General features: G+C 69.4%; 81 protein-coding genes and 2 tRNA genes. 41 read left to right on the forward strand and 42 right to left on the reverse strand.

Annotation, left to right across the window (positions count from 1 at the left end):
• Positions 1–151 precede the first annotated feature (151 nt).
• Together CS062_RS09480 and CS062_RS09485 are read right to left on the reverse strand one after the other, a co-directional pair.
• On the reverse strand, positions 152–2,083 hold the full coding sequence (locus tag CS062_RS09480; RefSeq protein ID WP_099861409.1) for an autotransporter assembly complex protein TamA: 1,932 nt from the start codon (positions 2,081–2,083) through the stop codon (positions 152–154).
• Positions 2,080–3,273, reverse strand: coding sequence for a vWA domain-containing protein (locus CS062_RS09485; protein WP_099861410.1), 1,194 nt, complete (start codon positions 3,271–3,273; stop codon positions 2,080–2,082). Before CS062_RS09485 ends, CS062_RS09480 begins: the two co-directional genes overlap by 4 nt.
• Positions 3,274–3,405: 132 nt before the next feature.
• Here CS062_RS09485 and CS062_RS09490 point away from each other — a divergent pair, with 132 nt between their 5' ends.
• Entirely contained in the window at positions 3,406–4,698 is a 1,293-nt protein-coding gene (locus CS062_RS09490) for a sensor domain-containing phosphodiesterase (RefSeq protein WP_233218002.1), read from the forward strand.
• A gap of 7 nt (positions 4,699–4,705) precedes the next feature.
• Here the strand turns inward: CS062_RS09490 and CS062_RS09495 are convergent, their stop codons facing one another.
• Positions 4,706–5,572: a glycoside hydrolase family 62 protein gene (locus CS062_RS09495; protein ID WP_199174208.1), complete on the reverse strand. Its 867-nt coding sequence runs from the start codon at positions 5,570–5,572 to the stop codon at positions 4,706–4,708.
• Positions 5,573–5,574: 2 nt separating this feature from the next.
• Between CS062_RS09495 and CS062_RS26605 the strand changes: the two genes are divergently transcribed.
• Positions 5,575–6,039, forward strand: coding sequence for a hypothetical protein (locus CS062_RS26605; RefSeq protein ID WP_199174209.1), 465 nt, complete (start codon positions 5,575–5,577; stop codon positions 6,037–6,039).
• Here the strand turns inward: CS062_RS26605 and CS062_RS09500 are convergent.
• Positions 6,036–7,214, reverse strand: coding sequence for a glycoside hydrolase (locus CS062_RS09500; protein WP_099861412.1), 1,179 nt, complete (start codon positions 7,212–7,214; stop codon positions 6,036–6,038). The two genes, CS062_RS26605 and CS062_RS09500, sit on opposite strands and share 4 nt — an antisense overlap.
• A 44-nt stretch (positions 7,215–7,258) precedes the next feature.
• Here CS062_RS09500 and CS062_RS09505 point away from each other — a divergent pair, with 44 nt between their 5' ends.
• A complete protein-coding gene (locus CS062_RS09505; RefSeq protein WP_158238727.1) occupies positions 7,259–7,579 on the forward strand; it encodes a hypothetical protein in 321 nt (106 codons plus the stop codon).
• A gap of 365 nt (positions 7,580–7,944) precedes the next feature.
• Here CS062_RS09505 and CS062_RS09510 read toward each other — a convergent pair whose 3' ends face one another.
• Genes CS062_RS09510 through CS062_RS09525 form a run of 4 tightly spaced genes read right to left on the reverse strand, consistent with a single transcriptional unit; the run spans position 7,945 to position 11,856 of the window.
• Positions 7,945–10,122, reverse strand: coding sequence for a prolyl oligopeptidase family serine peptidase (locus tag CS062_RS09510; RefSeq protein WP_099861413.1), 2,178 nt, complete (start codon positions 10,120–10,122; stop codon positions 7,945–7,947).
• A complete protein-coding gene (locus tag CS062_RS09515; RefSeq protein ID WP_099861414.1) occupies positions 10,122–10,730 on the reverse strand; it encodes a GNAT family N-acetyltransferase in 609 nt (202 codons plus the stop codon). Before CS062_RS09515 ends, CS062_RS09510 begins: the two co-directional genes overlap by 1 nt.
• Before the next feature lie 48 nt (positions 10,731–10,778).
• Entirely contained in the window at positions 10,779–11,003 is a 225-nt protein-coding gene (locus CS062_RS09520; RefSeq protein ID WP_099861415.1) for a hypothetical protein, read from the reverse strand.
• A 10-nt stretch (positions 11,004–11,013) separates the two neighbouring features.
• Positions 11,014–11,856: an AAA family ATPase gene (locus CS062_RS09525; protein WP_099861416.1), complete on the reverse strand. Its 843-nt coding sequence runs from the start codon at positions 11,854–11,856 to the stop codon at positions 11,014–11,016.
• An 87-nt stretch (positions 11,857–11,943) separates the two neighbouring features.
• Between CS062_RS09525 and CS062_RS09530 the strand changes: the two genes are divergently transcribed.
• The 5 genes from CS062_RS09530 to CS062_RS09550 all read left to right on the forward strand — a co-directional run bounded on the left by CS062_RS09530 (position 11,944) and on the right by CS062_RS09550 (position 17,262).
• Positions 11,944–12,657 carry a c-type cytochrome gene (locus CS062_RS09530; RefSeq protein ID WP_233218003.1) on the forward strand — a complete coding sequence of 238 codons (714 nt, stop codon included), beginning with the start codon at positions 11,944–11,946 and terminating at the stop codon, positions 12,655–12,657.
• 145 nt (positions 12,658–12,802) lie between these two features.
• On the forward strand, positions 12,803–14,032 hold the full coding sequence (locus CS062_RS09535) for a cyclic di-GMP phosphodiesterase (RefSeq protein ID WP_099861418.1): 1,230 nt from the start codon (positions 12,803–12,805) through the stop codon (positions 14,030–14,032).
• A gap of 143 nt (positions 14,033–14,175) precedes the next feature.
• Positions 14,176–15,765 carry an ABC transporter substrate-binding protein gene (locus tag CS062_RS09540; RefSeq protein WP_099861419.1) on the forward strand — a complete coding sequence of 530 codons (1,590 nt, stop codon included), beginning with the start codon at positions 14,176–14,178 and terminating at the stop codon, positions 15,763–15,765.
• Between the two features lie 50 nt (positions 15,766–15,815).
• Positions 15,816–16,709, forward strand: coding sequence for an urease accessory protein UreD (locus CS062_RS09545; protein WP_099861420.1), 894 nt, complete (start codon positions 15,816–15,818; stop codon positions 16,707–16,709).
• A 148-nt stretch (positions 16,710–16,857) separates the two neighbouring features.
• Entirely contained in the window at positions 16,858–17,262 is a 405-nt protein-coding gene (locus tag CS062_RS09550) for a GFA family protein (RefSeq protein ID WP_099861421.1), read from the forward strand.
• A 104-nt stretch (positions 17,263–17,366) separates the two neighbouring features.
• Here CS062_RS09550 and mdoH read toward each other — a convergent pair whose 3' ends face one another.
• The 5 genes from mdoH to CS062_RS09575 form a co-directional block, all read right to left on the reverse strand.
• A complete protein-coding gene (gene mdoH / locus CS062_RS09555) occupies positions 17,367–19,535 on the reverse strand; it encodes a glucans biosynthesis glucosyltransferase MdoH (protein ID WP_099861422.1) in 2,169 nt (722 codons plus the stop codon).
• A gap of 11 nt (positions 19,536–19,546) precedes the next feature.
• Positions 19,547–21,136, reverse strand: coding sequence for a glucan biosynthesis protein G (locus tag CS062_RS09560; protein ID WP_199174210.1), 1,590 nt, complete (start codon positions 21,134–21,136; stop codon positions 19,547–19,549).
• 164 nt (positions 21,137–21,300) lie between these two features.
• Positions 21,301–22,662: a sigma 54-interacting transcriptional regulator gene (locus CS062_RS09565; protein WP_099861423.1), complete on the reverse strand. Its 1,362-nt coding sequence runs from the start codon at positions 22,660–22,662 to the stop codon at positions 21,301–21,303.
• Between the two features lie 247 nt (positions 22,663–22,909).
• The gene (locus CS062_RS09570; protein ID WP_099861424.1) at positions 22,910–23,506 is read right to left on the reverse strand and encodes a hypothetical protein; all 597 of its coding nucleotides are present in this window, start codon (positions 23,504–23,506) and stop codon (positions 22,910–22,912) included.
• Positions 23,464–24,924 (reverse strand): HAMP domain-containing sensor histidine kinase, encoded by a 1,461-nt coding sequence (locus CS062_RS09575; RefSeq protein ID WP_099861425.1) that lies wholly within the window; start codon positions 24,922–24,924, stop codon positions 23,464–23,466. Before CS062_RS09575 ends, CS062_RS09570 begins: the two co-directional genes overlap by 43 nt.
• Positions 24,925–25,001: 77 nt before the next feature.
• Here CS062_RS09575 and CS062_RS09580 point away from each other — a divergent pair, with 77 nt between their 5' ends.
• The 10 genes from CS062_RS09580 (at position 25,002) to CS062_RS09625 (ending at position 36,568) form a co-directional block, all read left to right on the forward strand.
• The gene (locus tag CS062_RS09580; RefSeq protein WP_099861426.1) at positions 25,002–25,898 is read left to right on the forward strand and encodes a LysR substrate-binding domain-containing protein; all 897 of its coding nucleotides are present in this window, start codon (positions 25,002–25,004) and stop codon (positions 25,896–25,898) included.
• Positions 25,899–26,104: 206 nt separating this feature from the next.
• Complete coding sequence (locus CS062_RS09585) at positions 26,105–26,467, forward strand: helix-turn-helix domain-containing protein (RefSeq protein ID WP_199174211.1); 363 nt, start codon at positions 26,105–26,107, stop codon at positions 26,465–26,467.
• Positions 26,468–26,479: 12 nt separating this feature from the next.
• Entirely contained in the window at positions 26,480–27,772 is a 1,293-nt protein-coding gene (locus CS062_RS09590) for a type II toxin-antitoxin system HipA family toxin (protein ID WP_099861427.1), read from the forward strand.
• A 113-nt stretch (positions 27,773–27,885) separates the two neighbouring features.
• Positions 27,886–29,082 carry a CaiB/BaiF CoA transferase family protein gene (locus tag CS062_RS09595; protein WP_099861428.1) on the forward strand — a complete coding sequence of 399 codons (1,197 nt, stop codon included), beginning with the start codon at positions 27,886–27,888 and terminating at the stop codon, positions 29,080–29,082.
• A gap of 27 nt (positions 29,083–29,109) precedes the next feature.
• Entirely contained in the window at positions 29,110–30,114 is a 1,005-nt protein-coding gene (locus tag CS062_RS09600) for a hydroxymethylglutaryl-CoA lyase (protein ID WP_099861429.1), read from the forward strand.
• A gap of 109 nt (positions 30,115–30,223) precedes the next feature.
• Positions 30,224–31,222 (forward strand): Bug family tripartite tricarboxylate transporter substrate binding protein, encoded by a 999-nt coding sequence (locus tag CS062_RS09605; RefSeq protein ID WP_099861430.1) that lies wholly within the window; start codon positions 30,224–30,226, stop codon positions 31,220–31,222.
• A 233-nt stretch (positions 31,223–31,455) separates the two neighbouring features.
• The gene (locus tag CS062_RS09610; protein WP_199174212.1) at positions 31,456–32,205 is read left to right on the forward strand and encodes a hypothetical protein; all 750 of its coding nucleotides are present in this window, start codon (positions 31,456–31,458) and stop codon (positions 32,203–32,205) included.
• Positions 32,206–32,251: 46 nt separating this feature from the next.
• The gene (locus tag CS062_RS09615; RefSeq protein WP_099861431.1) at positions 32,252–32,740 is read left to right on the forward strand and encodes a CS1 type fimbrial major subunit; all 489 of its coding nucleotides are present in this window, start codon (positions 32,252–32,254) and stop codon (positions 32,738–32,740) included.
• A gap of 56 nt (positions 32,741–32,796) precedes the next feature.
• On the forward strand, positions 32,797–35,286 hold the full coding sequence (locus CS062_RS09620; protein WP_099861432.1) for a TcfC E-set like domain-containing protein: 2,490 nt from the start codon (positions 32,797–32,799) through the stop codon (positions 35,284–35,286).
• Positions 35,287–35,434: 148 nt separating this feature from the next.
• Complete coding sequence (locus tag CS062_RS09625) at positions 35,435–36,568, forward strand: hypothetical protein (protein ID WP_099861433.1); 1,134 nt, start codon at positions 35,435–35,437, stop codon at positions 36,566–36,568.
• Positions 36,569–36,633: 65 nt separating this feature from the next.
• On the opposite strand, the gene urtE is transcribed toward CS062_RS09625, so the two are convergent.
• Genes urtE through urtA form a run of 5 tightly spaced genes read right to left on the reverse strand, consistent with a single transcriptional unit; the run spans position 36,634 to position 42,291 of the window.
• Positions 36,634–37,338: an urea ABC transporter ATP-binding subunit UrtE gene (gene urtE, locus CS062_RS09630; protein WP_099861480.1), complete on the reverse strand. Its 705-nt coding sequence runs from the start codon at positions 37,336–37,338 to the stop codon at positions 36,634–36,636.
• A gap of 52 nt (positions 37,339–37,390) precedes the next feature.
• Positions 37,391–38,227: an urea ABC transporter ATP-binding protein UrtD gene (gene urtD / locus CS062_RS09635; protein WP_099861434.1), complete on the reverse strand. Its 837-nt coding sequence runs from the start codon at positions 38,225–38,227 to the stop codon at positions 37,391–37,393.
• On the reverse strand, positions 38,224–39,387 hold the full coding sequence (gene urtC / locus CS062_RS09640) for an urea ABC transporter permease subunit UrtC (RefSeq protein ID WP_099861481.1): 1,164 nt from the start codon (positions 39,385–39,387) through the stop codon (positions 38,224–38,226). Before urtC ends, urtD begins: the two co-directional genes overlap by 4 nt.
• Before the next feature lie 19 nt (positions 39,388–39,406).
• The gene (urtB, locus tag CS062_RS09645; protein WP_099861435.1) at positions 39,407–41,005 is read right to left on the reverse strand and encodes an urea ABC transporter permease subunit UrtB; all 1,599 of its coding nucleotides are present in this window, start codon (positions 41,003–41,005) and stop codon (positions 39,407–39,409) included.
• Positions 41,005–42,291: an urea ABC transporter substrate-binding protein gene (urtA, locus tag CS062_RS09650; RefSeq protein ID WP_099861436.1), complete on the reverse strand. Its 1,287-nt coding sequence runs from the start codon at positions 42,289–42,291 to the stop codon at positions 41,005–41,007. Before urtA ends, urtB begins: the two co-directional genes overlap by 1 nt.
• Positions 42,292–42,589: 298 nt before the next feature.
• Here urtA and CS062_RS09655 point away from each other — a divergent pair, with 298 nt between their 5' ends.
• Positions 42,590–43,606 (forward strand): hypothetical protein, encoded by a 1,017-nt coding sequence (locus tag CS062_RS09655; RefSeq protein WP_099861437.1) that lies wholly within the window; start codon positions 42,590–42,592, stop codon positions 43,604–43,606.
• A gap of 89 nt (positions 43,607–43,695) precedes the next feature.
• Here CS062_RS09655 and CS062_RS09660 read toward each other — a convergent pair whose 3' ends face one another.
• From CS062_RS09660 to CS062_RS09675, 4 genes are read right to left on the reverse strand one after another with little or no spacing between them, the layout of a single operon-like run.
• Positions 43,696–44,589 (reverse strand): NAD(P)/FAD-dependent oxidoreductase, encoded by an 894-nt coding sequence (locus tag CS062_RS09660; RefSeq protein WP_099861438.1) that lies wholly within the window; start codon positions 44,587–44,589, stop codon positions 43,696–43,698.
• The gene (locus CS062_RS09665; protein ID WP_099861439.1) at positions 44,579–45,049 is read right to left on the reverse strand and encodes an Rrf2 family transcriptional regulator; all 471 of its coding nucleotides are present in this window, start codon (positions 45,047–45,049) and stop codon (positions 44,579–44,581) included. The genes CS062_RS09660 and CS062_RS09665 overlap by 11 nt, the downstream gene beginning before the upstream one ends.
• Positions 45,050–45,106: 57 nt before the next feature.
• The gene (locus CS062_RS09670; protein WP_099861440.1) at positions 45,107–46,165 is read right to left on the reverse strand and encodes a response regulator; all 1,059 of its coding nucleotides are present in this window, start codon (positions 46,163–46,165) and stop codon (positions 45,107–45,109) included.
• Complete coding sequence (locus tag CS062_RS09675; protein WP_099861441.1) at positions 46,162–49,680, reverse strand: hybrid sensor histidine kinase/response regulator; 3,519 nt, start codon at positions 49,678–49,680, stop codon at positions 46,162–46,164. Before CS062_RS09675 ends, CS062_RS09670 begins: the two co-directional genes overlap by 4 nt.
• Positions 49,681–49,841: 161 nt before the next feature.
• Between CS062_RS09675 and ureA the strand changes: the two genes are divergently transcribed.
• The 8 genes from ureA (at position 49,842) to CS062_RS09715 (ending at position 55,961) form a co-directional block, all read left to right on the forward strand.
• A complete protein-coding gene (ureA, locus tag CS062_RS09680; RefSeq protein WP_099861442.1) occupies positions 49,842–50,144 on the forward strand; it encodes an urease subunit gamma in 303 nt (100 codons plus the stop codon).
• 129 nt (positions 50,145–50,273) lie between these two features.
• Positions 50,274–50,936 (forward strand): HupE/UreJ family protein, encoded by a 663-nt coding sequence (locus CS062_RS09685; RefSeq protein ID WP_199174213.1) that lies wholly within the window; start codon positions 50,274–50,276, stop codon positions 50,934–50,936.
• Complete coding sequence (locus tag CS062_RS09690) at positions 50,933–51,238, forward strand: urease subunit beta (RefSeq protein ID WP_091725620.1); 306 nt, start codon at positions 50,933–50,935, stop codon at positions 51,236–51,238. The genes CS062_RS09685 and CS062_RS09690 overlap by 4 nt, the downstream gene beginning before the upstream one ends.
• Complete coding sequence (ureC, locus tag CS062_RS09695) at positions 51,238–52,956, forward strand: urease subunit alpha (RefSeq protein WP_099861443.1); 1,719 nt, start codon at positions 51,238–51,240, stop codon at positions 52,954–52,956. Before CS062_RS09690 ends, ureC begins: the two co-directional genes overlap by 1 nt.
• Positions 52,957–53,676, forward strand: a complete 720-nt coding sequence (ureE, locus tag CS062_RS09700; protein WP_099861444.1) for an urease accessory protein UreE — start codon at positions 52,957–52,959, stop codon at positions 53,674–53,676.
• On the forward strand, positions 53,618–54,361 hold the full coding sequence (locus CS062_RS09705; RefSeq protein WP_099861445.1) for an urease accessory protein UreF: 744 nt from the start codon (positions 53,618–53,620) through the stop codon (positions 54,359–54,361). Before ureE ends, CS062_RS09705 begins: the two co-directional genes overlap by 59 nt.
• Positions 54,358–55,026: an urease accessory protein UreG gene (ureG, locus tag CS062_RS09710; protein WP_099861446.1), complete on the forward strand. Its 669-nt coding sequence runs from the start codon at positions 54,358–54,360 to the stop codon at positions 55,024–55,026. The genes CS062_RS09705 and ureG overlap by 4 nt, the downstream gene beginning before the upstream one ends.
• Positions 55,027–55,178: 152 nt before the next feature.
• Complete coding sequence (locus tag CS062_RS09715) at positions 55,179–55,961, forward strand: SDR family oxidoreductase (protein ID WP_099861447.1); 783 nt, start codon at positions 55,179–55,181, stop codon at positions 55,959–55,961.
• A gap of 123 nt (positions 55,962–56,084) precedes the next feature.
• Here CS062_RS09715 and CS062_RS09720 read toward each other — a convergent pair whose 3' ends face one another.
• From CS062_RS09720 to CS062_RS09735, 4 genes are all read right to left on the reverse strand, one after another.
• Complete coding sequence (locus tag CS062_RS09720) at positions 56,085–57,644, reverse strand: tripartite tricarboxylate transporter permease (RefSeq protein ID WP_099861448.1); 1,560 nt, start codon at positions 57,642–57,644, stop codon at positions 56,085–56,087.
• Positions 57,645–57,654: 10 nt separating this feature from the next.
• Positions 57,655–58,080, reverse strand: coding sequence for a tripartite tricarboxylate transporter TctB family protein (locus CS062_RS09725; RefSeq protein WP_099861449.1), 426 nt, complete (start codon positions 58,078–58,080; stop codon positions 57,655–57,657).
• A 195-nt stretch (positions 58,081–58,275) separates the two neighbouring features.
• A complete protein-coding gene (locus CS062_RS09730) occupies positions 58,276–59,718 on the reverse strand; it encodes a methyl-accepting chemotaxis protein (protein ID WP_099861483.1) in 1,443 nt (480 codons plus the stop codon).
• Positions 59,719–59,857: 139 nt separating this feature from the next.
• Complete coding sequence (locus CS062_RS09735; protein ID WP_099861450.1) at positions 59,858–60,844, reverse strand: LysR family transcriptional regulator; 987 nt, start codon at positions 60,842–60,844, stop codon at positions 59,858–59,860.
• Between the two features lie 89 nt (positions 60,845–60,933).
• On the opposite strand from CS062_RS09735, the gene CS062_RS09740 reads away from it, so the two are divergent.
• On the forward strand, positions 60,934–61,758 hold the full coding sequence (locus CS062_RS09740) for an NAD(P)H-dependent oxidoreductase (RefSeq protein WP_099861451.1): 825 nt from the start codon (positions 60,934–60,936) through the stop codon (positions 61,756–61,758).
• Positions 61,759–61,806: 48 nt separating this feature from the next.
• Here CS062_RS09740 and CS062_RS09745 read toward each other — a convergent pair whose 3' ends face one another.
• The 5 genes from CS062_RS09745 to CS062_RS09765 all read right to left on the reverse strand — a co-directional run bounded on the left by CS062_RS09745 (position 61,807) and on the right by CS062_RS09765 (position 64,807).
• Entirely contained in the window at positions 61,807–62,691 is an 885-nt protein-coding gene (locus CS062_RS09745; RefSeq protein ID WP_233218005.1) for a cyanophycinase, read from the reverse strand.
• Between the two features lie 5 nt (positions 62,692–62,696).
• Positions 62,697–63,296, reverse strand: a complete 600-nt coding sequence (locus tag CS062_RS09750; RefSeq protein ID WP_099861453.1) for a hypothetical protein — start codon at positions 63,294–63,296, stop codon at positions 62,697–62,699.
• A 15-nt stretch (positions 63,297–63,311) separates the two neighbouring features.
• Positions 63,312–63,746 (reverse strand): Panacea domain-containing protein, encoded by a 435-nt coding sequence (locus tag CS062_RS09755; protein ID WP_099861454.1) that lies wholly within the window; start codon positions 63,744–63,746, stop codon positions 63,312–63,314.
• 48 nt (positions 63,747–63,794) lie between these two features.
• Positions 63,795–63,882: transfer RNA gene (locus tag CS062_RS09760), tRNA-Ser, on the reverse strand.
• Positions 63,883–63,976: 94 nt separating this feature from the next.
• Positions 63,977–64,807, reverse strand: a complete 831-nt coding sequence (locus tag CS062_RS09765) for a symmetrical bis(5'-nucleosyl)-tetraphosphatase (protein WP_099861455.1) — start codon at positions 64,805–64,807, stop codon at positions 63,977–63,979.
• Positions 64,808–64,906: 99 nt separating this feature from the next.
• Here CS062_RS09765 and CS062_RS09770 point away from each other — a divergent pair, with 99 nt between their 5' ends.
• From CS062_RS09770 to CS062_RS09785, 4 genes are all read left to right on the forward strand, one after another.
• Positions 64,907–66,208, forward strand: a complete 1,302-nt coding sequence (locus CS062_RS09770; protein WP_099861456.1) for a hemolysin family protein — start codon at positions 64,907–64,909, stop codon at positions 66,206–66,208.
• On the forward strand, positions 66,205–66,948 hold the full coding sequence (locus CS062_RS09775; RefSeq protein ID WP_099861457.1) for a SapC family protein: 744 nt from the start codon (positions 66,205–66,207) through the stop codon (positions 66,946–66,948). Before CS062_RS09770 ends, CS062_RS09775 begins: the two co-directional genes overlap by 4 nt.
• Before the next feature lie 113 nt (positions 66,949–67,061).
• The gene (locus CS062_RS09780) at positions 67,062–68,441 is read left to right on the forward strand and encodes a lyase family protein (RefSeq protein WP_099861458.1); all 1,380 of its coding nucleotides are present in this window, start codon (positions 67,062–67,064) and stop codon (positions 68,439–68,441) included.
• A gap of 432 nt (positions 68,442–68,873) precedes the next feature.
• Positions 68,874–69,629 carry an N-acyl amino acid synthase FeeM domain-containing protein gene (locus CS062_RS09785; protein WP_099861459.1) on the forward strand — a complete coding sequence of 252 codons (756 nt, stop codon included), beginning with the start codon at positions 68,874–68,876 and terminating at the stop codon, positions 69,627–69,629.
• A gap of 21 nt (positions 69,630–69,650) precedes the next feature.
• Here CS062_RS09785 and egtD read toward each other — a convergent pair whose 3' ends face one another.
• Both egtD and egtB read right to left on the reverse strand, forming a co-directional pair.
• Complete coding sequence (egtD, locus tag CS062_RS09790; protein ID WP_099861460.1) at positions 69,651–70,565, reverse strand: L-histidine N(alpha)-methyltransferase; 915 nt, start codon at positions 70,563–70,565, stop codon at positions 69,651–69,653.
• The gene (gene egtB / locus CS062_RS09795) at positions 70,562–71,836 is read right to left on the reverse strand and encodes an ergothioneine biosynthesis protein EgtB (protein WP_099861461.1); all 1,275 of its coding nucleotides are present in this window, start codon (positions 71,834–71,836) and stop codon (positions 70,562–70,564) included. The genes egtD and egtB overlap by 4 nt, the downstream gene beginning before the upstream one ends.
• A gap of 233 nt (positions 71,837–72,069) precedes the next feature.
• Between egtB and CS062_RS09800 the strand changes: the two genes are divergently transcribed.
• The gene (locus CS062_RS09800; RefSeq protein ID WP_158238729.1) at positions 72,070–72,948 is read left to right on the forward strand and encodes a helix-turn-helix transcriptional regulator; all 879 of its coding nucleotides are present in this window, start codon (positions 72,070–72,072) and stop codon (positions 72,946–72,948) included.
• On the opposite strand, the gene CS062_RS09805 is transcribed toward CS062_RS09800, so the two are convergent.
• Together CS062_RS09805 and CS062_RS09810 are read right to left on the reverse strand one after the other, a co-directional pair.
• Entirely contained in the window at positions 72,917–73,306 is a 390-nt protein-coding gene (locus tag CS062_RS09805; protein ID WP_199174214.1) for a VanZ family protein, read from the reverse strand. The two genes, CS062_RS09800 and CS062_RS09805, sit on opposite strands and share 32 nt — an antisense overlap.
• Before the next feature lie 175 nt (positions 73,307–73,481).
• Positions 73,482–74,264 (reverse strand): siderophore-interacting protein, encoded by a 783-nt coding sequence (locus CS062_RS09810; RefSeq protein ID WP_099861463.1) that lies wholly within the window; start codon positions 74,262–74,264, stop codon positions 73,482–73,484.
• Between the two features lie 58 nt (positions 74,265–74,322).
• Between CS062_RS09810 and CS062_RS09815 the strand changes: the two genes are divergently transcribed.
• The 4 genes from CS062_RS09815 (at position 74,323) to CS062_RS09830 (ending at position 77,298) form a co-directional block, all read left to right on the forward strand.
• Positions 74,323–74,778 carry a MarR family winged helix-turn-helix transcriptional regulator gene (locus tag CS062_RS09815; RefSeq protein WP_099861464.1) on the forward strand — a complete coding sequence of 152 codons (456 nt, stop codon included), beginning with the start codon at positions 74,323–74,325 and terminating at the stop codon, positions 74,776–74,778.
• A gap of 93 nt (positions 74,779–74,871) precedes the next feature.
• A tRNA-Thr gene (locus CS062_RS09820) sits at positions 74,872–74,947 on the forward strand.
• Positions 74,948–75,179: 232 nt separating this feature from the next.
• Positions 75,180–75,911 carry a PEP-CTERM sorting domain-containing protein gene (locus tag CS062_RS09825; RefSeq protein WP_143742302.1) on the forward strand — a complete coding sequence of 244 codons (732 nt, stop codon included), beginning with the start codon at positions 75,180–75,182 and terminating at the stop codon, positions 75,909–75,911.
• Between the two features lie 28 nt (positions 75,912–75,939).
• Positions 75,940–77,298, forward strand: a complete 1,359-nt coding sequence (locus CS062_RS09830; RefSeq protein ID WP_233218004.1) for an amino acid deaminase — start codon at positions 75,940–75,942, stop codon at positions 77,296–77,298.
• A 58-nt stretch (positions 77,299–77,356) separates the two neighbouring features.
• On the opposite strand, the gene CS062_RS09835 is transcribed toward CS062_RS09830, so the two are convergent.
• From CS062_RS09835 to prfB, 3 genes are all read right to left on the reverse strand, one after another.
• Positions 77,357–78,376: a class 1 fructose-bisphosphatase gene (locus CS062_RS09835; RefSeq protein WP_099861466.1), complete on the reverse strand. Its 1,020-nt coding sequence runs from the start codon at positions 78,374–78,376 to the stop codon at positions 77,357–77,359.
• 73 nt (positions 78,377–78,449) lie between these two features.
• Positions 78,450–81,188, reverse strand: a complete 2,739-nt coding sequence (gene pepN, locus CS062_RS09840) for an aminopeptidase N (RefSeq protein ID WP_099861467.1) — start codon at positions 81,186–81,188, stop codon at positions 78,450–78,452.
• A 162-nt stretch (positions 81,189–81,350) separates the two neighbouring features.
• A protein-coding gene (gene prfB, locus CS062_RS09845; RefSeq protein ID WP_099861468.1) for a peptide chain release factor 2 occupies positions 81,351–82,455 on the reverse strand; the annotation gives its coding sequence in 2 pieces (ribosomal slippage) (positions 81,351–82,373 and positions 82,375–82,455; 1,104 coding nt in all).
• A gap of 89 nt (positions 82,456–82,544) precedes the next feature.
• Here prfB and CS062_RS09850 point away from each other — a divergent pair.
• The gene (locus tag CS062_RS09850; protein ID WP_099861469.1) at positions 82,545–82,910 is read left to right on the forward strand and encodes a DUF4212 domain-containing protein; all 366 of its coding nucleotides are present in this window, start codon (positions 82,545–82,547) and stop codon (positions 82,908–82,910) included.
• 6 nt (positions 82,911–82,916) lie between these two features.
• Here CS062_RS09850 and CS062_RS09855 read toward each other — a convergent pair whose 3' ends face one another.
• Entirely contained in the window at positions 82,917–83,807 is an 891-nt protein-coding gene (locus CS062_RS09855) for a ParB N-terminal domain-containing protein (protein ID WP_099861470.1), read from the reverse strand.
• A gap of 206 nt (positions 83,808–84,013) precedes the next feature.
• On the opposite strand from CS062_RS09855, the gene CS062_RS09860 reads away from it, so the two are divergent.
• Positions 84,014–84,511 carry an acyl-CoA thioesterase gene (locus CS062_RS09860; RefSeq protein ID WP_099861471.1) on the forward strand — a complete coding sequence of 166 codons (498 nt, stop codon included), beginning with the start codon at positions 84,014–84,016 and terminating at the stop codon, positions 84,509–84,511.
• A 53-nt stretch (positions 84,512–84,564) separates the two neighbouring features.
• On the opposite strand, the gene CS062_RS09865 is transcribed toward CS062_RS09860, so the two are convergent.
• On the reverse strand, positions 84,565–85,503 hold the full coding sequence (locus tag CS062_RS09865; protein ID WP_099861472.1) for an alpha/beta fold hydrolase: 939 nt from the start codon (positions 85,501–85,503) through the stop codon (positions 84,565–84,567).
• A gap of 79 nt (positions 85,504–85,582) precedes the next feature.
• On the opposite strand from CS062_RS09865, the gene CS062_RS09870 reads away from it, so the two are divergent.
• Positions 85,583–86,086: a GNAT family N-acetyltransferase gene (locus CS062_RS09870; protein WP_099861473.1), complete on the forward strand. Its 504-nt coding sequence runs from the start codon at positions 85,583–85,585 to the stop codon at positions 86,084–86,086.
• Between the two features lie 58 nt (positions 86,087–86,144).
• Here the strand turns inward: CS062_RS09870 and arsC are convergent, their stop codons facing one another.
• Positions 86,145–86,495, reverse strand: a complete 351-nt coding sequence (gene arsC / locus CS062_RS09875; RefSeq protein WP_099861474.1) for an arsenate reductase (glutaredoxin) — start codon at positions 86,493–86,495, stop codon at positions 86,145–86,147.
• Positions 86,496–86,686: 191 nt separating this feature from the next.
• Between arsC and CS062_RS09880 the strand changes: the two genes are divergently transcribed.
• Complete coding sequence (locus CS062_RS09880; RefSeq protein WP_099861475.1) at positions 86,687–88,381, forward strand: acetate--CoA ligase; 1,695 nt, start codon at positions 86,687–86,689, stop codon at positions 88,379–88,381.
• A 22-nt stretch (positions 88,382–88,403) separates the two neighbouring features.
• Here CS062_RS09880 and CS062_RS26160 read toward each other — a convergent pair.
• A partial coding sequence (locus tag CS062_RS26160) for a hypothetical protein (RefSeq protein WP_158238730.1) occupies positions 88,404–89,148 on the reverse strand: 745 nt, incomplete at its 5' end.

Raw genomic sequence — 89,148 nt, forward strand, 5'->3', positions numbered from 1 at the left:
GCCGGTCAGGCCCTCCGGCGAGGCCGCACCGGCCCTCGCGAGGTCCGCGGCCGATGCGTCGCCGCCAGCGCCTTCGGGCACCGGCGCGGATGCGGGCGTCGCGCCGGAAGGCGCGGGCGGCGGGAGGTCGTCGCGGGGATCGCTCATCGGATTACAGGCTGATCGCCACGCTGAAGTGCAGGCGCCATTTGTCCACCAGGTTGCCCTTGGCGAAGTCGAAGCGCAGCACGCCGACCGGGCTGCGATAGCGCAGGCCGGTGCCGTAGGCCCAGGCAGGGTGGTAGTCGCCCCAGTTCTGCGCGGCCTGGCCGGCGTCGAGGAACAGCGCGCCCATCAGTTGCGGAATGCGGGGCGTGAGGGGATGCGAGACCTCGACGCTGCCGTTGAGCAGCACGCGGCCGCCGGTCTGCGCGCCGGTGGAGTTGACCGGGCCCAGGTCGTTGTAGCCGTAGCCGCGCACGCTGTCGTCGCCGCCGGTGCGGAAGCGCAGCGCCTCGGGCAGGCCCAGCTTGCCCTTGGCCAGGATCTGGCCGCCTTCCAGGCGGGTCGAGAACAGCCAGCGCCCCGACAGCGGCGTGTACCAGAACACCTTGCCGGTGGCGCGCGCGAACGGCCCATTCTTTTCCGACGAGCTGTCGGCCCAGCCGCCGCCGACCGTCATCGTCGCGCTCCAGCCCTTGGTCGGCAGCACCCGCGAGTCCAGCCGGCGCCAGGTCATCTGCTGGTTCAACGAGACCGCGCCGGCCACCGTCGTCGGGATGTCGGGCTTGTGTTCCCAGGCGCGCAGCACCTCGATGTAGGTCAGCCGGTCCTCGGGCTCGGTCTCCTTGGCATAGCCGAGCCGCGTGCTCAGGTTGAGGTTGACCTGGTCGTTGTCGTCGATGCGCTCGACCTTCACCAGCGCCAGGCTGCGCTGCATGTTGGGCTGCGGGTGGGAGCTGATCTCGGTGTCCAGCGCCTGGCGCACGCGCGAGAGCTCGAGCTTGCTGCGCTCGCGGATGTTCAGGCCGAAGGGCTTGCGGTGCGTGTACTCGATGCTGGTGCTGGGACCGTCGACGGTCCGGTAACCGACGCCCAGGGTCACCTGCTGGCGCGCCGCCTCGCGGATCTTGACGGTGACCGGCACCTCCACCGTCTCCGCGCCGGGCGGCGGGCTGACGCTCTCGGGCTGGATCTCGACGCTGGCGCTGTCGAACAGCTGCGTGCCCAGCAGCCGCTCCTGGAAGTCGAGCAGCAGCTTCTCGTTGTAGGGCTGATGCAGCTTGTAGCCGGCGAGGCGGCGCACGCTGTCCTCGGGCTGGTGCTTCAGGCCCTCGACCGTCAGCTCGCCCAGGGTGAACAGCGGTCCGCTTTCCAGCGTCACGGCGATGTCGACCTGGTTGTCGTCGGCCTGCACCACGGCCTCGGTGTGGGTCATTCGCGCCAGCGGATAGCCCTGCGCGCGGGCGCGGGTCAGCAGCGCGTTCTTGGCCGCCGCCCAGTCGCCCTGGCTGAAGCCGGTCTGCGGCTGCAGCAGCCAGCTCTGGGTCAGCGTGCGCTCGAGCGCGGTGGCGAGCTTGTCGCCGCGCTCCGAGGCGACCTTGAGCGGCCCCTCGATGCGCAGGTCCATCTGGCGCACCAGCGCCCGCGGGCCGGTGTCCACCACCAGGCGCAGGTTGCGGACGCCGTCGCTCAGGTCGCCCACCTCCTCGGTCTTGACCTTGGCGTTGAAGTAGCCGGCGGTCTCCAGCAGCTTGGTCGCCTGCTCGGGCGCGACGGCGGCGAGCCGGCGCAGCTCGGCGGCGGTCAGGCGCATGTCTTCGGGCGTGTCGCGGAAGCGGGCCAGGTCCAGGTGCTGCATCAGCAGCGAGCGCAGTTCCGGCGGCGCGTCGACGGTCAGCTCGTAGGCGGAGATCCGCCGCCGCGTGACGTTGGGATTGGCGTCGTCCGGTTCCTCGGCGGCGGCGACCTTGAGTTCGGCCTTGCGGTCGGTGGGCAGCAAGGAACAGCCGCCCAGCATCGCGCCCGCCGCGCCGATCGCCACGATCGGCAGCAGGCGACGCAGGACCCGGAGGAGCGAGGGCGTCGGTGTCGTCGCCGTCATCGGTTGAGCACGCGCATCGCCTGTTCGAGGCCGCCCATGGTGAGCGGCATCATGCGTTGCTGCATCAGCTGCTGGATCAGCGAGATGCTCTGGCGGTACTGCCAGACTCCGGCCGGCTCCGGGTTGATCCAGACGTGCCTGGTGAAGTGGTTCGTCAGCCGTTGCAGCCATTCGGCGCCGGCTTCCTCGTTGTTGTATTCGACGCTGCCGCCGGGCTGCAGGATCTCGTAAGGGCTCATCGTGGCGTCGCCGACGAAGATCAGCTTGTAGTCGCGGTTGTACTTGTGGATCAGGTCCCAGGTCGAGGTCTTCTCGCTGAAGCGCCGCCGGTTGTTCTTCCAGACGAAGTCGTAGACGCAGTTGTGGAAGTAGAAGAACTCCAGGTGCTTGAACTCGCTCTTGACCGCGGAGAACAGTTCCTCGACGCGATGCACGTGCTCGTCCATCGTGCCGCCGACGTCCATCAGCAGCAGCAGCTTCACCTTGTTGTGGCGCTCCGGGATCATCCGGATGTCCAGCATGCCGGCGTTGGCGGCGGTCTTGTGGATGGTGTCGTCCAGGTCGAGTTCGAGGTCGGAGCCCTCACGGGCGAAGCGCCGCAGCCGCCGCAGCGCGACCTTGATGTTGCGGGTGCCCAGCTCGATGCCGTCGTCGTAGTCCTTGTAGGCGCGCTGCTCCCAGACCTTGACCGCGCTGCGCTGGCCGCCGGGACCGCCGATGCGGACACCGCGCGGATTGACGCCGCCGTTGCCGAAGGGGCTGGTGCCGCCGGTACCGATCCAGCGGCTGCCGCCTTCATGGCGCTCCTGCTGTTCCTCCAGGCGCTGGCGCAGCGTGTCCATCAGTTCGTCCCAGTCCAGGGCCTTGAGCTGGGCGAGCTGCTCGGGCGTGAGCTCGCGCTCGAGCTGCCGGGTCAGCCATTCCTGGGGCAGCGCCTTGAACAGGTCGCCCATCAGCTCGACGCCCTTGAAGTAGGCGGCGAAGGCGCGGTCGAACTTGTCGAACAGGGCCTCGTCCTTGACGAGCGCGGTGCGGGCGAGCGCGTAGAACTTGTCGACCGTCGGGCCGCTGCCGCCTTCGGCGGAGTCGTCGAGCACGCCGGCCTTCATGGCCTCGAGCAGGGTCAGGTACTCCTTGACGGAGACGGGCAGCTTGGCGGCGCGCAGCGTGTAGAAGAACTGGATCAGCATGGGCCTCCCCCTGAACTCCGGGGCATCCGGGCATTATCCATGCCGGTTGACCGGTCCGCGGGCGTAGCATCGGCGGCACGCAGGGGTCCGCGGCCGCGGGACCGCGGAGCTTCCAACGTTGGGATCGGGTGCATGGATCACGGGCAAGGCCACGGCGACGACAACGCCGAAGTCGAGGCGATGCTGCAGGCGCTGTACGGCGCGGTGCGCGAGGAGCGCGGCCGCTGGGTCGGCAGCTACGAGAACTACCGGCTGACCAGCGCGTTCCAGCCGGTCTACGGCTATCCCCATCGCCGGCCGGTCGGCTATGAGGGCCTGATCCGGGTCGAGGACGACCGCGGCCGGCCCATCACGCCGGTCACCGCCTTCGAGGGCGTCGGCAATTTCGACCAGCAGGTCTGGCTCGATCGCCTGTGCCGGCTGCTGCACGTCCACAACTTCGTCGCGCAGGAGCAGCCGGACTGCTGGCTGTTCCTGAACATCCATCCGGCTGTCTTCAACCATGCCGCGCTGCAGGTGCGGATGCTGGCGCGGGCGGTGGAGGTCGTCCACCAGCTCGGCCTGCCCACGCACCGGCTCGTGTTCGAGGTCACCGAGGACGTCATGGCCCGCGACGACTCCTTCGAGGACGCGGTCGAGGCGGCGCGCGCGACCGGCTGCCTGCTGGCGCTGGACGACTTCGGCGTGGGTCACTCCAACTTCGACCGCATCTGGCGCATCCGGCCGGAGATCGTCAAGCTGGACCGCTCGTTGCTGAAGCGCTCGCGCGGGTCGCGGCGCATGGCGCGGGCGCTGTCGCAGATGGTGGCGCTGCTGCATGACTGCGGCTCGCTGGTGCTGCTGGAAGGCATCGAGACGACCGAGGACGCGCAGCTTGCGATGGACGCGGACGTGGACCTGGTGCAGGGCTTCGCCTTCGGGCATCCGGCGCCGTTCCTGCGCGACGAGGAGGGCGTGTCCGCGCTCGAGGACGTCTGGGGCCTGTTCAACGAGCGCCAGGCGCGGCGGCAGCGCGACCACCTGGACCGGCTGATGCCCTTCCGCACGGCGCTGGCGCTGGCGCTGGGGCCGCTGCAGCAGGGCCGGCCGCTGGCCGAGGCCTGCCAGGCCTTCCTGAAGCTGGAAGGCGCGCAGATGTGCTACCTGCTCGACGAGGAGGGCCGCGAACTGGGCCCGCGCGCGGCGCCTGCCTCCGGTCCGGCCGAGACCGATCCGCGCTTCCTGCCGATGGAGCGCGCCGGCGATGCGCGCTGGGCGCGCCGCCCGTACTTCCGCCGCGCGGTCGAGACGGTCGGCGAGATCCAGGTCACCCGCCCCTACCTGAGCCTGCACGGCGCCCGGATGTGCGTGACGGTCTCGGTGGCCTACCGGCAGGACGGCCGGCTGCGGGTGCTGTGCGGCGACCTGGACTGGGACGAGGGGTGAGCCGGCGTCATCGCGCCTGCAGCACGCCGAGTCGATAGGGGAGGTGGTCGTAGACCGCCGTCGACCCCGGGTCGACGCCCTGGTAGAGGTACTGCATGTTGCAGGCGTTGATGGTCAGGGTTTCGTCGTAGCCGGCGCGGATCATTTCGCCGTGGCTGATGTCGTTGGTCCATCGGGGACCGTCGAACGAGACATTCGCGGCGCCCGCGAAGGGGGCTGACTGCTTGTCGGCCAACGCCTTCCATGGGCCGTCCAGGCTGGTCGCCGTCCAGGCACGGAAGTAACGCGGCCCATAGGCCTCGACCAGCAGCAGGTACTGCTCGCGCCCTTCGACCTTGTATACGTTGCTCGCTTCGAACAGGTTGGCCTCCTGGTCCGACATGACGACCTCATAGCCCGAGAAGTTCGGGAAGTTGCCGATGGGCGTCTTGGAGCGGTACAGCTTGCCGTTGTCCGCGGAGAAGAACAGGTGGCAGTTCTCGCTGTCGCAGATGACCCAGTAGTCGAGCGCCTTGGGCGGCCCTCCGGTCAGCAGCGGCTGGGGCGCGGTCCAGCCGTCCGGATTGGCGATGTCGGTGTTGGTGGAGTACTTGGCGCCCCACTGCGAAATCAGGTACCACTTCTTGTGGGGGCGGAAGTAGAAGACCTGCGGCGCCACGGCATCACCTGCCGGTTTGCCGGCCAGCGGCACCTGCACCGCGCTCCCGGCCTTGGAGAAGTCGCTGAAGTTCAGGTAGACCGCGCTCCAGGCGTTCCTCGACGTATCGAAGACCGTTGCGAAGACGTGATAGAGATTGTTGTAGCGAACGATCGTCGGATCCTTGATGGACACGAAGTCGGTCGAACGCGGCGCAATCAGCGGCGGCGTGGACACCCATGAAAACGTGGCGGGGAGATCGCAGGCCGCGGGCGCCGGTGCAGGCGCCGGTGCAGGTGCCGGAGCTGGAGCTGGAGCTGGTGCCGGTGCCGGTGCCGGTGCTGGTGCTGGTGCTGGTGCCGGTGCCGGTGCCGGTGCCGGTGCCGGTGCTGGCGATGGCGATGGAGATGGCGCCGGTGCTGGTGCAGGTGCAGGTGCAGGTGCCGGTGCAGGTGCAGGTGCCGGTGCCGGCGCTGCACCGGGCGTCGGCGCGGGCGAGATGGCGGTCGACGCCGGAGTGGAGCCGCCGTCGCTCCCGCCGCCACAGGCCGTCAGCAGGAACGGCGCCAGCGCGCAGCCTGCGATGGCCGCCGACAGACGCCGGACGACCAGGGAAGAGAGAGGGTTCGATCGACGACGGGCCATGGCGGATCGGGATGAGGTTCAGGCGAGGGCGGAGCGATTCAGGCGGGACGGGCGGCTAGTTGGCTTTCCCGACGAAGGTCGTGAGGCCGCGCGCCAGCGGAGCGGTGAACCGGCCTTGAGCGACGGGAATCGATGCCGGGACCTGCTGCGACGCCGATCCGAGCGACAGGTTGCCGTCGGTGCCGATGGCCCCCAGGGGCGTGTCGGCCGTCACGTAGGCCGCCACGGCGCTGCCATCCGCGCCCGGGACGGAGAAGGTGCGCGTCGTGGCGCCGCCCGAGTTGGCGACGACGACCGCGAAGTCCCCGGTGGCGGGCTGCTTGAAGGCGGTGACCAGCACCCCCGACACGCTGCCGTCGACGCCGATCCGCACCCAGCCCGGTCGCACGAAGCGCGCATAGTGGCCGAGGGCGAAGAGCCGCTTGGTCAGCTGGAAGTCGCCCTTCTTGCCGATCAGGCCTTCGTTGTCGTCGTTGATGCCGTTGAGCCACCAGTAGTGCCAGGCGCTGGCATTCCCCGAGGTGATGGCCTCGTTGATCCATCCGCCCACCTTCAGCGCGTTGGCGATGGAGGGATCGAAGGCCTCGAACGAGGATTGCTCGGTCTCCCACAGGGGCTTGTCCAGCGGCTGGTAGGGCCTGACGCCGCCGTACTGGTGGGTCGCGTAGATGCCGACGTAGCCGCGGGCGACGGGATCGGCCTTGATCGCCGAGGCATAGCTCCAGAGCTTGTCCCACGACGCCGATTCCGGCGCGAGGATCTTCGGCGGCGAGGGCAGGTTCAGCGCGGCCACCGCCGCCCCGAGCCGGCCGACGAAGGCCGCCATGTCGGGAAAGCTGTACAGGCACATGTCGTACTTGCCGTCCGTCTCGAAGTCCGGTTCGTTCTGGGCGGAGATCGCGTACAGCGGGCTGCCGACATTGCCGTTGAAGTTGGTCACGAAGGAGGCCAGGGTGGTGGCCCAGGTGGCATAGGCATCGCTGCGCAAGGACCCCGAGTTGCGGTCCCCGGTCGTTTTCAGGCTCGCCGGCGGCGACCACGGGGCAGCCCAGACCCGGGCGCCGCGCGCGATGGCCAGCTTGGCGTTGTTCCACGTCGAGAAGGTGCCGCCATCCTGGTTGATGCCCATGCGCAGCAGCGAGAGGCCGATGCCTGAGGTGGGACTGAAGAAGAGGTCGGCCTGCGCGTTGGTCAACGGGCCATGCCAGGCGTCGGAGGCGCCGAAGCCGTCCATGGTCTGGTGCAGGTCGGTCCACTTCAGCGCGAAGTCGGCCGCGGATGAGGGCGGTGGCGCCGGAGCGGGAGCCGGTGCGGGAGCTGGAGCTGGCGATGGTGCCGGCGCAGGTGAGGGTGCTGGCGCAGGCGAGGGCGCCGGCGCAGGTGAGGCTGCTGGCGCAGGCGAGGGTGCCGGCGCAGGCGAGGGCGCCGGCGCAGGCGAGGGGGCCGGCGCAGGCGAGGGGGCTGGTGCAGGCGAGGGTGCCGGCGCAGGCGAGGGTGCTGGCGCAGGCGAGGGCGCCGGTGCCGGCGAGGTGGGCGTGCCGGCCGTCGAAGGGGACGGCGCGGAGCCGCTATCCCCTCCGCCGCCGCCGCAGGCCGTGAGTGCGGAGGCGACCAGAAGGCTGATCAAGGAGAGCGAAGGCGTGGAGGCGTGACGGACGGGCATGCGTGCTTGGGTGGAACGGTGCGACGCGCGGCATGCTACGGAGGCTTCCCTTTCGAAACATCACCAACCCGGCCCGGCTCGGTGCAACTGTTTCCGGACGCGGGACCGGGGTCCGCGCACGTTCGGCGGCCGAGGGCGGCCGCCCGCGGCGTGTCATCCCGCGATGGACGCCTGTCGGGCGAGGTCTCGCCCATCACGGGGACCGCCCGGCGAGGCGGCGTGCGTGGCCCGCTGCGATACCCCTTTTACGTTCTCTTGCGGTATCGCGAGGTACGCCGACAACAGGGTCGGGCCTTGCCTGTCAGCCGCGCCGCCGCTTCCCGCCAGCGCCCGCACCGTCATGTCTCTTGAGCCAGTCGAAGAACTCGCCGTACCAGAGCTTCGAGTTGCGCGGCTTCATGACCCAGTGGTTCTCATCCGGGAACCAGACCAGGCGTGCGGCGATGCCCTGCGCCTTCAGCGTGTTGTAGTAGGCCAGGCCCTGCGCGTCGGGCACGCGGTAGTCCAGCTGGCCATGGATGACCAGCGTCGGCGTGTTGAAGTGCTGCGCATAGCCGATGGGGCTCTGCGACGCGACCTTGGCCGGATCCTTCCAGTAGGCCGTGCCCAGTTCCTTGGCGTGCCAGAGATAGGCATCGTTCGCGAACATCGCCGTCCAGTCGTAGCAGCCCGCATGGCAGACATAGGCCTGGTAGCGGCCGGCCGGCACATGGCCGTTCATCCACGCGACCATGTAGCCGCCGTAGCTGCCGCCGGTCGCGAAGACCCGCTTCGGATCGGCCCAGGGTTGCTGGAGCAGCAGGTCGGTCGCGCGCTCGACATCTTCCAGTTCGAGCTCGCCCCAGCGGCCGGTGATCGAGTCGGCGAAGCGGTTGCCGAAGCTCGACGAGCCGTGGTAATTCACGCAGGCGACCACATAGCCCGCCGATGCCATCGCCTGATGGTTCCAGCGCCAGTGCCAGCTGTCGCCCATCGCGGTGTGCGGGCCGCCGTGGATCAGGTGCATCAGCGGCGCCTTGGCCTTCTTCTTCGGATCGAAGCCGGGCGGGTAGTAGAGCCACATCTGCACCGGCTCGCCGAGCGCGCCCTCGTACCAGCGTTCCTCGACCGCGCCGAAGGCCAGCGTCGACAGCGCCGCGTCGTTGAAGGACTCGATCCGGTGCAGCACCTGGTCCTGGGCATCGCCTTCCCGGTCGACGACGGACAGCCGCGGCGGGAAGCTCGCGCTGTCATGCAGCACGACCAGCGTGCCGGCCTCCAGCGCGAAGGCGCCGACATGGCCGCCCTCGCACAGCGGGAAGGCATGCAGCGTCTTGACGTCGAAGCGATAGAGATGGCGGCGGCCGCGCTCCTCGGCGCAGAAGAGCACGCCCAGGTCGTCCTCGTCCCAGCGCAGCGGCGCGGCGACCTCCTGGTCCCAGTCCTCGGACAGCACCGCCCAGTGGCCGTGGGTGTCCAGCACCGCCAACTGCTGCGGCATCGTGTGCTTCAGGCCCTGATGGCAGGCAATGAAGGCGATGTGCTGGCCGGCATGGCTGTAGACCGGGGCGACGAAGTCCCAGGCCGGCTCGCGCAGCAGCACCTGCGCGCGGCCGGAGCGCACCTCGATCTCGGCCAGCGCGTTGCGGTGCTCCAGCGTCTTGGGCGTGTTGGGGTCGAAGCTGAAGACGATGCGGCGGCCATCGGGCGAGATGTCGAAGCTGTCGGCATCGGGCTCGGCGCGGCTCAGTTCGTAGTCGGTACCTTCGAAGAGGTCGCGCACCTTTCCGCTGTCGAGGTCGACGACATGCAGGTGCGGCACCCGGCCCATCGGCAGCGCATGGTCCCAGAAGCGGTAGAAGCCCTCTTCGGTGACGTAGGCCGAGTCCTTGCGGTCCTTCTCGGCCTTGCGGCGTTCGGCCTGCGCGGCCTGGCCCCGGAGCGCGGGATCGACCCAGGACACGAAGGCCAGACGCTTCCCGTCCGGGAACCACTTGAAGGCCTCGACGCCGAACGGCATCCGGGTCACGCGGCGGGCCTCGCCGCCATCGGGCGGGATCAGGTACAGCTGCGGGGCCTCGTCCTTGTCGCCTTCCTGGTCACGGCGCGCGATGAAGGCGACGAGGTCGCCCTGCGGGCTCCAGCGCGGCTGGCCGTCCTTCTCGCCGGCCGAGGTCAGCGGACGCGGGTCGCCGCCCAGCGTGGAGAGCAGCCACAGCGAGGTCGCGCCCCGGTTCTTCTCCATGTCGAAGCGCGTCACCGGCACGACGGCCTGCGCGCCGTCCGGCGACAGGCTCGGCGCGCCGACACGGGCCAGCGCCCAGAGGGCGTCCGCGTCGAAGGTCTTCAGCGCCGCTTTCGGGCCGGCGGCCTTCGAGGACTGCTTCGCCCGCGCCGTCACCGCCGGCGCGGTCGCGGTCTTCGTCGCCGGGCGCTTGCGGGGCGCGGCCTTGCCGGGCGCGGTGTTCCTGGAGGCGGTCTTCTTGGTCGCGGTCGGCATCAGGCGCTCCGGGGCTTGTCGAGTTGCCACTGCAGGTGGTTGCGGACGGTCGGCCATTCGGCCGCGGTGATGCTGTAGACGCAGGTGTCGCGCAGCGTGCCGTCAGGCATGCGCAGGTGCGAGCGCAGGATGCCGTCGAGCTGCGCGCCCAGCCGCTCGATCGCGCGGCGGCTCTGCGTGTTCAGGCGATGGGTGCGGAACTCCACCGCGATGCAATCCAGCGTCTCGAACGCATGCTGCAGCAGCAGCAGCTTGCATTGCGTGTTCAGGGCGCTGCGCTGGCAGGAGGCGCGGGTCCAGGTGGAGCCGATCTCGACGCGGCGGTTGGCCGCGTCGATGTGCATGTAGGTCGTCATGCCGGCGGCGCGGCCCTGGGCATCGAAGACTGCAAAGGGATTCATCGAGCCGGCGTCGCGCAGGCCGAGCCGTCGTTCGATCTCCGCGGCCATGCGCTCGGGCGCCGGCACGCTGGTGTACCAGAGCTTCCACAGCGCGCCGTCGTCGGCCGCTTCGGCGAGCGCCTCGCGATGGGCGGGCGACAGCGGCTCGAGCCGCGCATGCGGGCCGGTCAGCGTGACCGGCGCGGTGAAGGGATTGGAGGCGGTCATTCGATCGGGCCGACCGGCGGCCGGCGGTGGGAGGAAAGGAGCGGGCGCTCAGCCCTTGCCGCCGAGCAGCAGCCGGCGCAGCAGCCAGCGGCAGCCGCCCATGCCGGCCAGGATGGTGAGCAGGCCCAGGATCTGCGTCGTGCCCCAGCCGGGCGCGCCGATGAATTCCCAGCCCAGCGCGCGGCCGAGCAGCAGGCCGATCACGCCGCCGCCGACGAAGCCGAGCGCGTCGGCCAGCGCGGCGCGCCAGGCGGCGTTGAAGTCTTGGCTCATCGCGGCGGCCTCAGCGGTTGCGGCTCTGCATGTAGACGAGCTTCTCGAACAGGGTCAGGTCCTGCTCGTTCTTCAGCAGCGCGCCCACCAGCGGCGGGATCGCGACCTTGTCGTCCTGCGTCTGCAGCGCCTCGGCCGGGATGTCCTCGGCCAGCAGCAGCTTGAGCCAGTCGATCAGCTCCGAGGTCGAGGGCTTCTTCTTCAGCCCCGGCAGCTTGCGCACGTCGTAGAAGGTCTTGAGCGCCGCGGCCAGCAGTTCCTTCTTGAGGCCGGGGAAGTGGACGTCGACGATGGCCTGCATCGTGTCGGCCTCGGGGAACTTGATGTAGTGGAAGAAGCAGCGGCGCAGGAAGGCGTCGGGCAGCTCCTTCTCGTTGTTGGAGGTGATGAACACCAGCGGCCGGTGCTTGGCGCGGACCCACTCGCGGGTCTCGTAGACGTAGAACTCCATCCGGTCGAGCTCGCGCAGCAGGTCGTTGGGGAACTCGATGTCGGCCTTGTCGATCTCGTCGATCAGCAGCGCCACCGGCGTGTCCGAGGCGAAGGCCTGCCACAGCGTGCCCTGGACGATGTAGTTCGAGATGTCCCGCACCTTGTCGTCGCCGAGCTGGCTGTCGCGCAGGCGCGAGACGGCGTCGTACTCGTACAGGCCCTGCTGCGCCTTGGTCGTGCTCTTCACATGCCATTGCAGCAGCGGCAGTCCCAGCGACTTGGCGACCTCCTCGGCCAGCAGCGTCTTGCCGGTGCCCGGTTCGCCCTTGACCAGCAGCGGCCGCTTCAGCGTGATGGCCGCGTTGACCGCCAGCATCAGATCCGGCGTGGCGACGTAGTCCTGGGAACCTTTGAATTTCATGAGGGGTTTCTCTAGCGCAGCGGTGAAAACCAGTATATAGGGCCCCCCCTATAATCGCGCCGCCCCAAATCCTCGAAGATCGGGACCATGAGAAGACAACTGCAGATCTCCCTCGCGTTGATGCTGGCCGGAAGTGCGTTTGTTGTATCCGCTCAGTCCAACGCCCCTTCGTCGCCCGCGCCGGGACAAGCGCCGGCCGCGAACCCACCCGCCACGGCAACACCTGGCCCCCAGGCGCCGGTGCAGGCCAAGGTGGCCATGTGCATCGGCTGCCATGGCATCCCGGGCTACCAGGCGACCTTCCCCGAGGTCCACAAGGTCCCGATGATCGCGGGCCAGAACGCCAAGTACATCGCCGCCTCGCTGGCCGCTTATGCCAAGGGCGATCGCAAGCATCCGACGATGCGCGGCATCGCGCTGCCGCTGGGCGACAAGGACATCGCCGAGATCTCCGAGTACTACGCCGGCCTGGCCCCGGTCGAGCCGGTGCCGGCGACGGTCGAGGCACCGGCCGACGTGAAGAAGCTGCTCGACAAGGGCGCCTGCGCCAGCTGTCATGGCGCCAACTTCAGCAAGCCGATCGACGGCACCTATCCGAAGATCGCCGGCCAGCATGCCGACTACCTGTACGTCGCGCTGAAGTCCTACCAGATCCAGGGCAAGCCGTATCACGGCCGCAGCAACGCGGTGATGGCCGGCCAGGTGAAGCAGTTCACCCACGCGGAACTCAAGACGCTGGCCCAATACCTGGCGAGCCTCCCGTCCGAACTCCGTACAGTCCCGCAGTCCCGGTTCCGCTGAACCGTGGCACGCTGAGGCCGCGGCCCCGGGCCGCGGCGGAGCGTCCATCGCAACCGCCCCATGGGGCGGTTTTTTCATGCTTGTCTGACTGTGCGTGCGCCGGGGAGGGCGCCATACTGTGTTGTCCTGGACGAAAACGCCAGTCATGCTGAAGAAGATTCCCACATCGGAGGTCAGGCTGGGCATGTACCTGCAAGGGATGGAAGGCTCCTGGCTGTCCCATCCGTTCTGGAAGACCAAGTTCGTCCTGACCGAGGCGGAGGATCTCCAGGCCCTGAAGGCGAGCGGCGTGCCGTTCTGCTGGATCGATGCCTCCAAGGGCCTGGACGTGGCGCCGCCCGTCCCGGCGGCAGCGCCGGCCGTGACAGGAGCGCCTCAGGCGCCCGCCGTGGTGGCGGCCGCGCCGCGGCTGGAACTGGGGACCGCGCCGGCATCGATGGGCGAGGAACTCGAGCGCGCATCGCAGGTCATGCAGCGCTCCAAGCGCGCGGTGATGAACCTGTTCGGCGAGGCCCGGCTGGGCAAGGCGATCGACGCCGAGCAATGCCTGCCCCTGGTGGCCGAAGTGGCCAGTTCTGTCGAGCGCAATCCGTCGGCGCTGATCAGCCTGGCGCGGCTCAAGACCAAGGACGACTACACCTATATGCATTCGGTGGCGGTGTGCGCGCTGATGGTGTCGCTGTCCCGCCAGATGGGCCTGGACGAGGCGAAGACACGCGAGGCCGGACTGGCCGGGCTGCTGCACGACGTCGGCAAGATGGCGATGCCCCTGAACGTGCTGAACAAGCCGGGCGCGCTGACCGATGCCGAGTTCGCGATCATGCGGGACCATCCGACGCGTGGCTACGAGATGCTCAAGGAGGGCACCTCGGTGCCCGAAGCGGCGCTGGACGTCGCCCTGCGGCATCACGAGAAGATGGATGGCAGCGGCTACCCCGGCAAGCTCGCCGGCGAGCAGATCAGCCTGCTCTCCCGCATGGGCGCGGTGTGCGACGTCTACGACGCGATCACCTCGAACCGGCCCTACAAGAACGCGTGGGATCCGGCGTCCTCGCTGGCGCGGATGGCGCAGTGGACCGGCCACTTCGACCCGCGCGTGTTCCAGGCCTTCGTCAAGTGCGTGGGCATCTATCCGGTCGGCACGCTGGTGAAGCTGCAGTCGGGCAAGCTGGCGGTGGTGCTGGAGCAGAACGCGACCGCGCTGACGGCACCCCGGGTGCGGGTGTTCTATTCGACCAAGTCGCAGATGCCGATCCCGACGCAGGTCCTGGACCTGTCCTCGCCCGGGGCGACGGATCGCATCATCGGCCGCGAGGATCCGGCCACCTGGGGCTTCCAGAAGCTGGACGAGCTCTGGCAGGCGCCGGCGGCGTGAGCGGCGAGAGCGGCGAGAGCGGGGTGAGCGGGGTGAGCGGGGTGAGCGGCGAACCCCGTCGCCCCGTCGGGAAAGCCCCCGACCGCCGCTGAGCGGCAGCTGCCTACACTCGCCCGACATCGGACGGACGTCGGGAGAGCGGGATGACGCGAAGGCTCATGCTGATGGCGCTGTGCGCCAGCGTGCTCGCAGGGCTGGCCGGCGCGTCGGCGGCGCAGACGCTGCGCTGGGCCAGTCAGGGCGATGCCCAGACCATGGACCCGCACTCGCAGAACGAGAGCCTGACCAACGGGATGAACTCGCAGGTCTACGAGCGCCTCACCGCTCGCGACAGGCAGCTCAGGCTCGTGCCGGGCCTGGCCACCGAGTGGACGCAGCTCAGCCCGCTGGTCTGGCGCTTCAAGCTGCGGCCCAATGTCCGGTTCCACGACGGCTCGCCCTTCACCGCGGACGATGTCGTCTTCTCGCTGCAGCGCGCCAAGGCGCCGACCTCGCAGCTCGCGGTCTACGCCAACGCGGTGGGCACCGCCCGCAAGATCGACGAGCTCACCGTCGAGATCACCCAGCCGCGCTTCAACCCGATCTTCCTGCAGCACCTGGACCTGCTCTTCATCATGAGCAAGTCCTGGAGCGAGCAGCACAAGGTCACGCGGCCGCTCAGCTTCAAGGACAACGAGGAGAGCCACGCCAGCTTCAACGCCAACGGCACCGGGCCCTTCATGCTGGTGCGGCGGCAACCCGGCATCCGCACCGTCTACAAGCGCAACCCGAACTGGTGGGGCCGTTTCGAAGGCAATGTGCAGGAGGTCCAGTTCACGCCGATCTCCAACGACGCGACGCGGCTGGCCGCGCTGGTGTCGGGCGAGATCGACCTGCTGCTGGACCCCGCGCCGCGCGACGTGCCGCGGCTGCGGGCCACGCCCGGGGTGCAGGTGCTGGAGGGGCTCGAGAACCGGCTGGTCTTCATCGGCATGGACCAGGCGCGGGAGACGCTGGTGTACGGCCGCTCGCCCAACGGCCGGAACCCGTTCCAGGACCTGCGGGTGCGCCGCGCGATGTACCAGGCCATCGACATCGAGGCGATCCACAAGCGCCTGATGAACGGGCTGTCGCAACCCACCGGCGGCCTCACGCCGTCGCCGCTCGGCGCCTACGGCGATCCGGCGCTCGAGACGCGCCTGCCGTTCGACCTCGCCGCCGCGCGCAAGGCGATGGCCGACGCTGGCTATGGCGACGGTTTCGAGGTCACGCTGGACTGCCCCAACAACCGCTATGTCAACGACGAGGGCATCTGCCTGGCGCTCGCGTCGATGTGGGCGCAGATCAAGGTGAAGGTGAAGGTCAACGCGATGCCGCGGGTGCTCTATTTCCCCCGGCTGGAGCGCTACGAGACCAGCCTCTACCTGATGGGCTGGGGCGGCGCGATCACCGATGCCGAGACCATCCTCACCCCGGTCTACCGCAGCGATGACAAGTCCTCCGGTGCCGGCTTCTACAACTACGGCCGCTCGCGGAACCCGAAGTTCGACCAGCTCGCGGCCGCCTCCTCGGTCGAGGCGGATCCGGTCAGGCGCGAACAGCTCATCAAGGCCGCGCTGCAGGAGTACAGGGAGCAGCTGCATGTCCTGCCGCTGCACCGGCAGGCCGCGCCCTGGGCGGTGCGCCAGGGGGTGCAGGCGGTGCACCGCGCCGACAACTGGCTGGACTACGCCTGGATCACGGTGCCGAAGTAGGCGGTCCTTCCGCCCGGGCGGCGGTGCGGATGCGCCTAACATCCGCGCCCATGACCGCGCCTTCCGAGATCCTCCCCGTGCCGGCCGGCAAGCCCGGCCCGGCCGTCGACAAGCAATGGCTGGCCCGCCTGCGCGCCGACTACCGCCTCGACCGGGGGCGCAGCGTCGTCAGCCATGAGCACGACGGGCCGCTGCGCCTGCTGAAGAGCCTCTATCCGGAGGGCGAGGCCATCTGCCACAGCGTGCTTGTTCATCCGCCCAGCGGGCTGGTCGGCGGCGACACGCTGGACATCGCGGTGACGGTCGGCGACGGCGCCCATGCGCTGGTGACCACGCCGGGTGCGACGCGCTTCTACCGCAGTCCGACCGGCGCGTCGGCCAGGCAGTGCGTTCAGGCGACGCTGGGCGACGGCGCGCGGCTGGAATGGCTGCCGCTCGAGGCGATCGCCTACCCGGGCTGTGAAGCGGTCAACGAGGCGCGCTTCACCCTCGCGCCGACGGCGGAGCTGCTGGCCTGGGACATCACGGCGCTCGGGCTGCCCGGCGCGGGACAGCCGTTCTCGAGTGGTCGCTTCCTGCAGCACCTGGAAATTCCCGGTGTCTGGCTGGAGCGCGGCCGGCTCGATGCGGGCGATGCGCTGTTGATGGAAGGCGACCTCGGCCTGGCCGGGCAGCGTTGCCTGGGAACGCTGGTCTTCGCCGCCGGCGCGGCGCTCGGACGCGATCGCCGTGAACGGGCGCTGGACGCGGTGCGCGCGCTGATCGACGCCGACCCGCTGCGCGCAAGCGCCGGCGCGACTGCCGCGCAGGACGACGTGCTGGTGGTGCGGGTGCTGGGACCGGTGGTCGAGCCGGTCGCGCTGCTGCTGCGGCGTTGCTGGGCCGTCTGGCGCCAGGCCCTGTGGGGCCTGGATGGCACCCCGCCCCGCCTCTGGGCGATGTAGGCGGGCCCTCGCCGCCGGGGGCCGCATCCCTCGGAGAGGGGACGGCGGTTCATGTCGGTGTGGCAACGATGTCTCAGACAGGTAGCCAGCGCCCCGGCGCTGCGCTTAGCATGGCCGCTCCACGTCCGGTCTCCAGGGAGGTGATCGAATGGCTTCACGTACCGCTTCGTGCAGTTGCGGCCAATTGAAGATCGTGGTGCAGGGAGAGCCGTTGGGAACCGGCCTCTGCCACTGCCTGGCGTGCCAGCGCCGCACGGGCAGTGTCTTCGCGACGCTGGCGGCCTTTGCCGAGCCCTACGAGGTCATCGGCATCGCGACCGAATTCATACGCGCCGGCGATCAGGGGGCGCGATTCCGATTCCACTTCTGCCCGGTCTGCGGCAGCACCGTCTTCCACACGGAGGAGGGGGTCGAAGGATCGGTCGGCGTGGCGGTGGGCGGATTCGGAGATCCGGACTTCCCGCCACCGCAGGACTCGGTCTACACCTGCCGGATGCACGGCTGGGTCCGGCTGCCCCAGGACGTCCGGGCCTACGACCGCGACCCGATGTAGCGCCGCGGCGCTGACCGCATCGATCCCGGGCACCGCGCCTTCGCCATGACTCGTCGGCGAGGCGCCCGGGCCGATGGGGCGGGATTCAGCGGCTCCCGGCGGCCTCAGGCGGCCAGGCGCAGGTCGGGGCGAACGATCTCGGCATCGGCCACCGGGCGCAGCGGCTGCGCCAGTCGCAGCAGGTGGCCCGGCTCGCTCAGGAAGCGCATGCGCTCGGCGTTGCTCATCGCGTCGACGGCGCCAGGCTGCGCGCTCAACTGGTCCAGGCGCTGGCGACGCACCTGGGCGCGCATGCCCTGGCCCACGTCGCGGCGGCCCATCGCCTCGGCCGCCAGCGCCGTCAGGCGACGGCTGGCGAGCAGGTCGGCGAAGCCGGGGAGGTGACGTTCCTGGCGGCCATAGGCCCAGGCGTTGCGCAGGACGGTCGGGGTCTGGCTCTCTTCGGGGATCAGCAGCAGGCCGGCGCCGCGCATGCGTTCGCCCAGGCGGGCGCGGCTGGACAGCACGGTGATCGGCGCGGCCAGCAGCAGCGGCAGTGCGATCGGCGCGATCCAGATCAGCGTCGACGGGCTGAGCGCGCCGATGGCCGCGGCGATCACGGCGGTGATCACGCTGATGCGGCCGTAGGCGGCGAAGGCCTCGCGCCAGGAGACGTCCTCGGCGGCACGGGGAGGCGACTTCCAGTCCAGCGAGATGCCGGTCAACGCGACCACGCAGAAGATCGAATGGGCGACCATGCGCAGCGGCGCCTGCAGCAGCGACATGCCGGCCTCGGTGGCGCAGGAGGCCAGCAGCTTGAACGCGCCGCCGTACTGCGACTGCTCGCCGCGCAGGATCAGCGCGGCCACCGACAGCAGGCGCGGCAGCACCAGCATGCCGATCGTGCCCAGCCACAGCGCTGCCACGCCCGGCGCCAGCGAGCCGTCTTCCATGAAGGGCTGGAAGGCCTCGTTGCCGCCGACGTTCCACAGCAGCACGCCCAGGCCGACGTACAGCAGCCACAGCGGCGCGGCCAGGTAGGACAGCGCACCGGTCACCAGCATCGCGCGGTGCACGCCGTGCAGGCCGGGCTCGGCGATCAGGCCGGCGTTCTGGATGTTGCCCTGGCACCAGCGGCGGTCGCGCTGGAGTTCGGCCAGCAGGTGCGGCGGCTGCTGCTCATAGGAGCCCGGCAGGTCGGCGACCAGCCACACCTGGTAGCCGGCGCGGCGCATCAGGGCGGCCTCGACGAAGTCGTGCGACATGATCTCCTTGCCCCGCAGCGGGGCCAGGGCGCAGTGCTTCATGAAGGGCTCGACGCGGATGATCGCGTTGTGGCCCCAGTAGTGCGCCTCGCCGAGCTGCCAGTACTGCATGCCGGCGGCGAACAGGCGGCCGGTCACGCGGCTCGCGAACTGCTGTGCGCGGGCATGCGGCGTGTCGTGGCCGCAGACCTGGTTGGCGGCCTGCAGGATGCCGGCGCGCGGATGCTTCTCCATCAGGCGCACCAGGCCCAGCAGGCAGTCGCCGCTCATGACGCTGTCGGCATCCAGCACCACCATGTAGCGGTAGTTGCGGCCCCAGCGGCGGCAGAAGTCGGCGACGTTGCCCGCCTTCTTCTTCACCCGGCGCTGGCGCCAGCGGTAGTGGATGCGGCCCCGGCCGGCGAACTGCGCGCGCAGTTCGGCCCAGGCGGCCAGCTCCTGCGTGCGGCGCTCGGGGTCGGAGCTGTCGGACAGGATGTAGACGTCGAACAGGCGCAGCGCGCCGGCCGCGGCCAGCGATTCGCAGCTGGCGCGCAGGCCGGCGAAGACGGTGGTGACGTCCTCGTTGCAGATCGGCATGACCAGGGCGGTCCGGGCATCGGCGCCGAGCGGCTCGTTGCCGGCGTCCTTGATCGAGATCGCGTGACGGTCGCCGCGCAGCATCACCCAGAAGCCCATCACCGCGGTGACGCAGCCGGCGCTGACCCAGGCGAACAGCAGCGCGAACAGCGCCAGGTGCACGCACTGCAGCGCGAAGGCCCAGGGATCGCTGGCCCAGCCGTTGTGGGTCTGCCAGAGCACGCTGGTGGCCAGCGCGGTGGCGCCGGCGATCGACAGCTTCAGCGCATTGCGCCGGTTCCGGGCCGCGGTCTCCCAGGCCTGGGGCGGCTCGGAGGCCGGCAGCGACTCGACCGGCGGCGTGCGCTGACCCCAGGGGCGCGGCACCATCGCACCGCGCTTGATGGCCGGCGCGCTCGGGCCGACCGGACCGGGGGCCGAGGCGGCGGGATGAAGGGCGGAATGCGTCATGTCGGGCTCCTTCACTGGGGAGGAAGAATCAGGCTCCAGGTCTCGGTGAGGACCTGCTGCTTCGTCTGGAGGAAACCGCGCAGCTCGGTCGACTGACCGGGGCGCAACTGCTTGATGCGGACGGCCATGCGCCAGCCGCCGGTCACCGGGTTCGGATAGGCGTTGACCTCGGTCACCTCGCCGTTGGCGTTGGTGCTGGCGATGGCCTTGACCTCGGCGCCGGCTGGCAGTGCGGCGAGCGAAGGGCCTTCGAAGTCCACGATGAACTGCTGCTCGTTCTTGTCGAGCTTGGCGTAGCTGTAGCCGGTGCGGGTCTGCACCGCCCAGGCGCCGGGCGGGCGCTGCTGCTGCTCGCCCTGCAGGTGCAGGCGATAGCTGTAGTCCAGCGGCTGGCCGGGGGCCGGCTGCCTGGCGGGCACCCAGTACGCGACGATGTTGTCGTGCGTCTCGTCGGGCGTGTGCAGCGACATCAGCTCCACGCGGCCCGGGCCCCAGTCGCTGGTCGGCTCGACCCAGGCGGAAGGCCGCATCTCATAGCGCGCCTCGGTGTCCTCGTAGCTGGCGAAGCGGCGGTCGCGCTGCATCAGGCCGAAGCCCTTCACGCCCGGGAGCGTGAACGAGGTGGTCAGCGTGCCATTCGGATTGATCAGCGGGCGCCAGATCCATTCGCCGCTGCTGCTGGCCACCATCAGGCCGTCGCTGTCATGCACCTCGGGCCGGAAGTCGCCCTTCTGCGGCTGGTTCTCGCCGAAGAGGTACATCGAGGTCAGCGGCGCCAGCGCCAGCGTCGCCACCGGGGCGCGCATGAACAGGCGCACCCGGGTCTCGACGACGGTCTCGGCGCCGGGCTTGATGACGAAGGTGTAGGCACCGCTGGCGCGTTGCGAGTCCATCAGCGCGTGCACGGTCAGCGTCTTCGCGTCGGCGCCGGGCCGCTCGATCCAGAACTCGCTGAAGCGCGGGAATTCCTCGCCCTTGCCGCCGACGGTATCGATGGCCAGGCCGCGCGCCGACAGCCCGTAATGCTGGTTGGCGCCCAGCACGCGGAAGTAGCTCGCGCCCAGGAAGACGGCGAGCTCGTCCTTGTACTTGTCGTTGTTGAGGTGGTAATGCGCGCGGAAGCCGGCGTAGCCGACGTCGCCCCACTTGCGCGGCGAGAGCTGGCTGTTCTTGCCGTAGTCGAAGTCCTCGCGCTTGAACGGGACCGGCCGGGCCTGCCCGCCGACGATCTCGTTGATGCGCACCGCCTGGGTCTGGTAGTGGCCCAGGTGGAAGAACATCAGCTCGAAGGGCAGTTGCTCCTGGCGCCACAGCGCGCGCTCCGGCTTGAAGCGGATGTCGCGCATCTGGTCGTAGTTGAGGTTCTTCAACTCGGCCGGCAGGTTGTCCGGCGGCGCGACGTAGGGCTTGGCCGCCAATGCCTTGGCGCGCTCGGCGATCTCGTCGAAGCCGAAGGCCTGCGCGGCGGATGCCGCGGCCAGCAGGGCGGCACCGACGGCCAGCCCGATGAACGATCCGATCCACCGACGTTGGTCAGCCTGGCGGCGAGCGCTGGTCGCCGGGATGCGGGCCTGAGGGGTGAGGGCGTGAATAGTTCGCATGTGGCAGGCCCTTCTGCAAGGCCCGTGCCATCGGCGATTCCCTATTCATATCAACAACTTACGCGTTTTGTGCGCTGCCGCACCCTGGATTTTCTGTCGCCGCGCGGCGACGCGCATGGCGAGTTTTTCTGCAAGTTGTTGATTTTGAACGAATTTTCTTGTCGCTATTCGGCGACAGGCCCTTCCGACCGGAACATCGACGGCTCCAGTCCGTTGCGCTGCAGCAAGCGGTAGAACTCGGTCCGGTTGCGGTCGGCAAGCCGCGCGGCATCGGCGACGTTGCCATCGGTGAGCTTGAGCAGGCCGACCAGGTACTCCCGCTCGAAACGCTGTCGCGCTTCCGCGTAAGGAAGTACTTCGACGCTGGGCGAACGCAGCGCGCGCTGCACCAGTGAGAGCGGGATCAGCGGCGAGGTCGCCAGCGCGCTCACCTGCTCGACGACGTTGTGGAGCTGGCGCACATTGCCCGGCCAGGAGGCCATCGTGAGCGCCTTCAGCGCATCGGGCGCGAAGCCGTTGAGGCGCTTGTCGTACTTCAGCGCGAGCTTCTGCAGGAAGTGCTGCGCCAGCAACGGGATGTCCTCGCGGCGCTCGGCCAGGCTGGGCAGCGTCAGGCTGACGACATTGAGGCGGTAATAGAGGTCCTCGCGGAACTGGCCCTCGGCCAGCGCCGCCTCCAGGTCGCGGTGGGTGGCGGAGAGGATGCGCACGTCGATCGGCACCGATGCGCTGGCGCCGACCGGGCGCACCTGGTGTTCCTGCAGCACCCGCAGCAGCTTGACCTGCAGCGGCAGCGGCATGTCGCCGATTTCGTCGAGCAGCAGCGTGCCGCCGTCGGCGGCCTGGAAGAGCCCCCGGTGGTTGGCCAGTGCGCCGGTGAACGCGCCCTTGACGTGACCGAACAGCTCGGATTCCAGCAGCGGCTCCGGGATCGCGCCGCAGTTGACGGCGACGAAGGGCCGCTTGGCGCGCGGGCTGGCGGCATGGATGGCGCGGGCCAGCAGTTCCTTGCCGGAGCCGCTCTCGCCGCGGATCAGCACCGGGGCCTGCGAGGCCGCGACCAGGCGCGCCTCGGCCAGCACCTCGGCCATCACGTTGGAGCGGCTGACGATCGCCTCCCGCCAGGCCTGGTCGGGGCTGTCGTCCTGGTGGACCGCGGTGAGGGTCAGGGCTTGCGCGATGGTGTCCAGCAGCGCGCGGCCGTCGAAGGGCTTGGTCAGGTAGGTGTAGACGCCCTGCGCGGTGGCGGCGACGGCGTCCGGGATGGTGCCGTGTGCCGTCAGCAGGATCACCGGCAGCGCCGGATGGCGCTCGCGGATGGTGTTGAACAGCGCCAGGCCGTCCATGCCGGGCAATTGCACGTCGCTGAGCACCAGCGCGGGCCGTTGCACTTCCATCTGCGCCAGCGCGGCTTCGGCGCTGGCGACAGCGGTGACGTCGTAGCCGGCCGCCTCCAGCCGCATCGACAGCAGCTTCAGCAGGTCGGCGTCGTCGTCGACGATCAGCAGTCGGGCGCCGCCGCTCATTGGAGCCCCTCGTCCGCAGCAAGCCGCGGCCAGTCCCCCGAGGGGACGCGAGCTTGCTTGGGGCGGCCCTGCGCTGCGCTCGAGCGCGCCCCTCGTCCGCGGCAAGCCGCGGCCGGTCCCCCGAGGGGACCTGAGCTTGCTCGGGAACGGCCCAGCGCTGCGCTCGAGTGCGCCCCTCGTCCGCGGCAAGCCGCGGCCGGTCCCCCGAGGGGACGCGAGCTGGCTCGGGAACGGCCCTGCGCTGCGCTCATGGCTTGTCGAGCGCCGAGCGCGGCCCGCCGAGGCTGCGTTCGATCGCCTTGAGCGCCTCGAGCTTGCGGTTCGCCTCGTCGAGCCGGCGTTGCAGGTCGTCCCGGACCTGCTTCGATTTCTCCAGTTCGCCTTCCATGCGCCGCTGCTCGGCGACGCGGTCGGCGAGGAACTGGGCGATGGGACGCCACTCGTTGGCCTCGGGTCGGGCGTCGCGCAGCACCTGGTCGAGCAGCGTCTGGGCGCGGAAGGTCTCGCCGTTGTTGTGGCTGAACATCAGCGCAAGCGCCAGCTGCACCGCGTTGCCGGGCGGCAGCGAGGCGTCGTCGCGCGGCGCGACTTCCTGGCCGAGCTCGAGCGGGCTGAGCTGGCGCAGGCGGTCGTTGGCGTTGAGCACGATGCGGGCCGCGTTGTCGGTGGGCGCCACGACGGGCACCTGCACCGGCACCTCGACGCGGACCTCCTTGACGATGGTGCGGGGCGGCTGCTGCGCGCAGCCCGCCGCCAGCAGGGCGACGGCGACGGCGGCAAGCGGGACCCGAGGCCGCGCGCTCAGGCGTTGAGGGACTTCAAGGACCGTGGCGTGTGGGCGCATGGCAGCGTGATTCTGAAATGTGCGCCCTGGTCGGCGGGCAGCAGGTCGATGTGACCGCCATGGGCGGCGATGTACTCCGTGACGATGGACAGGCCGATGCCGGTGCCCTTGAGGGCATCGTCGGGCTGGCGTTCGCCGCGATAGAAGGGCTCGAAGATGCGGGCCTGGTCCGCCGGCGCGACGCCCGGGCCGTCGTCGCGCAAGTCGATGGTGAGCTGGCCGCCCTGGCGCGCGAGGTCGATGTCGACGTGGCCGCCGGGCGGGGCGAAGCGTATCGCATTGGAGAGCAGGTTGCCGACCGCGGCCGCGATCTTGGCCGGGTCGACCTCCGCTTCGAGCGGGCCGCCAGACAGACGGACCTGCAATCCGCGTGCCTGCCATTGCAGCCGCTGGTGGTCGATCGTGCCCTGGATCAGGGACATCAGCTCGGTGCGCTGCGGCTTGAGGTCGCGGGCCTCGAAGGCCGCGGCATTGAAGCGCAGCAGGTCCTCGATCTGGCGCTGCAGCACGGCGGTGTTGTCGCGCAGGATGCGGGCGACCTCCTTCTGCTTGTCGTTGAGCGGCCCGGCGACCTCGTCCTCGAGCAGCGCGGTGCCCTCGCGCAGCGCGGCCAGCGGCGTCTTGAGCTCATGGGAGACATGCCGCAGGAAACGCGCCTTGTCGGCATCGAGCTCCGCCAGCCGCAGGCGCAGCCAGTCCAGCCGCTGTCCCAGCGAGCGCAGGTCGGCGGGGCCGGGGATCTCGATGCGGTCGTCGAGCCGGTTCTCGCCCAGGCCGGCGATGGCGCGCTCCAGGCGGCGCAGCGGGCGGGTCAGGAAGATGCCGAACACCAGCGACAGCAGCGCGGCCACGGCGATTGCGCCGAGCACCTGCTGACCGAGCAGCACACGGCCGTTCTCGAGCTTGTCCTGCAGCACCCGATTGCTCGTCTCGGCATGGCGGCGGACGTCCTCGGCCAGCCCGCCCGTCAGGCCGCCGAGCTCGCGAAAGCGCGTCATCAGCTCGGTTTCGCGCTTGCGCGCATTGGCGGGCAGCGCGCGCGGACTGTCCATCAGCGCGCGGATCTCGTCGAGCTTGCGCTTCCAGGCCACCAGCGGCGCGGACGTCAGCCCCTGCGCGCGCAGCAGTTCGAGCACCCGTTCGGCGTCGTCCGCATCCTCCTCGAAGCGCCGGCGCAGGGCCTGGTCCTCCAGCACCGCGTACTGGCGGGCGGCGCGTTCCATGCTGACGCCGCGATCGCCGAGCTGCTGCACCTCGCCGCTCATGCGCGCGGCGCGCACCACCGCCTCGCGGCTTTGCATCGTCAGCCGTTCCAGCGTCAGCAGGCCGCCCAGCGAGGCGGCGGCGAGCAGGCCCGCGATCGACAGGAAGCCGATCAGCAGCATCTGGCGGAAGGACATGCGGTGGAGGCTGAACATCGGCCGGCATGTTAGCGGCGGCCTCGCGCTCCCCGCGGCGCGCGGGCCGGCGGATACGGATGGATACTCCGGCGGCCATGAACCTGCACCGCGTCGATCTCGTCTCGCTGTCGCTCTTCGCCCTGGTGGCGCGCACCGGCAGCATCAGCCAGGGCGCGGCGCTGGCGGCGCTGGCGGTCGGCGCGGCGAGCAGGCGTCTCAGCGACCTGGAGCACTCGCTGGGCACGACGCTGCTGGAGCGGCATTCGCGCGGCGTCACCCTGACCGAGGCGGGGCTGGCGCTGCAGCGGCATGCGCAGCGCATCCTCAGCGACGTGGACCAGATGACGGCCGACCTGTCGGACTACGCGTCGGGCCTGACCGGCGTGGTGCGGCTGTGGGCCAACACCTCGGCGGTGACGCAGTTCCTGCCGGCGCAGGTCTCGGCCTTCGTGCGCGACAACCCGCGCATCCGGATCGAGCTGGAAGAGGCGGACAGCCACGAGATCGTGGTCGCCGTCCTCGATGGCCGGGCGGACCTGGGCATCTTCGCCGACCGCACGCCGGCGCTCGGACTGCACGTCCTTAACTACCGCCAGGACCGGCTGGTGCTGGTGGCGCCGGCCGGACATCCGCTGACCCGGCGCAAGGCGGTGCGGTGGGAGCAGGCGGTCGAGTACGACTTCGTGACGCTGGCCAAGGCCACCTCGCTGCACAAGCGATTGGAGATGGAGACCGAGGCGCTGGGTCGGCGCCTGAAGAACCGGATTCAGGTGCGCAGCTTCGACGCGATGTGCCGGATGGTGGCGGCGGGCATGGGCATCGCGGTGCTGCCCGACGCGGCGGTCGAGCCGCTGCTCAAGCCGCTGGACCTGCGCCGCGTCGCGCTCGACGAGCCCTGGTCCGCACGCACGCTGCTCATCGGCGTGCGCGACCTCGACGCGCTGCCGCGGCATGTGCGGGTGTTCATCGATCACCTGTGTTCGGCGCCTTGAGAAGCCAGGGCCCCGGTGAGGTGGGCTGCGTCGGCTTCTCTCATGAAGCGGAAGAAATCTGCCTGTTGGAAGCGTGAAAAGCGAACTAACGGCGTTATTCTGCCGCTTGTGATAGTTGACTTGTCGGTTTATGACCGGCAGTATTGTGCCGATAGTGAATTAAAAGATAGTCAATCGGCGTAAATGTGCCGTTTATGGTGAGATAAATGCCTGTGCTGCTGAGCGACGATGACATCGAGCGAGAGATCGGCGAGAAGGTCCGAGCCCTCCGACTTCAACGCAACCTGGACCAAGCCACGGTGGCGGAGCAATCCGGCATCAGCGTCCGCGCCTTGCGCAACCTCGAGAAGGGGGCCGGCTCGACCCTACGCACCCTGCTGGTGGTGATGCGCGCGTTGGGACGCGAGCACTGGTTCGAGTCCATGGCGCCGGTGGCGACGATCAATCCGCTGAGCCTGCCTCGCAAGAGCGCGCAGAGACAACGGGCGACCGCCACGAGCGTGAAGCAGGCCCAGGAAGCGAGTCGCAAATTGACATTCCTGGCCAAGCGTCGCGCGGCCATCAAGTAGCGTTCCGTTCCCATGCCCTACGTTCCCGTCGATCGTGTCGAAGTCCACCTGTGGGGCCTGCTCGTGGGCGTCGCGGCGCTCGATCCTGCTTACGGGTTCTACGCGTTCGCATACGACCCGGCGTTTCGCGACATCGGCATCGACTTGGCCCCGCTCCACATGCCGCTCCATGGGCAGGAGGTTTTCCTCTTTCCGGACCTTCCGATCAATACGTACAAGCGCTTGCCGGCCCTGTTGGCCGATGCCTTGCCCGATGACTTCGGCAATGCGCTGATCAACAGCTACATGGCCGGGCAGGGGGTTTCGCCGTCGGAGGTCACGGCGCTGGACCGGTTGGCCTACATGGGCAGCCGAGCCATGGGGGCGCTGACCTTCAAGCCAGCACGAGGCCCTCGAGCCCGACTGTCGAGTGCCATCGACATGCGCAAGCTGGTGACAGCCGCCCGGGAGGCCGTGCATGGCGCGATCGATGACGACGAGCACACCAATGCCGCGTTGCGTTCGATCATCGATGTCGGCACGTCGGCGGGAGGGGCCCGGGCCAAGGCGGTGGTGGCCGTCCACCCCGAATCGAAGGAACTTCGCTCCGGACAGGTGGACGCGCCCCCCGGCTTCGAGCACTGGCTGCTGAAGTTCGATGGCGTCGGGGTGGACAAGGAGCTGGGGGCTTCCCAGAACTATGGGCGCATCGAGTTCGCTTATCACCTGATGGCCTGTGCCGCCGGTATCCAGATGAGCGAATGCGACCTCCTCGAGGAGAACGGCCGCGCTCACTTCATGACCCGGCGTTTCGATCGTCACGGAAGTTCCGGCCGTCACCACATCCAGACCTTGTGCGCGATGCAGCACCTTGACTACAAGCTCAAGGGCGTCCACGCCTACGAGCAGTTCTTCTTGACGATGGCGCAGCTCGGCCTGCCCTATGAGGACCGGGTGGAAGGCTTCCGGCGCATGGTCTTCAATGTCGCCGGCATGAACTGCGACGACCATGTGAAGAACCTGAGCTTTCTGCTCCCGGAGGACGACCCGGCCTGGCGACTGGCCCCCGCGTACGACCTCACCTTCGCACACAACCCGCAAGGGGAGTGGACGCATCAGCACCTCATGTCGGTGAACGGGAAGTTCAAGCAGATTGAACGGGCCGACCTGCTGAGCGTCGCCGACCGATTCGGCATCCGCCGCGCCGACCGTCTGATCGATGAAGTCCAGGAGGCTGTCCAGTTGTGGCCGGTCTATGCCGATGCCGCCGGGGTTCCGGACGCGGAGATCGCCTTCATCGAACGCCAACTGGTCCGGCTCACCTAGGGGCAACCCCAACCCGCTTTCGCGATCGGTGAAAGCTGGCGCCGCCACTCCCGCCTTCCGCTTCGTCGCGGACCTTCCCAGAATCCGCTCCCATCACCAGGAGACCACGGACCATGGATGGATTGCAGGCGCTGCAGGGATTGCGTGTCGTCGAGATGGGCCAGCTCATCGCCGGCCCCTTCGCCGGCAAGACGCTGGGCGACTTCGGCGCCGACGTCGTCAAGATCGAGGCCCCCGGCAGCGGTGACCCGCTGCGCAACTGGCGGATGCTGCAGGACGGCACCTCGGTGTGGTGGCAGGTCCAGTCGCGCAACAAGCGCTCGATCGCGCTGGACCTGCGCCAGAAGGACGGCCAGGACATCGCCCGCCAGCTGATCGCCGAAGCCGATGTGCTGATCGAAAACTTCCGCCCCGGCACGCTCGAGGGCTGGGGCATGTCCTATGAGGAACTCGCCAAGGCCAATCCCGGCCTGATCATGTTGCGCATCAGCGGCTATGGCCAGACCGGCCCGTACCGCGACCTGCCGGGCTTCGGCATGATCGGCGAGGCGATGGGCGGCCTGCGCCACCTGACCGGCGAGCCGGGCCGGGTGCCGGTGCGATGCGGGATCTCGATCGGCGACACGCTGGCCGCGCTGCACGGCACGATCGGCGTGCTGACCGCGCTCTATCACCGCAAGGTCAATGGCGGCCGCGGCCAGGTCATCGACATGGCGCTGACCGAGGCGGTCCTCAACGTGATGGAGAGCCTGATTCCCGAGTACAGCGCCTTCGGCGCCGTGCGGGGACCGGCCGGCTCGGCGCTGCCGGGCATCGCGCCGTCCAACGCCTACCTCTGTGCCGATGGCGTCGTGCTGATCGCCGGCAATGGCGATTCGATCTTCAAGCGGCTGATGCAGGTCATCGGCCGGGAGGACCTGGGCCAGGACGAGGCGCTCGCCAACAACGCCGGACGCGTCGCGCGTGTCGAGGAGATCGACGCCGCGATCGGCGCCTGGGCGGCGACGCGCACCGTCGAGGAGGTGCTGACGCCGCTGGCGGCGGCGAGCGTGCCCGCGGGCCGTGTCTACACCGCCAAGGACATCGTCGAGGACCCGCACTTCCGGGCGCGCGACATGATCCTGCGGCAGCAGACCCGCGACGGTCATGAGATCGAGGTGCCGGGCATCGTGCCCAAGCTGATGGGCACGCCGGGCGCGGTGCGCCGCGCCGCGCCCCGGCTGGGCGGCGACACGGACGAGGTGCTGCGCGAGATCGGTCTCACCGCCGAGCAGATCGCCGCGCTGCGCGAACGCAAGATCGTTGCCTGAGGCGCCGCGATGACGACTGCCTCCCCCATGTCCGCCGTCGCCCCGCGCGCGAGCGCCGACGTCTGGAACGGCGCCGGACGCCGCCTGTTCATGCAGGACGTCGGCCTGCGCGACGGCCTGCAGGCCGAGGCGGTCTTCGTGCCGACCGCCGACAAGATCGCGCTCGTCGACGCGCTGTCCGAGGCCGGCCTGGCCAAGATCGAGGTCACCGCCTTCGTCTCGCCGAAGGCGATCCCGGCGCTGGCCGACGCCTCGGAGGTCATGCACGGCATCACCCGCCGACCCGGCGTGGTCTACACGGTGCTGGTGCCCAATGTCCGCGGCGCCGAGCGCGCGATCGAGGCGCGCGCCGACGAGCTCAACCTGGTGATGTCCGCCAGCGAGAGCCACAACCTGGCCAACCTGCGCATGACGCGGGCGCAGTCCTTCGCCGGGCTGGCCGAGGTCGCCGCGATGGCGCACCGGGCTGCCGCCGCGGTGAACGTGTCGCTGTCCTGCGCCTTCGGTTGCCCGATGGAAGGCGACGTGCCGGTGCAGACCGTGCTCGGCTGGTGCGGTCATTTCGTCGAGCAGCTCGGCGCGCGCGGCGTGACGCTGTGCGACACCACCGGCATGGCCTACCCGACGCAGGTCGTCGCGCTGGTGCGGGCCTTCCGCGAGCGCTGGCCCGGCACCGAGTTGACGCTGCACTTCCACAACACGCGCGGCATGGGCCTGGCCAATGTGATCGCGGCGATGGACGCGGGTGCCGACCGCTTCGACGCGTCGCTCGGTGGTCTGGGAGGCTGTCCCTACGCGCCGGGCGCGACCGGCAATGTCTGCACCGAGGAGATCGTGCATGCGCTGCAGTGCATGGGCTGCGACACCGGCGTGGACCTTGAGCGGCTGATCGCCGCCGCGAAGCGCCTGCCGCCGCTGATCGGCCACGCGGTGCCGAGCCAGATCGTCAGCGCCGGGCGCAGGCTCGACCTGCATCCGCGGCCACGCGACTTCGAGTCGATCCGCGAGCGCGCGCTGGCCCGCGACGTCTGACGGCCCCAGCCCGAGGACCCTCGAGGACGTCCGAGCATGCGTCCGCCCCCGGTTCCCTTTCGACCTCAATGACAACGCCGCCACGAGCGGTCCCTTCCGGAGACAAGCCATGAACCCGATCCGCCGCCGCGTCACCGCGGTCGCCACCGCCGCCGCCCTGGCGGCCAGTACGGCCGCGCTGCTCGCGCCCCTGCGTGTCGCGCAGGCGCAGACGCCGTATCCCAACAAGCCGATCACGATGCTGGTGGGCGCCGCCCCGGGCGGCACGACGGACATCGCCGCCCGCATGCTCGCCGAGCCGCTGGGCAAGGCGCTGGGCCAGACGGTGGTCGTCGACAACCGCTCGGGTGCCAGCGGCGCGCTCGCCGCCGTCGCGACCCGGCGCGCCGAGCCGGACGGCTACACGATCCTGATGCAGTACTCCGGCTACCACGTGATCACGCCGCACCTCCAGAAGGCCGCCTGGGAGCTGAAGGACCTGCGCCCCGTCGCCAATGTGCTGACCGCGCCGCAGCTGATCGTCGTCCGCGAGGGCGTGCCGGCGAAGACCGTTGCCGAGCTGGTCGCGCATGCGAAGAAGAACCCCGGCAAGCTGACCTTCGCCTCTTCGGGCAACGGCTCGCTGCAGCACGTCACCGGGGTGATGCTGGAGCAGCAGGCAGGCATCGAGCTGGTCCATGTCCCTTACAAGGGCACCGGCCCGGCGCTGCAGGATCTGCTGGGCGGTCAAGTCGACCTGACCTTCGGTACGCCGCCGCCGTTCATGCCCTTCATCGCGTCGGGCAAGCTGCGCGCGGTGGCCGTGACCGGCAAGGAGCGTCTGTCGTCGCTGCCTGACGTGCCGACGGCGTCGCAGGCCGGCCTGCCGCACTTGGACGCGGGGTCGTGGTTCGCCGTCTTCGCGCCGGCGAAGACGCCGCAGGCGGTCGTCGACAAGCTGACCGCCGAGATCCAGAAGATCCTGGCCACGCCCGAGTTCAGGAAGAAGGCGGCCGAGCTGGGCGCCACCGCGGACTACATGGATCCGCGGCAGTTGCAGGCGCACGCGGACGCGGAGTTCGAGCGCTGGGGCAAGGTGATCAAGGCGGCGAAGATCCAGGCGGATTGAGGCGACGGGGCAAGCGCCCCGCTGCCGGACCCACGAGCGAAGCCGGCCGTCCCGGGAGGGATGGGCCGGCTTTGCGCTTTCCGAATCGCCCCGACGCGTGGGTCCACGTTTTGACGGAATCGCACTCGCTCCGGTCTCGTGCGAGGAACCCGGTCATTCGAGTGGGCAACTGACGCCCCCGCAATGTGAGCGCAGTCCGGGATCGGCCCGGCATTGCTCTCCCGGGAGCCCACATGTCCTTGCCCAGAGAAATCTCCAAATGCTTGATCGCCGGCGCGGCATTCCTTTCCTCGAGTGCTGGCGCGGCACCGGTGATCAGCATCGGATCGATGTTCGACTATCTGGCGCCGGAGAAGAGCACGCTGCTGAAGCAGGTTCGCAATACCGGCGAATCGACGGCCTTCGTCAAGGTGTCGATCAGCGAGATCATTTATCGGGAAGGGGGCGACAGCGAAGAGCGCCCGGTGGACCTCAAGAGCCTCGGCACCGGTGGCGTCGGGTTGATGGCCAGTCCCATGCGATTGATCGTCCCGGCCGGCGGCGTGCAGGCCACTCGACTGCTGTTTCGCGGCGAGCGTGACGTCGAGCGCCACTACCGCGTGCGATTCATTCCCGTGCTGCCCGACCTCGGCGACGGCTTCGCACTGCCAGACGCCCAGCGCGAGCAATACAAGGACGAATTGCAGGCGGGGGTGAATGTCCTCACCGGCTACGGCGCGATCACGATCGTGCGGCCTCGGGCAGTTCATTTCGATACCCGGATCGACAAGGCCACCGACCAGGTGGTCGTCCGTAATCAAGGCAACAGCACGATCGTGCTGGACGCCCTCGTGCTGTGCGATGAATCGCAGCAGCACTGCGATTCCCCGGTTGTCCGCCACGTCCGTCCAGGCGCGGATCTGCCGCTGCACAGACGTGCCGGGCAAATCGTTCAATTCACGCTCGTGGAAGGAGACAAGAGAAAGCCAATCAACATCGAGTAATCAAACCGCCTCACTTCTTCAATTCATTCACAAGACATTCCATTCCATGTTCAATCCCGTTCGATTCTTCAAGTCCGCCGTCGCTGCTGCCGCCTTCGCCGCTGCGTCGACTGCTGCAATGGCGGAAACCAAGGATCTGTCGATCGCGGTTTTCGCCGAGATCCCGACGGCGACCTTCTACGTCACCGCCTCGCCGACCTGGAATGCCTCCGAGATCCAGAGCTTCGGCTACTCCAACGGCGCCCTGCAGCCGATGAGCCGATCGTTGGAGATCAAAAGCACGATCGGTGCCGTCCGGGCCTACCTGCTGACCACGGCCGAACTTCTAGGCGCAGCCAACAAGAAGATCGGCATCGATGTCGTGATCAACGGCAAGACGCTGAATGTGGGCAGTTCGCAGACGGTCGAAGTCCTGGACAAGGCCACGGCGGCAACCGGCAAGCGGGTGTCCGTGACGCTGACCCCGAGTACGGCGACGTCGACGCCGGGCACCTACAACGGCCAAGTCGCGATGGTGTTCGATTCCACCATCTGATCTGAATCTGATCTGAGACGGGGGGGCGCTTCGGCGCCCCTTTCAACGCCATTCCCATGACGTATTCCAAAGGGCGGGTCCTCCCGCTTGCATTCGCCGTGACGCTGGCCTGGGCGGCGGCGGGCACGGTCCGGGCACAAGACGAGCTGTCGCTGGCGGCGCAGGCGAAGCTGCTGCCCGAGGAGTTCAAGGAGCACTTCTTCGATGTGCCGCTCGCCATGCGCGTGGAGGTCGATGGCAAACCGCTGTCGGATGCGATGGGCGTCCTGACGGCGGAGGGGCGGGTGCAGCTCATTGAATGGATCAAGGACGCTGGCGGCACGTCGGCGGAGGACCAGACGCGCTGGCTTCATTTCCTGAAGGAGCCGCGATCGCTCGGGAACTGCGAGCGCGAGTGCGAAGGCGTCGTCGCGGTGGCCTACAGCCTGCAGACCTCGACGCTGTCCATCCTGACCGCGCGGGCGGAACGGGTCGCCACCGACGACCGGTACCACCAGTTGCCTGACGGCGGAAGTCATGGGCTGATGCTGCACAACTCGCTGAATGTGGCGGGTGGCAAGGACCAGCCATTCTCCGGACGTTATTCGGTGGATGCGATCGGCAGTGCCGGCCAATGGACGGGCGTGGGCACCTTCCTGGCTTCGCGCAGGGGGGCGGCCCCGGGGGCGCGGCAGCAGGTCCTGTCTCGTCTGTACTTCCAGCGTGAGATGGAAGGCGCGTTCATTCGTGGCGGGCTGTTCGTGCCGGACTTCCAGGGACGGGTCCGCGCGCCGCGTGCGCCCGATGGATTGCCGGACGCGACCCTTGGCGTCATGGTCGGCACGTCCGACGCCCTGGAGGTCGCGCAGGCCATGCCGAGCATGGCGCCGCTGCATGTGACGGCCAGCCGGCAGGGCGTCGTGGAGCTGCTTCGAGACGGATTGCTGATCTACACGCAGCCGGTGGATGCGGGCCTTCAGGCGATCAATACCCGGACGCTCCCGACCGGCATCTATGAGGTGGAGGTCCGCCTCATCGAGGACGGAAAGCTCGCCTCCACGCGCAAGGACCTGATCTACAAGCCGACAGCTTGGGCCGATACCGCTCGCCCTTGGCGCTACGCCTTGTTTGCCGGTCAGGAACGCGAACTGGCCGGTGGTCACGCCGGCGCTGCGAGGGCACTGACCGCCGGGGGCGCGGTGAACTATCTGGTGCATCCGCGCCTGGTCGTCGGCGGTGCCTTGCAACAAGCGGGGGCGAGGCGCTCTGTCGCGGCCTCCTTGGACTGGACAGCGGCGGACGTCGTTCAGCTGTACCTCGGCGCGTCGCACTCCACCGAACGCGGCGCCGGCATCGACGTGCAGGCCATGTACCGCTACGACGGCGGGACGCTGACGGGGAGCCACAACGCCAGCCGGCTTCGGCTGCATCAGGGATGGCCTGCGACGGTCAGCCATCGGCGGCAAGCCAACAGCTCGCTGACCTGGACCCACCAGTGGGCATCCAGCACACGCCTCACCGGGCACCTGGCGCGTGCGGAGGGGGTGTCTCCCGGGACCGGCATCGATCTGGGTCTCACGCATCAGCGCAAGCTGTTTGGCACCGAGGCTCACATCACCGTGTCGCTCTTCGATCGGCCCATGAGCCACTGGATCGGACGGCGCGACCGCGGCGTGACTCTCACCCTCAGCATGTCCCTGGGCGAGGGAAGTCGCGGCTACAGCATGAGCACCGGCGTCCGGTCGGATGCCCTGGGGCGCCGCGATGTCCATGCCAGCGTCGGCGTTCGGCAGAGCCTGTCCGGATCCTACCTGACCCACGTCAGCGGCTCGGCGTCGTTCGATCGGCATGGCGTCGGGCTCAGCGGCGCGGCCGCAGTGCAGCACGACCTGGTCGAGGGCGACATCTTCCTGCAGCGTTCGTCGATGAACCGCGGCTGGAGCGGCGGCGCCAACCTCAGCAGTTCGCTCGCCGTCGCCGCCGGCGGCGTGGCGATGTCCGGCCAGCCCCAGGCCGCATCGGCCGACACGGGCGTGATCATCGACGTCGACAGCGACATGCCCGAAGCCGCCTTGTGGGCGCAGGACAACCAGGGGATCGGTGTGCCCCTGCATCCCGGACGGAATTTCGTGCCGGTCACCGCGTACCGGTCGGGAAATCTGCAGCTGGACTTCGACGCTGTCTCTGCCCCTTCGGCCGCCGTGCAACCAGCCCTGCTGGCCTATCACCTGAACAAGGGCGGGGTCGGCTTTCGCACCGTCCGCGTGATGAGGACGATGACCGTCATTGGCCGCTTGATCGATCAGGACGGTCAACCGGCCAAGGGCGGGCGTGTGGACAACCACGCCGGGCAGGCGGTCACCGAGGTGGATGGCATGTTCTCGCTCGAAGTGAGCGAGCGCGATCCCGTGTTGAGGATCCGGCATGCCAGCGCCGGCGAGTGCCGGGTGATGCTCGGACAGAGCCTGGCCCGCCGCGATGGCGACGCATTGCTCCTGGGCGACGTGTCGTGCCCGACGGACCCCAATGCCCACGTGTCAGCGACCCCAGGTCGCCAAGGCGGATGAAGCCCCCCAGATGATTTCCAAACGAATCGCGCGTGGCCCGATGTCGCCACATCCCTGCTTGAAGCCTGCGTCGGGCGCTGTCGCGCTGCTGTGGAAGGTCGTAGTTGCCGTGGCAGTGTCGAGTGGTCCTGCCGTCCAGGCGGCTGACGTGACCATCAAGGCCGAATACAACGCCCGCGCTTCCACCTCGTGGCAGGTGCAGTTCCAGGACACGACGCCGCAATCGCCGATCTGCACCACTGCGTCGAGCATGTGCCAGCGGAGGAAGTTCACCGATTTCCCCCTGGGCACGGTGAACTACCGCGACATGCGACCGGATGCACCCCGCGAGGAGTGGCTCTACTTCCGCTTTCCGAGTGCCTTCAGGGAGGTGCCGGTTGTCGACTCGCTCTCCGGGCGCCGCGCCGTGGTCAAGTTCCGGGTGACGTCATACGTCGGCAGGTACCGGACCGCGGCGCCTCATGACTACCTCCAGTTCTGGGAGTACTTGCCCTTTGGCAGCGCCGCGCTGGGTCCTTGCAACCTGCTGGTGGGGAGCATGAATCCTTCGGATGTCATGTGGATCTGGGATGTGCCGGTGGAGTCGCCGCAGACCTCGTGTGCCATCAAGCCGAAGACCACCATCCCGGCCGGCACGTTCCAGATTCCGGACGGACATGGGGTGGGCTACGAACTGGTGACGCCAGACCCGCGCTCGATGCGGAATGGCACCTATGTCGGCAAGCTGGACTACACGATCGGCCCGGGAGGCGACTTCGATTTCGGTCTCAGTGCCTTGCCGTCGCGATCCAGGATCGAAGTGGCCTTTGAGCTGAAGGTCCGCGCCGACCTGTATGTGCTGATGGCCGACGGCAATCGGAGAGCGGTGCTGGAGCCTCCGATGGGATGGACGGCCTGGGCCGCGGGAGGGGCTGCGCCACAGCAACTGAGGCGGGACCTCGGCTTCGAGATCTTCGTCGGGGCCCCATTCACCGTCACGCTCAGCTGTGCCTCGGCGGTCGGCGACCGCTGCACTCTGGCCAATGGCGGGAACAGCCGGGTGCCGTACTCGGTGCTGATGACGATCCCCGGCGTCTACAACTTCCCTGCGGCAGAGCCTGTGGAGCGAATGGAGCTGCTCGTCAACCAGCCCGTGCTCATGAGGATGTTCAGCGGCTACATGAGCAACATCAGGTCGAAGCTGCACGTCGAGGCGCGCAAGGACAGCGTCGACGAGATGCTGAAGCACCCCGGCAGCAAGTACAACGATGTGTTCACGCTGACGTTCAACGCGGCGCTCTGACCGCCGGCGGGCGCCCCGGCGACCCCGTGCCGATGGGCGGCGGGCCGTCGTCCGGACGACCGACCTCAGATCGCCACCAGTCCCCGGATCTCCGCCGTCTGCATCGCCGCGTTGTCGCCCCGCGCGATGACGCTGCCGCGCTCCAGCACGAGGAACTCGTCGGCCAGCTCGGCGGCGAAGTCGTAGTACTGCTCGCACAGCAGGATCGCGACCGGGTGGCCGTCGAGGCCCTCGTCGGCGAGCCGCCGGATCACCCGGCCGATGTCCTTGATGATGCTCGGCTGGATGCCCTCGGTCGGCTCGTCCAGGATCAGCAGCCGCGGCGACGCCGCCAGCGCCCGCGCGATTGCGAGCTGCTGCTGCTGACCGCCCGACAGATCGCCGCCGCGGCGCTTGAGCATCTGCTTGAGCACCGGGAACAGCGCGTAAAGGTGCTCCGGCACCGGCGTGCCGCCGGGCTTGCTCGCCAGGCCCATGCGCAGGTTCTCCTCGACGGTCAGCCGCGCGAAGATCTCCCGCCCCTGCGGCACGTAGCCGATGCCGGCGCGCGCGCGCTGATAGGGCGTGGCGTGCGAGATGTCCTTGCCCGCCAGCGACACCGTGCCGGCCCGGATCGGCACCAGCCCCATCAGGCTCTTGAGCAGGCTGGTCTTGCCCACGCCATTGCGGCCGAGCAGCACCGTGATGCGCCCCGGCGTCGCGCTCACCGACACGTCGCGCAGGATGTGCGAGCCACCGTAGTACTGGTGGATGCCGCGTGCCGCGAGCATCGGCGCAGGCGCCGCGTCGTCGCCCGGCGCCGCCGCGGTCCGTTCCTGAAGGTCAGCGTCCAAGGTACACCTCGATCACGCGTTCATCGGCCTGCACCTGCGCCAGCGAGCCCTCGGCCAGCACCGAGCCCTCGGCCAGCACCGTCACCTTCTCGGCGATGCGGTCGACGAAGCCCATGTCGTGCTCGACGACCACGATGCTGTGGCGCCCCTTCAGCGTCAGGATCAGTTCCGCGGTGCGTTCCGTTTCCTGGTCGGTCATGCCCGCTACCGGTTCATCCAGCAGCAGCAGCTTCGGGTCCTGCACCAGCAGCATGCCGATCTCCAGCCATTGCTTCTGCCCGTGGCTGAGCAGTCCGGCGGCGCGCGTCATCTGGTCCTGCAGGCGGATCAACATCAGCACCTCGGCGAGCCGGTCCCTTTGCTCGCCGCTGAGCACCCCCCACAGCGACGCGCTCAGCGCCCGCGATCCCTGCAGCGCCAGCTCCAGGTTCTCGTACACGCTGAGCGCCTCGAACACCGTGGGTCGCTGGAACTTCCGGCCGATGCCGAGCTGCGCGATCTGCGCCTCGCTGTGGCGCAGCAGGTCGATGGTGCCGCCGAAGAAGACAGTGCCCCGGTCCGGCCGCGTCTTGCCGGTGATGATGTCCATCATCGTGGTCTTGCCGGCGCCGTTCGGGCCGATGATGCAGCGCAGCTCGCCCGGCGAGATGTCGATGGAGAGGCCGTTGATCGCGCGGAAGCCGTCGAAGCTGACGTGCACGTCCTCCAGGTAGAGGATGCGGCCGTGCGCCAGGTCCAGCTGGCCCGGCAGGACGACGCGGCCGTAGCCGGGGCCGCTCGCGGCGCGCAGGCGCTCGCCGCCTTGCTCGAGCAGGTCGGGACTCATGCGGAGGACTCCTTCTTCCGGCCCAGCTTGCGCTTGACCAGCCCGGCGATGCCGTCGGGCATGAACAGCGTGACCGCCACGAACAGCGCGCCCAGCAGGTAGAGCCAGAACTCCGGCGCCACCTGGGTGAGCCAGCTCTTGGCGCCGTTGACCGCGAACGCGCCGGCGATCGGGCCGGCCAGCGTGCCGCGTCCGCCGACCGCGGCCCACACGGCGATCTCGATCGAATTGGCGACGCTCATCTCGCCGGGATTGATGATGCCGACCTGTGGCACATACAGCGCGCCGGCCAGGCCGCAGATCAATGCGGAGAGCACCCAGGCCGCCAGCTTGTAGGGCAGCGGCGAATAGCCGCAGAACATCAGGCGCGACTCGGCGTCGCGCACCGCGCTGAGCACGCGGCCGAACTTGGCGCGCGTCAGCCAGCGCAGGCCGAGGTAGCAGCCGACCAACGCGACGGCGCTCAGCACGAACAGCGTCATCCGCATCCCTGGCGTGGTGATCGACAGGCCCAGCAGGCGCTTGAAATCGGTGAAGCCGTTGTTGCCGCCGAAGCCGGTCTCATTGCGGAAGAACAGCAGCATCGCGGCGTAGGTCATCGCCTGCGTGATGATCGAGAAGTACACGCCCTTGATGCGCGAGCGGAAGGCGAAGAAGCCGAAGACGAAGGCGATGCCGCCGGGCACGAGCAGCACCAGCAGCATCGTGGCGAGGAAGCTGTCGCTGAGCGCCCAGTGCCAGGGCAGCTCCTTCCAGTCGAGGAAGACCATGAAGTCGGGGAGCGTGCTGCGGTACTGGCCGTCGGTGCCGATCTGGCGCATCAGGTACATGCCCATCGCGTAGCCGCCCAGCGCGAAGTAGAGCCCGTGGCCCAGCGACAGGATGCCGGCGAAGCCCCAGATCAGGTCCATCGCCAGCGCGCACATCGCATAGCAGCAGAACTTGCCGAGCAGGCTGATCCAGTAGCCGTCCAGGTGCAGCGGACTGTCCGGCGGCACCAGCAGGTTGAGCGCCGGCACGACGACGCAGGCCAGCGCCAGCGCGGCGAACACGGCGAGCCAGCCGGCCCGGCCGAGCAGGGCCGGGCGCTGGGGCAGCACCAGCGATGGAGCGACCGGGGCGGCGGCCGGAGCGGCGGCCGGAAGAGGGAAGGCGGTCATGGCGGAGTCCGGGCGCATCTCAGGTCTCCTGGGCGCGGCCCTTGACCGCGAACAGGCCCTGCGGCCGCTTCTGGATGAAGACGATGATGAAGAGCAGCACGGCGATCTTGGCCAGCACCGCGCCGACGACGCCCTCGAGCGCCTTGTTGGCCAGCCCCAGGCCCAGTGCCGCGAGCACGGTGCCCGCCAGTTGGCCGACCCCGCCCAGCACGACGACCATGAAGGCGTCGACGATGTAGCTCTGGCCGAGGTCCGGGCCGACGTTGCCGACCTGGCTCAGCGCGCAGCCGGCCAGGCCCGCCAGGCCGGAGCCGAGCGCGAAGGCGTAGGTGTCCACGCGCGCGGTGGGCACGCCCATGCAGGAGGCGATCGGGCGATTCTGGGTGACGGCGCGGACGAAGAGACCGAGCCGCGTGCGGGCGATCAACAGCGACATGCCGCCCAGCACCACCAGCGCGAAGCCGATGATCACGAGCCGGTTGGTCGGCAGGGCGAGTCCCGGCAGCAGCGCGAGCGAGCCGCCCATCCACGCGGGGCTCTCCACGGCGACGTTCTGAGCCCCGAAGAGCGAGCGCACCGCCTGCATCAACACCAGGCTCAGCCCCCAGGTGGCGAGCAGCGTTTCCAGCGGCCGGCCATAGAGCCAGCGGATGACCGTCCGCTCCAGCGCCGCGCCGACCAGCGCCGAGGCGAGGAAGGCGGCGGGCATGGCGACGATCAGGTAGGCGTCGAACCAGGCCGGTGCCCATTGGCGGAAGGCGACCTGCACCAGGTAGGTCGCATAGGCGCCGATCATCATCAGCTCGCCATGGGCCATGTTGATCACGCCCATCAGGCCATAGGTGATGGCCAGGCCCAGCGCGACCAGCAGCAGGATGCTGGCCAGGCTGATGCCGGTGAACAGCGCGCCCAGGCGCTCGCCCCAGGCCAGCGTGTCCTCGACGGCGCGCAGCGAGCGCTGCAGCGCGCGCTTGACGTCGGGGTCCTGTTCCTCGGCGAGGCGTTGATTCAGCAGCAGCCGGGTTTCGGGGCTGTGGGATTCGCCGAGTTGCTTCGCGGCATCCAGGCGCTTGCTGCGGTCGGGACTCGCCGCGAGGGCGGCGGCGCGCGCGAGCTTCAGCGCGTCGAGGATCGCGGTGTCGCGCTCCTTGGCGATCGCCCCGTCGAGCAGGGCGACGCGTGAATCGTCGCCGCCGGCGTCGAGCAACGCCTTCGCGGCGGCGAGGCGCGCGGCCCTGTCCGGGCTGGACAGGCGCAGCGCGGCCAGCGCGCCGTCGAGTTCGCCGCGCAGGCGGTTGTTGAGCATCACGTCCTCGAGCGAGGACAAGGCATCGGGAGCGATGGCGACCGCCGCGCCGGTGGCGGCATCGGTGACGCCGGCCTCCGAGGCGATCAGCACGCGCTGGTCGGGGCCGATCTTGAGGCGTTCCTCCGACAGCGCCTGCAGCAGCGCGGCGGTGCGGTCGTCCGGCGCCGCGACCAGCCGGCCGATCGCGGCGATGCGATCGTCGGTCTCGCCCTGCGCCACGGACAGCGCCTGCGCCTGCGTCACCGCATGCGCCGGCGGCGCGAGGAGGGCGATGGCCAGCGACAGTCCGAGGAGCAGGGCGGCCCGCATCACTTCTTCGCCGGTTCGTCGGGCTTGCCCTCGTTGCCCGCGATGTACGGGCTCCAGGGCTTGGCCTTCACGGGGGCGGGCGTCTTCCACACGACGTTGAACTGGCCGTCGGCGCGGATCTCGCCGATGAACACCGACTTGTGCAGATGGTGGTTCTTCTCATCCATCTTGGACGTGATGCCCGATGGCGCCGTGAACGTCTGCCCGGCCATGGCCGCGATGACCTTGTCGACGTCGGTCGACTTGGCCTTCTCGACGGCCTGCTTCCACATGTTGATGCCGATGTAGGTCGCCTCCATCGGATCGTTGGTCAGCGGCTTGTCCTTGTGGCCCGGGATGTTCTTCGCCTTCGCATACGTCGACCACTTCTTGATGAAGGCATCGTTGGTCGGATTCTTGATCGACATGAAGTAGTTCCACGCCGCCAGGTGGCCGACCAGCGGCTTGGTGTCCACGCCGCGCAGTTCCTCCTCGCCGACCGAGAACGCGACCACCGGCACATCCTTGGCCTTCAGCCCCGCATTGCCCAGTTCCTTGTAGAAGGGCACGTTGGAATCGCCGTTGATCGTCGACACGACCGCGGTCTTGCCGCCGGCCGAGAACTTCTTGATGTCCGCGACGATGGTCTGGTAATCGCTGTGGCCGAAGGGGGTGTACTTCTCGTCGATGTCGCTGTCCTTCACGCCCTTGCTCTTCAGGTAGGCGCGCAGGATCTTGTTGGTGGTGCGGGGGTAGACGTAGTCGGTGCCCAGCAGCACCCAGCGCTTGGCGCCGCCGCCGTCCTTGGACATCAGGTAGTCGACCGCCGGGATCGCCTGCTGGTTCGGCGCGGCGCCGGTGTAGAAGACGTTCTTGCTGAGTTCCTCGCCCTCGTACTGGACCGGATAGAAGAGCAGGCCGTTGAGCTCCTCGACCACCGGCAGCACCGACTTGCGCGACACCGAGGTCCAGCAGCCGAAGATCACCGCCACCTTGTCCTGCGTCAGCAGCTGGCGGGTCTTCTCGGCGAAGAGCGGCCAGTTCGACGCGGGGTCGACCACCACCGGTTCCAGCTTCTTGCCCAGCACGCCGCCCTTGGCGTTGATCTCGTCGATCGCCATCAGGACGGTGTCCTTGAGCACGGTCTCGGAGATCGCCATCGTGCCGGAGAGGCTGTGCAGCACGCCGACCTTGATGGTGTCGGCGGCGAAGGCGGGCAGGGCGGCGAGGTTCAGGCCAGCCAGCGCGCCGGCGACGGCCAGCGTCTTGAGCGTGAAGCGGCGGGGGGCTTTGGGATGCGAGGACATGGGGAGCTCCGTTGGATGAAGAGGAGGTCAGCGGGACTTCACAGGACTTCGGGAAGTGACCGGATGCTAGGAAGCCGGGCCGGCTCGGCATATACGGCACATGGCGTATGCGCGGCGGCGGGTGCCGGTGCCGGGTGCGGTGACCGGTCGTAACACCTCGAAGAATCGTGCGTGCACCATCGGGAAAGCCCTGCCGTTGAGGCAACATCCGGCTCCCTCCCAGGAGCGCGGCCGCGGGCTGCGGGAGGAGGACCCGATCCCCGACTCCGGACAACAGGAAAGAAACAGGAGCAGAGCGATGAATGCGATGGCGATGAGTTCGACCTCCATGCCGGCCCGGCGGCCGGACCGCGCGTTGGCGCGATGGCTGCTGGCGGTGCTGACGCTGCTGGCGACGATGCTGACCGGAAGCTCCGCCTGGGCCAGGGACGACGGCGACTGGCAGATCCTGAATGCGCGCTACGGCACGCCGCAGCACAACATCGACGTCACCGACCAGTTGAAGGAACTGGCCCGGCGCGACGACCGCGTGCGGGTGACCAACGGGCTCTTCGGCGACGACCCGGACGTCGGGCGCACGAAGGTGCTGCGCATCTATGCGCGCAACCGCGATGGCGGCAGCCGCGTGTTCGAGTTCCGCGAGGGCAGCGTCATCGACGGCAACGACTTCACCGGCTGGCGGCGCGGCGACTGGGGCCAGGGCGGCAGCGGTGGCTGGGACGGTCCCGGCGGCAATGACGACGGTGCCTACGCGATCCTCGGCGCGCGCTATGGCGTGCCCGAAGCCAGCATCGACGTCACCGGCCGCCTGCGCGAGCTGGCACGCCGCGACGCGAAGGTGCGGGTGACCAACGACCTGTTCCGCGACGACCCGGCGGTCGGCCGTACGAAGATGCTGCGCATCTACGCCCGCGACCGCAGCGGCCAGGTGCGTACCTTCGACTACCGCGAGGGCGCCTGGATCGACGGCAGCCAGTTCACCGGCTGGGGCCGCGGCGACTGGGGGCAGGGCGGCTGGAATGGCGGCTGGGACGGCCGACCCGGCAGCTACAACCCCGACGGCTACGGCCCGGTCCAGGAGCGGCTGTACATCGTGCGCGCCACCTACGGCAGCGGCGGCCGCGCCGTGGATGTGACGGACCGCCTGCGTTCGATCAGCCGTGGCGGCATCCTCGATGTGCGCGTCGACAACGACCTGTTCGGCGGCGACCCGGCCTATGGCGAGCAGAAGACGCTTCGCGTGACCTTCACGCTGGGCCGTGGCCGCCAGCAGACCCGCGAGGTGCGCGAGGGCGACCGGATCCGGCTGCCTTGAGGCGCCCACCGCTTCCTCATCGCACGGTGGCCCGGCTGCCGTGGTGATCGTCGACTGAAGAACGAAGGCCCTGCGGGGCCTTCGTCGTTTCAGACCATCGTCGACCGGTGCGCGCCCAAGCCGGCCATCGCGCCGTCCGACACCGCCAGCGTGACACTGCCAGCCGCGCGGGCGGCGTCACCGCAGGCAAAGACCTTGGGCACGCTGGTGTCCTGCATCGGCCCGACCTTGATGAACGGTCCCATCGGACCCTCCTCCATCGCACAACCGAGCTGCGCGGCGATCGGGCTCGACAGCGAGGTCCGCGGCTGCGTGAACAGTCCGCTCATCGCCAGTGTCCGGCCGTCCTGCAGCACCACGTCGGCGTGCCCCTCAATGCGCGCGATCGGCGTGGGCTCCACGCGCGTGCCGCGCCGCGCGAAGGCGTCGAGCTCCTCGTCGCCGGGCGCATAGGTCCCGTTCAGGAAGAGCGTCGGCTCGCCCCAGTCCGGCAGCATCAATCCGTGGTGCTGCGCCAGGGGAGAGGCCGCGATGATGCCGATCCGCCCCCGGTCCATCTCGTAGCCATGGCAATACGGGCAGTGGAAGACGCTGCGCCCCCAGCGCTCCGCGAGGCCCGGTACCGGTGGCAGCTCGTCGCGGACGCCGAGGGCGAGGATCAGGCGTCCGGCGCTGACCGTCACCGCCCCGACACGGAATTCCAGCCGGCCGTCCGCCGCCACGCGCGCGTCTTCGGCCAGTCCGTCCAGCCACTGCACGCTGGGATAGCGACGCAGCTGGGTCCGTGCCTCTTCAGCGATCGCGCCCGGCGCGCGGCCGTCCTGCGTCAGGAAGCCATGGGCGTGGCCATGATGGTCGTCCACGCACTGGTTGCGGCGCCGGCCCGCATCGACGACCAGCACCTGTCGGCGAGCCCGGGCGAGTTGCAGCGCCGCGGCCAGGCCGGCATAGCTGCCGCCGATGACGGCGAAGTCACTCTTCATGAAGATGCTCCTCGAGTCGATGGGGTGCGTGGCCGAGCTCGACCCTGCGCCGGTGGAAGTCGCGGGACAGGGTGGACAGCGTCACCGCCCCCAGACGCTTCAGCAGCAGGGCCTCCGCTTCCTGCACGGCACTGCCGAGCGCGGTGTTGACGGCCTGGGCGACCAGGCATTCCGGATGCTCCTCGCGGAAGCCGAGCGACACCAGCGACGGCGCGCCGAGCGCCTCATGCACATCGCGCAGCGTGACGCGATCCAGCGGACAGGAAAGCACCCAGCCGCCACCATGCCCCTTGGCCGAGGCGACGAAACCGGCCTCGCGCAAGCCGCCCATCAGGCGCCGCAGCGCGACGGGATGGGTCTGCATCGCGGCGGCGAGCGCTTCCGAGGTGGCGGGGCCATCCCCCTCGGCCATGTGCAGCAGCACATGCAGGACATCGGACAGTTGGCTGTTGGATTTCATGCAACATTATGAGTTGCATGAGAAAGACCCTGAGGGCCGGACGGCTTCCCCCCGGGATCACACCTCCCACTGCGGATGCATCTCCCGCACCCGCATCAGCGCCATCGCGGCGGCCGCGGTGCGGGTCTCCACGCCGAGCTTGGCGTGGACGCGTTCCAGGTGCTTCTTCACCGTGGCGGGGCTGGCGCCGAGGATCTCGCCGATGTCGCGATTGATCTTGCCCTTGACGACCCAGTACAGCACCTCGGCCTCGCGCGCGGTGAGGCTGAACGCCAGCCCCAGCGAGCGGATCACCGCCGCGTCCGAGACCTCGCGCATGACGATCAGCCAGTCGCCGCCCGCCGCCGCGATCGATCCGGCGGCCGTTTCCATCCCCGCTCCCGCGCCGTTCGCCTCCTCGCCGCCGATGCAGTGATGCAGCCGGAAACTCAGGCGCCGCGCGCCGAGCTCGGCGCACAGGCGCTGCGGTTCCTGGGCGGGCGCGCCGTCGGCCGGGGCATGGCGCGCCATGTCGTCGAGCGTCTTGCGCAGCCACGTCAGCACCGGTGCCGGCGTCTGCGGTGCCACCGTGCCGAAGTAGAGCTGCAGCAGCTCGCGCGCCAGCGGGGTCTGCCACAGCAGCCGGCCCGAGGAGGCCCGCACCGCGATGCTCGCGTAGCCGAAGGCATCCAGCGCCTGCCGGGTCTGGCGGGCCTGGCGCGCGCCCTGCAGATGCACCTGCATGCGCGCCAGCACCGCGCGCGGATCCAGCGGCTTGGTCACGTAGTCGACACCGCCGGCCTGCAGCGCGGCGACGAGATGCTCGGTCTCCGTCAGCCCCGTCATGAAGACGATCGGGATGTGCGCCGTCGACGGATCGGCCTTCAGCCGCCGCGCGACCTCGAAGCCGTCCATCCCCGGCATCATCGCGTCCAGCAGCACGATGTCGGGCCGTCCCTGCCGGGCGCAGGCCAGCGCCGCCTCGCCATTCGTCGCCGCCAGCACCGTGTAGCCGTGCTCGTCCAGCGCGTCGTGCAGCAGCGAGAGGTTGTCCGGCACGTCGTCGACCATCAGGACACGATCGCCCTGCTGCTGGTCGAGCAGCGTCGCCACGGCGGAAGGAAGCGCGGAGTTCATCTCGGGTCACCCAACTCGGTCGGTTTCGGGAGGTCCTCGCCGCGCGACAGTCCGCGCAACATCGCCTCGAACTGGAATTGGCGCGCCAGCATCCGCTGCGCGTCGCAGAATCCGCGCCAGGCCGGCTCGACCGCCTCGATCGCATCGAGCTGCTGCAGCACCCCGCGGTAGTAGCCCAGCTGCAGTGCCTCGCGCAATCCCGCCAGGCGGGCCGGCGGCGGCATCTCGACCGGCGCGGCCACCGTGGCGGCGGCGCCCGGGACTGCGGGCTGCGGCACGGCAGGGTCCGGCGCGGCCCGCCAGGCCAGCGACAGCCGCTCGGTCAGCCAGTCCAGCAGCAGCTCATGCCGCACCGGCTTGAGGATGAAATCGCGCGCGGCGATGCCGGCATCGTTGTCCTGCCCGCGCTCGAACGCATTGGCCGACACCACCGCCACCGCCGGTGCCTGCACGCCCAGGTCGCCGAGCATCCGCCGCAGGCGCCGGATCGTCTCCCAGCCGTCGATGCCCGGCATCGCCAGGTCCATCAGCACCGCGTCCGGCACCCAGCCGGCGGCGACCAGGTCCAGCGCGTCGTGGCCGCTGCACGCCTCGCGCACGGTGAAGCCCAGCGGCTCCAGCAGCTCGATCAGCAGCTGTCGATCATCCGATTCGTTGTCGACCACCAGCACCCGCGGCGACGGACCGTCCAGGCCGATGCGCTCCTTGGCGACGCGCCGCATGCGCGGCGTGTCCCAGATGCGGCCGTGCATCTCCGGCAGGAACAGCCGCACCCGGAAGGTCGACCCCTGGCCCGGCGTGCTTGTCGCCGACATCTCGCCGCCCATCAACTCGGTCAGCATCTTCGCAATGGTCAGCCCCAGCCCCGCGCCCGGCGCGCCACCGGCGCCGCTGGTCCCGCGCGCGAAGGGCTCGAAGATGCGCGCCAGCTCCGTGGCATCCATGCCGGGGCCGGTGTCGGCAATCTCCAGCGTCGCCATTTCGCGACCGTGCCGCGCACGCAGCGTGACCTCGCCCGCGGTGGTGAACTTGATCGCGTTGCCCAGCAGGTTGATGAGGATCTGCCGCAGCCGCTGCTCGTCGGCGCGTACCCAGCCGGGCAGCGCGCCCTGCGGCTCGAAACGGAAGCGCAGCCCCTTGGCCGCGGCTTGTGGCTCGAACATGTCGGCCAGCTCGCGCAGCAGTTCGTCGAAGCGGACCGGCCCCGGCTCCAGGCTCAGCCGGCCGGCCTCGATGCGGGCGATGTCCAGCGTGCCGTCGATCAGCTGCATCAGGTGCTCGCCGCCGCGCTTGATGACCTGCACCGCCTGGCGCCGCTGCGGTGGCAGCGCCGCGTCCGCCGCCATCAGCTGGGCGTAGCCCAGGATGCTGTTCAGCGGCGTGCGCAGCTCATGGCTGATCGTGCTGATGTAGCGGCTCTTGGCCTGGTTGGCTGCCTCGGCCGCGGCCTGCGCGCGCTCGGCCTGCAGCCGGGCCCCCTGCAGCGCCTCGTCGGTGCGGCGGTGGGAATCGATCTCACGCATCAGCGCCTGCGTCTGGCGCTTGGATTCCTCCTGTGCGACCTCGCGGCTCTGATGGGCCAGCACCAGCCACCACGCCACCGTGCCGGCCACCAGCAGCAGCGCGAAGAAGGCCTTCAGCAGGCCCGCGCGCACGCTCGCCCGCAAGGCGTCCTGCGCCGCGGCGTCGATCAGCGGCACCTGCGGCAGCTGCTGCAGTTGCTGGTGGTAGAGCAGGCCGAACAGCGTCGCCAGCAGCGGCGTGATGACCAGCATCAGCAGCAGGTAGTGGCCGAGCCCGGTGTCGATGTAGGGCCAGCCGCGGCGCGGCAGCACCCGGCGCAGCGCGCCCGACCACTGCGCCGAGAGGCTGGCGTGGGGCTTGCACAGGTCGCCGCAGCGCGCGTCCAGCGTGCAGCACAGCGAGCAGATCGACCCGCGGTAGGCCGGGCAGTGGGCCATGTCGGGGCCTTCATAGTCGCGCTCGCAGATCACGCAGCGGCGCACGCCCTCGGTGTCGCCCGAACGGATCTCGGCAAGCGGGCGGGCCAGGTAGTAGCGGCCCCGGGTGAGCCAGGCGATCAGCGGCGCGCTGACGAGGGACGTCACCATCGCGATCGCCGCCGACCAGGCCTGCGCCAGCGCGCCCATCAGGCCCAGGTGCGCCGCCACCGAGAGCACCGAGGCCAGCGCCATCGCGCCCACGCCGACCGGATTCACGTCGTACAGGTGGGCGCGCTTGAACTCGATGCCAGGGGGCGACAGTCCCAGCGGCTTGTTGATCACCAGGTCCGCCACGACGGCCATGATCCACGCAATCGCGACATTGGCGTAAAGGCCCAGCACATGGCCCAGCGCCTCGAAGACGTTCATCGACATCAGCATGAACGCGATCAGCGTGTTGAACACGACCCACACCACCCGTCCCGGATGGCTGTGGGTCAGCCGCGAGAAGAAGTTGCTCCAGGCCAGCGACCCCGCGTAGGCGTTGGTGACGTTGATCTTGAGCTGCGAGACGACGACGAACAGCGCCGTCACCGCCACCGCCCAGCCGTACTGGGGGAAGACGTACTCGTAGGCGGCCAGGTACATCTGGTTGGGATCGACCGCGCGTTCCGCCGGCACCGCATGGCTGACCGCCAGGTAGGCCAGCAGTGCGCCGCCCAGCATCTTCAGCACGCCCAGCACGATCCAGCCCGGGCCGCCGGCCAGCACCGCCGCCCACCAGCCCAGCCGGTTCGCGGCGGTCTGGCGCGGCATGAAGCGCAGGTAGTCGGCCTGCTCGCCCATCTGGGTGATCAGTGCCACGCCGACGGTCAGTGCCGCACCGAAGGCGTGCGGGTCGAAGGCGGCGGTCCCCGATTGCGACCCAATCTGGGTCGTGATGCCATCGAATGCACCAGGATGAAGCCATCCCACCCAGGCGAAGGGCAGCACCAGCAGCGCCAGCCACAGCGGCTGGGTCCACAGCTGCAGCCGGCTGATGGCGGAGATGCCGTGGGTCACCAGCGGGATCACGACCAGCGCGCACAGCAGGTAGCCCCACTGCGGCGGGATGTCCAGCGCCAGTTCCAGCGCGTAGGCCATCACCGCCGCCTCGAGCGCGAAGAAGATGAAGGTGAAGCTCGCGTAGATCAGCGAGGTCAGCGTCGAGCCGATGTAGCCGAAGCCGGCGCCGCGCGTCAGCAGGTCCATGTCGACGCCGTGCCGCGCCGCGTAGACGCTGATCGGCAATCCGGCCAGGAAGATGATCAGGCCGGTGGCCAGGATGGCCAGCGCGGCGTTGGTCCAGCCGTACTGCAGCAGCAGCGTCGCGCCGACCGCCTCCAGGATCAGGAAGGAGGCCGCACCGAAGGCGGTGTTGGCCACGCGCCAGCTGGTCCAGCGCCGGAAGCGCTGCGGCGTGTAGCGCAGCGCGTAGTCCTCCAGCGTCTCGCGGGCGACCCAGGCGTTGTAGTCCCGCCGCAGCTTGATGATGTGCTGCGGGGCGTCCTGAAGGGCGGGCGGCGTGTCCATGGTGGGGCGCTGGAGAAATGCATGAAACATGCCGGCCCCGCCGACTTGGGGGCCTCGCTCCGCCCTCCCGGCGAGCGGCAGGGGGCGTCGCACCGGCATGGGGCTTGCTAGAGATCCGGTCGAGACAAAGGGGGGCGCTTCGCTCGCCCCCGACGCCGACCATGGAACTCACGCCCCGAGAAAAGGACAAGCTGCTGATCTTCACCGCCGCCTTGCTCGCCGAGCGGCGCAAGGCCAAGGGCCTGAAGCTCAACTACCCCGAGGCCGTGGCCTACCTCAGCGCCGCCGTGATGGAGGGCGCCCGCGAGGGCAAGACCGTCGCGCAGATGATGAAGGCCGGCCGCGAGCTGCTCACCCGCGACGACGTCATGGACGGCGTGGCCGAGATGATCCCCGACATCCAGGTCGAGGCCACCTTCCCCGACGGCACCAAGCTCGTCACCGTCCATCAACCGATTCCCTGACCGATCGCCAGATCGCGGGCGCCAACCGGTGCCCTCGGTGATCGACCGACCGACGACCCAGGCGATCGCCGACCGGAGCAACGCATCGATCGCCGGCCCGACCGCCCGACGACTTCTCCAAGGACCGAGATGACCTCACGCTTCCAACGCACCGCCTCCCTCGCCGATGCCGCCGTGACCGCGGCGCAGGCGCTCGCCCTGACGGTGGCCGCCGTGCTGCCGGTGTTCGTCTTCGCGCACACCGGCGACGGCCTGCTGCACGAGCATGGCGCGCCGACCGCTGGTGCCGCCTTCGCCGCGGGCTTCACCCATCCGTTCACCGGCCTGGACCACCTCGCCGCGATGCTGGCCGTGGGGCTGTGGAGCGCGCTCACGCAGACCGGACGGCGCATGCTGGCCGCGCCGTTCGCCTTCGCCGGGCTGCTGCTGATCGGCGCAATGGCCGGCCTGTGGCTGGGCACCGAAGGCCTGGTCGTGCCGGGCGTCGAGCCGACGGTCGCGGCCTCGGTGCTGACGCTGGGCCTTGTCGCGGCGTCTCGCTGGCGACTCGGCGCCACCGCGTCGGCCGCGCTGGTCGGCGTGTTCGCCGTCTTCCACGGCCTGGCGCATGGTGCCGAACTCGAAGGCGGTGCGGCGCTGGCCGGCATGGTCGTGGCGACGGCGTTGCTGCATGCGGCCGGTCTGGCGCTCGGCCTGCGGCTGCGGGCGCTCGCGCCGGTCTGGTCCCGGACGGCCGGCGGCGCGATCGCGCTGCTGGGCCTGGGCCTGCTGACGCGCATGGTGATCGCATGATTCCCGGCGAACTGCTGACCGACGCCGGCGAGCTGGAGCTCAATCCCGGCCGCCGCACGCTGGTACTCACGGTGGTCAACGCCGCGGACCGCCCGATCCAGGTCGGCTCGCATTACCACTTCGCCGAGACCAACGCCGCCTTGAGCTTCGACCGCGAGGCCGCGCGCGGCATGCGCCTGAACATCGCGTCCGGCACCGCCGTGCGCTTCGAGCCCGGCCAGCAACGCACCGTCGAGCTGGTCGACATCGCCGGACTGCGGGAGATCTGGGGATTCCGCGGCCTGATCCAGGGAGCGCTGTGATGGCCCGCATCGGCAAACGCGCCTATGCCGAGATGTTCGGCCCGACCGTCGGTGATCGCGTCCGCCTCGCCGACACGGCCCTCGTCGTCGAGGTCGAGGATGACCTGACGCTGCGCGCCGGCGGCTACGGCGAGGAAGTGAAGTTCGGCGGTGGCAAGACCATCCGCGACGGCATGGCGCAGTCGCAGCGCACGCGGGCGCAGGGCGCCGTCGACACGGTGCTGACCAATGCGCTGATCCTGGACCACTGGGGCATCGTCAAGGCCGACATCGGCCTGAAGGACCACCGCATCGTCGCCATCGGCAAGGCCGGCAATCCGGACACGCAACCGGGCGTCGACATCGTCATCGGCCCCGGCACCGAGGTCATCGCCTGCGAGGGCGCCATCGTCACCGCCGGCGCGATCGACTCCCACATCCACTTCATCTGCCCGCAACAGATCGAGGAGGCGCTCGCCAGCGGGGTGACGACGATGCTGGGCGGCGGCACCGGGCCGGCGACCGGCACCTTCGCCACCACCTGCACGCCGGGTCCCTGGCACATCGAGCGGATGCTGCAGGCGGCCGATGCTTTCCCGATGAACCTGGGCTTCCTCGGCAAGGGCAACGCGAGCCGGCCCGAGGCGCTGGTCGAGCAGATCGAGGCCGGCGCGATCGGCCTGAAGCTGCACGAGGACTGGGGCACGACGCCGGCGGCGATCTCCAACTGCCTGGATGTGGCCGAAGCCACCGACACGCAGGTCGCCATCCACACCGACACTCTCAACGAGAGCGGCTTCGTCGAGGACACGGTCGCTGCCTTCAAGGGCCGCACGATCCACACCTTCCACACCGAAGGCGCCGGCGGCGGCCATGCCCCGGACATCCTCAAGGTGGTGGGCGAGGCCAACGTGCTGCCCAGCTCGACCAACCCGACGCGGCCGTACACGATCAACACGCTCGACGAGCACGTCGACATGCTGATGGTCTGCCATCACCTGGACCCGGCGATCGCCGAGGACCTGGCCTTCGCCGAGAGCCGCATCCGCAAGGAGACCATCGCGGCGGAGGACATCCTGCACGACCTGGGCGCGATCAGCATGTTCAGCTCGGACTCGCAGGCGATGGGGCGCGTCGGCGAAGTGATCCTGCGCTGCTGGCAGACCGCCCACAAGATGAAGCAGCAGCGCGGCGCGCTGCCTGGCGACACCGAGCGCCACGACAACGCCCGGGTGAAGCGCTATGTCGCCAAGCTCGCCATCAACCCGGCGATCGCGCATGGCATCAGCCATGAGGTCGGCAGCATCGAGGTCGGCAAGTGGGCCGACCTGGTGATCTGGAAGCCCGCCTTCTTCGGCGTGAAGCCGTCGCTGATCCTGAAGGGCGGTGTCATCGCGATGGCCGCGATGGGCGATCCGAATGCCTCGATCCCGACGCCGCAGCCGGTGCATTACCGGCCGATGTTCGGCAGCTTCGGCGGCTCGCTGGCGCGGGCTTCGCTGAGCTTCGTGTCGCAGGCGGCGATCGCGGCGGGCGCGCCGGGCCGCTACCGGCTGGCCAAGACCGCGGTGGCGGTGAAGGGCATCCGCGGCGTGGGCAAGAAGGACATGGTCCACAATGCCTACGCCCCGCGGATGGAGATCGATCCCCAGACCTACGCGGTGCGCGCCGACGGCCTGCTGCTGCACTGCGAGCCCGCCTCGGTGCTTCCGATGGCGCAGCGCTACTTCCTGTTCTGAATGATCCAAGTCTCCAAACTGCTCGCGCGCGGCGCGGGCCTGGCGCCGGTGCTGCTCAAGCGCGCCGCCTCCGTCACGCTCGACTGGGACACGCGCCAGAAGAGCCGGTTCCAGGCGACCGACAGCCAGGGCCGCGAGCTGGGGGTCTTCCTGCCGCGCGGCACCGCGGTGCGCGGAGGCGACGTGCTGGTGGCCGAAGACGGCTCGCTGGTGCGCGTGATCGCGGCGCCGCAGCCGCTGCTGCGCATCACCGCCTGCGCGACGCACGGATCGCCGTTCGATCTGGTCCGCGCGGCCTATCACCTCGGCAATCGCCATGTGCAGATCGAGCTCCAGCCCGATCACCTCAAGATCGAGCCCGACCATGTGCTCGCCGACATGCTGCGCGCGATGCACCTGATCGTGACCGAGGTCGAGGAGGGCTTCGAGCCCGAGGGCGGCGCGTACAGCGCGGGCGGTCATGGACACGCGCATGGCCACCACCATGAGCACGACCATGAGCACGACCATGCCCATGCCCATGGCCACGGCCATGATCATTCGCGCGACCAGGCCCGCTCGCAGGTCTCCGCGCCGGCGGCGGTCGGCCGCAAGACCATGGCGATCCAGGCCGCGCCGGCACCGCATGTCCACGGGCCGGGTTGCGGCCATGACCACTCCCATGACCACGAATCCGGTCACTCGCATTCCCACGCCCACGGCCACAAGCACGACCACTGATCCGGTCCCGCCGCTGCTGCGGCTGGTCTGGCTCGCGTCGCCGGCGCTGCCGATCGGGGCGTTCTCCTACTCGGAGGGGCTGGAGGCGGCGGTCGAGCAGGGCCGGGTTCACGACGATGCGAGCGCCGGCGAGTGGCTGAGCCAGCAACTGCGGCTGCTCGCGCGCGGTGACCTCGCGGCGATCGCGCAGGGCGTCGCCGCCTGGCGGGCTGGCGACGCCTCCACGCTGCGCGAGCTGGCCCGCTGGCTGCGGATGACACGCGACGGGGCCGAGGCGCGGCTGCAGTCCGAGCAGATGGGCCAGTCGCTGCTCGTCTGGTTGCGCGGCCAGCCGATGGCCACCCCGGCGCAGCTGGCGCTGCTGGTCGACTGCGGCGAAGGCAGGCCCGTCCACCATGCCTTCGTCATGGCGCTCGCGTTGTCGACGATCGACGTGCCCGTCGAGCAGGCGCTGCAGGCGCAGGCCTTCGGCTGGGCCGAGAACCAGGTCCAGGCCGCGCTGAAAGCCGTGCCGCTGGGCCAGACGGCCGGCCAGCGCGTGTTGACGCGCCTGGCGGCCGAGATCCCCGTCGCGGTGGCCGAGGCCATCGCCACGCCGCCCGCGCGGCGCCAGCTCTTCGCGCCGATGCTGTCCATCCTCGCGGCGCGCCACGAAACCCAATATTCCCGACTGTTCCGATCATGAGCACCACCACGCCCCACGCCTCGCCGCTGCACCATGTGCCCGGTCGCACGAAGACGCTGCCACCGCTGCGGGTGGGCATCGGTGGCCCGGTCGGCTCCGGCAAGACGACGCTGCTGGAGATGCTGTGCAAGGCGATGCGGGACCGTTGGGACCTGGTCGCCATCACCAACGACATCTACACCAAGGAGGACCAGCGCCTGCTGACCATCAGCGGCGCGCTGCCTGCCGAGCGGATCATGGGTGTCGAGACCGGTGGCTGCCCGCACACGGCGATCCGCGAGGACGCGTCGATCAACCTCGAGGCGATCGACCGCATGCTGGCGCAGTTCCCCGATGCGGACGTCGTCTTCATCGAGTCCGGCGGCGACAACCTGGCCGCGACCTTCAGCCCCGAGCTGAGCGACCTGACGATCTACGTGATCGACGTGGCCGCCGGCGAGAAGATCCCGCGCAAGGGCGGCCCCGGCATCACGAAGAGCGACCTGTTCGTGATCAACAAGACCGACCTGGCGCCGCATGTCGGCGCCAACCTCGAGGTGATGGAAGCGGACACGAAGCGCATGCGGCCGACGCGGCCCTTCGTGATGACCAACCTCAAGACGCTGAGCGGGCTCGACGAGGTGGTCGCATTCATCGAGTGCAAGGGGATGCTCGGCAGCCGCTGATGCGCTGATGCGCCAAGGCGATGCGGCCGCGCCGGTCCGTCCGGAGGGCGCGGCGCCTCGCCCGGCATCGAATTCCACGTCCGCATCCGGCCAGACATCGCGCGGGCGCAGCGGAAGACTCCGGTCTCATCACCACGACCGGAGCTCCCGCGATGCATGCCCCTCTCCATCCCTTCCAACTGACCGGCCAGGTCGCGCTCATCACTGGCGCCAGCAGCGGCATCGGCCGCGCGACCGCCCGGCTGTTCGCCGGTGCCGGCGCGGCCGTCGTCGTCGGCGCGCGGCGCCGGACGGAACTCGACACGCTGGTCGCGGAGATCGAGGCGTCCGGCGGCCACGCCGCCGCGCTGGCCGGCGACGTGCGCGACGAGTCCTATGCGCAGGCGCTGGTCGCGCTGGCGCGCTCGCGTTTCGGCGGGCTGGACATCGCCTTCAACAATGCAGGCACGCTCGGAGCGCTCGGGCCGACGCCGGAGGTCTCGATCGACGACTGGCGCGAGGCGGTCGACGTCAACCTGACCGGCGCCTTCCTCGGCGCGAAGCACCAGTTGCCGGCCCTGCGCGAGCGGGGCGGCGGCGCGCTCATCTTCACTTCGACCTTCGTCGGCCACACCGCCGGCTTCCCGGGCACTGCCTGCTACGCGGCGAGCAAGTCCGGCCTGATCGGGCTGACACAGGCCCTGGCCGTCGAGGTGGCGGCGGACGGCATCCGTGTCAACGCGCTGCTGCCCGGCGGCACGGACACGCCCTTGGCGCATGCGATGAACGGCACGCCGGAGCAGATGGCGGCCGTCGCCGCGCTGCATGCGCTCGGCCGCATCGCTCAGCCGGAGGAGCTCGCCCGCGCGGCGCTGTTCCTCGCATCGCCGGCGTCCTCCTTCATGACCGGCGCCGCGATGCTGGTCGACGGCGGTGTGTCGATCCGCAAGGTCTGATCGCCGCGTGCGCTCGCAGCCTGGCCAGTGACAAAAAAGCCGCCGCTCGCGATCGCGGGCGGCGGCCGAAGGGGACCGAGCCGGGCTCGCACCCACCCGAGGGCCGAGCCGATGGGGGTGGACTCAGGCCACCTGCGGCGTCACCCCGCCGCCGTCCTTGCCCTGGGCGTCGTCGTCGTCATGCCCGCGCGCCGCGGGCTTGGCGCCCTTGCGATTGGCCAGGAGAAAGGCGATGAACTGCCAGGCGATGAAGACCGCGATGATGCCCAGCAGCGTCGCGCTGATCGGGCGCTGCACGAAGACATCGAAATGGCCGCGGCTGATCAGCATCGCCCGCCGGAAGTTCTCCTCCAGCATCGGGCCGAGGATGAAGCCCAGCATCAATGGCGCCGGGTCCATGTCCAGCCGCATGAAGATGTAGCCGGCCAGGCCGAAGGCCGCGGTGACGAAGATGTCGTCCAGGTTGTTGTTGACGCTGAAGGTGCCGATGCAGCAGAAGAACAGGATCGACGGGAACAGCACGTTGTACGGGATCTTGAAGACCGACAGCCAGTAGCGCACCAGCGGCACGTTCAGCACGACCAGGAACACGTTGCCCACCCACATCGAGGCGACCAGGCCCCAGAAGATGTCGGGGTGCCCGCCGATCATGTTGGGCCCCGGCTGGATGCCCTTGATGATGAACGCGGCCATCATCAGCGCCATCACCGGGTTCTCCGGAATGCCGATGCTCATCAGCGGGATGAAGCTGGTGCGCGCCGCCGATTCGTCCGCCGCGGCCTGGCCGGCCACGCCTTCGATGGCGCCGTCGCCGATCTCATGGCGGTACTTGCTGACCTTCTTGTCCACCGCATAGGCGGCGAACTGAGCGATCGTCGGACCGCCGCCGGGCAGGATGCCCAGCACCGATCCCACGATCGAGCCGCGCAGCGCGCTCGGGATGATCCGCTTGAACTCGGGCCAGGTCGGCATCAGGTGGATCTTGCCGTTGAAGGGGGTGCGCTCGTTCTTCGCGTCCAGGTTCTTGGAGATCTCGGCGATGCCGAAGCAGCCCAGCGCGATGCTGACCAGGCCGACGCCTTCGGCCAGGAAGGGCATGTCGAAGGTGTAGCGCTCCATGCCGGAGTTGACGTCGGTGCCGATCTGGCCGAACAGCACGCCGATCAGGCACATCGCCAGGCCATTGAGCAGGCTGCCCGTGGTCACGAAGCTCACGCACAGGAAGCCCAGCAGCATCAGCGCGCAATAGTCGGCCGGACCGAAGAGGAAGGCCACTTCGCCCAGCGTCGGTGCCAGGCAGGCCAGCACGACGATCGCGACCGTGCCGCCGATGAAGCTCGAGATGCCCGCGGTGAAGAGCGCCAGGCCCGTCTTCCCCTTCAAGGTCATCTGGTAGCCGTCGATGCAGGCCACGATGGAGCTCGCATGCGGGATCTTCATCGTGATCGCGCTGACGCTGTCACCGTACTGCGCGCCGTAGTAGATGCCGGCGAGCATGATCAGCGCGCCGTTGACCGGGATCGAATAGGTCAGCGGCAGCAGCACGCTGATCGTGGCCAGCGGGCCCAGGCCGGGCAGCAGGCCGACGAGCGTGCCCACGACGCAGCCGATCGCGCAGAACATCAGGTTCTGCCAGGTCAGCGCGTGCTCGAAGCCGAAGGCGAGGTTGTGGAGGATGTCCATGGCCGGGTCCTTAGAGCAGCGGCAGGTTGAGGCCGAGGAACTTCTGGAAGATGAAGGCGATCGCCAGCAGGCCGACCGAGATCACCAGGTTGCGCTTCCACGAATAGTTGCTGCCCGCGGCGGTGGCGATGAACACCATGACCACGATGCCGGCCGACATGTTGAGGAAGCGCGAGACCAGCGAGAAGGCGCACAGCGCCGCCAGGATCAGGCCGATGTTCCGGACCTTGAAGTCCAGGCCGGGGCCGCCCGCGACGACGCCGCGCACGATGGTGGCCAGCGCCACCAGGCCCAGCAGGATGCTGATCATCAGCGGGAACAGGCCGGGACCGGCATGGTCCATGCGGCCGATGGGATAACGCAGCGCGCCCAGTCCGAAGAACAGGGCCACCGCGGCGAGGAACAAGCCTCTCGCAAGCGATCGATTGAGGGTCATGAGACACACCGGGAGGTCCGAGATGTGCCCATGGTTCCGATCGAGGCGGCCCGTGTCGTACGCGTTTCTGCGCAGCGACCGGCCTTCGACGGGGTCCCGACAGGTTCAGGACAGCTTCAAGTTAAGACCGCGTTGGATCGGCGTTTCCTGCGCGTTCCGGCGCCGTCGACGGCGGGTCGGAATGTCGTTGCGGCGTCACGCGGGATAGCCCTCGCTGCGGCCCAGGTCGAAGGCGCCGACGACGCGGTTGAGCTGGCTGGCGTGGTCGTCGAGCGTCGTCGCGGCGGACGCCGACTCGACCACCAGGGCGGCGTTGCGCTGGGTCATCTCGTCGAGCTGCGTGACCGCGGCATCGATGCGGCCAAAGTCGCGCCGCTGCTCGCCGGCGGCATCGGCGATGTCGTTGATCAGCGCGGCCACGCGCTGCACCGAGGTCACGATGTCGCCCATGGTGCGGCCCGCCTCCTGCACCAGCGTCGCGCCGCTGCCCACCTGCTCGGTGGAGGCGCCGATCAGGGTCTTGATCTCCTTGGCCGCCTGCGCGGAGCGCTGCGCGAGCGTGCGCACCTCCGCCGCCACCACCGCGAAGCCGCGGCCCTGTTCACCGGCGCGTGCGGCCTCGACTGCCGCGTTCAGCGCCAGGATGTTGGTCTGGAAGGCCAGGCCGTCGATGACGCCGATGATGTCGGCGATCCGGCCGGAGGCGCGATGGATCTCCTCCATCGTCGACACGACGCGGGTGACCGCGCTGCCGCCGGCATCGGCGACCCGCATCGCCTGGTCGGACAGCTCGCGGGCCTGCTGTGCGGCCTCGGCGGTGTGACGCACCGTCGCGGCGAGTTGCTGCACCGAGGCAGCGGTCTCCTGCAGGCTGGCCGCCGCCTGCTCGGTGCGGCCCGAGAGGTCGGTGTTGCCCGCGGCGATCTGCGTCGAGGCGCTGCCGATGTGCTGCGCCGCTTCCCGCACCCGCGCCATCGCCGCGTTCAGGCGCTGCAGCGAGTCCTTGATCTTGAGGCCGGCCGGCGTGCTCGCCTTCACATGGGCGACGTCGAGCGCGAGGCGATCGTCGCGGCTGCCCAGCGCGCGGACCAGGTCATGCAGCTCCAGCCCTTCCTTGGTGTTGCGCCGCATGTGGGCGGCCATCACCAGCTCGATGCCGGTCTGGGCGACGACATAGGCGGCGTGCAGCAGGATGCGGCCGAAGTCGGGCTCGCTCAGGCAGTAGGTCCCGAAGCCGGCGGCGAGCAGGCGATCGAAAAGCAGATGGTGCACGGCGAACAGCGCCGCGCCCAGCAGCAGCACCTTCCAGTCGCGGTACATCAGCAGGTAGGCCAGCGTGACGAAGACGCCGAAGTGCAGCTCCACCATGCCGCCGCCCAGATGGATGTGCAGCATCACCATCAGCGCCTGCGCGGTGGTGAGCGTCATGCGGGTGGCGGTGGCGCCCGGCGCCGCCGCGTAGGCCAGACCGGCGATGGCCAGCAGCGCGGTGCCGAGGCCCGTCGCCAGCCCGAACTGCGCATAACGCCAGCCCAGCCCCAGCGCGAGCAGCCAGCTGACCGCCAGGATCAGCAGCATCGCGCGATCGCAGGCAGCGTAGATCTTGCGGAAACCGGTCAGTCCGGCAGGATGTCCCATCATTGCTCTCCCTCGAGGCGTGGCGGCGGTTTCTCTCGGGATGACGACCGCTCTGACCACGCGGTCGCATGTTCGTTTCAGGATGTGTCAGCGGGCTTGGTGGAAACGCCGAGACGCCACAGGTCCCGCGCGACGGAATTCACGACAGGGTCGCGCCCGTGTCCGTGCCCGTGCCCGTGCCCGTGCCCGTGCCCGTGCCCGTGCCCGTGCCGCTCCCCGCCTTGGCGCGCGGGCCCGCGATCGCAAACACCTGCTCGCGCAGCCAGCGCTGGGCCGCATGGCCGTGGTTGCGCTCATGCCAGACCATGGCGATGTCGAAGCCGTCGATCGGCAGCGGCGGCGGCAGCACCTGCAGGCCGGCGGCCTGGCCCTTGACCAGGCGCTCGGGCACCAGGGCGACCAGGTCGGAGCGGCCGACGATGCCGGGCACGAAAAGGAAGGACGCCGCCGAGAGCACGACCTGGCGCGTCAGGCCCAGGCCGGCGAGCGCCTGGTCCACCGGCGTGCTGAATGCGCCGCCCGCTGGCGAGACGACGATCTGCTCCAGCTTCGCGAAGGCCTTGGCGGTGAGCCGGCCGGTGACGGCGGGATGGCCGCGCCGCGCGATGAGGACGTAGCGCTCATGGAACAGCGGGCGCAGCCGCAGGCTGTCCGCCGCCTCGATCGGCTGCATCAGGCCCAGGTCGACATCGCCGCGCGCCATCTGGGCGGCGTGCTGGTGCGGATCCAGATGCCGGACGGCGATCCGCACGCCGGGCGCCTCGCGTCGCAGCCGCAGCACCAGCGGCCGCAGCACCGACGCCTGCAGGTAGTCCGAGGCGGCGATCGTCACCGTCAGCTCGGCGCTGCCCGGGTCGAAGTGCAGATGCGAGGTCGCGACCCCGCGGACCTGGTCCAGCGCCAGACGCAGCGGCTCGAACAGTGACAGCGCCTTGGCGGTCGGCGTCATGCCGCGCTGCGCCGGCAGCAGCAGCGGGTCGTCGAAGACGTCGCGCAGGCGGCTGAGCTGGGCGCTGACCGCCGGCTGGCTGAGGCCCAGGCGGGTGGCGGCCTTGGTGACATTGCGCTCGGTCAGCAGCGCCTCGAGCGTCACGAGCAGGTTGAGGTCGAGCCGGCTGGTATCCATGCGATGGATAGTAGGGTAGAGAAGACATGATTTCACGGATGGCGATGCAGTCGCCACACTGCGCTCATTCCTGATTTCCGGAGCCCGACATGACGACCCGCCCCGCCCAAACCCCTGCCATCCCCGCCGCCGATGCGGTCGACCCCAAGACCGTACTGATCGTCCATGCGCATCCCGAGCCGACGTCGCTGACGCGCACGCTGGTGGGCGTCGCCGCGGAGACCCTGGGCTCGGCCGGGCATGTGGTGCTGCAATCCGACCTCTACGCGATGGGCTGGCGCGCGGTGTACGACGAGACCGACTTCCCGGTGCGCGCCGACGCGACGCGCCTGAACTTCGTGCGCGAGTCCGGCCATGCCTTCGAGCACGGTCATCAACCGGCCGACGTCGTCGAGGAGCAGCGCAAGCTGCTGGCGGCGGACCTGGTGATCCTGCAATTCCCGCTGTGGTGGTTCGGCATGCCGGCCATCATGAAAGGCTGGATCGACCGCGTCTGGGCCTACGGCCTGGCCTATGGCCGGCACGGACAGGGCAATCGCTTCCGATACGGTGAAGGTGGCCTCGCGGGTCGGCGCGCGATGGTCTCGGTGACGACGGGCGGGCCGGCGGTGGATTACTCGCCGCGCGGGATCAACGGCCCGATCGATCAACTGCTGTTCCCGATCACCCACGGCACCTTGTTCTATCCCGGCATGTCGGTGCTGAAGACCCATGCGGTGCACGGCGCGGGCCGGATGACGCCCGAGGATGTCGCCGCGGTCACGGCGGCGTGGCGCCAGCGGCTGGCGGGCATCTTCGACGAAGCTCCGATCGCTTTCCGCGCCCAGAACGGCGGCGACTACCCGGACGGTCATGTGCTCGACGAGGCGATCGCGCCCGGGGTGACCGGCTTCGCCGCGCACATCGCGGCCTGAGGACGCGCGTCCGTCGGCGACCGGACCGTCGCGACCCGCCAGGGCGGATCAGTCGCCCAGCGCCTGCGTCGACGCGAGCGCCTGCAGCAGCCGTTGAAGGTGCGGCGGCGCGGCCGGCTCTTCGAACTGGAGAGAGGTGCCCGCGGGCAGCAGGTAGAAGGCGAGGTTCTCGAGGGCGACGACGGTGGCGTCCGTCGCGCCGGGCGCGGGATCGCGCCGGTCGCTGACGCGCGCGCCATCGATGAGGGTCACCGCGCCGCTGCCGACCACCCGGGCGCCGATGCCAGGCTGGATCAGCAGTGCGGTGTCCTCGTCGAGCCCCACGCCCAGCCGGCGCGGATCCAGCGAAACCAGTTGCAGCAGCCGTGCATGGCGCTTGCGCTGGGCGAAGTGCTGGTCGATCACCAGGGCCGGCATCAGGCCGAGGGCGCGATGCAGCGCCTGCGGCGGGCCGGCGAATTGCTCGTTGAGGTCGCCCACCGGCATGTGGGCACCGAGCGCCGAGGCGCCCGCGCTGGTCCCCGCGACCGCGAGCGTGCCCGCGCGGTGGCGTTCGCGGATCAGCGCATGCAGGGGGGTGTCGCCGATGACGTCGAGCAGGCGCTCCTGGTCACCGCCGGTCATGAACAGCAGGTCGGCCGTTCGCACTGCCTCCAGCGCGTCGGCCGCGCCAGCGGCCTCGCGATCGCGCGGATCGAGCCAGGTCGGCGTCGCGCCGAGCGCCCGGAAGGCGGGCTCGTACTGGGACCAGAGCAGGTCGGGCTCGCCGCTGGCGGTGCTCAGCACGACGACCCGCAGCGGCGCCGAATGCGCACGGTCGCGCTGGCAGGCCGCGATCAGCTCGCGCAACACGATGCCGGGCGTCAGCCGGTCCTCGTTGCCGCCGATGAGGGCGAGCAGGGCAGCGCGCTCCGAAACTCCTCGCGATTCCATGACGCTCAATGCGGTTCCGTGGGGTAAAGGGAATGGTCGCGATCCCACCACACGAGGTGGAAGTGCGCCTGCACGATGTACCCCCATGCACGTCGCTTCTGGCCACCGAAGCGGAAGCGGAACACCGAGTCGAACTGGTCGAGTTCAAGATGGCGCCAACGATCCTGTGCTTCTTCAATCAGGTCGCCGATCTCGTGCGCGTGATGCATCTTGTGACCTGTCCCGGAGCTTTGCCGATCGATCTCACCCCAGGTAAGGGCGGCGAAATCGCGCATCGGCGGGAGAATCGTGTCGCTCCATTCCGCCTCGGTCCAGGCCCGGGGTTCGCCCCATGACCAATGGTCTTTCAGATCCGCGCGCGTCGTGCACCAGGTCATGCGCATATCGAAACGGCTGCCGTCTTCCCGGGACCTGGGGCGCCGGTCCGCGGGTAGCGCGCGCGCCAACTGCGGCGCGAGGCGCGGCGACTGGTCGTTGGCAGGTGCTTGCGAAAGCCGAGGGGTGTCCAGTTTCACGACCCTGGCCAGCAACCCCGGCTTGCTGGCTTCAAACCTGGCCTGGGCCTCGACCTTCTTGCGCTCGCGCGTTTCGCTTTTCCTGCCCATGGGGCGTTTACTCGATCAGAGGGCTGAGTAGTACTCGTGCATCGCGCCCTGGCTGATCACACTTGTCGACGGAGCACCGATGGGCGCATCGCCACGGGCCAGTTTCCAAGGGTCTTCCTGATGTGTCAGGTTGCTGAGCCACTGCGCTGTCTTGTCACCGTAGAACGCAAGCACGCGCTCAATGTTGTCCCGCTCGGCTTCGGTCAGGGCGGTGCTGTCGGCATCCGCAAACAGAGACGCACTGACCTTGAACAAACCACGATGCTTCTGATAGAGGCTGGGCAGCACAGGACCGTTGGCCCAGGCCTGGAAATCCTCCGAAAAGAGAGGCGATTCGTCCCAGACCAGATTCCATGCCTGGGCGTAGTACATGAGCTTCTGCAGCTTCATGGCAGACACCTCGCCGGTGCGCTCGGTGATGTACTTGGCGACGTCAAGGGTGGAGGCCATCAGAGAACTCCTCGCAAGCGGACAGCAGCTGCGGATGAATCGGGAGGGTGGCGGAAGCGGTGAGATTCGAACTCACGGACGGTTGCCCGTCGCTGGTTTTCAAGACCAGTGCCTTAAACCACTCGGCCACGCTTCCTCCGGGTCGGCCGACAAGCTCGCGGCCGACGGCTCCATGCACAGGAGAAGCCGCGATTCTAAGCGTGACAGCACTGCTCGCCGACGAACGACGCTCAGCCCGCTCCCGGCTTCCTCGCCTGCACGCAGGGCACCTGGATGATTTCCTGCACCTGACCATCGGCCACGCGCGCCGCCGTCAGCGCGCCGCCCCAGACGCAGCCGGTGTCCAGCGCCAGCAGGTCCGGCCGCTGCACCAGCCCCAGCGTGGACCAGTGCCCGAACGCGATCGGCTCGCCGGCCGTGCGCCGCTGCGGCACGTCGAACCAGGGCATGAAGCCCTCCGGCGCGGTGCCCAGCCCTTCCTTGGTCTTGAAGTCCAGCCGGCCCCTGGCGTTGCAGAAGCGGATCCGCGTCAGCACATTGATGATGAAGCGCAGCCGCGGCGCGCCCGTCAGGTCGTCGCTCCAGCGGTCGGGCTCATTGCCGTACATCTGCGGCAGGAAGTCCGCCAGCTCCGGTCCGCGAAGCAGCGCGTGCACTTCCTCGGCCAGGGTCAGGACCTGCGCAGCATCCCACTGCGGCACCACCCCGGCGTGCACCATCAGCCAGCCTTGCGCCCGCGCCGCCAGCCGCTGCCGGCGCAGCCACTCCAGCAGCGCCTCGCGGTCCGGTGCCTGCAGGATCGCGTCCAGGGTGTCCCCCTTGTGCGGGGCGCGCACGCCGGCGGCGGTGGCGAGCAGATGCAGGTCGTGATTGCCCAGCAGGCACTGCGCCGCGTCGCCCAGCGACTGCAGGCGGCGCAGCGTCGTCAGGGAATCGGGGCCGCGGTTGACCAAGTCCCCCAACAGGTGGAGGCGGTCGCGGGACGGGGAGAAGTCGATCTTTTCCAGCAGGCGCGCGAGCGCGTCGCAGCAGCCCTGGAGATCGCCGATGAGGTAATGCATACGGGGATTTTGCGGTGTCGATGTCACACCAGCTCTGCTAACCTTGCCGACCTTGTGTTTTGGGCGCGACTCGGGGTTTTCACCCGGTCCGCGCTGTCAATGGATACCGCCCTAGTCCTCTTCCTGATACTGCTCAACGGATTGTTCGCCATGTCGGAGATGGCCCTCACGGCCGCCCGCAAGGCACGCTTGCAAGTGATGGTGGAGAGTGGCGAGGCAGGCGCGCAGGCCGCGATGGACCTGCACGAGAACCCCACCAAGTTCCTGTCCACCGTCCAGATCGGGATCACCTCCATCGGCGTGCTCAACGGCATCGTCGGCGAGGCCGCCTTCTCCGGGCCGCTGGCCGAGGTGCTGCGCGCCCACACCCCGCTCAGCGAGCGCGCCGCCGACATCACCGCCACCGGCCTGGTCGTGCTGGTGCTGACCTTCGTGACCATCATCTTCGGCGAGCTGGTGCCCAAGCGCCTGGGCCAGATGTTCCCGGAGAACGTCGCGCGCCTGGTCGCGCCGCCGATGGAGGTCATGTCGCTGATCACGCGGCCCTTCGTCAAGCTGCTGAGCTTCTGCACCGAGTTCACGCTGAAGCTGCTGGGCATGGGCGGCCGCGCCAACCGCGCGGTGACCGAGGAGGAGATCGCCGCCAGCCTCGAGGAAGGCCGCGATGCCGGCGTGATCGAGGAACACGAGCACCAGATGGTGCGCAACGTGTTCCGGCTGGACGAGCGCCAGATCGGCTCGATGATGATCCCGCGCGCCGAGATCGCCTGGCTGGACGCGACCGATCGCGCCGAGCAGGTGCTGCAGATCCTGCGGGCGCATGGCTACAGCCGCTATCCGGTCTGCCGTGGCGGCCTGCACGACGTGGTCGGCACGGTGAGCGCGCAGAACCTGCTGGCGCGCACGCTGGCCGGCGAGGCGCTGGACCTGTCCACTGGCCTGGAGCCGCCGGTGTTCGTGCCCGAGACGCTGTCGGGCATGGAGCTGCTCGCGCACATGCGGGGCACCGACACGCCGCTGGCCTTCGTCGTCGACGAGTACGGCGAAGTGCAGGGCGTGGTCGCGATGCGCGACGTGCTGGAAGCGATCGCGGGCGAGTTCAACTCGTCCGACGGCGAGGATGCCTGGGCGGTCCAGCGCGAGGACGGCAGCTGGCTGATGGACGGCCTGATCCCCGTCACCGAGCTGAAGGACCGGCTGGACTTGAAGGAACTGCCCGAGGAGGACCGTGGGCGCTACAACACCCTGGCCGGCATGGTGATGCTGCTGCTCGGGCGCTTGCCGCGCACGGCCGATGTGGTGGAGTGGGACGCGTGGAGATTCGAGGTGGTCGACCTCGACGGCAAGCGTGTGGACAAGGTGCTGGTCTCGCGACTGGCGGACGATGGAGTGAATCAATGAGCAACCCCCCGATGTATGAAAACCTGGTCCCGGTGGACCGGGTGCAGCACAAGAACACGCGCATGAAGATCGGCGCGCCGGTGCTGGATCGCGTGACCCAGCTGAACTCGCTGTTCGTCGCCGTGGCCGAGTTCGCCGATGCGAGCCTCGAGTACCCGGTGGTGTTCGTGCGAGTCGGCCAGGCCGCCGAAGGCCAGCGCCCGGCGATCGCGCCGCTGGCGGTGTTCGGCCTGAAGCAGGGCAGCAACCTGTTCGTCAAGGACGGCCAGTGGACCGGCCGCTATGTCCCGGCCTACGTGCGCCGCTGGCCCTTCGCGATGGCCCGCATCGAGGAGAACGGCACCGACATGGCGCTGTGCCTGGACATGGGTTCCGGCGCGTTCTCCGAGACCGACGGCGAGCCGCTCTTCAAGGAAGATGGCGAGGCCACCGAGCTGCTGCTCAACGCCAAGCAGTTCTGCGAGGACTTCGAGCGCGAGGCGGAGCGCACCCGCCAGGCCTGCGAGCTGCTGCAGGACCTGGACCTGCTGCAGGACATGCGCTTCGAGGCGCAACTGCCCAGCGGCGAGAAGCTGGATGTCGACGGCTTCATGACCATCAACGAGAAGGCCCTGGCCGAGCTGCCCGACGCAAAGATCGTCGAGCTGCATCGCAACGGCCTGCTCGAGGTCATCACGATGCATCGCCTGTCGCTGCGCCTGATGAGCCGTCTGGCCCAGATGTACGTGCCGGCCAACTGATCGCCGCCCGCTGCGAGCGGGCGAACACCGGCTGAGGCAAACCCGGAGCGGGTTTGCTTGAGTACGGCGTACGCGCAAGCCTCGATAGCATCCACGCCCCGAGAGGACGTTGGATGCTGTTCGAGGCTTTTTTGTCGTCCACCGCGATGGAATCGGTGTTCTCGCCGACCGCGGTGGTCCAGTCGATGATGGATGTGGAGGCCGCGCTCGCTCGGGCCGCAGCGCGCGCGGGCATGATCCCGGCGCCGGCGGCGCAGGCGATCGCCAGCCTCTGTCGCGCCGAACTCTATGACGTGCCGTCGCTCGTGGCGGCCGCGCCGCGCAGCGGCAACCTGGCCTTGCCGGTGGTGCAGCGGCTGCGCGAGACGGTCGCGCTGTTCGACCCGTCGGCCGCGGTCTATGTGCATCGCGGCGCCTCCGCCCAGGACCTGATCGACACCGCGATGGTGCTGCGCACGCGCGAGGCGCTGCGCCTGATCGACGACGACCTCCAGCAGCTGTGCGCCCGGCTGCTCGACCTGGCCGAGCGGCATGCCGCCGTGCCGATGCTGGGCCGCACGATGATGCAGCCGGCGCAGGTGATCAGCCTGCGCTTCAAGCTGATGAACTGGCTGATGCCGCTGCTGCGCAGCGCCGAGCGGCTGCGCGAGCAGGGAGAGGCCTCGCTGCTGCTGCAACTGGGCGGCGCGGTCGGCACGCTCGATGCGATGGGCGACCGGGCCGAGGACATGCTGGCGGCCGTGGCCGCCGAGCTGTCGCTGCCGCTGCCCGAGATGTGCTGGCACACCCAACGCGACCGCTGGTTGCGCCTGGGCATGGAAGTGGGCCTGCTGTGCGGCAACCTGGGCAAACTGGCGCAGGACTTCGCGCTGATGGCACAGGCGGAGGTCGACGAGCTCAATGAGCCGCCCGGGGAGGGCTACGGCGCCTGCCTGTCGATGCCGCACAAGAAGAACCCGGTGGCCGCCCTGCAGGCGATGGCGGCGGTCCAGCGCGCGCCGCAGCGCGTCGCCGGCTTGATGGGCTGCATGACGCCGGAACACGAGCGCGGCCTGGGGCAGCACCAGGCGGAACTCGCGGAATGGAGCGCTCTGATGGGCGGCGCCCACCTCGCGGTGCAGGCACTGAACCGCGCGCTGGCCGAGCCGGTGCTGCGGACCGACCGGATGCGAGCACATGTCCTCGAGCGCCAGGGGCTGGTCGCGAGCGAGCGGCTGGAGCACCTGCTCATGCCGCGCCTGGGCCGGCAACGCACCGGTGCCATCGTCCGCGACCTGATCAGCCGGGTGCGACTGGGGCAGGGGACGCTGGAGCAACTGCTGCTCGCGGCGATCGACGTCGGCGACCTGCCTCCGACCGCGCTGTCGTCCGAGGAACTGGCGGCGATGTTCGACCTGGATGCGATCGCGGCTCAGGCGGACGCGCGCGTTGACGGGCTGATGGCTGACGCGCGGCGGCGTCTTGACGGCCTCGCTGCGACGCCTTGGCCATGAAGCAACGCGATACGAACTTCTCGGTCGTTGGGCGAGCGGGACGCGCGCGAAGCGACAAATATCCCTATTCATTCCAAGGGTTTCTGCAAAAAAGTCAGGGTGGTTTGTCCCCTGAATTCGGCATCTGAACGCGGCGCATTTGGTTACACCTGCAACAAGCAGACGGCCGGGAGGCCGGTCCAAAGGGCGAAGGGGATTCCGCGAGACCGAACTGCGGTGAGGGTTGGTGCCGGTTTCCGATGGGGTGCCCGCTATGTAACCGAATTCCCTCAAATGCGGGGTTTCGCCCTGGCAAGGGATTGACCAGGGCCCGAACCCGGGACAGACCCGTAAGGTCAGGTTCGCATTTGTTATCTATCGTAGCGCCCGGCAGTAATTACTTTGAGTGGGCCATAGACTCGCCCTTGATAACCAAGCAGTCTGGAGTTGGGAATGAGCGACGAATCTCCCCTGTCGAGCATCGAACTGGAAGCACCGGCAAGCCCTTTGCAGGCGCTGCAATCCGTTCGCGCGGAGATTCCGTTCGTCCGGTCCGATTCGGTGGAGCTCGTCACGCGCGAGACCGCTTATGGCCGCATCGAGATCCGTGCACTGATGGAGGGCGCTGGCCATTCCCTGCTCGAACGTCGCTACGCGTCACGGGGTTACAGGCTGAGCCGTTCCGCCGACGTGACGCTGGGCGCTTATTGGGAGGGCCGGCTGGTCTCGACCCTGGGATTGCGGCGCGACAGCGGCAACCTCGCCGCCGACCAGAGCTTCCCGCAGGAAATGGCCGGCATGCGCCAGCAGGGCTGGCAGCTGTGCGAATTCACCCGCCTGGCCGCGGATCCGGAAGGCCCGTCCAAGCTGGTCCTGGCCAGCCTGTTCCATCTGGCTTACCTGCATGCCGCCCACCATTGGGGGGCCGAGTTCCTGGTGATCGAGGTCAATCCCCGTCACAAGGCCTTCTATCGCCGGATGCTGGACTTCCAGCCGCACGGCGAGGAGCGCCTGCATCGCAGCGTCGGCGCGCCTGCGGTGCTGATGAGCCTGTCGCTCGCCTATGGCGCGAGCAAGGTCCGCCAGTACGGCGGCACGCTGAATGAGGACGAAGGGCGCTCCCGCACCCTGTTCCCCTATTTCTTCTCGATCGACGACGAACCCGAACTGCTGAGCAAGCTCGCGGACGTCTACGGCTACGACGCGTGAGCGTCGACCGCGACCTTTCCCTCAGGCTTCCAGCCAGTGCAGGCTGAACCAGCGTTGCTCGTCGGTCCAGTGGGCTGACGGCCGGAAGCCCGCTTCCCGCGCCAGCGCCTGGAAGCTCTCGACGCTGTACTTGTACGAGTTCTCCGTGTGGAGGCTTTCCCCCGGCACCAGCGTGTAGCGCCGGCCCTGCAGCTGCAGGTGCTGCTCGCCACGGGGCAGCAGGTGCATCTCGATGCGGTGCTTGCGCGGGTCGTAGAACGCGTAATGGTCGAAGCCCGCGGGATCGCACTCCAGGCCCAGCGCGCGCTGCGCATGCCGCAGCAGGTTGAGGTTGAAGCGCGCGGTCACGCCCTGCGCGTCGTTGTAGGCCGCATGCAGGCGCGCCGGATCCTTGATCAGGTCGACACCGATCAGCAGCGCACCGCCGTCGAGCTCCTCACGCAGCAGGCGCAGGAACTCGAGCGCCTCCTTCGGATCGAAGTTGCCGATGCTCGAGCCCGGGAAGAAGCCGATGCGCCGGCCATCGGGCGGCGCATCGGGCAGCACATGGGGACGGGTGAAGTCCGCCACCACCGGCAGGATGCGCAGCGAAGGATGCTCGCGTTGCAGCGCCTCGCAAGCCGCGAGCAGGTGCGGACCGGAGATGTCCACCGGCACGAAGCTGTGGGGCCGCGTCGCCCGCTCCAGCAGCAGGCGCACCTTCACCAGCGCGCCGGCGCCGTACTCGATCAGCTGCGCGCCGGGACCCATGCGGTCGGCGAAGTCGCCGGCATGGCGGCGCAGCAACGCCAGTTCGGTGCGGGTCGGGTAGTACTCGGGCAACTCGCAGATCTGCTCGAAGAGCGTCGAGCCCTGTGCGTCATAGAAGTACTTGGGAGAGATCGTGTGCTCGGGGCCGGCCAGCGCGGCATGAAGGTCCTCGGCGAAGCTGCTCATGCGTGGGTCTCCGCGCGCGGACGCGCATCGCGGGCCAGTCGCAGCCCGGTGAACTGCCAGCGCGCGGCCGGCGGGAAGAAATTGCGGTAGGTCGGTCGCGTGTGACCGGGCGGGGTGGCGACGCTGCCACCGCGCAGCACCAGCTGGCCGACCATGAACTTGCCGTTGTATTCGGAGGCTGCACCCTCCAGCGGCTGGAAGCCGGGGTAGGGGTGGTAGGCCGAGCGGGTCCACTGCCAGGCCTGGTCGTGCAGCTGCGCGATGCCTGAGAGCGAGGAGGCGGCCTCCCATTCCTGCTCGCTGGGCAGGCGCGCGCCGGCCCATTCGGCGTAGGCGGCGGCCTCGTAGAAACTGAGCTGCATCACCGGCGCGGCCGGATCCAGCGGTCGCAGGCCATGCAGCCCGAAGACCGCCCAGCGCGACGTGGCACCGCTGGCGCCTGCGGCGGCGTCGCCATCGCTCGCGTCAACCCAGTACAGCGGCGCACGCCAGTCCTGGGCCTGCACCGTGGCCCAGCCATCGGACAGCCACCAGCGCGGCTCGCGGTAGCCGCCATCGTCGATGAAGCGCTGGAATTCCCCGCAGGTGACGAGCCGGCTCGCGATCTCGAAGGGCTCGAGCCAGACGCGATGCCGCGGTCCTTCGTTGTCGAAGGCAAAGCCTGCCCCTTCGGCCGCGGCGTCATGACCGATCTCGACGAGGCCGCCCTCGTGGCGCAACCAGGCGCTGGTCCCGGCCGGCGCCGGCGCTGGCGGACTGTCCAGCAGCGCGGGGCGCCAGGGGTGGCAGGACAGCAGATGCAGCGCATCGGTGAGCAGCAGCTCCTGGTGCTGCTGCTCGTGATGGAGGCCGAGCTCCAGCGTCGGCGCGATCACGGCCCACTGCGCGTCGTCGCAGCGCGCGATCAGCTGGCGGATGTGCAGGTCGACATGCTGTCGGTAGGCGCGCACCTGATCGAGCGACGGCCGCGTCAGCAGGCCTCGCTGCGGCCGCGGATGGCGCGGTCCGAGGCCTTCGTAATAGGAGTTGAAGAGGTAGTGGTAGCTGTCGTCGAGCGGCTGGTAGCCCGGCAGATGAGGCCGCAGCAGCAGGGCTTCGAAGAACCAGCTCGTGTGGGCCTGATGCCATTTGGCAGGACTGGCGTCCGGCATCGATTGGGCCGACTGGTCCTCGATGGACAGCGGCTCCGCCAGCGACAGCGTGTGGTGCCGCACCGCCTCGTAGCGGCGCGCGAGATCGCGCCGCGCGGGCGGCAGATCGTGATCCGACATGCAAGCAACTCCTGTCGGCCCGGGGGAGGAAGGGCCGAACGACAACGGTAGCCGATTTGCCATCCCCGCGTTCGGCGCGCGCCACTGCCCGGACGTCCGAGGGACGGCTCAGCTGCCACCCGATGTCAGCAAGGGCAAGGCGGGTACCCGCGGCGTACCGGCGTCGTGCGCTGTTCATCGGGACGTCACGTCGCGCGGGCACGCTGGCGTCGCCCCGGCTCACGCATCCGCCCATGTCCATGACGCCGCCCTCGCTGTCCTCGACGATCGCCCCGCCTCAGCCCACGCACCCGTCAGTGCCGTCAGTGCCGCCGCAGCCCGCCGTCATGGCCGAGGGCGACGCGCTGCCGCTGTCATGGCTGCAGGATCGCGTGCTCGCGGAACGTCTGCTCGAGGCCGTGTGGAGCGCCCGTCAGCCGGTGACGCCGGCCCAGTTCTTCGTCTGGAGCCAGAGCCGGCTCCAGCCCCTGCTGCCGCATCGCCTGCTGGTGTGCGTCGGGGATCAGTCGCCGTCGCCGCGGCTGGCCGCGCAGCTCTTCCACCTGAAGCCCATCGGGGAGGCGCTGCAGGCGCAGTTGGAGGCCGCCGATCACGGCCTCTGGCTGCACCTGATCCGGCGCTGGGGCGACGGCCGGCGGCCCGTGCGCATCCAGCTCGAGCGTGAGGCGCCGTCGGCGCTGTTCCAGCCGCTGCTGGAAGCCGGCCTGCGCGAGCTGGCGCTGCATGGCGTGGTGGGGGACGGCGAGCGGCCCCAGGGGCTGTTCCTCCTTGCCGGCGACGGGTGGGAGGACGACCACCTGCGGCGACTGGAACTGCTGACGCCGGCGCTGCATGCGGCGTGGCGGCGGGCGCGCCTGCAATCGCGGGGTCAGGCGATGCCGCGCCGCGCGGGTGCGATGGTGACGCCGCGCGAGCAGCAGATCGTCGAGGGCCTGCGCGCTGGCCTGAGCAACGAGGGGATCGCGATCCAGCTCGGCATCAGCATGTTCACGGTCAAGAACCATGTGCGCAAGATCCTGCGCAAGCTCGGCGCGAACAACCGCGCGCAGGCGGTCGCGATCGCGATGTCGCGCCGGGAATTCAGCGAGCCGGGAGCGCCCGCGGCGCGATGACGCGCATCAGCAGCGCATGCAGCGCCACGCCGATCGAGGCACCGATCATGTCGGCCAGCACGTCGCGGGCCTCGGCGTCGCGGCCGGGGATCTGCGATTGCACCAGCTCGATCAGCACGCCGTAGGCGAGCAGCATCGCCAGCACGATCCAGCGCCGACGCGGCCCTGCGGCGAAGCACTGCATGCCGACGATCGCCAGCGTGCCGAAGGCGGCGAAGTGATTCGCCTTGTCCCAACCGAGGTCGGCCACGCGAGGCGGATGTGGCGAGAAGGCGAGCCAGCTCGCGCCCAGCACCACGGCGAGGAAGAGGAGGCGCCAGGCAGAGCGCCAGCGCGGGTCATGCAGGACTTCAGACATCAAGGCGGCCCGCCTCCGGCTTCGGGCGGAGGGCAGTGTGCCATGGGCCTGTGAAGCCGGTGTGAGGTCGCCGGCGATGGCGTCATGGCGAGCGGCGCGAGGAAGTGGACCGCAGCGCTGCTCCCGCGCGATCACGACGCCACGACGCCATGAGGCCGCGAGGCCGCTCGCTGACTCACTCGAGGTTCTCGTGGTGATGGCTGGCGCCGCGCTTCCAGTACGCCGCCGCGCGGATCGCATGCCGGTCGTGGCCCTTCTCGTCGACCAGGATGCGGCGCAGCGCGGCCATCGCCGCGGCTTCGCCGGCGCACCAGGCGTAGCCTTCGCCGGGCGGCAGCTCGAGCGCGCGAGCCGCGGCCAGCAGTTCGTCATCGCCATCGACCCAGTGCAGATCGAGCGCGGCGCGGGTCTGGAAGACCCGTCGATCGCTGGCCGCCACGTTCAGCAGCGCGATCACGCGCGCGCCGGCCGGCAGTTCCTCGAGGCGGCGTGCGACGGCGGGCAGGGCGGTTTCGTCGCCGGCGAGCAGGTGCCAGGCGTAATCGGTGGGAATGATGAACGAACCGCGCGGACCACCGACCGTCAGCGTGTCGCCGGGTTGCGCTTGGGCCGCCCACGCGGCCGCCGGCCCGTCGCCATGCTGGGCGAATTCGATGACCAGCTCGCGCGCGGCGACGTCGACACGACGCGGCGTGTAGTCGCGCATGACAGGGCCGTCGGCCGACTCGGCGTCGAAGATGAGCTTCACGTGATCGTCGAAGGAAGCGCTGACGAAGTCGCTGAGCGACTCGCCGGTCAGCGTCACGCGGCGGAAGTTGGGCGTGAGCTCGTCGACCTGCCGGACGGTCAGTTCACGGCGCTTGAGTTCGTGCCGCACCCGCTGCACTCGGCTGGCGGGACCCTCGGCGGGGGAAACGGCAGAGGCAGGAGAGGCAACCAGGGGAGTGTCGGACTTCATTGCGGGTGTCGGATGTTTCGTTGACAATGTCATCCATCTTGCGATGAATCGATTGACAATGTCAACTAACACCACCGGCCGAAGGGGCAAGGACGAGGACGTGCTGGAGCTCATCCATTCGGTGATGCACCGCTACCGCGCGCTGCAGTACCGCTCCCTGCGCGAGGGTCCGCAGGACCTCACGCACATGGAGGGCAAGGTGCTGTTCTTCTTCGATCGTCACCCCGGCGGCACCCAGAGCGACCTCGCGCAGCACAGCGGCAAGGACAAGGCGCAGCTCGCGCGCCTGATCAAGGGCTTGCGCGACAAGGGGCTGCTCGATGCGGAGGCCGACGAACTCGACCGTCGCCAGGTGCGGCTGCGGGTGAGCGAGTCCGGCCAGGCGGTGCAGCGCGAGCTGCGGCGCCAGGCGCGGCAGGTCTCGGTGCGGGCCTTGGCGGGACTGAGCGCCGATGAGCAAGGCCAGCTCGCCGCGCTGTTGAAGCGGGTGCAGGCGAACCTGGGCGAGGAATGAAGCGTCATGTCGCGCGCCGGATGGCGATCTGCCCCCTGCTTGTCGACCTCGAAAATCTCGCTTATACTCTTTGACTCTGTTGTTCGCGACAGCGCCGGTGTAGCTCAGTTGGTAGAGCAGCGCATTCGTAATGCGAAGGTCGGGAGTTCGACTCTCTTCACCGGCACCAATCTGAAAAGCCGCTTGGATCTCCAAGCGGCTTTTTCTTTGGGTGCCTCTTTGGTCGCCATCTTTGGCCGCGAGCAAGCCAGCGCAGGAGGGGTGGCTGCTGTCCCCCAAGTCGGGCGACACCCTCCGATCAGGGACACGGCATCCCCAAGCTTGCGGATGGCCGCCCTCGGGGTGATCCCTAGCATCGCGCCGTCGCGCATGTCGCGCGTCGTGATTGCAGGGAGAGCAACATGAAACGAGTCTTGAGCGCCGCGCTGCTCAGCGCCGCCGCGGTCATCCCGGCCCACGGTGCCGCGGTGGTGAACGGAGATTTCGAAGGCGGCAGCTTGAATGGCTGGTACGCGAGCGGCGCCAACGTCAACGGGTCGTCCACGGCGATCGTGAACGCGGGCAACGGTTACCCGGCGCTGGCGGGCAACAACTCGGCCCTGATCGTGGCGATGTCGCTCTGGCCGTTGGGGCCCAACGTGACCTGCGCGTCCGATCCCTGGAATGTCGCCTGTCCGCTGCCGGTGCCCTTCAGCCCGTCGGGCGCGGGCGCGCCGACCTTCTTCTCGCAGAACGTCGCCGGGCGCTTCCTGCGCGGCGGCTTCATCGCGCAGGACGTCAATGTCGCGGCCGGCGACACGCTGGAGTGGCTCTCGCAGCGGCTGGGCGAGGTGTCCTCGGGCACCGTCGGCAATCCGGGCAACGTCGACAACGCATTCTTCGTGGCCTTCAACGGCAGCACCGAAGCGGTCGTCGATCTGCGCGGCAATGTCTCGTCCTACACCTTCGCGCAGGGCGGGTTGTGGTCGATCTTCTTCGGCGTGCAGCAGACCGAGGATCCGTACGTCTGGAGCGCGCTCAAGGTCGATGCGATCGCATTCCGCGCCTCAGACGTGCCGGAGCCCGGTTCGCTCGCGCTGGCGCTGGCGGCGGGCGGGGCGCTGTGCTGGCAGCGGCGACGGGCGAAGGTCTGACATCCGGACGGTGGCAACATGGCGACCCATGACTGCCACCGCTGCGCATGACGCATCCGGCCCCGCGCCGGTGACCTTGACCCTCGCGCCGCTGCTGGCGGAGCCGCTGCCCCCCACGCTGAAGGGCCTGCCGGCCTGTGCCGAGGGCGTGTCGCTGCAGGACCTGCACCGGCTGCGCCTGTCGCTGCTCGACGGCGATCTGCCGCTGCCGGCCGCGGTGCTGAAGGCATCGGCGCTGGCCCACAACGCGCGCTGGATGCGCGAGTTCACCGCGCGCGCCGGCGTGAGCCTCGCGCCGCACGGCAAGACGACGATGGCGCCGCAGCTGTTCCAGCGCCAGTTCGATGAAGGGGCCTGGGGCATGACGGCGGCGACGGCAGCGCATGTGCGCACCTACCGCCGCTTCGGCGTGCCACGGGTGATCCTGGCGAATCAGCTGGTGGGCAAGGCCGACCTGGAACTGGTGCTGCGCGAGCTCGAGGCGGAGCCTGCCTTCGACTTCTACCTGCTGGTGGACTCGTCGGCGGGCCTGGAACTGCTGCGACGCGCGGCGCTCGAGCGCGGCCTGAAGCGGCCGGTGCAGGTGCTGCTGGAAGTCGGCACGCCGGGCGGGCGCACCGGCGTGCGGTCGACGGAGGAGGGTGTGGCGCTCGCCCGCCTGATCCGCGACGCGTCGCCGGTGATCGCGTTGCGCGGCGTGGAGGCCTTCGAAGGCGTCTACAGCGGTCCGGAGACGGCGCGCGTGGAACTGGGCGCGCTGACGATGATCGAGACGGTGGCCGAGTTGGCCCGGCTGGGCTGCGCCGAAGGCTGGTTCGCGCCGGGCGAGGTGCTGCTGACGGCCGGCGGATCGGCGTTCTTCGACCTGGCGGCGAAGACCCTGGCGGCGGTCGAGGCTGGCGGCACCGGACATGCGCTGCGCGTGGTGCTGCGCAGCGGGTGCTACCTCAGCCACGACAGCCTGCAGTACGAGCGGATGCAGGATCGGATGAAGCAGCGCGCGGGTGCGCTGTGGGGCGACGGACCGGGCCTGCGCAACGCGATCGAGGTCTGGGCCCATGTGCAGTCGGTGCCCGAGCCGGGGCGCGCGATCTGCACCGCGGGCCGTCGCGACCTGAGCTACGACGCCTGCCTGCCGGCGCCGCTGTGGTGGTATCGCCCCGGGCTGCACGAGGCGCCACAGGCCTCGCCGCCCGAGTGGTCGGTCTCCAAGCTCAACGACCAGCACGCCTACGTCGACGCGAGCGACGGCGCCTTGCCGCTGCAGGTCGGCGACCTGATCGCCTTCGGCATCGGCCATCCCTGCACGACCTTCGACAAGTGGCCGCTGCTCTACACGGTCGACGACGGCTACCGCGTCACCGGCGGGGTGCGCACCTTCTTCTGAAATGACGAGGGGCGGTCTCGCGACCGCCCCTCGTGACCGTGCCGGTGGCGCGGCTGGATCACTTGGCCTGCTCGGCCTCCAGGTGATATTGCGTCACGCGTTCCACCTCGTTCTTCGAGCCCAGCACGACCGACACGCGCTCGTGCAGCTTGGTCGGGGTCAGGTCCAGGATGCGCTGGCGGGCGTTGGTGGCGGCGCCGCCGGCCTGCTCGACGAGGAAGGCCATCGGGTTGGCCTCGTACATCAGGCGCAGCTTGCCGGCCTTGTTGGGCTCGCGCTTGTCCCAGGGATACAAGAAGATGCCGCCGCGCGTCAGGATGCGATGCACGTCCGCCACCATCGACGCGATCCAGCGCATGTTGAAGTCCTTGCCGCGCGGACCCGTCGTGCCGGCCAGGCATTCATCGATGTAGCGCTTCACCGGCTCGTCCCAGTGGCGCATGTTGGACATGTTGATCGCGAACTCCTTGGTGTCCGCGGGGATCTTCACGTCGTCGGCGGTCAGCACCCACGAGCCTTGCTCCCGGTCCAGCGTGAACATCGCCACGCCGTCCCCCACCGTCAGCACCAGCGTCGTCTGCGGGCCATACACGCAGTAGCCGGCCGCGGCCTGCGCGGAACCGGGCTGCAGGAAATCCTCCTCGCTGACGCCCTTGCTGCCCTCGGGCTTCTTCAGCACCGAGAAGATGGTGCCGATCGACACGTTCACATCGATGTTGCTCGAGCCATCCAGCGGATCGAACATCAGCAGGTACTCGCCCTGCGGATAACGGTTGGGCACCAGGTAGATGCTGTCCATCTCCTCGGAGGCCATCGCGGCCAGGTGGCCGCCCCACTCGTTGGCCTCGATCAGCACCTCGTTGGCGATGATGTCCAGCTTCTTCTGGACCTCGCCCTGGACGTTCTCCGACCCGGCCGTGCCCAGCACGTCACCGAGCGCGCCCTTGTTGACGCTGATGGCGATGCGCTTGCAAGCGCGCGCGACCACCTCGATCAGCAGCCGCAACTGCTGGGGGATGTGGCCGTGCGCCCGTTGCTGCTCGACCAGGTATTGGGTCAGGCTGACGCGTTGACTCATGAATAGACTCCGATGGTTGCAAATCTCGTGCGCCGCGCAGCGGCCCGACGCGCGGACCGCTCCGCCCGCGGAATCAGGACTGCGTGGCGACCTCCGTCGGCGCGGCCACCTCGACCGCCGCAGGACGCGGATCCAGCGCCAGCGCGCGCTGGACGATCTCGCGCACGTCGTTGGACAGATCGGGCTTGGCCGCCACGCGGGCAATCGCCTCGCGGGCCGCGCTGCGGTAGGGCTCGGCCAGCGCGGTCCAGCGGTCCATGACGCGTGCCAGGCGACCCGCCACCTGCGGATTGATCGCATCCAGCGCCAGCACCTGGTCGGCCCAGAACACATAGCCCGCCGCATCCGCGCGATGGAACGCCGCCGGGTTGAACATCGCCAGCGAGAAGATCAGGCTGCGGGCGCGGTTCGGATTCTTCAGCGTGAAGTCCGGATGCTTCATCAGCTGCTTCACCCGCGCGAAGGTCTTGCCATCGCGCTCGGCCGCGCGGCCTTGCAGCGCGAACCACTTGTCGATGACCAGCGCCTCGCCCTTGAACTGGGCATGGAAGCGCGCCAGCGCGCTGTCGGCCAGTTCCGCCTGCGCGTTCACCAGCGCCGACAGCGCGCCCATGCGGTCGGTCATGTTGGTGGCGTCCTTGAAGCGCTGGTAGGCGCGGCCCGGCCAGACGCCATCGCCGCTGCGCGTCGCATTCAGCACCAGCATCGCCAGCGACAGGTTGACCAGCGCGCGCTTGCCGCTCTGCACCGGGTCGGGGCTGTAGCCCGCGGTGACCTGATGCGTGTCGTAGGCCCAGGCCCAGTCCGCCTGCAGGGCCGATGCCAGCTGCGTCTGCGCCGCCTCGACGGCCGCATGCACCGCCTGCGGATCGACCACGTCGAGCTGCTCGGCGATGTAGGCCTCGTCGGGCAGTTGCAGCGCCAGCGCCTTGAAGGCCGGGTCCAGCTCCGGATGGCGCAGCACCGCGCGCATCGCCTCGAGGTAAGCCGCATCCAGCACCAGCGGCTGGCCGGTGCGCACGGCGCCGAGGATGCGGTTCAGCGCCAGGCGCTGGCTGGCTTCCCAGCGGTTGAACGCATCGCTGTCATGGGTCAGCAGGACCAGCAGCTCGGCGTCGCCCAGGCCGTCGTCCAGCACGACCGGCGCCGAGAAGCCGCGCAGCAGCGAGGGCACCGGCTCGGACGGCACGTTGACGAAGACGAAGGACTGCTCGGCCTGGTCCAGCACCAGCACGCGTTCGGTCTCGGTGGCGCCGGCGGCACCGTCCTCGCCCTGCAGCATCAGCGGCAGCGCCTGGCCGTCGCGGGCCAGCAGGCCCAGCGCGACCGGGATCACCTGCGGCAGCTTGCGGTCCTGGCCCGGCGTCGCGGGCGTGGTCTGCTTCAGCGTCAGCGTGAAGGTCTGGGCGGCGGCGTCATAGGCGCCGCGCGCGCGCAGGCGGGGCGTGCCGGCCTGCGAGTACCAGCGCTTGAAGGCGTCCAGGCGGGTGGACAGCGCCGAGCCGGGATTCGCGTCGGCGATCGCCTGCGCAAAGTCGTCGCAGGTCACGGCCTGGCCGTCATGGCGCTCGAAGTACAGCGCCATGCCCTTGGCGAAACCATCGCGGCCGACCAGCGTCTGGTACATGCGCACCACCTCCGAGCCCTTCTCGTAGACGGTGGCGGTGTAGAAGTTGTTGATCTCGACGTACTCGTCGGGGCGCACCGAATGCGCCATCGCGCCGGCATCCTCCGGGAACTGGCGGGCGCGCAGCGCGCGCACGTCCTCGATGCGGCAGACCGCGCGCGCGCTCGGCGTGGCGGCCATGTCCTGGCTGAACTCCTGGTCGCGGAAGACGGTCAGGCCTTCCTTCAGCGACAGCTGGAACCAGTCGCGGCAGGTGACCCGGTTGCCGGTCCAGTTGTGGAAATACTCGTGCGCGACGATGGACTCGATGCGGTGGAAGTCCGCATCGGTCGCGGTGGCTGGGGAGGCCAGCAGCGCCGAGGTATTGAAGATGTTCAGGCCCTTGTTCTCCATCGCGCCCATGTTGAAGTCGGAGACGCCGACGACCATGAAGCGCTCCAGGTCGAGCGGCAGCTTGAAGCGGGCCTCGTCCCAGACGACCGAGGCGATCAGCGAGTTCATCGCATGCTCGGTCTTCTCCAGGTCGCCCTGGCGGACATAGACCTGCAGCAGGTGGTCCTTGCCGCCGCGGGTGCGGATGCGCTGCTCGCGTGCGACCAGGTCACCGGCCACCAGCGCGAAGAGGTAGCTGGGCTTGGGGAAGGGGTCATGCCACTTGGCCAGGTGGCGGCCGTTGTCGAGCGTTGCCGTCTCGACCAGGTTGCCGTTGGACAGCAGCACCGGATAGCGGGCCTTGTCGGCGCGCAGGGTGACGGTGTAGACCGCCATCACGTCGGGGCGGTCCAGGAAGTAGGTGATGCGGCGGAAGCCCTCGGCCTCGCACTGCGTGAAGAAGCTGCCGCCAGAGGTGTACAGGCCCGACAGCGCGGTGTTCTTCTCCGGCGCGCAGGTGTTGCGGATCTCGAGCGTGAAGTCGGCGTCGGGCACGTTGTCGATGATCAGCTCATGGCCTTCCTGGCGGAAGGACACGCTCTCGCCATCGATCAGCACGCGCAGCAGGTTGAGCTCCTCGCCATGCAGGCGCAGCGGGCCGTGCGGCACGGCGGCGTTGCGTTCCAGACGCATCTTGCTGGCGACCAGCGTCTTGGCCGGGTCGAGGTCGAAGCACAGGTCGACGGTGCGGATCCAGAAGATCGGCGCGACGTAGTCGGCGCGGCGGATCAGGGTGGCAGTGCCTTCACGCATGGCGGGCTTCCTTGTTGGAACTGATGTTGTCTCGAGGCTCAGTGAGGACGTGGGAGGCCCGTAGCGAGCAGTCCGGGCTTGCGGTGAGCGCCGCAGCCGTACTCCCGTACGGCGAGGCGCGCAGCCGTGAGATCGGATCGCTCAGCAGGGCCGCCCATGTCCTCACACGCCCTGCTTGAGGGACGCGGTGATGAACGCGTCGAGGTCGCCGTCCAGCACCTTCTGGGTGTTGGAGATCTCGACGTTGGTGCGCAGGTCCTTGATGCGGCTCTGGTCCAGCACGTACGAACGGATCTGGTGGCCCCAGCCCACGTCGGTCTTGCTGTCCTCGAGCTTCTGCTGCTCGGCCATGCGCTTCTTCATCTCATGGTCGTACAGGCGCGAGCGCAGGCGGCGCCAGGCGACGTCGCGGTTGCTGTGCTGGCTGCGGCTGTCCTGGCATTGCACGACGATGCCCGTCGGGATGTGGGTCAGGCGCACCGCCGAGTCGGTCTTGTTGATGTGCTGGCCGCCGGCGCCCGAGGCGCGATAGGTGTCGGTGCGCACGTCGGCCGGGTTGATGTCGATCTCGATGGAGTCGTCGATCTCGGGATAGACGAACAGCGAGGCGAAGCTGGTGTGGCGGCCGCCGGAAGAGTCGAACGGGCTCTTGCGGACCAGGCGGTGCACGCCCGACTCGGTGCGCAGCAGGCCGAAGGCGTATTCGCCTTCCACCTTGATCGTGGCGCTCTTGATGCCGGCGACTTCGTCGTCGGTCTGTTCCTCGACCTCGGCCTTGAAGCCCTTGCGCTCGCAGTACTTGAGGTACTGGCGCAGCAGCATGCCGGCCCAGTCGCAGGCCTCGGTGCCGCCGGCGCCGGCCTGGATGTCGATGAAGCAGTTGCTCGGGTCGGCCGGGTTGTTGAACATCCGGCGGAATTCCAGTTCCTCGACCAGCTCGGTGAGCTTGGCGGATTCCGCTTCGATGGTCTGCAGGCCGGGGATGTCGTTCTCTTCCTTGGACATCTCGAACAGCTCGAGGTTGTCGGAGAGATTCGACGTCAGGTGATTGATGGTCTCGACGACCTTGTCGAGGGTGCGCTTTTCCTTGCCGAGTTCCTGGGCCCGCTTGGGTTCGTTCCAGACGTTGGGGTTCTCCAGGGCGGCGTTGACTTCGTTCAACCGCAGCGCTTTGCGGTCGTAGTCAAAGGTACCCCCTTAGCGCGGCGGTCCGCGCTTGCAGATCGGCCAGCGTGGTGCCGATCGCATTGATTTGCTCGATGTCCATGATTCGTTCGAGTGAAAGAGCCCCCGACAGGGGGCCCGAAGCCGGGTATTTTCTCATGCTGAAGCAGGAGGGCTCCCTAAGATGGCGGGATGCTCCCCAAACCCCCTGTCCCCGATGCAGGTTCCGCCTCCGGCACGTTCCGCGCCCGGCGCCAGCGTGTGCGGCGCGGCAATTGGCGCCTGACGCTCATGCTGCTGCTGGCCTGGGCGCTGGTGACCTTCGGCGTGGCCTACTTCGCCCGGGCGCTCAGCTTCGACTTCTTCGGCTGGCCGTTCAGCTTCTGGGTCGGGTCGCAGGGGGCGCTGATCGTCTACGTGGGCATCGTGGTGATCTACGCAACCGTCATGAACCGCCGGGAGGCGGCGGCCGGCGTGAAGGACCCTGTCCCGTATGCGGACGAGGCCGAGGCCCGGCGGCCCGAGCGCGATCGCTCGGGGCCGATCACCGGGTTCTGAGCCGGGTCAGAACGGCGACGGATCCGCGGATTCCTGCTTCACGGCGGCGAGCTGCGCCTGCAGCTCGGCGACCTGCGCGCGAAGCTTCACGTTCTCGTCCTGGAGCGCGCTGACCTGGGCGCGCAGCAGCGCGACGGCGGGATCGGCCTCCAGCTCGCCGTCGGCGTTGGTGGGCACGCCCAGCAGCTCGACGGCCACCTCGGCCACCGCGTCGCCGGCGGCCTTCTTGCCGACCTTGGATTCGCGCACCCGCTTGGCGGCCTGGCGCAGTTCCTTCTTGCCACCGGCGGCGGCTGCGGCCTGCTCCTCGACGGGCAGGTCGGCGATCACCGCGGCGGCGCTGATGGACACTTCGCCCGACTTCACCGCCGCGACCAGTTCCGGCGCGGCCGCCTTCTGGATCTTCTCGATCTGGGTGACCGTGGCGCTGCTGATGCGTGCCGCGCGGGCGATGGCCTCGCGACTCTTGAGCGGCGGTGCCGCGGGCACCGGCGTGTCGGTGACGCCAGCGGGCGCGTCGCTCGCGGCGGCCGATGCGTCGGGACTGGGATCGTTGAGCACGGCCAGCCGTCGCGCTTCCATGATCTCCTTCTTGCGCAGGGCGAGCACGCCGCGCTGGAAATCGGAGACGCTGCGGCGGCCCAGGTGCTGGTCGATCATCCAGAGGTGGACGTCCTCCATCGACTTGAAGCGCGTGTTCTGCACCGTCCGGAATGGGATGCCGTGCTTGGTGCAGATGCCGTGGCGGTTGTGGCCGTCCACTAGGATGTCGCCCCACAGCACCAGCGCGTCGCGGCAGCCCTCGGCCAGGATGCTGCGCTCGAGCGCCGCGTACTCGTCCTCGGTCAGCGGATCGATGTAGGCCTTGAGTTCTTCGGTGACGATGATGTTTTCCATGGAGACGACGGCAGCAGCGGACGGAACAGGGCAGGGACGAGCGAGGCGCGCCACGCGGGCACCCGAGGACAGGGCTGGCGGGCGCAGGTCGCGCAGGCGACGGACGTCGCCGGAAAAGGGCGGCATTCTGCCCAATCCGCGCGGCTAAGCTGACGCACCCCGACCACGCATGTCGGATTTCCACGATTTCCGGGAAGTTCCCCGCGATGACCGCGACGCCTTCGATCCCCCTCGCCAGCGATGTCCCGAGCGCCGATGCGCTCGCCCTCGGCTGGGACTACCCGTCCCCGCATTGCCTGTCCGTGAGCCCGCGGCCCGAGGACATCGACGGCCTGAACCACACCAACAACGCGGTGTATGTGCGCTGGTGCGAGCAGGTGGGGTGGTCGCACTCGGTGGCGCTGGGGCTGGACATCGACGACTACCGGCGGCTGGATCGGGCGATGGCGATCCGGCACGGCGGCTACGACTACCTGCTGCCGTCCTTCGAGGGCGAGGCGCTGGTGCTGGGCACCTGGCTCACGGGCGGCGACGGCAAGCTGGCGATGGAGCGCCGCTTCCAGCTGCGCCGCGCCAGCGATGGGCAGACGCTGATGCGCGGCCGCTGGGAGCTGGTGTGCATCGACATCAGCGCCGGCAAGCCCCGGCGCATGCCGCCGGAGTTCGTCGCGGCGTATCAGGCGGCGGTGGTGGAGCAGCGTTAGACGTCGACTGTGATCTGGCGAGGGCCGGCGGCCGGGGCAGTCAGCCGAGGAAGTCAGCCGAGGAAGTCCTGCACCGCGCGGGCCAGCGCCTCGGGCTGGTCGTGGTGCATCATGTGCGCCGCCTGCTGGAGGGTGACGCGCCGCAGGTCCTTGACGACGGCGAGCCGGGCCTCGAAGTCCTCGCGCGGATAGCGGTCGCCCCACCATTGGGAAAGCTGGGTCTCGCTGCCCTCGACCCACAGCGTCGGCGCCGTGATCGCGGACCAGCAGGCCAGGGCCTCGGCCTTGCGGTACAGCACCGGATTGGTCCGCTTGTGGGCCGGGTCGCCAAGGATGTGCCAGCGGCCGTCCTCGCCCCGCCGCGACCATTGCGGCGCGAGCCATGCGGCCTTGTCCGCGCTCAATCGCGGATTGGTCTTCATCAGGCGCTGCGCCACGCCCTCGACGCTGTCGTAGGTCTTGAGGCTCGGCGTCTCCTTGAGCTCGTCGAGCCAGCTCGCGAGCCGCGCCGGCGCCATCTCGGGCGCCGTGTCCGGCAGGCCGAAGCCTTCCAGGTTCACCAGCCTGCGCAGCCGCTGTGGCCGCACGCCGGCGTAGCTCATCGCGATGTTGCCGCCCATGCTGTGACCGAGCAGGTCGACTGGCGCCTCCGGGCTGAGGGCGTCGAGCAGTGCGTCCAGGTCGCCGAGGTAGTCGGGGAACCAATACGCATCGCCCGGGGTGCTGTCGGTGAGGCCGAAGCCGCGCCAGTCGATGGCCACGACGCTGCGGTCCTCATGAAAGGCGTCGACCATGAACTGGAACGACGCGCCGACGTCCATCCAGCCGTGGACCATCACGAGCAGCGGGCGGGTGCCGTCGGGCTCGGGGCCCCAGCGCAGCACATGATGGCGCAGGCCGCGCAGCGTCAGGAAGCTGCTGCGATGCGGGCGGCGGACGACGTACGCGGCGCTGTCCGCGATGCCGGTGGCGGGACTCGTGTCGGTGCTCATGGACGGCGACTGTAGTGTGAGGAACGGCCACCCGCTTTCGCCATGGAGACAATGGCGCCGACTTCATCCCCACGCCACCATGACCGCCACGCCCGACCGCTACACCCTTCGCCCCGCCCGTCCCGCCGACGTCCCCGCCATCGTCGGACTGATCGGCGAGCTCGCCGATTTCGAGAGCCTGTCGCATCTGATGGAGGTCACGCCCGAGAAGCTGCATCCGCACCTCTTCGGCGAGCGTCCCGTCGCCGAGGCCATGGTCGCCGAGCACGAGCGTGGCGAGATCGTCGCCTTCGCGCTGACCTTCGTGAACTTCTCGACCTTCCTGGCCAAGCCCGGGCTCTACCTCGAAGACCTCTATGTCCAGCCCGCCCATCGCGGCGCGCGACTCGGCACACGCATGCTGACCCGCCTGGCGCAGATCGCCGTCGAGCGCGGCTATGGCCGCTTCGAATGGTGCGTGCTCGACTGGAACGAGAACGCCATCCGCTTCTACGAAAAGATGGGCGCGACGATCATGCCTGACTGGCGCCTGTGCCGCGTCACCGGCGAGTCGCTCGCGCAGCTGAGCGAGCGGGCCGAGTGAGCTTGACCAGTGAGCCGATCCGGTCGCGGCGCCTCGAACGGGCGCGGGCCGGGCGGCCTCACTTCAACCAATCGTCGAGCAGCTCCGGTGGACGGGCGATCAGCGCGCGCTCGCCGTCGATGACGACGGGGCGTTGCAGCAGCTTCGGATGCTCGGCCACCGCGCGCAGCAACTGCTCGTCACCGAGCGACGCGTCGGCCAGGCCGAGCGTGCGGTAGTCGTCCTCGCCATCGCGCAGCATCGCGCGGGCCGGTACGCCGAGCTGCTGTTGCAGGGTCCGCAGCTCGCCCAGCGACAAGGGCGTGGCCAGGTAGTCGACGATCTCGGGGCGAAGGCCCCGCGATTCGAGCCGGGCAAGCGCCTCGCGCGACTTCGAGCAGCGGGGGTTGTGCAGGATCTTCACAGTCATCCGGCGGAGTGTAGGCGGCGCCTTCACGTCGTCATGCGCGCACCGAGGACCGATCCGCGCTGTCCGGCGCACCGGGCGAGGGCACGCCCCGCAAGGCCGGGCACCGTCCTGGCGCTACGGGCTTTCCATGACGCCCGGTGCCCCCTCGCTCGCTAGCATCCACGCTCTTGTTCCAGTCCCGGAGAGTCGCGATGTCCGACGCCTACGCGCTGATCCACGGCGCGTTCCGCTGGCAGGTGCCTGACCGCTTGTCCATCGCCGAACTCTGCTGCGGCCGCTGGGCCCGCGAAACACCCGACGCGCCCGCCATCTTCTTCGACAGCGACAGCGGTTGTCGCGCCCAGTACTCCTTCGGCCAGCTGCAGCGCGCGGCGAATCGCCTGTCCAACGCGCTGCGGCGTCTCGGCGTCGAGGCCGGGGATCGCGTGGGCCTGGTGCTGCCGCAACGCTTCGAGACGGCCGTCGCGCACATCGCGATCAACCAGCTCGGCGCGGTGGCGATGCCGCTGTCGATGCTCTTCGGCCCGGATGCGCTGGCATACCGGCTCCAGGACAGCGAGGCCAGCGTCGCGATCGTCGAGAGCGGGGCGCTCGCTGCGGTCCGCTCGGTGCGCGCGCAGTGTCCGGCGCTGCGCCAGGTGCTGGTGGTCGGCGAGTCCGAGCCCCAGGACGGCGAAGCCGGCTGGATGGCGGCGCTGCAGGCGGAGGACGCGCGCTTCGCCGCCCGCGACAACGCAGCCGAGGACCCGGCGATCCTGATCTACACCAGCGGCACGACCGGCGCGCCCAAGGGCGCCTTGCTGCCGCAGCGCGCGCTGCTGGGCAACCTGACCGGCTTCATCGCGAGCCAGAACTGGTTCGGCTTCGATCCCCATGATCCGAAGGTCCGCAGCGAGGCGGTGTTCTGGAGCCCCGCCGACTGGGCCTGGACCGGCGGGTTGATGGACGCGCTGCTGCCGTCGCTGTGTTTCGGTCGGCCCATCCTCGGCTACCAGGGCCGCTTCTCCCCGGAGAAGGCCTTCGAGCTGATGCAGCACTACCGCGTCAGCCACACCTTCCTGTTCCCGACGGCGCTGAAGGCCATGATGAAGGCGGTGCCGCATCCCGCCGAGCATTACACGCTGCGGCTGGAGGCCGTGATGAGCGCCGGCGAGGCCGTCGGCGACGCGGTCTTCGACTGGGTCCGGCGCGAACTGGGCGTGACGGTCAACGAGATGTTCGGCCAGACCGAGATCAACTACGTTGTCGGCAACTGCGCGCGGCTGTGGCCGGCGAAGCCGGGCAGCATGGGCCGCGCGTATCCCGGTCACCGCGTCGCGGTCATCGACGACGACGGCCAGGTCTGCCCGCCCGGGCAGATCGGCGAGGTGGCGGTGCATCGGCGGGACGGACACGGCGACCTCGATCCGATCTTCTTCCTCGGCTATTGGCGCAACGAGGCCGCGACGGCGGCGAAGTTCACCGGCGACCCGCTGGACAGCTGGTGTCGCACCGGCGATCTCGCGCGCACCGACGAGGACGGCTACCTGTGGTACCAGGGCCGCGCCGACGACCAGTTCAAGGTTGCGGGCTACCGCATCGGCCCCGGCGAGATCGAGAACTGCCTGGTGCGCCACGAGGCGGTGGCCAACGCCGCGGTCGTGCCCAAGCCCGACGCCGAGCGCGGCGCGCTGGTGAAGGCCTTCGTCGTGCTGGCGCCGGGGCGGCAGCCCTCGGCAGCGTTGACCGGCGAGCTGCAGGACTTCGTCCGGCAACGGCTCGCGCCCTACGAGTACCCCAAGGAGATCGAGTTCCTCGACAGCCTGCCGATGACCACCACCGGCAAGGTGCAGCGCCGCGTCCTGCGGCAGCTCGAGGCGGACCGGGCCGCCGGTCGGGTGGCTTGAACCCCGCGCGGCGGACCGTCGCTCAACTGGCGCGCGGATTGCGCAGCTTGACGTAGAGCTTGGTGTTGGCGCCGGGCGGCGTCTGGAGCAGCGCGGCGTCGGGCCATTGCTCCTGGCCCGTCAGCACGGTGCAGGCGCGCGAGGGCTTGCCCTTGGGCGTCTCCGGCTCGCGCTGCTGCGCCTCCGCCGGCAGCGGCAGGCGCCAGCGCTGCGCCCCCTCGGACCAGTCCAGGGTCCACTGCGGCGCGTCGCTGCAGGCGATCACGCCGTCGATCTGCGGGAACATCCAGCGCACGTACCAGGGCAGCAGCTCGGTGCGCAGACGCTGGCCGACGGTGACGATGCGCCGCACCGTGGCCATGTCCAGCATCTCCGGCGGCGTGGCCAGATCGATGCTCAGCCGCACGCCGAGCTCGCCCTTGGGCACGTTGGTGCCGAAGTCCATGTCCTTGGCCTGGCGCTCGCTGAAGGTCGGCAGGTCGAAGCGGCCCTTGTCGTCGATCGGGATGGGGATGTAGTCGTCGTCGCTCATCAGCGCGAGCTTGGTGCCCGCGGGTGGCGGCTTGCTCGAATCCTTCGCATCGGTCAGCACGAAGCGGCTGACGAAGAGCCCTTCGCCTTCGGTGCGCAACTTCGACAGCAGCTCGTTCAGGCGCTTGTAGGGGAAGGAGGCGCCACGCTTGACGTCGCTCTGGACGGCGGGCAGGGCGACCGGCGCCGCGGCCGGGCCGGAGCCTGCCTGCGGGTCGTCCGCCGCGGCGGATGCG

Source organism: Roseateles chitinivorans (assembly GCF_002761755.1).
GTDB classification, from domain to species: Bacteria; Pseudomonadota; Gammaproteobacteria; order Burkholderiales; family Burkholderiaceae_C; genus Roseateles; species Roseateles chitinivorans.

Bases quoted from the DNA above. Each gene is read 5' to 3' on its own strand.
- CS062_RS09480 (WP_099861409.1), bottom strand. From the start codon at position 2,083: ATGACGGCGACGACACCGACGCCCTCGCTCCTCCGGGTCCTGCGTCGC.
- CS062_RS09485 (WP_099861410.1), bottom strand. From the start codon at position 3,273: ATGCTGATCCAGTTCTTCTACACGCTGCGCGCCGCCAAGCTGCCCGTC.
- CS062_RS09490 (WP_233218002.1), top strand. From the start codon at position 3,406: ATGGATCACGGGCAAGGCCACGGCGACGACAACGCCGAAGTCGAGGCG.
- CS062_RS26605 (WP_199174209.1), top strand. From the start codon at position 5,575: ATGAAAACGTGGCGGGGAGATCGCAGGCCGCGGGCGCCGGTGCAGGCG.
- CS062_RS09500 (WP_099861412.1), bottom strand. From the start codon at position 7,214: ATGGACGGCTTCGGCGCCTCCGACGCCTGGCATGGCCCGTTGACCAAC.
- CS062_RS09505 (WP_158238727.1), top strand. From the start codon at position 7,259: ATGAGGGCGGTGGCGCCGGAGCGGGAGCCGGTGCGGGAGCTGGAGCTG.
- CS062_RS09510 (WP_099861413.1), bottom strand. From the start codon at position 10,122: ATGCCGACCGCGACCAAGAAGACCGCCTCCAGGAACACCGCGCCCGGC.
- CS062_RS09515 (WP_099861414.1), bottom strand. From the start codon at position 10,730: ATGACCGCCTCCAATCCCTTCACCGCGCCGGTCACGCTGACCGGCCCG.
- CS062_RS09520 (WP_099861415.1), bottom strand. From the start codon at position 11,003: ATGAGCCAAGACTTCAACGCCGCCTGGCGCGCCGCGCTGGCCGACGCG.
- CS062_RS09525 (WP_099861416.1), bottom strand. From the start codon at position 11,856: ATGAAATTCAAAGGTTCCCAGGACTACGTCGCCACGCCGGATCTGATG.
- CS062_RS09530 (WP_233218003.1), top strand. From the start codon at position 11,944: ATGAGAAGACAACTGCAGATCTCCCTCGCGTTGATGCTGGCCGGAAGT.
- CS062_RS09535 (WP_099861418.1), top strand. From the start codon at position 12,803: ATGCTGAAGAAGATTCCCACATCGGAGGTCAGGCTGGGCATGTACCTG.
- CS062_RS09540 (WP_099861419.1), top strand. From the start codon at position 14,176: ATGACGCGAAGGCTCATGCTGATGGCGCTGTGCGCCAGCGTGCTCGCA.
- CS062_RS09545 (WP_099861420.1), top strand. From the start codon at position 15,816: ATGACCGCGCCTTCCGAGATCCTCCCCGTGCCGGCCGGCAAGCCCGGC.
- CS062_RS09550 (WP_099861421.1), top strand. From the start codon at position 16,858: ATGGCTTCACGTACCGCTTCGTGCAGTTGCGGCCAATTGAAGATCGTG.
- mdoH (WP_099861422.1), bottom strand. From the start codon at position 19,535: ATGACGCATTCCGCCCTTCATCCCGCCGCCTCGGCCCCCGGTCCGGTC.
- CS062_RS09560 (WP_199174210.1), bottom strand. From the start codon at position 21,136: ATGCGAACTATTCACGCCCTCACCCCTCAGGCCCGCATCCCGGCGACC.
- CS062_RS09565 (WP_099861423.1), bottom strand. From the start codon at position 22,662: ATGAGCGGCGGCGCCCGACTGCTGATCGTCGACGACGACGCCGACCTG.
- CS062_RS09570 (WP_099861424.1), bottom strand. From the start codon at position 23,506: ATGCGCCCACACGCCACGGTCCTTGAAGTCCCTCAACGCCTGAGCGCG.
- CS062_RS09575 (WP_099861425.1), bottom strand. From the start codon at position 24,924: ATGTTCAGCCTCCACCGCATGTCCTTCCGCCAGATGCTGCTGATCGGC.
- CS062_RS09580 (WP_099861426.1), top strand. From the start codon at position 25,002: ATGAACCTGCACCGCGTCGATCTCGTCTCGCTGTCGCTCTTCGCCCTG.
- CS062_RS09585 (WP_199174211.1), top strand. From the start codon at position 26,105: ATGCCTGTGCTGCTGAGCGACGATGACATCGAGCGAGAGATCGGCGAG.
- CS062_RS09590 (WP_099861427.1), top strand. From the start codon at position 26,480: ATGCCCTACGTTCCCGTCGATCGTGTCGAAGTCCACCTGTGGGGCCTG.
- CS062_RS09595 (WP_099861428.1), top strand. From the start codon at position 27,886: ATGGATGGATTGCAGGCGCTGCAGGGATTGCGTGTCGTCGAGATGGGC.
- CS062_RS09600 (WP_099861429.1), top strand. From the start codon at position 29,110: ATGTCCGCCGTCGCCCCGCGCGCGAGCGCCGACGTCTGGAACGGCGCC.
- CS062_RS09605 (WP_099861430.1), top strand. From the start codon at position 30,224: ATGAACCCGATCCGCCGCCGCGTCACCGCGGTCGCCACCGCCGCCGCC.
- CS062_RS09610 (WP_199174212.1), top strand. From the start codon at position 31,456: ATGTCCTTGCCCAGAGAAATCTCCAAATGCTTGATCGCCGGCGCGGCA.
- CS062_RS09615 (WP_099861431.1), top strand. From the start codon at position 32,252: ATGTTCAATCCCGTTCGATTCTTCAAGTCCGCCGTCGCTGCTGCCGCC.
- CS062_RS09620 (WP_099861432.1), top strand. From the start codon at position 32,797: ATGACGTATTCCAAAGGGCGGGTCCTCCCGCTTGCATTCGCCGTGACG.
- urtE (WP_099861480.1), bottom strand. From the start codon at position 37,338: ATGCTCGCGGCACGCGGCATCCACCAGTACTACGGTGGCTCGCACATC.
- urtD (WP_099861434.1), bottom strand. From the start codon at position 38,227: ATGAGTCCCGACCTGCTCGAGCAAGGCGGCGAGCGCCTGCGCGCCGCG.
- urtC (WP_099861481.1), bottom strand. From the start codon at position 39,387: ATGACCGCCTTCCCTCTTCCGGCCGCCGCTCCGGCCGCCGCCCCGGTC.
- urtB (WP_099861435.1), bottom strand. From the start codon at position 41,005: ATGCGGGCCGCCCTGCTCCTCGGACTGTCGCTGGCCATCGCCCTCCTC.
- urtA (WP_099861436.1), bottom strand. From the start codon at position 42,291: ATGTCCTCGCATCCCAAAGCCCCCCGCCGCTTCACGCTCAAGACGCTG.
- CS062_RS09655 (WP_099861437.1), top strand. From the start codon at position 42,590: ATGAATGCGATGGCGATGAGTTCGACCTCCATGCCGGCCCGGCGGCCG.
- CS062_RS09660 (WP_099861438.1), bottom strand. From the start codon at position 44,589: ATGAAGAGTGACTTCGCCGTCATCGGCGGCAGCTATGCCGGCCTGGCC.
- CS062_RS09665 (WP_099861439.1), bottom strand. From the start codon at position 45,049: ATGAAATCCAACAGCCAACTGTCCGATGTCCTGCATGTGCTGCTGCAC.
- CS062_RS09670 (WP_099861440.1), bottom strand. From the start codon at position 46,165: ATGAACTCCGCGCTTCCTTCCGCCGTGGCGACGCTGCTCGACCAGCAG.
- CS062_RS09675 (WP_099861441.1), bottom strand. From the start codon at position 49,680: ATGGACACGCCGCCCGCCCTTCAGGACGCCCCGCAGCACATCATCAAG.
- ureA (WP_099861442.1), top strand. From the start codon at position 49,842: ATGGAACTCACGCCCCGAGAAAAGGACAAGCTGCTGATCTTCACCGCC.
- CS062_RS09685 (WP_199174213.1), top strand. From the start codon at position 50,274: ATGACCTCACGCTTCCAACGCACCGCCTCCCTCGCCGATGCCGCCGTG.
- CS062_RS09690 (WP_091725620.1), top strand. From the start codon at position 50,933: ATGATTCCCGGCGAACTGCTGACCGACGCCGGCGAGCTGGAGCTCAAT.
- ureC (WP_099861443.1), top strand. From the start codon at position 51,238: ATGGCCCGCATCGGCAAACGCGCCTATGCCGAGATGTTCGGCCCGACC.
- ureE (WP_099861444.1), top strand. From the start codon at position 52,957: ATGATCCAAGTCTCCAAACTGCTCGCGCGCGGCGCGGGCCTGGCGCCG.
- CS062_RS09705 (WP_099861445.1), top strand. From the start codon at position 53,618: ATGACCACGAATCCGGTCACTCGCATTCCCACGCCCACGGCCACAAGC.
- ureG (WP_099861446.1), top strand. From the start codon at position 54,358: ATGAGCACCACCACGCCCCACGCCTCGCCGCTGCACCATGTGCCCGGT.
- CS062_RS09715 (WP_099861447.1), top strand. From the start codon at position 55,179: ATGCATGCCCCTCTCCATCCCTTCCAACTGACCGGCCAGGTCGCGCTC.
- CS062_RS09720 (WP_099861448.1), bottom strand. From the start codon at position 57,644: ATGGACATCCTCCACAACCTCGCCTTCGGCTTCGAGCACGCGCTGACC.
- CS062_RS09725 (WP_099861449.1), bottom strand. From the start codon at position 58,080: ATGACCCTCAATCGATCGCTTGCGAGAGGCTTGTTCCTCGCCGCGGTG.
- CS062_RS09730 (WP_099861483.1), bottom strand. From the start codon at position 59,718: ATGGGACATCCTGCCGGACTGACCGGTTTCCGCAAGATCTACGCTGCC.
- CS062_RS09735 (WP_099861450.1), bottom strand. From the start codon at position 60,844: ATGGATACCAGCCGGCTCGACCTCAACCTGCTCGTGACGCTCGAGGCG.
- CS062_RS09740 (WP_099861451.1), top strand. From the start codon at position 60,934: ATGACGACCCGCCCCGCCCAAACCCCTGCCATCCCCGCCGCCGATGCG.
- CS062_RS09745 (WP_233218005.1), bottom strand. From the start codon at position 62,691: ATGGAATCGCGAGGAGTTTCGGAGCGCGCTGCCCTGCTCGCCCTCATC.
- CS062_RS09750 (WP_099861453.1), bottom strand. From the start codon at position 63,296: ATGGGCAGGAAAAGCGAAACGCGCGAGCGCAAGAAGGTCGAGGCCCAG.
- CS062_RS09755 (WP_099861454.1), bottom strand. From the start codon at position 63,746: ATGGCCTCCACCCTTGACGTCGCCAAGTACATCACCGAGCGCACCGGC.
- CS062_RS09765 (WP_099861455.1), bottom strand. From the start codon at position 64,807: ATGCATTACCTCATCGGCGATCTCCAGGGCTGCTGCGACGCGCTCGCG.
- CS062_RS09770 (WP_099861456.1), top strand. From the start codon at position 64,907: ATGGATACCGCCCTAGTCCTCTTCCTGATACTGCTCAACGGATTGTTC.
- CS062_RS09775 (WP_099861457.1), top strand. From the start codon at position 66,205: ATGAGCAACCCCCCGATGTATGAAAACCTGGTCCCGGTGGACCGGGTG.
- CS062_RS09780 (WP_099861458.1), top strand. From the start codon at position 67,062: ATGCTGTTCGAGGCTTTTTTGTCGTCCACCGCGATGGAATCGGTGTTC.
- CS062_RS09785 (WP_099861459.1), top strand. From the start codon at position 68,874: ATGAGCGACGAATCTCCCCTGTCGAGCATCGAACTGGAAGCACCGGCA.
- egtD (WP_099861460.1), bottom strand. From the start codon at position 70,565: ATGAGCAGCTTCGCCGAGGACCTTCATGCCGCGCTGGCCGGCCCCGAG.
- egtB (WP_099861461.1), bottom strand. From the start codon at position 71,836: ATGTCGGATCACGATCTGCCGCCCGCGCGGCGCGATCTCGCGCGCCGC.
- CS062_RS09800 (WP_158238729.1), top strand. From the start codon at position 72,070: ATGTCCATGACGCCGCCCTCGCTGTCCTCGACGATCGCCCCGCCTCAG.
- CS062_RS09805 (WP_199174214.1), bottom strand. From the start codon at position 73,306: ATGTCTGAAGTCCTGCATGACCCGCGCTGGCGCTCTGCCTGGCGCCTC.
- CS062_RS09810 (WP_099861463.1), bottom strand. From the start codon at position 74,264: ATGAAGTCCGACACTCCCCTGGTTGCCTCTCCTGCCTCTGCCGTTTCC.
- CS062_RS09815 (WP_099861464.1), top strand. From the start codon at position 74,323: ATGTCAACTAACACCACCGGCCGAAGGGGCAAGGACGAGGACGTGCTG.
- CS062_RS09825 (WP_143742302.1), top strand. From the start codon at position 75,180: ATGAAACGAGTCTTGAGCGCCGCGCTGCTCAGCGCCGCCGCGGTCATC.
- CS062_RS09830 (WP_233218004.1), top strand. From the start codon at position 75,940: ATGACTGCCACCGCTGCGCATGACGCATCCGGCCCCGCGCCGGTGACC.
- CS062_RS09835 (WP_099861466.1), bottom strand. From the start codon at position 78,376: ATGAGTCAACGCGTCAGCCTGACCCAATACCTGGTCGAGCAGCAACGG.
- pepN (WP_099861467.1), bottom strand. From the start codon at position 81,188: ATGCGTGAAGGCACTGCCACCCTGATCCGCCGCGCCGACTACGTCGCG.
- CS062_RS09850 (WP_099861469.1), top strand. From the start codon at position 82,545: ATGCTCCCCAAACCCCCTGTCCCCGATGCAGGTTCCGCCTCCGGCACG.
- CS062_RS09855 (WP_099861470.1), bottom strand. From the start codon at position 83,807: ATGGAAAACATCATCGTCACCGAAGAACTCAAGGCCTACATCGATCCG.
- CS062_RS09860 (WP_099861471.1), top strand. From the start codon at position 84,014: ATGACCGCGACGCCTTCGATCCCCCTCGCCAGCGATGTCCCGAGCGCC.
- CS062_RS09865 (WP_099861472.1), bottom strand. From the start codon at position 85,503: ATGAGCACCGACACGAGTCCCGCCACCGGCATCGCGGACAGCGCCGCG.
- CS062_RS09870 (WP_099861473.1), top strand. From the start codon at position 85,583: ATGACCGCCACGCCCGACCGCTACACCCTTCGCCCCGCCCGTCCCGCC.
- arsC (WP_099861474.1), bottom strand. From the start codon at position 86,495: ATGACTGTGAAGATCCTGCACAACCCCCGCTGCTCGAAGTCGCGCGAG.
- CS062_RS09880 (WP_099861475.1), top strand. From the start codon at position 86,687: ATGTCCGACGCCTACGCGCTGATCCACGGCGCGTTCCGCTGGCAGGTG.